This is a genomic window from Flavobacterium sp. CAU 1735 (genome assembly GCF_039888695.1).
GTDB lineage: Bacteria > Bacteroidota > Bacteroidia > Flavobacteriales > Flavobacteriaceae > Flavobacterium.
The window spans coordinates 115,344-230,078 of sequence record NZ_JBDQQQ010000006.1 but is presented as its reverse complement, the minus strand read 5'-3'; the positions used below and the strand labels follow the sequence as shown (position 1 = coordinate 230,078).

123 protein-coding genes and 1 tRNA gene (2 of these 124 running past the window's edge) are annotated in these 114,735 nt (G+C 39.2%); 60 read left to right on the top strand and 64 right to left on the bottom strand.

Annotated features, from left to right (window positions below):
* The 4 genes in view from dapB to AAFN64_RS14290 are tightly spaced (at most 13 nt apart) and all read right to left on the bottom strand, a layout consistent with a single transcriptional unit that may run on beyond the window.
* Positions 1-97, bottom strand: partial view of a 4-hydroxy-tetrahydrodipicolinate reductase gene (gene dapB / locus AAFN64_RS14305; RefSeq protein ID WP_347760946.1) — the 5' end (the start) only. The gene continues 605 nt to the left of window position 1, outside the view; the window shows 97 of its 702 coding nt (coding positions 1-97); its start codon is at positions 95-97; its stop codon lies off the left edge, out of view.
* A gap of 13 nt (positions 98-110) precedes the next feature.
* On the bottom strand, positions 111-683 hold the full coding sequence (locus AAFN64_RS14300; RefSeq protein WP_300488304.1) for a DUF5683 domain-containing protein: 573 nt from the start codon (positions 681-683) through the stop codon (positions 111-113).
* Positions 683-1,582 carry a ParB/RepB/Spo0J family partition protein gene (locus tag AAFN64_RS14295; RefSeq protein ID WP_300488306.1) on the bottom strand — a complete coding sequence of 300 codons (900 nt, stop codon included), beginning with the start codon at positions 1,580-1,582 and terminating at the stop codon, positions 683-685. The genes AAFN64_RS14300 and AAFN64_RS14295 overlap by 1 nt, the downstream gene beginning before the upstream one ends.
* A 5-nt stretch (positions 1,583-1,587) precedes the next feature.
* Complete coding sequence (locus AAFN64_RS14290; RefSeq protein WP_300488307.1) at positions 1,588-2,355, bottom strand: AAA family ATPase; 768 nt, start codon at positions 2,353-2,355, stop codon at positions 1,588-1,590.
* Between the two features lie 305 nt (positions 2,356-2,660).
* Here AAFN64_RS14290 and AAFN64_RS14285 point away from each other — a divergent pair, with 305 nt between their 5' ends.
* Positions 2,661-3,494 carry an N-acetylmuramoyl-L-alanine amidase gene (locus tag AAFN64_RS14285; RefSeq protein WP_347760944.1) on the top strand — a complete coding sequence of 278 codons (834 nt, stop codon included), beginning with the start codon at positions 2,661-2,663 and terminating at the stop codon, positions 3,492-3,494.
* A 42-nt stretch (positions 3,495-3,536) separates the two neighbouring features.
* Here the strand turns inward: AAFN64_RS14285 and AAFN64_RS14280 are convergent, their stop codons facing one another.
* The 10 genes from AAFN64_RS14280 to udk all read right to left on the bottom strand — a co-directional run bounded on the left by AAFN64_RS14280 (position 3,537) and on the right by udk (position 14,649).
* Complete coding sequence (locus AAFN64_RS14280; protein ID WP_347760943.1) at positions 3,537-4,418, bottom strand: SDR family oxidoreductase; 882 nt, start codon at positions 4,416-4,418, stop codon at positions 3,537-3,539.
* A gap of 129 nt (positions 4,419-4,547) precedes the next feature.
* Positions 4,548-6,746, bottom strand: coding sequence for a multicopper oxidase domain-containing protein (locus AAFN64_RS14275; protein ID WP_347760942.1), 2,199 nt, complete (start codon positions 6,744-6,746; stop codon positions 4,548-4,550).
* A 4-nt stretch (positions 6,747-6,750) separates the two neighbouring features.
* Positions 6,751-7,599 carry a DUF3347 domain-containing protein gene (locus AAFN64_RS14270; RefSeq protein ID WP_347760941.1) on the bottom strand — a complete coding sequence of 283 codons (849 nt, stop codon included), beginning with the start codon at positions 7,597-7,599 and terminating at the stop codon, positions 6,751-6,753.
* An 85-nt stretch (positions 7,600-7,684) separates the two neighbouring features.
* Complete coding sequence (locus AAFN64_RS14265; RefSeq protein ID WP_347760940.1) at positions 7,685-8,077, bottom strand: hypothetical protein; 393 nt, start codon at positions 8,075-8,077, stop codon at positions 7,685-7,687.
* Positions 8,078-8,145: 68 nt separating this feature from the next.
* Entirely contained in the window at positions 8,146-9,279 is a 1,134-nt protein-coding gene (locus AAFN64_RS14260) for a methionine aminotransferase (RefSeq protein ID WP_347760939.1), read from the bottom strand.
* Positions 9,280-9,447: 168 nt separating this feature from the next.
* Positions 9,448-9,912, bottom strand: a complete 465-nt coding sequence (locus AAFN64_RS14255) for a hypothetical protein (RefSeq protein WP_347760937.1) — start codon at positions 9,910-9,912, stop codon at positions 9,448-9,450.
* A gap of 218 nt (positions 9,913-10,130) precedes the next feature.
* On the bottom strand, positions 10,131-12,254 hold the full coding sequence (gene scpA / locus AAFN64_RS14250; protein ID WP_300488341.1) for a methylmalonyl-CoA mutase: 2,124 nt from the start codon (positions 12,252-12,254) through the stop codon (positions 10,131-10,133).
* A gap of 42 nt (positions 12,255-12,296) precedes the next feature.
* Positions 12,297-13,661, bottom strand: coding sequence for a methylmalonyl-CoA mutase subunit beta (locus AAFN64_RS14245; RefSeq protein ID WP_347760935.1), 1,365 nt, complete (start codon positions 13,659-13,661; stop codon positions 12,297-12,299).
* 9 nt (positions 13,662-13,670) lie between these two features.
* Positions 13,671-14,018: a septum formation initiator family protein gene (locus AAFN64_RS14240; RefSeq protein ID WP_300488347.1), complete on the bottom strand. Its 348-nt coding sequence runs from the start codon at positions 14,016-14,018 to the stop codon at positions 13,671-13,673.
* A 22-nt stretch (positions 14,019-14,040) separates the two neighbouring features.
* Complete coding sequence (gene udk, locus AAFN64_RS14235) at positions 14,041-14,649, bottom strand: uridine kinase (protein WP_300488349.1); 609 nt, start codon at positions 14,647-14,649, stop codon at positions 14,041-14,043.
* 158 nt (positions 14,650-14,807) lie between these two features.
* On the opposite strand from udk, the gene AAFN64_RS14230 reads away from it, so the two are divergent.
* The 9 genes from AAFN64_RS14230 to AAFN64_RS14190 all read left to right on the top strand — a co-directional run bounded on the left by AAFN64_RS14230 (position 14,808) and on the right by AAFN64_RS14190 (position 22,065).
* On the top strand, positions 14,808-15,377 hold the full coding sequence (locus AAFN64_RS14230; protein ID WP_347760934.1) for a Crp/Fnr family transcriptional regulator: 570 nt from the start codon (positions 14,808-14,810) through the stop codon (positions 15,375-15,377).
* Between the two features lie 65 nt (positions 15,378-15,442).
* Complete coding sequence (locus tag AAFN64_RS14225; RefSeq protein ID WP_347760933.1) at positions 15,443-16,411, top strand: zinc-binding dehydrogenase; 969 nt, start codon at positions 15,443-15,445, stop codon at positions 16,409-16,411.
* Between the two features lie 92 nt (positions 16,412-16,503).
* Entirely contained in the window at positions 16,504-16,785 is a 282-nt protein-coding gene (locus AAFN64_RS14220) for a putative quinol monooxygenase (protein WP_347760932.1), read from the top strand.
* Between the two features lie 11 nt (positions 16,786-16,796).
* Positions 16,797-17,468 carry a TonB family protein gene (locus tag AAFN64_RS14215; protein ID WP_347760930.1) on the top strand — a complete coding sequence of 224 codons (672 nt, stop codon included), beginning with the start codon at positions 16,797-16,799 and terminating at the stop codon, positions 17,466-17,468.
* Between the two features lie 43 nt (positions 17,469-17,511).
* Positions 17,512-18,183, top strand: a complete 672-nt coding sequence (locus AAFN64_RS14210; protein ID WP_347760928.1) for an energy transducer TonB — start codon at positions 17,512-17,514, stop codon at positions 18,181-18,183.
* Positions 18,184-18,543: 360 nt separating this feature from the next.
* A complete protein-coding gene (locus AAFN64_RS14205) occupies positions 18,544-19,446 on the top strand; it encodes a hypothetical protein (RefSeq protein ID WP_347760927.1) in 903 nt (300 codons plus the stop codon).
* Positions 19,447-20,164: 718 nt separating this feature from the next.
* Positions 20,165-20,764: a hypothetical protein gene (locus tag AAFN64_RS14200; protein ID WP_347760926.1), complete on the top strand. Its 600-nt coding sequence runs from the start codon at positions 20,165-20,167 to the stop codon at positions 20,762-20,764.
* A 61-nt stretch (positions 20,765-20,825) separates the two neighbouring features.
* Positions 20,826-21,416 (top strand): hypothetical protein, encoded by a 591-nt coding sequence (locus AAFN64_RS14195; RefSeq protein ID WP_347760925.1) that lies wholly within the window; start codon positions 20,826-20,828, stop codon positions 21,414-21,416.
* A gap of 49 nt (positions 21,417-21,465) precedes the next feature.
* Positions 21,466-22,065 (top strand): hypothetical protein, encoded by a 600-nt coding sequence (locus AAFN64_RS14190; protein WP_347760923.1) that lies wholly within the window; start codon positions 21,466-21,468, stop codon positions 22,063-22,065.
* 119 nt (positions 22,066-22,184) lie between these two features.
* On the opposite strand, the gene AAFN64_RS14185 is transcribed toward AAFN64_RS14190, so the two are convergent.
* Entirely contained in the window at positions 22,185-22,385 is a 201-nt protein-coding gene (locus AAFN64_RS14185) for a hypothetical protein (RefSeq protein ID WP_300488377.1), read from the bottom strand.
* 451 nt (positions 22,386-22,836) lie between these two features.
* On the opposite strand from AAFN64_RS14185, the gene AAFN64_RS14180 reads away from it, so the two are divergent.
* The 3 genes from AAFN64_RS14180 to AAFN64_RS14170 all read left to right on the top strand — a co-directional run bounded on the left by AAFN64_RS14180 (position 22,837) and on the right by AAFN64_RS14170 (position 24,869).
* Positions 22,837-23,409, top strand: a complete 573-nt coding sequence (locus AAFN64_RS14180) for a hypothetical protein (RefSeq protein WP_347760922.1) — start codon at positions 22,837-22,839, stop codon at positions 23,407-23,409.
* A gap of 87 nt (positions 23,410-23,496) precedes the next feature.
* Complete coding sequence (locus AAFN64_RS14175; RefSeq protein WP_347760920.1) at positions 23,497-24,129, top strand: hypothetical protein; 633 nt, start codon at positions 23,497-23,499, stop codon at positions 24,127-24,129.
* Positions 24,130-24,281: 152 nt separating this feature from the next.
* Positions 24,282-24,869 carry a hypothetical protein gene (locus AAFN64_RS14170; RefSeq protein WP_347760919.1) on the top strand — a complete coding sequence of 196 codons (588 nt, stop codon included), beginning with the start codon at positions 24,282-24,284 and terminating at the stop codon, positions 24,867-24,869.
* Here the strand turns inward: AAFN64_RS14170 and AAFN64_RS14165 are convergent.
* From AAFN64_RS14165 to AAFN64_RS14155, 3 genes are all read right to left on the bottom strand, one after another.
* Positions 24,866-25,837 carry a S41 family peptidase gene (locus tag AAFN64_RS14165; RefSeq protein WP_347760918.1) on the bottom strand — a complete coding sequence of 324 codons (972 nt, stop codon included), beginning with the start codon at positions 25,835-25,837 and terminating at the stop codon, positions 24,866-24,868. The two genes, AAFN64_RS14170 and AAFN64_RS14165, sit on opposite strands and share 4 nt — an antisense overlap.
* 9 nt (positions 25,838-25,846) lie before the next feature.
* Positions 25,847-26,386, bottom strand: coding sequence for a GNAT family N-acetyltransferase (locus AAFN64_RS14160; protein WP_347760916.1), 540 nt, complete (start codon positions 26,384-26,386; stop codon positions 25,847-25,849).
* A 201-nt stretch (positions 26,387-26,587) separates the two neighbouring features.
* Positions 26,588-27,664: a hypothetical protein gene (locus tag AAFN64_RS14155; protein WP_347760915.1), complete on the bottom strand. Its 1,077-nt coding sequence runs from the start codon at positions 27,662-27,664 to the stop codon at positions 26,588-26,590.
* A 228-nt stretch (positions 27,665-27,892) separates the two neighbouring features.
* On the opposite strand from AAFN64_RS14155, the gene AAFN64_RS14150 reads away from it, so the two are divergent.
* On the top strand, positions 27,893-28,945 hold the full coding sequence (locus tag AAFN64_RS14150; RefSeq protein ID WP_347760914.1) for a sensor histidine kinase: 1,053 nt from the start codon (positions 27,893-27,895) through the stop codon (positions 28,943-28,945).
* 61 nt (positions 28,946-29,006) lie between these two features.
* On the top strand, positions 29,007-29,711 hold the full coding sequence (locus AAFN64_RS14145; RefSeq protein ID WP_347760912.1) for a response regulator transcription factor: 705 nt from the start codon (positions 29,007-29,009) through the stop codon (positions 29,709-29,711).
* 129 nt (positions 29,712-29,840) lie between these two features.
* On the opposite strand, the gene AAFN64_RS14140 is transcribed toward AAFN64_RS14145, so the two are convergent.
* The 3 genes from AAFN64_RS14140 to AAFN64_RS14130 form a co-directional block, all read right to left on the bottom strand.
* Complete coding sequence (locus tag AAFN64_RS14140; RefSeq protein WP_347760910.1) at positions 29,841-30,638, bottom strand: hypothetical protein; 798 nt, start codon at positions 30,636-30,638, stop codon at positions 29,841-29,843.
* 138 nt (positions 30,639-30,776) lie between these two features.
* Positions 30,777-31,256, bottom strand: coding sequence for a TPM domain-containing protein (locus AAFN64_RS14135; protein WP_347760909.1), 480 nt, complete (start codon positions 31,254-31,256; stop codon positions 30,777-30,779).
* A gap of 103 nt (positions 31,257-31,359) precedes the next feature.
* Positions 31,360-31,569, bottom strand: a complete 210-nt coding sequence (locus AAFN64_RS14130) for a helix-turn-helix transcriptional regulator (RefSeq protein WP_300488408.1) — start codon at positions 31,567-31,569, stop codon at positions 31,360-31,362.
* A 143-nt stretch (positions 31,570-31,712) separates the two neighbouring features.
* Between AAFN64_RS14130 and AAFN64_RS14125 the strand changes: the two genes are divergently transcribed.
* Positions 31,713-31,910, top strand: coding sequence for a hypothetical protein (locus AAFN64_RS14125; RefSeq protein WP_347760908.1), 198 nt, complete (start codon positions 31,713-31,715; stop codon positions 31,908-31,910).
* A 106-nt stretch (positions 31,911-32,016) separates the two neighbouring features.
* Here the strand turns inward: AAFN64_RS14125 and AAFN64_RS14120 are convergent, their stop codons facing one another.
* Positions 32,017-32,424, bottom strand: a complete 408-nt coding sequence (locus AAFN64_RS14120) for a hypothetical protein (RefSeq protein ID WP_300488413.1) — start codon at positions 32,422-32,424, stop codon at positions 32,017-32,019.
* Positions 32,425-32,484: 60 nt separating this feature from the next.
* Positions 32,485-32,559 (bottom strand) — tRNA-Pro (locus tag AAFN64_RS14115).
* Positions 32,560-32,726: 167 nt separating this feature from the next.
* Here AAFN64_RS14115 and trxB point away from each other — a divergent pair.
* Positions 32,727-33,674 carry a thioredoxin-disulfide reductase gene (gene trxB, locus AAFN64_RS14110; protein WP_347760907.1) on the top strand — a complete coding sequence of 316 codons (948 nt, stop codon included), beginning with the start codon at positions 32,727-32,729 and terminating at the stop codon, positions 33,672-33,674.
* Positions 33,675-33,728: 54 nt separating this feature from the next.
* Here the strand turns inward: trxB and AAFN64_RS14105 are convergent, their stop codons facing one another.
* The 7 genes from AAFN64_RS14105 to AAFN64_RS14075 form a co-directional block, all read right to left on the bottom strand.
* Positions 33,729-34,562, bottom strand: coding sequence for a DUF2807 domain-containing protein (locus AAFN64_RS14105; RefSeq protein ID WP_300488299.1), 834 nt, complete (start codon positions 34,560-34,562; stop codon positions 33,729-33,731).
* 122 nt (positions 34,563-34,684) lie between these two features.
* Positions 34,685-35,428, bottom strand: a complete 744-nt coding sequence (locus AAFN64_RS14100) for a head GIN domain-containing protein (RefSeq protein WP_347760905.1) — start codon at positions 35,426-35,428, stop codon at positions 34,685-34,687.
* Positions 35,429-35,514: 86 nt separating this feature from the next.
* Positions 35,515-37,245 (bottom strand): PspC domain-containing protein, encoded by a 1,731-nt coding sequence (locus AAFN64_RS14095; RefSeq protein WP_347760903.1) that lies wholly within the window; start codon positions 37,243-37,245, stop codon positions 35,515-35,517.
* A 2-nt stretch (positions 37,246-37,247) separates the two neighbouring features.
* The gene (locus AAFN64_RS14090; protein ID WP_136403340.1) at positions 37,248-37,580 is read right to left on the bottom strand and encodes a PadR family transcriptional regulator; all 333 of its coding nucleotides are present in this window, start codon (positions 37,578-37,580) and stop codon (positions 37,248-37,250) included.
* A 73-nt stretch (positions 37,581-37,653) separates the two neighbouring features.
* Entirely contained in the window at positions 37,654-38,109 is a 456-nt protein-coding gene (locus AAFN64_RS14085) for a DUF4870 domain-containing protein (protein WP_347760901.1), read from the bottom strand.
* 443 nt (positions 38,110-38,552) lie between these two features.
* Entirely contained in the window at positions 38,553-39,275 is a 723-nt protein-coding gene (locus AAFN64_RS14080) for a hypothetical protein (RefSeq protein ID WP_347760900.1), read from the bottom strand.
* Between the two features lie 149 nt (positions 39,276-39,424).
* Complete coding sequence (locus AAFN64_RS14075) at positions 39,425-39,892, bottom strand: DUF302 domain-containing protein (RefSeq protein ID WP_347760899.1); 468 nt, start codon at positions 39,890-39,892, stop codon at positions 39,425-39,427.
* Between the two features lie 195 nt (positions 39,893-40,087).
* Between AAFN64_RS14075 and AAFN64_RS14070 the strand changes: the two genes are divergently transcribed.
* Both AAFN64_RS14070 and AAFN64_RS14065 read left to right on the top strand, forming a co-directional pair.
* Positions 40,088-40,540, top strand: a complete 453-nt coding sequence (locus AAFN64_RS14070) for a DUF4442 domain-containing protein (RefSeq protein ID WP_300488292.1) — start codon at positions 40,088-40,090, stop codon at positions 40,538-40,540.
* A gap of 145 nt (positions 40,541-40,685) precedes the next feature.
* Positions 40,686-41,594 carry a TIGR01777 family oxidoreductase gene (locus AAFN64_RS14065; protein ID WP_300488291.1) on the top strand — a complete coding sequence of 303 codons (909 nt, stop codon included), beginning with the start codon at positions 40,686-40,688 and terminating at the stop codon, positions 41,592-41,594.
* A gap of 60 nt (positions 41,595-41,654) precedes the next feature.
* Here the strand turns inward: AAFN64_RS14065 and AAFN64_RS14060 are convergent, their stop codons facing one another.
* A complete protein-coding gene (locus tag AAFN64_RS14060) occupies positions 41,655-42,320 on the bottom strand; it encodes a YceI family protein (RefSeq protein ID WP_347760896.1) in 666 nt (221 codons plus the stop codon).
* Positions 42,321-42,582: 262 nt separating this feature from the next.
* Here AAFN64_RS14060 and AAFN64_RS14055 point away from each other — a divergent pair, with 262 nt between their 5' ends.
* From AAFN64_RS14055 to AAFN64_RS14020, 8 genes are all read left to right on the top strand, one after another.
* Positions 42,583-43,149 carry a nucleotide exchange factor GrpE gene (locus AAFN64_RS14055; RefSeq protein ID WP_300488289.1) on the top strand — a complete coding sequence of 189 codons (567 nt, stop codon included), beginning with the start codon at positions 42,583-42,585 and terminating at the stop codon, positions 43,147-43,149.
* 71 nt (positions 43,150-43,220) lie between these two features.
* Positions 43,221-44,351: a molecular chaperone DnaJ gene (gene dnaJ, locus AAFN64_RS14050; protein ID WP_347760895.1), complete on the top strand. Its 1,131-nt coding sequence runs from the start codon at positions 43,221-43,223 to the stop codon at positions 44,349-44,351.
* Positions 44,352-44,516: 165 nt separating this feature from the next.
* Positions 44,517-45,440 (top strand): ABC transporter ATP-binding protein, encoded by a 924-nt coding sequence (locus AAFN64_RS14045; protein ID WP_136403333.1) that lies wholly within the window; start codon positions 44,517-44,519, stop codon positions 45,438-45,440.
* Positions 45,440-46,744 (top strand): ABC transporter permease, encoded by a 1,305-nt coding sequence (locus tag AAFN64_RS14040; RefSeq protein ID WP_347760893.1) that lies wholly within the window; start codon positions 45,440-45,442, stop codon positions 46,742-46,744. Before AAFN64_RS14045 ends, AAFN64_RS14040 begins: the two co-directional genes overlap by 1 nt.
* 8 nt (positions 46,745-46,752) lie before the next feature.
* The gene (locus AAFN64_RS14035; RefSeq protein WP_347760892.1) at positions 46,753-47,580 is read left to right on the top strand and encodes a mechanosensitive ion channel domain-containing protein; all 828 of its coding nucleotides are present in this window, start codon (positions 46,753-46,755) and stop codon (positions 47,578-47,580) included.
* A 95-nt stretch (positions 47,581-47,675) separates the two neighbouring features.
* On the top strand, positions 47,676-48,839 hold the full coding sequence (locus tag AAFN64_RS14030; protein ID WP_347760891.1) for a sigma-54 dependent transcriptional regulator: 1,164 nt from the start codon (positions 47,676-47,678) through the stop codon (positions 48,837-48,839).
* 42 nt (positions 48,840-48,881) lie between these two features.
* Complete coding sequence (locus AAFN64_RS14025) at positions 48,882-49,532, top strand: DEAD/DEAH box helicase (protein ID WP_300488273.1); 651 nt, start codon at positions 48,882-48,884, stop codon at positions 49,530-49,532.
* 123 nt (positions 49,533-49,655) lie between these two features.
* Positions 49,656-51,287, top strand: a complete 1,632-nt coding sequence (locus AAFN64_RS14020) for an ABC-F family ATP-binding cassette domain-containing protein (protein ID WP_347760890.1) — start codon at positions 49,656-49,658, stop codon at positions 51,285-51,287.
* A 114-nt stretch (positions 51,288-51,401) separates the two neighbouring features.
* Here the strand turns inward: AAFN64_RS14020 and AAFN64_RS14015 are convergent, their stop codons facing one another.
* The 5 genes from AAFN64_RS14015 to AAFN64_RS13995 all read right to left on the bottom strand — a co-directional run bounded on the left by AAFN64_RS14015 (position 51,402) and on the right by AAFN64_RS13995 (position 56,413).
* On the bottom strand, positions 51,402-52,559 hold the full coding sequence (locus AAFN64_RS14015) for an ABC transporter permease (protein ID WP_347760888.1): 1,158 nt from the start codon (positions 52,557-52,559) through the stop codon (positions 51,402-51,404).
* Between the two features lie 4 nt (positions 52,560-52,563).
* The gene (locus AAFN64_RS14010) at positions 52,564-53,517 is read right to left on the bottom strand and encodes a biotin/lipoyl-binding protein (RefSeq protein WP_347760887.1); all 954 of its coding nucleotides are present in this window, start codon (positions 53,515-53,517) and stop codon (positions 52,564-52,566) included.
* 10 nt (positions 53,518-53,527) lie between these two features.
* Positions 53,528-54,904: a TolC family protein gene (locus tag AAFN64_RS14005; RefSeq protein ID WP_347760886.1), complete on the bottom strand. Its 1,377-nt coding sequence runs from the start codon at positions 54,902-54,904 to the stop codon at positions 53,528-53,530.
* A 1-nt stretch (position 54,905) separates the two neighbouring features.
* Positions 54,906-55,352: a MarR family transcriptional regulator gene (locus AAFN64_RS14000; protein ID WP_300485022.1), complete on the bottom strand. Its 447-nt coding sequence runs from the start codon at positions 55,350-55,352 to the stop codon at positions 54,906-54,908.
* A gap of 227 nt (positions 55,353-55,579) precedes the next feature.
* Positions 55,580-56,413, bottom strand: a complete 834-nt coding sequence (locus AAFN64_RS13995) for a hypothetical protein (RefSeq protein ID WP_347760885.1) — start codon at positions 56,411-56,413, stop codon at positions 55,580-55,582.
* A 130-nt stretch (positions 56,414-56,543) separates the two neighbouring features.
* Between AAFN64_RS13995 and AAFN64_RS13990 the strand changes: the two genes are divergently transcribed.
* Complete coding sequence (locus AAFN64_RS13990) at positions 56,544-57,422, top strand: PPK2 family polyphosphate kinase (protein ID WP_300485017.1); 879 nt, start codon at positions 56,544-56,546, stop codon at positions 57,420-57,422.
* A gap of 31 nt (positions 57,423-57,453) precedes the next feature.
* On the opposite strand, the gene AAFN64_RS13985 is transcribed toward AAFN64_RS13990, so the two are convergent.
* The 3 genes from AAFN64_RS13985 to AAFN64_RS13975 all read right to left on the bottom strand — a co-directional run bounded on the left by AAFN64_RS13985 (position 57,454) and on the right by AAFN64_RS13975 (position 58,948).
* Positions 57,454-57,879, bottom strand: a complete 426-nt coding sequence (locus AAFN64_RS13985; protein WP_300485015.1) for an META domain-containing protein — start codon at positions 57,877-57,879, stop codon at positions 57,454-57,456.
* Positions 57,880-57,885: 6 nt separating this feature from the next.
* Positions 57,886-58,347 (bottom strand): copper resistance protein NlpE, encoded by a 462-nt coding sequence (locus AAFN64_RS13980; RefSeq protein WP_300485012.1) that lies wholly within the window; start codon positions 58,345-58,347, stop codon positions 57,886-57,888.
* A gap of 109 nt (positions 58,348-58,456) precedes the next feature.
* On the bottom strand, positions 58,457-58,948 hold the full coding sequence (locus tag AAFN64_RS13975; RefSeq protein WP_300485010.1) for a hypothetical protein: 492 nt from the start codon (positions 58,946-58,948) through the stop codon (positions 58,457-58,459).
* A 228-nt stretch (positions 58,949-59,176) separates the two neighbouring features.
* Between AAFN64_RS13975 and AAFN64_RS13970 the strand changes: the two genes are divergently transcribed.
* Together AAFN64_RS13970 and AAFN64_RS13965 are read left to right on the top strand one after the other, a co-directional pair.
* Positions 59,177-60,577, top strand: coding sequence for an MATE family efflux transporter (locus tag AAFN64_RS13970; RefSeq protein ID WP_347760972.1), 1,401 nt, complete (start codon positions 59,177-59,179; stop codon positions 60,575-60,577).
* A gap of 20 nt (positions 60,578-60,597) precedes the next feature.
* The gene (locus AAFN64_RS13965) at positions 60,598-60,825 is read left to right on the top strand and encodes a hypothetical protein (RefSeq protein ID WP_136403318.1); all 228 of its coding nucleotides are present in this window, start codon (positions 60,598-60,600) and stop codon (positions 60,823-60,825) included.
* A 2-nt stretch (positions 60,826-60,827) separates the two neighbouring features.
* Here AAFN64_RS13965 and meaB read toward each other — a convergent pair whose 3' ends face one another.
* The 3 genes from meaB to AAFN64_RS13950 all read right to left on the bottom strand — a co-directional run bounded on the left by meaB (position 60,828) and on the right by AAFN64_RS13950 (position 63,108).
* Positions 60,828-61,913, bottom strand: a complete 1,086-nt coding sequence (meaB, locus tag AAFN64_RS13960; RefSeq protein WP_347760884.1) for a methylmalonyl Co-A mutase-associated GTPase MeaB — start codon at positions 61,911-61,913, stop codon at positions 60,828-60,830.
* 93 nt (positions 61,914-62,006) lie between these two features.
* Positions 62,007-62,654: an NAD(P)-dependent oxidoreductase gene (locus AAFN64_RS13955; RefSeq protein ID WP_347760883.1), complete on the bottom strand. Its 648-nt coding sequence runs from the start codon at positions 62,652-62,654 to the stop codon at positions 62,007-62,009.
* Positions 62,655-62,700: 46 nt separating this feature from the next.
* On the bottom strand, positions 62,701-63,108 hold the full coding sequence (locus AAFN64_RS13950; protein WP_347760882.1) for an Rrf2 family transcriptional regulator: 408 nt from the start codon (positions 63,106-63,108) through the stop codon (positions 62,701-62,703).
* A gap of 123 nt (positions 63,109-63,231) precedes the next feature.
* Here AAFN64_RS13950 and AAFN64_RS13945 point away from each other — a divergent pair, with 123 nt between their 5' ends.
* From AAFN64_RS13945 to AAFN64_RS13935, 3 genes are read left to right on the top strand one after another with little or no spacing between them, the layout of a single operon-like run.
* Entirely contained in the window at positions 63,232-64,470 is a 1,239-nt protein-coding gene (locus tag AAFN64_RS13945) for a multidrug effflux MFS transporter (protein ID WP_347760881.1), read from the top strand.
* Between the two features lie 6 nt (positions 64,471-64,476).
* Entirely contained in the window at positions 64,477-65,691 is a 1,215-nt protein-coding gene (locus AAFN64_RS13940; RefSeq protein ID WP_300485000.1) for an MFS transporter, read from the top strand.
* 24 nt (positions 65,692-65,715) lie between these two features.
* A complete protein-coding gene (locus AAFN64_RS13935; protein ID WP_347760880.1) occupies positions 65,716-67,113 on the top strand; it encodes an FAD-linked oxidase C-terminal domain-containing protein in 1,398 nt (465 codons plus the stop codon).
* 96 nt (positions 67,114-67,209) lie between these two features.
* On the opposite strand, the gene AAFN64_RS13930 is transcribed toward AAFN64_RS13935, so the two are convergent.
* The 12 genes from AAFN64_RS13930 to AAFN64_RS13875 form a co-directional block, all read right to left on the bottom strand.
* Entirely contained in the window at positions 67,210-68,454 is a 1,245-nt protein-coding gene (locus AAFN64_RS13930; RefSeq protein WP_347760879.1) for a sodium:proton antiporter, read from the bottom strand.
* Positions 68,455-68,597: 143 nt separating this feature from the next.
* Positions 68,598-71,963 carry a preprotein translocase subunit SecA gene (gene secA / locus AAFN64_RS13925; RefSeq protein WP_347760877.1) on the bottom strand — a complete coding sequence of 1,122 codons (3,366 nt, stop codon included), beginning with the start codon at positions 71,961-71,963 and terminating at the stop codon, positions 68,598-68,600.
* An 82-nt stretch (positions 71,964-72,045) separates the two neighbouring features.
* Positions 72,046-72,267: a DUF2795 domain-containing protein gene (locus AAFN64_RS13920; RefSeq protein ID WP_002986941.1), complete on the bottom strand. Its 222-nt coding sequence runs from the start codon at positions 72,265-72,267 to the stop codon at positions 72,046-72,048.
* A gap of 170 nt (positions 72,268-72,437) precedes the next feature.
* A complete protein-coding gene (locus AAFN64_RS13915; protein ID WP_300484991.1) occupies positions 72,438-73,010 on the bottom strand; it encodes a cob(I)yrinic acid a,c-diamide adenosyltransferase in 573 nt (190 codons plus the stop codon).
* Between the two features lie 43 nt (positions 73,011-73,053).
* Entirely contained in the window at positions 73,054-73,743 is a 690-nt protein-coding gene (locus tag AAFN64_RS13910; protein WP_300484989.1) for an ABC transporter ATP-binding protein, read from the bottom strand.
* Positions 73,744-73,844: 101 nt separating this feature from the next.
* Positions 73,845-74,624, bottom strand: coding sequence for a class I SAM-dependent methyltransferase (locus AAFN64_RS13905; RefSeq protein ID WP_347760873.1), 780 nt, complete (start codon positions 74,622-74,624; stop codon positions 73,845-73,847).
* Between the two features lie 71 nt (positions 74,625-74,695).
* On the bottom strand, positions 74,696-76,147 hold the full coding sequence (locus AAFN64_RS13900) for a nicotinate phosphoribosyltransferase (RefSeq protein WP_347760871.1): 1,452 nt from the start codon (positions 76,145-76,147) through the stop codon (positions 74,696-74,698).
* 34 nt (positions 76,148-76,181) lie between these two features.
* Positions 76,182-76,916: a metallophosphoesterase gene (locus AAFN64_RS13895; protein ID WP_347760870.1), complete on the bottom strand. Its 735-nt coding sequence runs from the start codon at positions 76,914-76,916 to the stop codon at positions 76,182-76,184.
* A complete protein-coding gene (locus AAFN64_RS13890) occupies positions 76,913-77,455 on the bottom strand; it encodes an RNA 2'-phosphotransferase (RefSeq protein ID WP_347760869.1) in 543 nt (180 codons plus the stop codon). Before AAFN64_RS13890 ends, AAFN64_RS13895 begins: the two co-directional genes overlap by 4 nt.
* Before the next feature lie 8 nt (positions 77,456-77,463).
* Entirely contained in the window at positions 77,464-78,300 is an 837-nt protein-coding gene (gene prs / locus AAFN64_RS13885; RefSeq protein WP_347760868.1) for a ribose-phosphate diphosphokinase, read from the bottom strand.
* A gap of 125 nt (positions 78,301-78,425) precedes the next feature.
* Entirely contained in the window at positions 78,426-79,124 is a 699-nt protein-coding gene (locus AAFN64_RS13880; RefSeq protein WP_300484977.1) for an NUDIX domain-containing protein, read from the bottom strand.
* Between the two features lie 53 nt (positions 79,125-79,177).
* A complete protein-coding gene (locus tag AAFN64_RS13875; protein ID WP_300484975.1) occupies positions 79,178-81,031 on the bottom strand; it encodes an ABC-F family ATP-binding cassette domain-containing protein in 1,854 nt (617 codons plus the stop codon).
* A gap of 115 nt (positions 81,032-81,146) precedes the next feature.
* On the opposite strand from AAFN64_RS13875, the gene AAFN64_RS13870 reads away from it, so the two are divergent.
* The 3 genes from AAFN64_RS13870 (at position 81,147) to AAFN64_RS13860 (ending at position 84,160) form a co-directional block, all read left to right on the top strand.
* Entirely contained in the window at positions 81,147-81,548 is a 402-nt protein-coding gene (locus tag AAFN64_RS13870) for a hypothetical protein (protein ID WP_347760866.1), read from the top strand.
* Positions 81,549-81,608: 60 nt separating this feature from the next.
* Positions 81,609-82,772 carry a glycosyltransferase family 2 protein gene (locus tag AAFN64_RS13865; protein WP_347760864.1) on the top strand — a complete coding sequence of 388 codons (1,164 nt, stop codon included), beginning with the start codon at positions 81,609-81,611 and terminating at the stop codon, positions 82,770-82,772.
* 83 nt (positions 82,773-82,855) lie between these two features.
* Positions 82,856-84,160, top strand: a complete 1,305-nt coding sequence (locus AAFN64_RS13860; RefSeq protein ID WP_347760863.1) for a dihydrolipoamide acetyltransferase family protein — start codon at positions 82,856-82,858, stop codon at positions 84,158-84,160.
* 49 nt (positions 84,161-84,209) lie between these two features.
* Here the strand turns inward: AAFN64_RS13860 and AAFN64_RS13855 are convergent, their stop codons facing one another.
* Positions 84,210-85,223 carry a WYL domain-containing protein gene (locus AAFN64_RS13855; RefSeq protein ID WP_347760862.1) on the bottom strand — a complete coding sequence of 338 codons (1,014 nt, stop codon included), beginning with the start codon at positions 85,221-85,223 and terminating at the stop codon, positions 84,210-84,212.
* 288 nt (positions 85,224-85,511) lie between these two features.
* Between AAFN64_RS13855 and AAFN64_RS13850 the strand changes: the two genes are divergently transcribed.
* From AAFN64_RS13850 to AAFN64_RS13785, 14 genes are all read left to right on the top strand, one after another.
* Positions 85,512-87,029: a TROVE domain-containing protein gene (locus AAFN64_RS13850; protein WP_347760861.1), complete on the top strand. Its 1,518-nt coding sequence runs from the start codon at positions 85,512-85,514 to the stop codon at positions 87,027-87,029.
* 650 nt (positions 87,030-87,679) lie between these two features.
* A complete protein-coding gene (locus AAFN64_RS13845) occupies positions 87,680-88,480 on the top strand; it encodes a nucleotidyltransferase domain-containing protein (RefSeq protein ID WP_347760860.1) in 801 nt (266 codons plus the stop codon).
* Complete coding sequence (locus AAFN64_RS13840) at positions 88,437-89,501, top strand: nucleotidyltransferase domain-containing protein (protein ID WP_347760859.1); 1,065 nt, start codon at positions 88,437-88,439, stop codon at positions 89,499-89,501. The genes AAFN64_RS13845 and AAFN64_RS13840 overlap by 44 nt, the downstream gene beginning before the upstream one ends.
* The gene (locus AAFN64_RS13835; protein WP_347760858.1) at positions 89,501-90,925 is read left to right on the top strand and encodes an RtcB family protein; all 1,425 of its coding nucleotides are present in this window, start codon (positions 89,501-89,503) and stop codon (positions 90,923-90,925) included. Before AAFN64_RS13840 ends, AAFN64_RS13835 begins: the two co-directional genes overlap by 1 nt.
* Before the next feature lie 210 nt (positions 90,926-91,135).
* Entirely contained in the window at positions 91,136-92,305 is a 1,170-nt protein-coding gene (locus AAFN64_RS13830) for a WG repeat-containing protein (RefSeq protein ID WP_347760856.1), read from the top strand.
* 164 nt (positions 92,306-92,469) lie between these two features.
* Positions 92,470-93,246, top strand: a complete 777-nt coding sequence (locus AAFN64_RS13825; RefSeq protein WP_347760854.1) for a 3'-5' exonuclease — start codon at positions 92,470-92,472, stop codon at positions 93,244-93,246.
* Positions 93,247-93,264: 18 nt separating this feature from the next.
* A complete protein-coding gene (locus AAFN64_RS13820; RefSeq protein ID WP_300484954.1) occupies positions 93,265-93,876 on the top strand; it encodes a fumarylacetoacetate hydrolase family protein in 612 nt (203 codons plus the stop codon).
* Complete coding sequence (locus AAFN64_RS13815) at positions 93,876-94,220, top strand: histidine kinase (protein ID WP_300484952.1); 345 nt, start codon at positions 93,876-93,878, stop codon at positions 94,218-94,220. The genes AAFN64_RS13820 and AAFN64_RS13815 overlap by 1 nt, the downstream gene beginning before the upstream one ends.
* Positions 94,221-94,285: 65 nt before the next feature.
* Positions 94,286-95,533, top strand: a complete 1,248-nt coding sequence (locus AAFN64_RS13810) for a competence/damage-inducible protein A (RefSeq protein ID WP_347760853.1) — start codon at positions 94,286-94,288, stop codon at positions 95,531-95,533.
* Between the two features lie 79 nt (positions 95,534-95,612).
* A complete protein-coding gene (rpmB, locus tag AAFN64_RS13805) occupies positions 95,613-95,849 on the top strand; it encodes a 50S ribosomal protein L28 (protein WP_136403294.1) in 237 nt (78 codons plus the stop codon).
* A 25-nt stretch (positions 95,850-95,874) separates the two neighbouring features.
* Complete coding sequence (rpmG, locus tag AAFN64_RS13800) at positions 95,875-96,057, top strand: 50S ribosomal protein L33 (RefSeq protein WP_008253902.1); 183 nt, start codon at positions 95,875-95,877, stop codon at positions 96,055-96,057.
* Positions 96,058-96,066: 9 nt separating this feature from the next.
* A complete protein-coding gene (locus tag AAFN64_RS13795) occupies positions 96,067-96,219 on the top strand; it encodes a DUF4295 domain-containing protein (RefSeq protein ID WP_091308981.1) in 153 nt (50 codons plus the stop codon).
* A 147-nt stretch (positions 96,220-96,366) separates the two neighbouring features.
* Positions 96,367-97,320, top strand: coding sequence for a signal recognition particle-docking protein FtsY (gene ftsY / locus AAFN64_RS13790; protein WP_300484946.1), 954 nt, complete (start codon positions 96,367-96,369; stop codon positions 97,318-97,320).
* Positions 97,321-97,326: 6 nt separating this feature from the next.
* Positions 97,327-97,509 (top strand): hypothetical protein, encoded by a 183-nt coding sequence (locus AAFN64_RS13785; protein ID WP_300484945.1) that lies wholly within the window; start codon positions 97,327-97,329, stop codon positions 97,507-97,509.
* A gap of 11 nt (positions 97,510-97,520) precedes the next feature.
* Here AAFN64_RS13785 and AAFN64_RS13780 read toward each other — a convergent pair whose 3' ends face one another.
* Positions 97,521-98,612 (bottom strand): serine hydrolase, encoded by a 1,092-nt coding sequence (locus tag AAFN64_RS13780; RefSeq protein ID WP_300484944.1) that lies wholly within the window; start codon positions 98,610-98,612, stop codon positions 97,521-97,523.
* Positions 98,613-98,732: 120 nt separating this feature from the next.
* Here AAFN64_RS13780 and AAFN64_RS13775 point away from each other — a divergent pair, with 120 nt between their 5' ends.
* The 4 genes from AAFN64_RS13775 (at position 98,733) to AAFN64_RS13760 (ending at position 100,300) form a co-directional block, all read left to right on the top strand.
* A complete protein-coding gene (locus AAFN64_RS13775; RefSeq protein ID WP_300484943.1) occupies positions 98,733-99,152 on the top strand; it encodes a lipocalin family protein in 420 nt (139 codons plus the stop codon).
* A gap of 4 nt (positions 99,153-99,156) precedes the next feature.
* Entirely contained in the window at positions 99,157-99,453 is a 297-nt protein-coding gene (locus AAFN64_RS13770) for a DUF721 domain-containing protein (RefSeq protein WP_136403289.1), read from the top strand.
* A gap of 152 nt (positions 99,454-99,605) precedes the next feature.
* A complete protein-coding gene (locus AAFN64_RS13765; RefSeq protein WP_347760848.1) occupies positions 99,606-99,761 on the top strand; it encodes a hypothetical protein in 156 nt (51 codons plus the stop codon).
* A gap of 2 nt (positions 99,762-99,763) precedes the next feature.
* A complete protein-coding gene (locus AAFN64_RS13760) occupies positions 99,764-100,300 on the top strand; it encodes a GNAT family N-acetyltransferase (RefSeq protein WP_300484941.1) in 537 nt (178 codons plus the stop codon).
* A 58-nt stretch (positions 100,301-100,358) separates the two neighbouring features.
* On the opposite strand, the gene AAFN64_RS13755 is transcribed toward AAFN64_RS13760, so the two are convergent.
* The 4 genes from AAFN64_RS13755 to bshC all read right to left on the bottom strand — a co-directional run bounded on the left by AAFN64_RS13755 (position 100,359) and on the right by bshC (position 106,143).
* The gene (locus tag AAFN64_RS13755) at positions 100,359-102,284 is read right to left on the bottom strand and encodes an amidohydrolase family protein (protein ID WP_347760847.1); all 1,926 of its coding nucleotides are present in this window, start codon (positions 102,282-102,284) and stop codon (positions 100,359-100,361) included.
* Positions 102,285-102,315: 31 nt separating this feature from the next.
* Positions 102,316-103,749 carry a hypothetical protein gene (locus AAFN64_RS13750; RefSeq protein WP_347760846.1) on the bottom strand — a complete coding sequence of 478 codons (1,434 nt, stop codon included), beginning with the start codon at positions 103,747-103,749 and terminating at the stop codon, positions 102,316-102,318.
* Between the two features lie 283 nt (positions 103,750-104,032).
* Complete coding sequence (locus AAFN64_RS13745) at positions 104,033-104,452, bottom strand: nucleoside-diphosphate kinase (protein WP_136403285.1); 420 nt, start codon at positions 104,450-104,452, stop codon at positions 104,033-104,035.
* Positions 104,453-104,553: 101 nt separating this feature from the next.
* The gene (bshC, locus tag AAFN64_RS13740; protein WP_347760845.1) at positions 104,554-106,143 is read right to left on the bottom strand and encodes a bacillithiol biosynthesis cysteine-adding enzyme BshC; all 1,590 of its coding nucleotides are present in this window, start codon (positions 106,141-106,143) and stop codon (positions 104,554-104,556) included.
* 561 nt (positions 106,144-106,704) lie between these two features.
* On the opposite strand from bshC, the gene AAFN64_RS13735 reads away from it, so the two are divergent.
* From AAFN64_RS13735 to AAFN64_RS13720, 4 genes are read left to right on the top strand one after another with little or no spacing between them, the layout of a single operon-like run.
* Complete coding sequence (locus tag AAFN64_RS13735) at positions 106,705-108,096, top strand: RtcB family protein (RefSeq protein ID WP_347760843.1); 1,392 nt, start codon at positions 106,705-106,707, stop codon at positions 108,094-108,096.
* 8 nt (positions 108,097-108,104) lie between these two features.
* Positions 108,105-108,725, top strand: a complete 621-nt coding sequence (locus AAFN64_RS13730; RefSeq protein WP_347760841.1) for a hypothetical protein — start codon at positions 108,105-108,107, stop codon at positions 108,723-108,725.
* Positions 108,704-109,393 (top strand): peptide chain release factor H, encoded by a 690-nt coding sequence (gene prfH, locus AAFN64_RS13725; RefSeq protein WP_347760840.1) that lies wholly within the window; start codon positions 108,704-108,706, stop codon positions 109,391-109,393. Before AAFN64_RS13730 ends, prfH begins: the two co-directional genes overlap by 22 nt.
* Positions 109,390-109,923, top strand: coding sequence for a hypothetical protein (locus AAFN64_RS13720; protein WP_300484927.1), 534 nt, complete (start codon positions 109,390-109,392; stop codon positions 109,921-109,923). Before prfH ends, AAFN64_RS13720 begins: the two co-directional genes overlap by 4 nt.
* 50 nt (positions 109,924-109,973) lie before the next feature.
* Here AAFN64_RS13720 and AAFN64_RS13715 read toward each other — a convergent pair whose 3' ends face one another.
* Complete coding sequence (locus AAFN64_RS13715) at positions 109,974-110,516, bottom strand: YceI family protein (protein WP_347760839.1); 543 nt, start codon at positions 110,514-110,516, stop codon at positions 109,974-109,976.
* A 14-nt stretch (positions 110,517-110,530) separates the two neighbouring features.
* On the bottom strand, positions 110,531-110,896 hold the full coding sequence (locus tag AAFN64_RS13710) for a hypothetical protein (protein ID WP_136403278.1): 366 nt from the start codon (positions 110,894-110,896) through the stop codon (positions 110,531-110,533).
* Positions 110,897-110,985: 89 nt separating this feature from the next.
* On the opposite strand from AAFN64_RS13710, the gene AAFN64_RS13705 reads away from it, so the two are divergent.
* Positions 110,986-111,381 carry a hypothetical protein gene (locus AAFN64_RS13705; protein ID WP_300484922.1) on the top strand — a complete coding sequence of 132 codons (396 nt, stop codon included), beginning with the start codon at positions 110,986-110,988 and terminating at the stop codon, positions 111,379-111,381.
* Between the two features lie 61 nt (positions 111,382-111,442).
* On the top strand, positions 111,443-112,321 hold the full coding sequence (locus tag AAFN64_RS13700) for a DUF5777 family beta-barrel protein (RefSeq protein ID WP_300484921.1): 879 nt from the start codon (positions 111,443-111,445) through the stop codon (positions 112,319-112,321).
* 78 nt (positions 112,322-112,399) lie between these two features.
* Here AAFN64_RS13700 and AAFN64_RS13695 read toward each other — a convergent pair whose 3' ends face one another.
* Both AAFN64_RS13695 and AAFN64_RS13690 read right to left on the bottom strand, forming a co-directional pair.
* Entirely contained in the window at positions 112,400-114,412 is a 2,013-nt protein-coding gene (locus tag AAFN64_RS13695; RefSeq protein ID WP_347760838.1) for an FG-GAP-like repeat-containing protein, read from the bottom strand.
* Between the two features lie 38 nt (positions 114,413-114,450).
* Positions 114,451-114,735 carry the 3' end of a hypothetical protein gene (locus AAFN64_RS13690; protein WP_347760837.1) on the bottom strand. The gene runs 840 nt beyond the window's last position, so the window shows 285 of its 1,125 coding nt (coding positions 841-1,125); its start codon lies off the right edge, out of view; it ends in the stop codon at positions 114,451-114,453.

Genomic DNA, 114,735 nt, shown 5'->3' with positions numbered 1-114,735 from the left:
TACTGGTTTTTCGGAGCACAATTTCATGTCCGCGTTCCAATGCGATGCGTTCGATCACTTTTCCCATTTTGCCATATCCCAAAAGTGCTATTTTCATTGATCTGTATGCTTTAAAAATGATAATTTAACGTTAGTCCAAGATTTTGTTTGTAGTCTAGATTATTCTGATAAATATCGGGACGGATCGACAGGTTGTCGTTTACGTTAAATTGCATTAAGTGCGCGTCTACGTTGGCATCCACAATATTCAGGATATAAATACCAACCGTTACCAGAATGGAAAGATCCCGATTTCGTTGATAGAACTTTTGCGCTTCAATCAGTCGGTTGTTATCCAGTCCGCCAAAATAAGGATCATTCGGATCGGCCGTACCGTTCAGACGTTTTTTGTATTCGTTACGAAAGTCGTGGTATTTGTTGTTATTACTGTTGTAGAAATACAAACCGGTTCCCAGTCCGATATAAACTAAGGGAACCTTCCAGTATTTTTTATTGTAAATCTGACCCAATCCCGGTACTACGGCCGAATAAAAAGCGGCTTTCGATGGAGCAAGGGGATTGATGCGAACAGCTTTGACCGTATCTTTTACTTTTAATAGTGCGTCGTCTTTTTTATTTTGCGAAAAAACAAACGGACCGATTAAAAGTAAGGTCAGAATCAGTATGGAGGAAAAGCGACTCACTAACCTTCTATTAGCTTAATAATTCGTTTAAAATCTTCTTCGGAATGAAAAGGTATGGTGATTTTTCCTTTACCGTTTCCGGCTACCTTTACATCCACTTTGGCTCCGAAAAATTCGGTAATGGCCTTTTTATTTTCTTCTGCTACTGCAAAAGTACTTCCTTTTGGTGCTTTTGCCGGAGCTGGTTTTAAGCTTTCGTGATAGGCTTTTACCAGGGCTTCCGTTTCCCGTACCGATAGGTTCTGACTTACGATTTTCTGATAAATGTCGGTTTGAACGTCCAGATCTTCTACATTGATGATCGCACGTCCGTGTCCCATTGTGATAAAACCGTCGCGAATTCCCGTTTGAATAATCGGATCCAGTTTTAACAAACGCAGGTAGTTGGCAATCGTTGATCGTTTTTTACCCACACGGTCACTCATCTGTTCCTGTGTTAACTGGATTTCGTCGATCAGACGTTGGTACGATAAGGCAATCTCGATCGGATCTAAGTCATGACGCTGGATGTTTTCTACCAAAGCCATCACCAGTGAATCGTTATCGTTTGCCAAACGAATATAAGCCGGTATTGCTGTTAATCCAACTAATTTGGAGGCACGCAAACGACGCTCCCCGGAAATCAGCTGGTATTTGTTGAATTCCATTTTTCGAACCGTAATCGGCTGGATCACCCCTAACTCACGGATGGAAGTGGCCAATTCCTGTAGCGATTCTTCATTGAAATTGGTACGCGGCTGGAATGGGTTTATTTCAATAGCATCTATTTCAAGCTCAATAATATTCCCAACAACCTTATCGGCATTTTTGTCTTCCACGGATTTAATATCGTTTTCCGGGTCTTTTAATAATGCGGATAAGCCTCTTCCTAATGCTTGTTTTTTTATTGCTTTTGTCATAAAAACTAGTTACTGTTTTTTTTGATTATTTCTTCTGCTAAATGGATATAGTTGGTTGCTCCTTTACTGGTCGCGTCGTAGTTAATGATGCTTTCCCCGAAACTCGGCGCCTCACTTAACTTAACATTACGCTGGATAACCGTTTCGAATACCATATCGTTAAAATGTTTTTGTACTTCTTCTACAACCTGATTGGAAAGACGCAAACGGGAATCGTACATCGTTAATAACAATCCTTCGATATCCAGTTGCGGGTTATGAATTTTCTGAACACTTTTAATCGTATTCAGCAATTTCCCCAAACCTTCTAATGCAAAATATTCGCACTGGATCGGAATGACTACCGAATCAGCAGCCGTTAAAGCATTAAGCGTTAGTAAACCTAAAGATGGCGCGCAATCGATAATGATATAGTCGTACTTTTCCTTAGTGCTTTCCAAAGCTTGTTTTAGCATGTATTCACGGTTTTCTTTGTCGACTAACTCAATTTCGATCGCTACCAGGTCAATATGAGCCGGAATTAAGGATACATTAGGTGCCGAACAACTCAAAGTCGCTTCGTCCGGGGTATTACTATGCTCTAATATCTGGTAGGTTCCTATTTCTACACTTTCAACATCAATACCTAATCCGGAACTGGCATTCGCCTGTGGATCAGCATCAATCAATAAAACTTTTTTTTCCAATACGCCTAATGCGGCAGCTAAATTTACTGAAGTTGTAGTTTTTCCAACGCCTCCCTTTTGATTGGCTATAGCAATGATTTTACCCATCTGTCTCTAAAAATTTTGAACCGTAAAAATACAATTTATTATGGTTTATGAAAATCTTATTTGTTAACAATGTAATAAAGTTCCCGACGAGGCTGTTGTTCGTTCGACGGTATTTATCTGACATTTACAGAGAACGGTTTTTAGATTTTTGTTTTACAATTTTGATGAGACTTAACGCTGTTGTTTTTGTATTGATGGTTGTTTTTTGTAACAATTTGTTTTGTTTGTGTGAATTTTTGTAAATTGTAAGATCGGATTCTGAATCCGGATAAAATTAGTGAGTAGGAATGTAAAAATGGATGCCTATGAGAGTGCTACTTTTGGCAGCAAGCCTTTCGCTTACATTAGTATTGCTTTCCTGTTCGGGAAGTAAATACTATGTGGATGGCCCGTCATATAAACAAAAGGCCCGAGAATATGCCGGTGTTTACAGGCAGGTTCCGCCCGAAAATCAAGGGTTGACAGCAGTCGATATAACCGACCGTAAAATGTGGGTGGGTACCGTAAATTTTGGAATCCGAAAACCGAATTATGTGGTGTTACATCATACTGCTCAGGACTCGGTCGCACAAACAATCCGGACTTTTTTGTCTTTAAAACGAGAAGTAAGCGCACATTATATTGTTGGGCGGGATGGAAGTATCGTACAAATGGCGAATGACTATTTTAGAGCCGATCATGCCGGAGTGGGGAAATGGGGGAACGATACTGACCTAAATTCGTCCTCGATTGGGATTGAATTGGATAACAATGGAACAACTGATGCTTGGCCGGAGGTACAAATAGCAACATTAATTCAGTTATTGAATTATCTGAAAAGTACCTACAATATTCCGCAGGCTAATTTTATTGCACATGCCGATCTGGCGCCTACGCGAAAAGTGGATCCGCACCATTTTCCCTGGAAAAGCATCGCCGATAAAGGATTTGGTTATTGGTATAAAGAGGACGAATTGGTCACACCGCCAGTCGGTTTTGAGTCAAAAATTGGACTGAAGGTCATAGGTTATGATGTGAGTAACCTCGACGCGGCCATCAAAGCATTTAAAATTCACTATATTCAGGAAAATGAAGAGTCCGCTGAACTAACCGAACATGATTTGAGTATTCTCTATGCGATTTACCGGAAGTTTTTATAAATGATAAAGCCGTTCCAATTGAGAGAACGGCTTTATGTATTTTTATTTGTTGCCTTTTTGCTTGATCATGGCTTCCAGCATGTCCCACATTTCCTTCGGAATCGCTTCCAACAGGTTAAATTGTCCTGCTCCTTGTAACCATTCACCACCGTCAATCGTGATCACTTCACCGTTAACGTAGGCCGAAAAATCAGATACCAGATAGGCAGCCAGATTGGCCAGTTCCTGATGATCACCGACGCGTTTTAAAGGGACTTTTTTGGCTAAATCGAATTTGTCTTTTAAATCACCGGGTAATAGTCGGTCCCAAGCGCCCTTGGTTGGGAATGGTCCCGGTGCGATGGCGTTGGTACGAATACCATATTTGGCCCATTCTACAGCAAGACTGCGTGTCATGGCCAATACACCGGCTTTGGCCGTAGCCGACGGAACTACATAAGCCGATCCGGTCCAGGCATAGGTGGTTACAATATTCAGAATGTTGGTATTGGTCTGTTTGGTGTCGATCCAATGTTTTCCAAAAGCCAGCGTGCAGTTTTTGGAACCTTTTAGTACGATATCGATTATCGTATCGAAGGCATTGGCCGAAAGGCGTTCGGTTGGGGAAATAAAATTCCCGGCAGCATTGTTGAGTAAAACATCCACTTTACCAAATGCTTTTAAAACCTCCTGTAGCATGTTTTCTACCTGCTCATAATGCCGTACATCGCAGGCTACAGCCAGACATTTACCACCGGTTTCCTGTTCCAATTCCGCTGCCGTAGTTTGCAATTTGTCCAGATCACGGGAAGTAATGGCTACTTTAGCGCCCAGTTCCAGAAAATATCGGGTCATGGCTTTTCCAAGCCCGCTTCCACCACCGGTAACGACAATTACTTTATCTTCCAGTGCATTATCGCGAAGCATTTTTGCTGTAAAATTCATAAGGTTCGTTTTTTGTAATGGTAAATATACTAAAAAATAATATTATGCATGCATAGTAATAATCTTTCTACAATAGAACAATTTCAATTGGTTAAAAAAAGCGGATTGCAATTTACAATCCGCTTTTTTTTAATACGTTAGAACCAGACCACCGCCCAATCCCATATCGCTATCGTAATGGGCCGATAACGACCAGTATTTGGTCAAAATATAACGGGAACCAACACTATACTCAAAGTCGGTGTTCCAGGATCCCCATAAGCGGATACGCTCGGTTACCGGGATGTCTTTACGGGTAAACTGTAGTCGGGCTTTCCCTTCGTGATCCAGTCGCATATCGGCATTGACCAGCCACGGAAGTTGGTAGATGATTCCAATACAAGCCACGGCGCGTTGGTCTTGCGTGCTCATTTGCCCGAAGAGATTTTTACTTCGTTCCAGACTGTTGTGATAGCGAAAATCAAATCCGGTATAGACCGATAAATATTGATTTTTGTCCAGATATCGTCCAAAATGGGCTTCGGTTTCATAACCTGATTTTTTGTCCAGCCCTAAACGCCATTCTACATCAAAAAAGTTACGGGTGTTTTCCAGTCGCATTTCTCCGTCACTACCGTTGCTTTCCAAGCCGACTTCCGCAGAAAAATAATAACGACGGTCGTCATTATAAACCATTTTCAAGGCTTTTTTTGGATCGGGTAGTTGCGGATTTGGGGGCGAATTTTCATAGGTGAAGATGCGTCCCATACCGGCCATCATATGATACAGAATATGACAATGGAAATACCAATCACCATATTCTTCCGAAGCGTGAAATTCGATGGTATCGGTTTCCATCGGCATGATATCCAGTACGTTTTTTAGCGGTGCATAATCGCCCTGTCCGTTTAAAATCCGGAAAAAATGCCCGTGTAAATGCATCGGATGGCGCATCATCGAATTGTTGGTGATCACGATACGGATGTTTTCTCCTTTCTTGATCATCACTTTATCGGATTCGGAGATGGTTTTGTTGTTTAAGGTCCAGACATAGCGGTTCATATTGCCGGTAAGTTCAAAATGAAGGGTGCGAACCGGACCATCCGGCAGATTTGTTTTGACCGGTGATTTTAGCATGGCATAATTCAGCGTGACAATATCCGGATTGGAGTTGCCGTGTTGCCCGTGGTCGTGTTGTGACATATCAGGCATCGCAGTGGACTTTTTAGGTTGTTCTTTTCCGGTTATTTCGGGATACATTACCGCGTTCATATCCATTTGCTGCAGACTCATGTTCATGCCCATGTCTTTCATATTGCCGCCAACCGTCATCATATCGTTCATCATTTTCATACCTTCGAAGTACTTTAATTTCGGTAAAGGTTGCTGCAATTGCTTTAAACCACTTCCCAGCCATAACGACGCCTGACCGGTACGATCTTCGGCAGTGGCCACCAGTTCGAAAGCGTTGCCTTTTTCGGGAATCGTAACGATAATGTCGTAGGTTTCGGATACGCCCACAATAAAACGATCCACCGGAACGGGTTGTACATCCATACCATCGCTGGCGACCACGTCTATTTTTCCACCGGCATAATTGATCCAGAAATAGGTCGAAGCACTACCGTTGATCACACGTACGCGTACTTTTTCACCGGGTTTAAATTGCGATGCCTGATCTTCGGTTTTTCCATTTACAAAAAAGCGTTCGTAATACACATCACTTACATCCATCGCATGCATGCGTTTCCATTCATTGGTCAGTTTGGTCTTAAAATGTCCTTTTCCTATGGCTTCAGCATAGTTTTGTGTGGCGCCTTTTTTAATGGCGTACCAATCGTTTGCTTTGTGTAGGGAACGTTCAATTTCATGCGGATTGGCATCGGTCCAGTCACTTAACAACATGGTATATTCGGGCATCGGTGCTTCTTCTTTTTTGTGGATGATAAAAGCGCCATACATTCCGTTCTGTTCCTGTAACATGGTATGCGAATGGTACCAATAGGTTCCGCTTTGTTTGATCGGAAATTTATACGTATGCGTACTCATTCCTTTAATCGGAGCCGTGGTCAGATACGGAACGCCGTCCTGTTCGTTAGGCAATAGTAAGCCATGCCAGTGAATGGAGGTTTCATGGTGCATTTTGTTGTGTACGCGGATCACCGCGGTGTCGCCTTCGGTAAAGTGTAAGGTCGGTGCCGGAATACTACCGTTTATGGCGATTCCCTTTACTTTTTTACCGGTATAGTTTACGATCGTATCGGAAACATACAGATCGTATTCTTTGATATTTTGCGACCAACTATTTACCGTAAAGAGTACTATAAAAAGTGATAACAGGCCTTTCATCGGATTACGGTTTTAAGGTTTCAACCGTACTGCCACACGTTAACATAGCCGAACCGTAATAGGGATTTTTGATGGTGTTTTCCTGACTTAACCAAAAAGCACCTTTTCCGTCGTTGTACATTGGGCATTTCTGATAGTAAATCGCATTTCCGTTTGTTGCCGATTTTGCCAGTGTGTACAGGCTTTCAGATAAGGAAGCAAAATGATCCCGCTGGTGTTTTACATCGTTGGTTTCGGAAATGTGTTCCGCATCTGTTTTAAGATCGTTTAGAATTTTCATCCAGATCGTATGTTGTGCGGGTTTTAATTTGTCCATCGGAACAGCAGTAATGGCTTTAACTAATCCGGCTGCCTGTGTAGCGGCTGTTTTGCCATCGGATTTTATAAGGGCATCTTTAACCGCAAAATAATGGTTATAAACAGCGCTGAAGATAGTATTGTTTTGTGGCATGTCGGCAGTCATATCATGTCCCTGATGTTCGGAATGATTTTCGGACATTGCGATTGTTTTTACAGGGCGGTCGTACTGACAACATTCCGGAAGGTTTTTATAAGCTTCATCCGGAGCGCGGAAGCTATCGCTGTCGTATCCGGCATAGGCGACCTTTTTTAAAATGGCATCGGTATTGGTTTTTGTCTGATCATACGTAACGGTAAGCATATCGCTGTCAATATCCCAGTTGGCTTTTACAATGCCTCTTTCGTTAGCAGCCTTTTCGATGGTACGTTTACACATACCGCAATTACCGTAGACTTTAATGGTTTCGATTTTTGGATTTTTAATTTGAGCGTCGCATCCGGTAAAAAAGAACGTAGCAACCAGTGCCAGGAATATATTTTGAATCGTTTTCATGGTATTGAAATTTTTGAATTAATGAATTTGGTGTAATGCATGCAACCGGCGCAAATGGCCGGTACTGTCGGTTAAATTCTAAAAATCAAATTCGCAATACGTTGTTCAGCAGGTAAATGTCCTGCTTATAATAAGGTTCCGGTGGATTGTAGAAAGAATGATTCCGGTTTTCGGTACTTTGACAGGCAAAGGCAAGTTCCAGTATAACGGGAATCGTAAACGGAATGTGAAACGGGTTACTGAATTTTGGCGACAATAATTCGGCTTTCTGCTGATTGTCGTCCATTTTAAATTGCAGTTGTTTGTCTTCACAACAGCTTTTTTTCATCGGTTGTATACCGCAAAGACATTTGTCTGCATCGGTTACCGTATGATTGATCGAAGCAAGTTCCTGGCCACAAAAATGCGCGGAAAGGTTAACTCCTACAGCAGGAATTAAGTACAGCAGCATTAAAAGGGTTACCAAAAACTTTTTCATCGGGAAATAATCTTGTTCAAAATTATTGAATTAATAAGATTGTAGCACTAATAATCTGTTAAAATGATCTAGAATGTTATTTTTTGCAATCGTAATGTAGCTTGTTCCAACGTATTATTGTCTTTGGCGAAACAAAAGCGAACCAGTTTCAGATCTTTTCCGTTGGCATAAAAGGTTGAAATTGGGATCGTGGCCACACCGTATCGGGTGATCAATTCTTTACTAAAATCGACATCGCTTTGTTTTGAAAACGAAGCATACGAAGCCACCTGAAAATAAGAGCCTTCACAGGGTAATAATTCAAATGGGGTTTGTGCCATTAACTCCCGGAAATAATCCCTTTTTTGACGGTACATTGTGGCGATTTCGTTAAAATCAACAACGTCGAGGTATTCGCTGATGGCTGCCTGTGACAAACTATTGACACTAAAAACAAGAAATTGATGTACTTTTTTGATTTCCCGCATCAGGTATTCCGGAGCGATAGCATATCCGATTTTCCAGCCGGTGATATGCAGTGATTTTCCGAATGAAGAAATGATCACACTTTTATCGCGGAGTTTGATTCGGGTATTCACCGAAATATGATGTTGTTCGTAGGTGATGTATTCATAAACCTCATCCGAAAGTAAAATAACATCCGGATATAAATCCAGTAGTTTTTCCAACTGTATAAAGTCGGCTTCCGACCAGATTTTTCCCGTCGGGTTGTGCGGATTATTGATGATCAACATTCTGGTTTTGGCGTTCATTTGGGACGCGATGGCTTCCCAGTTGGGCGTATAGTCGTCGTTTAGCGCTACGCGAACGGGTAGGGCATTGCTTAGGAGTATTGGTGCTTCATAACAATCGTAACTGGGATCCAGAATGATCACTTCTTCATTTTTGTTGACCAATGCCTGAATCGTAGCAAAAATAGCTTCGGTCGCACCGGCGGTAACGACCATATCGGTTACCGGGTTGAGGTTTCGGTTATAGGATGCCAATGTCAATCGGGTTATTTTGTCCAGTAAGCCGCTATGACCGGCCATAGGAGTGTATTGATGTACATTTTCATAGGCCAGTTTAGCGGTGATGGCGGTTAGTCGTTCGTCAACCGGGAAATTAGGAAAACCTTGCGACAGGTTGATAGCCTGATGTTCATTGGCCATTTGGGACATTACCGTAAAAATACTGGTACCGATATGTGGGAGTTTTGACATAATTGTTGTTGTTATTTTACACCTGACAGGTTTCCAAAACCTGTCAGGTGTTGCGACATTACGAATTAATCCCCCAAATACCATCGATCGGGAGATTTTTATTTTTCAATTGATGAATATATTTAAAATTTTCAATTCCTCCGAAAAATTCAAGAACCATTTCTCGTTTTAGTTTGTTTTTTTAGCGGATAAAATGGTTTTGTACGAACTCCAAAGATACGTAGCCGGATGCTCGCATAAATTATGATGAATGGGATTGTTATGTACATACACAATACTATCCAGAAAGTAATCGACTGTATGAATTTCTTTTCTTTTAAAAGGTCTTTCGAACAAAGCCCCATGTCTGTTTTGGCTTTTGTTATACGCTTTGGTATAAGCATTAAAGAAATTAGAAAATACCTGTGACGGTGTGGCCTGTTTTAAGGGTGTGTTTTTAATCCGTACAATAAAATGAAAATGATTCGGCATTAAGCACCAGGCAAAAGTTTCGGCTATCGGATTAATATAATCGGCATATAATTTCAGGAAGTATTCATAATTTTCATATTTCCGAAATAAAGTGCAACTATTGATACCGCGATTGTAAATGTGGTAATATTTGCTGTGTTCAAGTGGAAGTAATGTTTTCATGGCGTATACTATTCAACACCTGACAGGTTTCAAAAACCTGTCAGGTGTTTGTGATACTTTGAATATTACTTTAAAAAAGTATGATTAAAATGTGATGCATTATTGGTAGTTATATTTTAATATTGAACTTCTTCCACACCTGACAGGTTTCCAAAACCTGTCAGGTGTAACTACAATATACCAAAAAAAAAGCCAACCCTAAGGCTGGCTTTGTCTATTTAGGCATCTATCAGGATCTCAAGGATCTTAATAGCGGCTTCGCTGATTTTTGTTCCGGGTCCGAAAACGGCTACAGCGCCACTGTCGAATAAATACTGGTAATCCTGTGCCGGGATAACACCGCCCACGATCACCATAATATCTTCCCGTCCGTATTTTTTAAGCTCTTCAATTACCTGAGGAACCAGTGTTTTATGACCGGCAGCCAGAGAAGATACACCCAAAATATGAACGTCGTTTTCGACAGCCTGTTTGGCGGCTTCGGCCGGCGTTTGAAATAAAGGCCCGATGTCGACGTCAAAACCAACATCGGCATATCCGGTAGCCACTACTTTGGCACCGCGATCGTGTCCGTCCTGACCCATTTTGGCGATCATAATACGCGGACGACGCCCTTCCTGTTTCGAAAAAGCATCGGCTAATTGCTTGGCTTTTTCAAAACTTTCGTCGTTTTTAATTTCTTTACTGTACACGCCACTAAAGGATTTGATTTGTGCTTTATATCTTCCGAAAACCGATTCGAGTGCATCGCTTATTTCACCTAAAGTGGCTCTGTTTCGCGCAGCATCTACGGCCAATTCCAATAAGTTCCCCTGTCCGGTTTTGGCACATTCGGTTAGCCTGGCTAAACATTCCTGTACTTTTTCGGTATTACGGGTTGCCTTGATATGATCTAATCGCTCGATCTGTTGTTTTCGAACGGTCTGGTTGTCGACTTCTAAAATATGTAACGGATCCTCTTTTTCAAGTCGGTATTTGTTTACACCAACGATAATGTCTTGTCCGCTGTCGATACGCGCCTGTTTACGCGCAGCGGCTTCTTCGATACGTAGTTTCGGAATTCCGGCTTCGATGGCTTTTGTCATACCGCCCAATTCTTCTACTTCTTCGATTAATGCCCACGCTTTTTGTGCGATTTCATGTGTCAGACTTTCAACATAATAACTACCGGCCCACGGATCGACCGTTTTGCATATTTTGGTTTCTTCCTGAAGGAAAATCTGTGTATTACGAGCGATACGCGCCGAGAAATCGGTTGGCAAGGCAATTGCCTCATCCAATGCATTGGTGTGTAGGGATTGTGTTCCTCCAAAAGCGGCAGCAGCGGCTTCGATCGCCGTACGCGCTACGTTGTTAAACGGATCCTGCTCGGTTAAACTCCATCCGGAAGTCTGACAGTGGGTTCGCAGGGCAAGGGATTTGTCATCTTTCGGATCGAATTGTTTTAGGAGTTTGGCCCAAAGCATTCGTCCGGCCCGCATTTTGGCGATTTCCATAAAATGGTTCATTCCGATGGCCCAGAAAAAGGATAATCGCGGTGCGAATTCGTCAATTTTCATTCCGGCAGCCAATCCGGTACGGATGTATTCCAAACCGTCGGCGAGGGTATAGGCCAACTCGATATCGGCTGTAGCTCCGGCTTCCTGCATATGGTATCCGGAAATGGAAATCGAGTTGAATTTCGGCATCTTTTTACTGGTGTAGTCAAAGATGTCGGCTATGATTTTCATCGATGGTGTTGGCGGATAAATATAGGTGTTCCGCACCATGAATTCTTTTAAAATATCGTTCTGAATGGTTCCGGATAATAGTTTTGCTTCGACCCCCTGTTCTTCTGCGGCTACGATATAAAAGGCCATAATAGGTAATACGGCACCATTCATCGTCATCGAAACCGACATTTCATTTAATGGAATCTGATCGAAAAGGATTTTCATATCCTCCACGCTGTCAATTGCTACACCGGCTTTTCCAACGTCGCCCACTACACGTTCGTGATCACTGTCGTAACCGCGGTGTGTGGCCAGGTCAAAAGCAACGGAAAGTCCTTTTTGTCCGGCGGCAAGGTTTCGGCGGTAGAAGGCATTACTTTCTTCAGCGGTCGAAAACCCGGCATACTGACGGATCGTCCAGGGACGGCGTACGTACATGGTCGCATACGGTCCGCGCAGGTTGGGTGCAAATCCGGCTCCGAAGTGTAAATGTTCCAGATCCTGAAGATCGGCTTCGGAATAGGTTTGTTTAATTTCAATTCCTTCGGCGTTGATGGAGGTTGCCGCATTAACGGTTTCCGCCTGGGTTTTGGAATTGTCTAAGGTTATATGTTGAATATTTTTTCTCATTTCAAAGCTGCTGTTATGATGCTGATGCGCTCGGTAAACGTATTATTTTTCGGTTTCCAATCGTTCCTGTTCCAGTTTTTCGGCCAGTCGTTTTTCGATGATTGGCGTGATTAACGTTTTGCGCGGGTTTACCTTTACAAACGGATACAGTTCCAGATCATGGCTCATACGGTCTTCTTTGTTCGGGTATTTGTTGGTTCCCAATAGGATTTCTTTACCATTGTCGAACAATTCCTGTTCTTTTTTGGCGCTTTCTCCAATTTTTCGTTGAATGGTACCTTCGATTAATTGGGTGATAAAACCACCGTTGGCTTCAATATCCTTAAATAGGGTAAGGGCTTTTTCGGCTAACTGATTCGTAAGGGATTCAATATAATACGCACCGTCTGACGGGTTGTTTACCAGATCAAAATAGCTTTCGTGTTTTAAAACCAGTAATTGATTTCTCGAAATACGGTCGCCAAATTCGTTGTCTTTATGATAAATCGCATCATAAGCCAGGTTCGAAACCGAATTGGCACCACCCAAAATGGCACTCATACATTCGGTGGTTGTTCGAAGCATGTTGACGTTATAATCGTAAAGGGTTTTGTTTCGTTTTGTCGGTACGGCTATGATATGACATTCGTGTTTGTGGTCGTATTCTTTTGCCAGTGTATTAAATAACAGGCGAAGCGCGCGTAGTTTGGCAATCTCGAAAAAGTAGTTGGTTCCTACGGCTACCTGAAGGGTTACCGGTGCACCGATAGTGACCATTCGGTTAAAATATTCGTTTACGTGCGAAAGCGTATAGGCTAGCTGTTGTACGATATTGGCTCCGGCATTCTGATACAAACTACTGTTGATGCTCAGAAAATTCAGATTGGTACATTTTAACGCAATATCGTTTAACGTATTAAAGTCGGCGTCGAGGTTGCTATGCCAATTACCATCCTGAGCCAGTTGCCCAATCGGATCGACATGCAGGTAAATAGTAGCGTTGTGTTTTTTAGCGATACTATTGATCTTCTCCATAAACGGAAGATCCAGAAAATGAAAATTCAGATACACCGGAATGGTTTCCAACGGAAGGGACGTCAATAGTTTTTCGATGTCGACTTTTTCATTTTCCAATGTAAAACGCAAACTTTCGGCACCACGGGATAGGGTTTCCTTTGCGCGGGCTATCGATTTTTCCAGATCGCGTACAAAAATATTCTGTACAATTCTAAATCCGGATACTTCGGTCGGAATAGATAAAGGCTCCGCAGCTTCGTCAATATGGTAAAACGGACGTACTTTAATCCCTTCGGGACTTTCCCAAACAAGGGTTTCGTTGTAATCGGCTCCTTTTAATTCGTATTGAATCTGTGTTTTCCATTGTTTGGACGATACCGCCTCAAAATCCGTAAACAGTTTGTTGCTCATAATGCAAAATTAAAGTGATTTTGTGTCCTCTTCGGGCACATCTTCTTCAAACTCGATGATATAAATATCTTCTTTGTCCCGTTTCATATAATATTTTTCGCGGGCATACTTTTCAATCTGATCCGGATTTTTGAGCTTTTTGATGTTCTCGCTGTCTTTTTTAATCTCGTCCTGATAGTATTTTTTATTGTCTTCGAGTTCGTTTATTTCCTTGTCCAGAACGCGGTGTTCCAGATAAGAGTAGTTGTCCAGAAACAGCATCCAGATCGCAAAAAACAGCGTCACCAATACATAGCGGTTCCCGAATATTTTCAGGAAAGGATACTTGGTAACTATTTTTTCGAATGCTTTTTTCATGGCTTATAAAGGTAACGATAAATTATGATATTCTTTGGTTGATCACCGCACGTACCACGTCGATAGCTACTGTATTGTACTTATCGTTCGGGATGATAATGTCGGCATAGGCTTTGGATGGCTCAATAAATTGTTCGTGCATCGGTTTTAATGTCGACTGGTAGCGGTTTAATACTTCTTCCATATCACGACCACGTTCGGCGATGTCACGTTTTAAACGACGAATCAAACGCTCGTCGGAATCGGCATGAACAAAGATTTTTACATCAAACATATCACGCAATTGCGGATTGGTCAGGATTAAAATTCCTTCTACAATCATTACTTTACGCGGATGTGTCACGATGGTGTCGTCGGTTCTGTTATGAGTTACAAACGAGTATACCGGTTGTTCGATGGTTTTACCGTCTTTTAAGTCTTTTAGATGGCTTACCAATAATTCAAAGTCAATTGCTCTGGGATGATCAAAGTTGATAAGCGCACGCTCATCAAAGCTCAGGTTGTGGGTGGCCTTATAGTAGGAGTCCTGTGAAATAATCCCTACTTCAGTTTCGGGTAATTCATTCATAATCTGATGGACTACTGTCGTTTTTCCACTGCCAGTTCCTCCGGCAATACCAATTATAAGCATAAATAGTTTTGTTGTTTTTTATCACCGCAAAAATAATAATTAATAGGAAGTAGGGTTTATTTTTTTTAGTTTTATGCTGTTTGAGGATTATTCATACCCGGTATAAATTGTATCGGACTTAAATTACTTTGTTTTAAAACTTTAGGAACTGCAAGAATATGGCGATAGCAATCCATGACGATATAACTGCGGGAAAGATGATGCTTTACCTGGCCGAAAAGTACCAACTCGAATTGATTACGGTCGATTCCCGGGTAACATTATTGGAAGAAGGTGAAAAAGCACGCCGTATTTATTTTATTAAAGAAGGTTGCCTGCGTTTGTGGATGAACAGCAACGGAAAGGAAATTACGAATCAGTTTTTTTTCGAAGGAAGTCTGGTGGCTTCATTGGAAAGTGTGCTTACCAATCAGCCGAGTGATTTTTATCTGGAAACCCTAGAAAAAAGCGTGCTCTATGTCTTGGAAAAAGAACGCTTTGAACAGTTATGGGAACAGGATGCCGAGTTTAAAGCCTGGTTTGATCACTATATTCTAAAACGGTTTATCTACTATTCAAAACATTTGCTGTCGTTTTTACGGGATAAACCCGAAGAACGCTATCGCAATCTTTTACAAAAGAACCCGGATATTTTTCAACGGGTGCCACAGCATTATATTGCGACGTATCTGGGAATTACAGCCGTTTCGCTGAGTCGTATCCGGAATAAAGTGGCTAAGACAAAATAACGATCTTAACAATTGTTATCGTTTTCCTACAGTCGGTTGCCGGAATTTTGCCTAAAAATAAAAATATGAAAGCAGCTGTTTTAACACAATTGGGAACGGTTCCGGTATATGCCGAATTTGCCGATCCACAACCCAAAAACGAAAATGAAGTACTAATCGATGTCCAAGCCGCATCGGTAAAGAATCTGGATAAACTACGCGCCAGCGGAAAACATTATGCCAGTTATACGGAATTACCCACTGTGGTTGGTTTTGATGGTGTAGGAACGCTGGCCGACGGAACCTTGGTTTATGCACAGGGAATTACCGGAATGCTGGCTGAAAAAGCATTGATTCCTAAAGGGAAATACCTTGTTCTTCCTCCAAATATTGATGTGGCTACGGCGGCGGCTTTGCCGAATGCGGTAATCGGATCGGCGATGGCTTTAGTGTTTCGCGCTAAAATCCGTCAGGGTGCTGTTGTTTTGATCAACGGTGCGACCGGCGTAACGGGACAAGTAGCGGTGCAGTTGGCAAAACATTATGGTGCGTCGAAGGTAATTGCAACCGGTAGAAATGCCGATTCACTGGAAAAATTATTGTCTTTAGGTGCCGACGAAATCGTGTCGCTGCAAAATGAGGATACGGTTATCGTAGAAAAGCTAAAAGCGATTCAGCTACAAAATCCTATCGATATTGTGATCGATTATATCTGGGGACATTCGGTGGAGTTGTTGCTTCAGGCGTTAAAAGGTAAGGGCGGTTATACGTATCCGGTCAAAATCGTAACGGTGGGAAGTATTTCGGGAGAGGAAATTGTATTGCGTTCGGATGTATTGCGCAGTACGGCGATTGAAATTCTGGGATCGGGTATTGGTAGTCTTTCCGAAAACGAAATGAAATTATTTATAGAAGAAGTCGTGCCGGAGACCTTCGAACTGGCGGCCAATGGGAAATTAACGATCGACACTGTGGTGGCACCATTGTCGGAAGTCAGTGATTATTGGAATAAACCGATCGATGCCGGAAAACGACTGGTGATTGGTGTTGGTTAGAAGAAAGAGGAAAGAGGAAAGAAACAAGATTGTTGGCGTGATAAACTTTGGAAAAAATATCCGATGTTTGTGAAAAAATTAAACAGCAGCATATGATCACTATTGTAGCTACACTTAGCGCTAAAGAACACTACCGGGAAACGGTTCTGGCGGCATTACAGGAATTGGTAAAAGCCTCATTACAGGAAAACGGATGTATAGAATACCGATTGCATGTTTCCGCGAATAATCCGTTGGCGTTTCTTTTTTATGAAACCTGGGAAAGTAAAGAAGCGATCGATGCACATACACAAACAACACACTTTCTGGATTTTCAGCAAAAAGCAGCGGAATGGCTGGAAAAAAGCGAAATCAATCTGTATCAACCGGTATAATCGAAATTTTTATGATCAATAAATTAAAAATGCTAACCGTATGTGTACTGGTTGGAATGGGTGCTTTTGCGCAAAGTGTTGTTAATTATGAAGGGGAAACAATTAATCGTTTGGATAAAGACGGAAAGAAACAGGGTGTCTGGAAATTGTTCGATACAGAAAGAGGTATTACAATCGTTGGTAAAACCGAAGACGATGTTTTTGTGTCTACTATAGAGTACTATTTTAAAGGTTATTTAGTGCTTACCTATAATACAGAAACGAAAGGGTATACCTTTTACGAAGATTTAAAAGGGAGTCCGGTAACGATAGTAGATAAAGGGAATAAGCTAACTGAAGTAGTAAAGGATAATGGAGAAGTTCTCGATGAGAAAAGGCGAAAAGTTTTTTTTGGTGTTCAGGAGTTGCGACCAATATTTTACGGGGGAAAGCAGGGGATGCTTAGTTTTATCGAAAATGCCGTAAAAAAGAGTGCTTTACGACATTCGGGTAAAGTAAAGTTAATGTGGACAATCGATAATGATGGAATCGTTAACGATGTAAAAGTAATGGAAAGTGAGAATAGTGCTTTAAATGAAGAAGCTGTTCGGATTATCCAAAGCATGCCGCGTTGGCAACCCGGTATTCAGCACGGACGGTTTGTACGGGTGAATTTTACCACATCGCTTGTATTTAATAGCTAAGTCTGTTTTTTAGAATGTTTCACAGGGAATAAAATATAAATAAATGAACACAAAATTAAAAGCAATGGCACTATGCTTGATGATTTCAGTCAGCGCATTAGGACAAAGTGAAATTAAATACGAAGGTGAAACGATCAATCGACTGGATAAAGACGGTAAAAAATATGGTGTCTGGAAACTGTTTGATAAAGACAAAGGAATTAAGATCGTGATGAAAATGGAAAATGATGCCTTTGCGTCCAATATTGACTATTACCGGAACGAACAATTGATTGTATCACAGGATAAAACCGATCCGGGGAAATATAATTTTTATAAGGATTCAAAACCGGTTCCGGTTAAAATCACCGTAGAAAACGATAAAAGAGTAGTGATACAGGAAAATGGAAAAGCACTGGATGAAAAAATTCAGGAGGCTTTTTTTAGTGTTTTGGAGGTAAAAACGATGTACTATGGAGGCGAAATGGTCTTACGAAGATTTCTGGCTAACGCGAGTAGTGGCGATTGGGATAGCTCGGCAAGTTTACAGCTCAAATGGGATATCAATAAAAACGGAGCCGTTGAAAATATAAAAGTAATCAAAAGTGATAATGAGACCTTTAACGAGAAAGCAATACAGATTATCCAGAAAATGCCACGATGGCAACCGGGTTTTTCAAATGGACGTTTTCTAAAAGGAATGTATGCTACCGGAATCCGGTTTATGGCGGGTTAAAGGAAATCAACACCTGACAGGTTTTTAAAACCTGTCAGGTGTTTGCATTACGGTCATCCGTAAGGAATTAAAAATAGCCTGTGGTACCTTTCGCGATAGTAATTTTAAATATATTATTATGGCTAAAACAGCAGTATTTCACAGTATTTATCGCGATGTACATCACGACAACATCAGTTGTACGGAAGGGAACAACATTGCGTAGGCAAATCGAAGAGAGGGAACCGGGGGGAAACTTCTTTGTAGTCATTGCAAAAAACGTTAAAAAGGAAAGCCGCTTTATGCGGCTTTTTTATTTCGAATCACATATCGGATGGAAAGGTTACTGTATATTTGAAAGAACAATTAAAAAGATATGCCATGAATCTCTTCCGTTTTTTTCAAAAAAAGAAAGCTGGCCCGATACAAGACTATAGAATTGATGCTATTGCTGTTAAGAATCAGGGGGATAAGCATTGGATCGAGTTAAATGAGCAGATGAATATGGAAACGATTCAATTGCTTTTAAAAACACTGCGAACGCACAAGATCCCTTTTAGTGTATTTGACGAAATGATATATTCGTGGGATGATGATCATGATCGGGGAGCTTATATCACTTATTCGCAGGATCAAAATGATAAAGAGAATAGTTGGAGTATGACGTTGGGCAATCAGGGATGGTCGGGAGGAATTTATACGATTACTGAGCAAAACATTGCATTGCAATTGTGGCATCTTGTTCAGGAAAAAAGTATCGATTCGATTACGATCAAAAATGTTGCGTTTTTTGGTCATTATGATAAGGAAGATTTGGATAGCAATCAGTATATGAATACCTTATTATATAGTACTCATGCTAACCTGACTTATATCAGGCCAGATTACCTCATCTTCGGTATTTTTAAAAGTGGTGATTACCTTGGATCGTATACAATTTACAAAGTAACCGATACGCAATTGTGGGCCGATACTCGCGAAGTATGGCATTCGGAACGGTTTAAACCGGAAGGTTATGTTTTTAAAGGGGAGGAGCTTCCGTTGGATAAATGGAATAAAGCTAAAGAATTGATCAATACTGTTCCGCAGGAGTTGTTAACCGATGATTGGGACAGTTTTTACAGTACCGGGAATAAAAATGAAGATAAACTGGTCCTGGCATTCGGGAACCCGGAATTTCAAAAGACCATTACGATAGACACTTATGGCATCGCAACGGAAAAACTCCCGATAGCGGTTGGTAACTATAGACGTGCCGTTGAAAAACTGGTGAAGGAATTGTAATAACAATTACAACAAATTAAAAAACAGCCTTAAAGCAACTGACTTTAAGGCTGTTTTTTTATGCCTTTCGGATCGTTTTATAGAGTAATCCGGAACCAAAATAGCATGTTGTAATCAGTAGCAATGTAATACCGACCATTCCGAAAAATTCGGTAAAATGGAGAAGAATATTTAGCTCTTTGATGCGGCTATTGATTAAAAAACCGATTAGCGAGAGTGTTGCAGATAAAGCAAAGATGTTTAAAAAACGTTCTTTTCACAAAGATGAGGTTATTTATACTCCAAAATGTTTTTTGTTCGGGTTTAATATCAGAATGTCTACAAAAATGGTAATAGATTACCTGTTAATTTCATTGTTTATTGCCTGATTTAAGGAATTTTCAGCGGAAAAAAGGAGGGCATTGTTGCCGCATGTATGGTCAATTTAAACCTAAATTTTATTCATTTGAATAATAGATTAATAAGCGTAGTTTGATTTTTATTTATTGTAAGTTATTGGTTTTTAATATTTTGTTGTGGTTTGTTTTTTGAAATGAGGTTTGTTTTTTGATGGTATCCTAAAATAGTGGTAGAGTGGATGCTACCCTTAATAGGAGAAAGAAAAATTATAGCTTTGTTAAAAGCAAATATTTATGATCATGGCTGTTTAGCTTCCCAAAAAGCGATTCTATTTGGTTCTTAATAATGTAACTAAGTAACAATAAAACACAATGATCTTATGGTAAAAATAAAATTAGTTTTCAGTTTTTTATTTTTTTTATCGCTTACCTGCTTTTCTCAGGTTGGGATAGGAACAAATACTCCGGGAGCGACTCTTGATGTTAATGGCAATCTAAAGATAAGAACAGTATCTGGTGTTTCGGGCATTTCCGATAATATCGATCGTTTAGCTATTGATACAGAAACTAAGGAAGTAAAAGTGGTTAGAACCGAAACCAGTACGGGTAGTGCTTTTTCAATGAATTATCTGGTTTATTATCTTAATAATACAAATGAAGATTGGGTTAGAAATTTTAATACAAAAATTAGCGCTGCAGACTATACTGTAGTAGTAGTAGGAAGTGCTTTTGATCAAAATTTAATGGCTAATGATGATACAGATTACAATCCTATTAATGTTTATGCTTTTAAAGAAGGGGGAACTTGGCGTATCAGTGCCGACTATTTGTCGGGTAGAACTCATGTTGTTACTGGTGGCCAGTGGAAGATCTATTGTCTGGCTATTAATAATAGGGTATTAAAAACGATTCCTTCTGTTACTGTAAATATGAAAGGAACGGAGAACGGGAGTGCTCCAAATCCTCCGGCAGGGTTATAATCGTGAATTTTATATTTTATACTGAAATGTGAAAAAATGATAACTGTAAAAATATATAATTATGATAAAATTTAAATTATTAGTAAGTTTTTTATCCTTTTTATCGCTTACCTGCTTTTCTCAGGTTGGTATCGGAGTAAAAACTCCGAGAGCTACTCTGGATGTTAATGGCAATCTAAAGGTAAGAGGAACAGCACCTATTAGTAGTTCCGGTAATTTCACGTCTTTAGTCGTCGACCGTGAAACTAGAGAAATAAAAGGGATTAGATACAGTTTGAGTAATACTTATTCAATGAATTATATTGTATATAACATTAATAACGTAGATAAAGATTGGATTAAAAATTTTAATACAAAAATTAGCGCTACAGACTATACTTTAGTAGTAGTAGGAAGTTCTTTTGATATAAATTTAAAACCTGCTGCTGGAGGAGACTATAATTCTTGTAATATTTATGCTTTTGAACAAGGCGGCACTTGGCGTATCAGTGCCGATTATCACGATGGTACAACGTATAATGGTGCTAATGGTAGTTGGAAGGTATATTGTCTGGCTATTAATAAAAGTATAATAAAAACGATTCCTCCTATTACTGTAAATATGAATAGACAGCCCGATAAGAGTGTTCCAAATCCTCCGGTAGGGTTATAATCATGAATTTTATGATGAATAAAAAAAACAGGTATAAATATATATAATTATGATGAAATTTAAATTATTAGTAAGCTTTTTGTCTTTTTTATCGCTAACTTGTTTTTCTCAAGGAGTTGGGATTAATATTCAGACGCCACAGGCAACTTTAGATGTTAATGGTAATCTAAGGTTAGAAACAGCACCTATCGCTTCTGATTCTGATACTGTTTCTTCTTTAATTCTTGATAATACTACTAAAGAAGTAAAAATGATTCAGTCCCGTACGGGAAACAATTCTCCAATAAATTATATTATCTATCACCTTAATAATGTAAATTCCGATTGGGTTAACAATTTCGATACAAAAATTTCGACTATAGATTATGCTGTAGTAGTGGTTGGAAGTGCTTTTAATCTGAGCTTGCTTGTCATGGGGAGGCGTAGAGGTAAATATAACCCTTTTACTGTTTATGCTTTTGAAGAAGGGGGTACTTGGCGTATAAAAGCAGATTATTTTGGAGGTCATGCCGACGGTGATGTTAATGGTAACTGGACGATAAATTGCCTGATTATTAGCAGGAGTATGTTAAAAATTGTGCCTTCAGTTACCACTGATATAAAAGGATCAAATACAGGCAGTGCGGCAACTGCTCCGGCAGGGTTATAAGGATCGGGGCCTAAACAATATTTTAAAGAAACCGTCTTAGGGGCATATTCCCTAAGGCGGTTTGTGTTTTTTGCATAGCCTTAAAGATAATTTTAAGGCTGTATTTGTATTCGATATTGTTATGCTTTTCGGATCGTCTTATATACCAATCCGGAACCAAAATAGCATGTCGCAATCAGTAAAAAGGTGAGTCCTGCCATTCCGAAAAATTCGGTAAAGCGGAGAAGCATATTGGGTTCTTTGGTATCGCCATCCATTAAAAAACCGATTAGTGTGAGTGTTGCAGATAAAGCAAAGATGTTTAAAATTTTTCTCTTCATAAATATTAGGAAGTTAGGGTATGGTTTAAAAACGGGTTTTGTTTGGATTTCGTATCAGACTGCCTGTAGAAATGGTAATATATTGCTTGTTAATTTTATTGATTTTTGTTTGGATTAAGATGTTTTCAGTGGGAAAAAATGAGGACATTTTTGGTTGTATAGATGGCCAATTTAAGGATATGTTTTGTCAGTCAGTTTGGGAATAAGATCAATTTATTTTTTGTAAGTGGTTGATGGTTATAGTGTTGTTTGATGTTTTTGTTTTTTTTAATCATTTTTTGGAATTAATATCTAAAATGGCAGCGAAGTAAAGTGTCAAATAAAGGGCAGAAAAGCCTTTACCTTTGTATGTGAATGACAAAGTTAGCAGCTTAAAGAGTTGGTTAGTAATGCTGTGATCCTATAAACAGTACTATTGTAGCGTAACATAGTAACATTAAAAATCGTGATTATGGTAAAAATTAAATTATTCATAAGCTTTTTGTGCTTTATACCCCTAACCTGTTTTTCTCAGGTTGGAATTGCTACCCAAAATCCAACTGCTGATCTAGATATTAACGGCAATTTAAAAATAAGAACTACAAAAACTTTTGCTGCTTCTGATGATGTTAGTCCTTTAGTTATCGATAATGAGACTAACGAAATAAAAGTAGCAGAATCGGAAAATAGGATTATAGTAAATCACATTGTCTATAAACTTTATAAGGCAAAGAAAGATCGGATAAGTAATTTTAATACCAATATTGATATTTCAAAATATACTTTAATAGTTGTAGGAAGTTCTTTCAATCAATTATTATATCCAGAGATTGGTTGGTATAGTTCTAAGAATGTCTATGCTTTTGAACAAGATGGTACTTGGCGTCTCTTTGCTGATTATCTAGAAAGTCATAGTAAGGTTAACGGTGATTGGGAAATATATTGCCTGATTATCAATAAAGGTGTAGTGAAAAAGATTCCTGCGACTACAGTAAATATGGAAGGGAAAAGCACTGGAGCCGTAAGTTGCCCGGAAGGTTTGTAATCCTCTTGTTGCTCCACATTACGAATACGTTTTTTAATAAAATCAAATAGCGTTGTAATTCAATGGTGTTATTATAAATCTGTAAAGATGATGTTTTGTACTAAAGATAAAACGACTTACTATGTCAGTAAAACTAAATATATGGTCAAACTAAAATTATCCATTAACTTTTTGTTCTTTTTATCGCTTACCTGTTTTTCTCAGGTTGGAATTAATACGGATACTCCAGAGGCCACTTTAGATATTAATGGCAACTTAAAAATAAGTAATGTAAGAACAGTTTCAAGTGGTAGTAATGTTTCCTCCTTAGTTATCGATAAAAATACTAAGGAAGTAAAAGTAATGTCTTTGGGAAATGAGACTCCAATCAAATTTCTCACATACCAACTCCATTCGGTAGATGGTGATCTTGTAAAGAATTTTAATACAAATATTGGAACTTCGGAATTTAGTTTGATAGTAACTGGAAGTAGTTACGATAGTGGTTGGTTATATACTCATGAAAAGAGTGTGTATGGGCCTAAAAATGTTTATGCATACAAAGAGGGTGGTACCTGGCGCCTTTATGCAGATTATTTTAGTGCTTATAACGGTACAGATTCAGGTTGGGTTATATATTGTCTGGTCATTAATAAGGGGGTGGTAAATGAGCTTCCAACGATTTCTGTACAAATGAATGGACAAGAGACAGGGAGTGCAAACAGTCCGATAGGATTGTAATTTGTTTTTTAATGCGATAATAGTTGATGAGAAGTGTAGCTAAAGGAACTAAGGAAAAACAAGTGACATTATTCCTGTAAATCTGCAAAAAAAGAAAATATTTTAAATTACAGATAAAACGACGAGCCACAACGTAAGTAAAACGATATGTTATGATTAAAATAAAATTATTATTCTTCAGTTTTTTGTTCCTTTCATCCCTAATTTGTTTTTCCCAGATAGGAATCAATATCAATGAGCCGGAAGCCACTTTGGATATTAACGGCAACTTAAAAATAAGAACGACAAGTGCTGCTATTGCTTCTGATGATATTACTTCCTTAGTTATCGATAATATAACTAAGGAAGTAAAGAAAAGTAAAAAAGCAATAAATTATACCACTTATGTTCTTAATAATGTGAATAAAGATGAAGTCACTAATTTTAATACCAATATAAAAGCTTCAGACTATAATTTAGTGCTATTGGAAAGTAGTTTCGATGCTACATTATATCCGTATGATGCAGGGTGGTTTAATCCTAAGAATGTCTACGCTTATATTGAAGGTGGCACCTGGCGTATAGCTGCATATTTTCAAGGGGGGTCTGTTTATTATAAAGGAAATGGAAATTGGACAATAAGTTGCATGATTCTTAATAAGAATATTTCAGAAAAAATTCCCGGTATCACAGTAGATTTGGATGGGCTACAAACCGGAAGTTCCAGAAAACCGCCGGAGCTATTCAGAAAGGGGAGTTAGTTATAAATCCATTTCATGGCGCTTACCAGGACTTCACTATCAGAACCGGGGATATCCGGAATAATAGCATTACCGTATTTGTTTTTATGCTGATCAGCAAAAACACTTGTTGCTAAATTGATACGTGATCCATCCGACAAAGGGAACGATTCGCAACCCGTTGAAACGCCAAAAGTCGGAGAACCGAATAATTTTGCCTGCGAATATCCTTTAAAAAGTACCGCCATGGCTTCCCCGGAACTCGCTGTTTTAGCATTGATCAATACAGCGATTTTATTTTTCCCATATGCCGAAAAGACGTTCTTGTTTTCCGCAAGTAATACGGTATCGGAATACGCTTTCCCATTGTCATAACGCCATTCGGTTGGCTTATCGTTGGCATCCAAAAAGTAGCCTTGTGTTCCCGACTGTAATAAAGAACCGATGCTGGCCATCATGGGCCACATATTACCGCCAAAGTTATCCCGTAAATCGACGATCCATCCTTTAATTTTGGGGTTGTTTTGTGCGGTAATCTTGTCGTTAATTGTTTGAATATAGGTTGCTGTTTGTGCGGTATCTCCGATACAAAAAGGAATTCGGATATAGCCAATGTCAGAAGGCGTAACCTCGTCCTCGAAAATGGGCAATGTTTTTTCTTCCGAATCCGCTATATCATTTATGGCGGGATTAAAATAGCTGTGATTATCTCCTAGTTTAGTAATAGCATAACGAACGGCCGGATAGGTTTCTTTTATAGTCTGACTGTTTCGCGCAAAATAGAACACATCCGTAGTAAAGGCATCCCAATCGATTTTGTTTCGATTAACCGATTTTGTTTGGAGTAATTCCAATACTTCGTCTAAATATTCTTTTGATTCAGCAGACAGATTGTGCGTCGTTTTACCACTATGACAACCCATCAGGAGGAAAAGCAATATGCCGCCCAAAAAGAGAAATGATTTTAATGTAGAAGAAAAAGAATGCATTGTTTTTTATTAGGTTGTTTTGTATAATACACAAGTTCTTAGTTGATCATTGTTTGTTAGTAAAGAATGCTCAAATTCATATTGTTTTATAAGCCCGATTTTTACCATAATGTGTTCCGATTTTACATTGACTTTAGGTGCGATTGAAAAAATGTTTTCAAGCTTTAGGTCATTTATGGCATAATCAAGACACCTTTTTGCTCCTTCGGTGGCAAAGCCTTTGTTCCATTCACTGCTTTTTATTCGCCAGCCAATATCAACACAAGGAGTGAAGTCTGCTTGGTACGTTTGTTCTGCAAGTCCTATAAAGCCGATAAATTCATTGTTTTCAAGTTTGTTAACTGCGAAATAGCAAAAACCTTTATTCTGAAACTGATGCATCATTCGCGCAATAAATTCAGCTGTTTGCTCTTTGGATGGAAGACTTGGGAAAAATTGCATTACTTTTTCATCAGAATTTATTTCGTGCATTTTGTCAATGTCATTGATATCCCAGTTTCTAAAACCAAGCCTTTTAGAGGTAAATAGGTATTTATTACGTTCTTTCATTTTTAAAGATACGTTTGGTATATCAGCTACTATTTTGAGATTCAATGTTTGGGGAAACACGAAGATCGTATAATTATTGAAATTAGAACTGTAATTTGGAGAAAAATAAAAAAGCGCTAACGAAAGTTAGCGTTTTTGTCTTATGTAGCAATGCTCCGTGTTTCGGATTTTCCGCCCCCGATTTTTAAGTAATTCGAAAATTTACAATTCAAAACTCGAAATAGTATGAAAACTATCTATTTCGGTGTTTTTTATTCCTTTAAACGTATCATAATTTACAACCAGTAATTTTCCTTTGTAAACAATAGTCTCACAAGGGTTGTCAAGTAGACCGTCTGAACCATCCGCATTTTCATTTTCCCAAATTAAAGAAATGCTATTGGTCGTCAAATTCAATTGATAAACACTATTGTTATCATAATTCGCAATGAATATAGAATTTCTTTTTTCATCATAGAAAAAACCATCACAGCATCGTATCGCATCCGAATCAAAAACAACTTTTTTCGATTTTAATTTTCCGGTTTTAAAAAACTCCATTTTAGTAATTACACCATCTCCAAAATTTCCCGCATATAAATTTCCTTTTTTATCGAAAGCGATCCCATCAATACCGATTGAATTTTTGGTAATTTCTGCTTTTAAGGTAAAAGTGCTTATCAAAAAGTCCTTTTTATTGGAAGCATTCAAAACAATATTTTTTTGATTCAATTCCGTTAAAGAAAAACTATAAATACCACTTTCTCTTCTGTTTTCAAATAAAGCATCCGTAATATAAACCCTGTTTTTCCACCAACGTACGGCTTCCCCAAAATTGAAACCTTCCACTAAAACTTCTGCTTTAACGGGCTTTCCATTTTGAACCAGAACTCTGATTAATCTCGAAAAGTTCTCTTTCCCAGCAAAAAACTGATTGTCCATTAGATAAAGATTTCCATCGGGTCCGAACTCCATTCCCATCGGATGCACTTTTTTAGTTATCGGATGAAGCGGTAGGTTATCAAACCAAATTACAGGTTTATCATCCTTATCAAAAGTTAGGATTTTACTGCCATGTTTTTCAAAAGTTATTGGATTTGTAATGGCCAAATATAAATTTCCTTTTTTATCCAAAGCCATCCCATCTGGCGTCTGACAAGTTTCACCTAAATCAGCAAATAAAGTTGGTCGGATTAATTTTGAGGTTTTACTAAAAGTTATTTCTTGTTTGCTTTCCTGCGAAAACAAATTCGAAGCAACTAGAAATAAAAAAAATGTGATTCTGACAGTATTTTTCATTTTATGTAGCGTTTATGGTTGCTATTTTTAAGCAAACATAAATGATGTAACTGACCTTGATTTTTGGAGCCTTCAAAAACATTGTTGTAGCATCCGAATAGATGGATTGCCGAACAAAATTATATTCGTGGGCTAAAAGGTGTTTTTTGGTGTCAAAATCATATTATTCATCCCTATCATCGGATAGAATGTTACTGTTTTAGTACCTTGCTCTCTAGAAAATATCATATGAATTGGCTAAAAAACATCGACACAAAAAGAGTCTTGCTTCATGTCTCTTTTTGGCTTTTCTTTTTATTATTTTACATCTCAAACAAAAAACAAGAGGTTAGTACTTATGATTATACTTTTGTATACAGTTGGAAAATTTTAGCACAGGCCGCGGCCGGTTATGGATTGATCTATTGGATCATTCCTCAAACGCTTAATAAAAAGAAATACCTGCTTTTTACAGCTTTGACTTTAGGTTGGCTATATGTTGTTTTTGCCATTTTAATCACTTTTAAGTATTATTATCTCGAACCTAAATTCCCTGGATTTTTCGATGATTGGCCTGGACATAAAATGACAATTCCGGAAAGATTAACGTCTTTAAAATTGATAATCGGAGAGTTTTACTTTATAACCTATCCGATTATTATTATGGGATTTATCAGTTTTAACAGAAAACAACAACGTCTTCTAAGAGTAGAAGAGGAGAAAAAATCAATGGAATTAAAGATGTTAAAGAATCAGCTGAACCCACATTTTCTTTTCAATACGTTAAATAATTTATACGTTTTAACCTTAAAGAAGGATGATAAAGCACCCGAGGTAATTGAAAAATTATCGGAAATTTTAGACTTTGTATTATACCGCTGTAACGAGGGCTATGTTTCGATCGAAAAGGAAATTGCCATGATTGAAAATTATATTTCGTTGGAAAAATTGCGCTACAGCGAAAACAGATTAGCGATTTCTTTCCACAAAGAAATTCAGGAAAGCAATAAAATTTCGCCTTTAATACTGCTAACATTTATCGAAAATGCGTTTAAACACGGTGTCATAAATGAGACTAAAAAAGCGGTAATCAGAATGGATTTAGTGAGTAAAAAGGAGCAGATTTTTTTTAGCATTAAAAACACTAAATCCCAAGAGGACTTCGAAAGCATTTCGGACAAATCTAAAATCGGCTTGGAAAATATTCGAAAACAACTGAATTTATTATATCCCAATAAACATCAACTACATATTGAAGAAACAACCAACAGCTATAGCGTTCAACTTTATCTATTGGTCTGATTCGATTTAAAAAAAATAGTATATTAGATTTTATAAAATTAAAAATAGTTATTCTTTTTAAATGGGATACAAATGCATTGTCGTTGACGACGAACCTTTGGCGAGAGAACTTATTGCTTCTCATTTAATGAATTTTGAAAATTTTGAATTGATCAATTCTTTCGAAAATGCACTGAAAGCCTATACTTTTTTGGAAACAAATACCGTGGATCTGATTTTTCTGGACATCGAAATGCCATTGTTAAAAGGAAATGATTTCCTAAAAAAACTCAAAAATCTACCGAAAGTAATTTTTACGACAGCATACAGAGAATATGCTATAGAAGGATACGAACTGAATGTCATTGACTATCTTTTAAAACCGATAACGTTCGACCGTTTTTTTGTTTCGATTGAGAAATTCAAGCAATTACAAACTCCTGTAAAAAAGCAAGAAACGACTTTAGAAAACCATATTTTTGTAGTCAGTGGAAGTAAAAACATCAGAATCGTATTTGATGAGATTGTATTTGTTGAAAGTCGGAAGGATTATATCACAATTCATCTTGAAAATGGAAAATCGCATCATGTCAAGCAAAATATTTCTGTTTTCGAAAAATTATTGGATTCAAATTTTGTTCGAATTCATCGTTCATTTATCATTCATGCCAAAAAGCTAACAGCCTATTCTAAAAATGGTGTTGAAATAAATGCTGTTGAAATCCCTATTGGGAATAGTTATAAAGAAAATTGGTTGCATTATTTAAATGCTACAATTTTAAAATAGCGAGCTATAGGATGAATGCTGTTTTTATAATCCAACCGATTGATCCTTGGATACGTTAACAGGGATCGGATTCTTTTTCGGGCTAAAGTATTTTTTTCGGTTGTAGCCAAACATACCTAGCGGGTGTTTTTATTGAAATTCTGTTTTGTAATACTTATATTTTTTTACCCATTTGTCATTTTCATAAACCTCTTCATAGCCTTTTACAAAAAAACTATTGTCCGTTTTCCATATAATTTTTTCAATGGCAAAGTCTTTAGAATTGTAGCTTGCGTATTCAGTCATATATTTTTTAGGATTTGATTTGTCATTAATTTTCAAAATCCCAATGTCAGAATTTTTATGTTCGTAAACAGAATTGTAGAAGTAAACAAAATACTTATTGTTAATAGAAGGGATAGGTAATTCGACACTACCATCTCCAAACGAAATAATAGTGTACTTGTAGTCATTCGTGCTATCCAATAAAATCAGCTGTCCAAAACCCATATAATCAGAAGTTGAATTTTGTGTAATTGCAAAAAGTTTAAAATCAGGATAGTAACCTAGATGTTCGTAACCGTTCCAACTTTCTTCTCCACCATAATCGTTATATTTTTTAAACGTATGTTTCTTTAAAGCGGTTTGGATATAAAAAAAATCACCTTTTTGTTTAGGTTTAAAAGTTTGAATATATTTTTTGGATCCGAGTGATAAAAATTCTTTTTCGGTAATGGTGTCAAAAGTTAATTTTGGCAATTTTTCATAATTGTCATGATAACCAACCTCAATTATTTTAGTACTATCGATTTCTATTTCTTGTTTTTCTGAAATGGAATTGTTTTTAGATACTGTATCTGTTTTTTGGGTATTACTAATTTTTGTAGACTTGGTGTCGTTACAAGATATAGTTAAGATTGACAATAATAAAAAAAGGATTCTTTTCATTTAATTGTTTTTGTTTAAAGTATCAGTGAATAATTTCGTAGCATAGCAAAGGCAAATTGCTGAAAAAATAAACAGAAGAGTGATTTTGAACCAGTAGATTCTGTTGATGATTGATATGGTAAAACGTTTCAGAGGAAGTTATTGTAATTCTTTCTTTATTTCACGAATTCCATTTTCCAATCCGATAAAATAATTCCCCTTTTTAAATTCGGGTATAACATGATGATCAATTATTGATTTCGTTTCTTCATCGGTCAGTTTGGATACTATGGCATCACAGTTTTGTATCTGAAGGGCGCGCATATTTTTGCAAACGACAATGACAATACAACCAAATGTTGTCTGTTTAGCGAGGTCTAATGAGTAATCATAGATGTCGGTATACGGTGAAATGGAAGGAACGGTTACGATTACAATCCCAATATTATTTTGCTTTTCTATTTCTTTTGCATAGGCTTTAAGAATTACTTCCTGCGAAAGGGATAAGATATCGTCATAATCATTTACAAAATCATGGATCTCCGGGAAAACAAATGTCGGGTTGTTTTCAATAGTGTTATTTTGACTAAAGCCAAAACCGAAAAACAAAAGCGCGATAAGGATTAGAATCTTTTTCAAAGTGGTTTTGAGGATTAGGTTTTAAAGATAAGTAAAATTTAAAGTAGCACGTTTAGTTTTGTGCTACGTTGTTAGCACTATTAGCCTTTTTAGTAAAAGTCTGTTACTTATCTTTATTTGAAATCAAAAGGTCGCAAATGTCTACGTCTAAAAAGATTGCGATTTTATAGAGGTCTTTAAGATGAGGTTGCGATTTATTGATACACCAATTTGAAACCGTATGCTCATTCTTTTCCAGTTGAGCAGCGAGTTCCTTTTGACTAACACCTTTACGAACTAAAACTTCTTTTATTTTGTTGATTCTTTCACTCACAAATCAAAAATAGTGAATGTAGGGCAGTTATACACTAGTGAAAGTATATATTTCATTATAGAAATACTAAAATGTAAATACGTTTTACATAAATGTAATTTTGTTTTACATTTGTATTGTCATTCACTCAAAAAAATATAGTTATGAGTACACGATATACAAAAGCAGATCTTGAAAGAATTATTTTTTTTCAACTCGAAAACCTTGATGCTATGCATGACCTTTTGAGTATAATGAAAGTTCAGAATGAATTAATACAAAATGCCAATAAAAAACTTAAAGAAGAAATTTCTGAAATTAAGGAAAAGCTATATCCGGTTCCGAAAAAAAGAAAGGTGTAGTCTGTGGTTGCTAATGTTTTAAAAATCAATAGAGTTCAATTGTGGAAGTTTTTAATAAAAAATGGAGTGATATTGTGCTTAACTAATCTTATGTATTCGGTTTTTTCTACGGATGAATTCCATCAACCTTTTCCATTTCTGCCATTAACTCTTGAGAGTTTTTAAACTTTCCATTTTTGGGAAGTTGAACTTCGCAACAAAAATATCCTTCTATAAATTTTAATTTTCCATTAGGTAATTCAAAAAGAGTTCCGCCAATTTCGTCTTCACACATGTGATGAGTTTGAAACCAAAATTTTACTTTTTCTGAATTTTCTAATGTGATTACACCGTATTCAATACCTTCTTTGGTAAACTCTCTTTTTATATTATTGTTGAATCCGACTTTCTGTTTACTTTCGTTAAATTTTGTTGTATTTCTAATTTTCAACAATTTTTGTTCAGTTGCATTTTCACATGAACCAAAACTTATTAAAACAAGTAACAAAAAGATAATTGTTTTATTTTTTTTCATTTTGCTTTAGATATAGAAGTATAAAACAAAAAAAGCCCTAACTTTCGTTAGAGCTTTCTGTCGGGGTGGCAGGATTCGAACCTGCGACCTCCTGGTCCCAAACCAGGCGCGATGACCGGGCTACGCTACACCCCGTGCGGTCTGTTATTGTGGGTGCAAATATAGAACTTAATTTTAAAATGCAAAACGTTTTTGAAAAATAAATCATATTTATTTTAGCATAGTTAAAACTAATCCATTTTGTATACATCTTTTTTAATTAAGGCTTACATTTGCTATCGCTAAAAAAATAAAAACAGATTATGTCAGATACCATTGAAAAAGTAAAATGTTTGATTATTGGTTCGGGACCTGCCGGATATACCGCGGCGATCTATGCAGCCAGAGCAAACATGAATCCGGTGCTATACCAGGGAACACAACCGGGCGGACAATTAACAACAACAAACGAAGTGGAAAACTTTCCGGGTTATCCGGATGGTGTAACCGGACCGGAAATGATGGTGCAGTTACAGGACCAAGCCAAACGTTTTGGTACCGATGTTAGAGACGGATGGGCTACAAAAGTGGACTTTTCCGGACCGGTACATAAAGTTTGGATCAACGATACAAAAGAAATCCATTGTGAGACGGTAATTATCAGTACCGGTGCTTCTGCTAAATATTTAGGATTGCCATCCGAACAAAAATACCTGCAATTAGGAGGTGGTGTTTCGGCTTGTGCCGTTTGTGACGGATTTTTCTACCGCAATCAGGATGTGATTATCGTAGGAGCCGGTGATAGTGCCTGTGAAGAAGCACACTACTTGTCTAAATTGTGTCGTAAAGTGACAATGTTAGTACGTAGCGAAAAATTCCGTGCATCCCGTATCATGGAAGATCGTGTTCGTAAAACCGAAAACATCGAAATCCTGTTAAATACCGAAACCGATGAGGTAATTGGCGACGGACAGGTGGTTACGGCAGTACGCGTGAAAAACAGAACTACCGGAGAGCTAAAAGAAATTCCGGTTACCGGATTCTTCGTAGCGATTGGACACCAACCGAATACCGATATTTTTAAAGAGTATATCAAACTGGATGAAACCGGATATATCATCAACGAACCGGGAACTTCTAAAACCAATGTACCGGGTGTTTTTGTAGCCGGTGATGCAGCCGATCATGTATACCGTCAGGCGATTACAGCTGCGGGAACCGGATGTATGGCAGCCTTGGATGCCGAAAGATATTTGGCTTCAAAAGAGTAAGCAACGCTCACTTTTCGATATAAAAAAAGCTCCTCGTCAGAGGAGCTTTTTTATTTATTGTTGTTTCTTATATAAGGTCGCGTTATCGGCAAAATTCTTCATGTCGACTTTTGGTGCTCCGAATAACTGGATTTCGGATTTTCCGGTGGCAAAGATGCTAATCGTTTTAAGCGCATTTACCGTACACGTGGTATACGATTCGGTGATCAGTTCCATATCGGTTACCGAAAATTTCTTAGCGTTTAAAGTCGCGTTATTATCCAATCGGATTTTAGAAATACCGGAATCCCCTTCGATAGTAGCTGTGGATTTCTGATACAAGTCAATTTTGGACTCTGCGGTAGCAACTAAAACCTTTAAATCGGCATTTTTACTCAATTCAAAAGCGGCAAATTCGGCTTTTACATTTAATTCGGCTTTACTTTTATCATTTAGCAGAATTGTAAAAGACGATGATTTTACATTTAAAAAGGACTTCGAATAATCGAAATTCTTCACTGTGATGTTATCCAGTTGTAAATCGGCTAAGGCGTTTAGTTTGGTTTCGTTTTTGGCCGAAATCATTTTTAAATCGTTGGTATAGGTAACACGAACGCTTAGTTTTTTAGCATTCGAAATGTCTTTATCGGTGTAAACGCGTAGGGTACTGCCGTACATTTCGGCTTTGATGGATTCGTGAAGGTTGTCATCGGCTTCAATTTCCAGAGCCTGTTTGTCTCCTTTTACCAGGAATACTTCAAGATTATCTTCAAATTCCAGGTTTTCAAATTTTTCAACATCTTTCTGGGTAACGGTTACAATTTTAGAACCTTTTAGTTTTTCTTTTTTCTGAGCAAATGTAAGCGTTGCTGTGAGTAATAGGGCAAATAATAAAATCGTTTTTTTCATGAACTATTTGAATTTGAAACGCAAATTTAGGTAAAAAATAACTGCGCACCGGCTATTTTCGCGGTTGATTACCTTAAATTAATCCTAAAAAAAAGCACCGCGATTGCGATGCTTCCGATTTATTAATAAGGTGACACACTGCCACCGGATGAGACTTTCTTTTTTAGAAGGCTTGGACTTCCAATATAGGAAACCGAACTGCCACTGCTTGCTTCGGCAGTAAGACTTTGCGTAGCATTGAGTACAATACTGCTTCCGCTTGAAGCATCTGCGGTCGCATCTTTTACCGTAAGATCGCGTGCAACGATGCTACTTCCACTGGAAGAATCCGTTTCCAGACGGTTTGCTTCTCCGGTAATTTTTATTTCGCTACCACTGCTGCTTTCACAACTAACGGTTTCGGCGCTTACTTTTACAGTGATATTACTACCACTACTGGATGAAAAAGCAATGGTGTTGTTGCGTAACATATTGGTACTGCTCACACTTACGCCGCTTGACGCCTGAAAAGAATCCAGTTTGGGAAGTGCTACATATACGGTTTTCGATTCCGCATTTCGGATATTGACATCGGACGTAATTTGCAATTCGCCTTCAACTACTTCCGTTTTGATATGGCCTTGTAAATTACTATCGGCTTTAACGGTTACTTTGGTTTCCGGAGCTTGTACCAGAACGATTTCTAATCCGCGGGAAGCTGAAATAGAGGTGAAGTTTGAGGCGATATTTCGCGTTTGAGTGGTTACATGACCGTCACCGTCAACTTTTTGAAAGTTAGGCATGTTGATGTTATTACAGGAACCGAATAGTAATGCAGCCGCTGTGGCAATCACTATTTTTGCAAAATGAACAGCTAGTTTGATCATAATATTCGTTTTTTGAGAATTGGTTGATGCTTTTTTTTGAAACGGTAAAGCCGACTTTCAAATCGGCCGACTTTACCGCAATTCATTTATTTGGTGTTGATAATGATTTTATCTTTTCGCAATTCAACACCTTCAACACTTTTGGTGATTTCTTTTTTAGAATTTTCTTTAATCTGAACGCCTTGCCCGTTAATGGTTACGGTTGTGGTGCTAGTGCTGTCGGCGTCATCTTCATTCCACTCTTCATTTTCATCTATTGGGCAGTCCAGACATTTTAATTCTTCTTTTTCAACACGGTAGTGGTATTGATCATTACCACCTTGCAGGTAATAATTCGAATAATTGTTTTCCAGATAATCGTCTACATTTTCACCCGGATGAATAATAAGGCCTTCCGGAAGATATAGGTATACTCTAACTTTTTGGTTACGGTATTTATTTGCGATACCGGTCAGTAAATAGTTGTCTAAGAATAAGGTATGGTTTTTAATTTCAAAGTTATATTTGATTTTTTCTGCTCTTTTGCGCGCATCGGATAACGAATGTCCTCCGGCTACTTTTTCGATTTGAACATAAGGTGCTTCCGACGTTCTTAGTATATGTACTTCAATATTGTTGGAATAAATTACCTCGTTTTGTGCCGAATCCTGTGCAAATCGGAATTCCGTATCACTATCGGCCGTTTTGGAGAAATAATCGTTAAAACGCATCTTGATATGTAAGGTGTCGTTAACGGTTAAATCGATATTCTTTTTTTCGACTACTTTGCCTTCAAAACCAACTTCTGTCGCCTGACGGATTCCTAAATAGATCAACATGATCAATGAAATAATCCAGATTCCCAATAAGGTGAATTTCGCTACATTCCCGATAGAACGCAGGTTGTTTACCAGAATTTTGAGTCCCAAAAGGAAGAAAAAGAACAACGGAATTCCAACGCTTAAAAACGTTAGCAGACCCAATAGCCACATCGGCATATCGGTGTAGTTAAACGCATTCATAAAGTCAAAGAAAGGAGAGTTTGGTATGGCTGCGGTAAAGATCATCATAAAGGAGGTTACCACGATTCCGATTAATCCCATTAAGGAAAAGATCACGATTATAGCGCCGATTACTTTAGCAAAGACTTTAAAAATTACCAGAAAAACATCCTCTATAGTTGTGGCTACTTTTGTAGCACCGCTTTTGGCTTCATCGGCTATTTTTTGATGATCAAGATTGTTGATCTTGTCGGTGATTTCCCCAAAGCCTTCACGAACCTTCTTTTCGATATTCGATATCGTAATCGCTTCTCCGGTCATTTCCAGCTTTTCTGCCGTAGATTTTGCCTCCGGAACCAGAATCCATAAAATGATATAGGCTACAATTCCGGCTCCGAATCCGGCCAATGTTAATAAGATCAGAATGATTCGTAACCAAAGCGGATCCAGTCCGATATAGTGTCCAAAACCGGCCGCTACACCACCCAGCATTCCTTTTTCTTTGTCACGGTATAGTTTTTTGGAACCGTTGGATGAATGGGTGGTATAAGTCTGTTTCGGAGTATCGGTGTCGTCTTCCAGTCGGTAATCTTCCGGTTGACCCATTACGGCGATAACCTGATCGATCTCGTTTAGACTTACTACTTGTTTGTCGCTCGAAAGTTTCTCCGACAAAAGTTCTGCAATTCTACTTTCGATGTCATTCATGATTTCGTCCCGGCCATCAGGGGATAAGGAGCGCTTGATTGCATCGAAGTATCGGTTCAATTTCTGAAAGGCGTCTTCATCTATATGAAAGAAAAAACCTCCTAAATTTATACTTACTGTTTTGTTCATGGCTATTGGTTTTGGCTGGTTATAATGGTTACTGCATCAGATAGTTCTGTCCAGGTACTATTTAATTCTTTTAAAAATTCGTGTCCTTCTTCGGTTAGGCTGTAGTATTTTCTCGGTGGCCCGGAGGTCGATTCTTCCCAACGGTAATTTAATAATCCGTCGTTTTTTAACCGGGTCAACAAAGGGTATACGGTGCCTTCCACAACGAGTAGTTTTGCGTTTTTTAGGGTGTCCAGAATTTCGGATGTATACGCATCTTTTTCCTTGATCACGGAGAGGATGCAGAATTCCAGAATTCCTTTGCGCATCTGAGCTTTAGTGTTCTCAATGTTCATAGAATTTCTTTTTTGAGATTAAACTGTTCATTTTTTGATTGATGATTGATGATGTGATTGATGATTGATTTTTTTATCTTAAAAAGTTGATACTTAATGGATAATGGTATTTTTGTCCGTTACTGCTTTTTACCGCGGCATAAATAACCAGGAAAAATTCCATTACTTTTAAAAAGCAGAATAACAGTGCGGCAATTGCGGCTACAATTACGATTCCTGAAATATTGGCTGTCGACATTTCGCGGATAATCAGGTCGCTACCGTCAAAATTGTTGAATGAAATGTTTTTAAAAATCGTATACAGCAATATCGGCACCGATACTAATAATAGGATTAGAGAGTATAACAACATGCTTAACTGAAAATTAAGGGTTTGTTTTCCGTTGTAATCCACAAAATCCGATTTGTCTTTTTTAAAAGCCCAGATTAATATCGGGAAGAAATAATTCCCGAATGGAATAAAATACTGACTTAAAGTACTTAGATGCATGATTGTCGCAGTGTTCTTTTCGTTAGTTGTTGTGTTCATAATACTATTGTTTTTTGATTGATGATTGATTCTCGTTTCTATAATACTATTGATTAGCTATTATTTTCTTATACAAATATATGGCTAAAGAATGGTATCTTGTATTGCATAGTACATTGATTTAACTTTTTTTTAACATTTTAAATTAAAGGAGTTGCTTTGGGTTTTGATTTATAATATTGTAAATCAGTTGTTTGTGTGTGAAAAGGAGAGTAGGCGGCATAATAAGACAAAAATGAAACAGCCGCATTATTTTGTAAAAACACGTTTTATGTTTTCAAAACAACATTGAAATCTGGGTTAGTAGTTTGAATATAATTGTGTTTAAAGCGGATGTTTCTGCCGGCTTGGAACCATTATGGAACGGCAAGTTCGAAAATCTAAGGATTTTGAAGTGGAGTAATTTAGGAATAACAGTGTAAAACCACCTTTAGCAGCAGTTTTTAGTAATGGATAAAATCGAAATCGGACATTTCCAGATTCTTAGTATCCTTAATTTTTTGTTTTTTAATAAGATAAAAATAGCCTTCAAAACGGGATTTTTTTTCGGGTACCATTTCAGGATGCTCTTCATCGACTAGGTGTTTTTCGATTATATCATTTCCATCGACAAATACAGACGAATAGCGTATGATCCTGTCTTTTGTTTGCCATTCATAGACAAAATAATTGCTTGCCGATTTTCCCTTGTACTTTTTGTACTGACCATAGTTGACCTTCAGTTTTTTAATGAAGTCTTTTTGCTCTTTTTCGGTTACGATCATCGCAGCCGCACAAACAACATAAATCTGATTATTCTGATCAAGCGCAAAACTGACGCGATTAAAGGTTTGGTTTTTAAATACGGCAACTGTATTCCTGTTAGAGGAAACCGTTTGGTAAAACTCAGTTCTGACAATTCCCTTTTCAGGATTGTTTTCGTCTATAAAGATGGTGTTTTTTGTAAAGGAATTTGGGGAACCATTTCGAGACGAAAACTGGTAAGATTCGTAATCGGTATCCCTTTCATCCCTGTATTTCTCAGGAACAAGAACTTCGATTTTTGTATTAAAATTAAAGTTTTCTAAATTAATGGGTTCCTCAGCAAGTGATTTTGTTTGTCCATGACATAAAACACTCGAGAAAAGTAAACTGAAAAGACATAACGTTCTTAACTGTAGTATCATTTTGTTCTTGTTGATTAGAATTTCTGCCAACCTTTATTGTAGTAAGGAATTTTACTACAAGTATACCAAAAAAATGATCCGGAATGATAAAGTCAGTACAATTTTTTTCAGACTGCTTATTGAAAACGGTGTTGAGTGGTAGTCGTTTCTTATTTACAGATCTTGTCAATAATGCGATGCATTTTGGTGTCAATTAAAGTTAATTGCTCCGCTGATTTTGGGATAGTATAGGTATTTTTAAGTGGTTCTAAATTTTTGTAACACACCCAAACCTTTTTTTGGTCGTCTTCAACTAATAGTATTTTTAACGGAAGTTCAATCGCTATAAGCGGATCTTCCAACATTAACGGTGTTCCAGCTTTTGCATTACCAATGATAAATACTTTAGATGGTTTCATGTTGATAGTAACATCTGAAGCGTTTTTGGAATGGTCAGTTGCTGAAAAAATGACAATATCTTGTAATTCCAGTTCTTTTTTCAGGTTGCGTTCCGTTGTTTTGAAATCGAAATTGCTCTGCTTTTGGTATAAGGCATCCATTGAAGTTGTATTTTGAGTTACTATAATAGGTAAGCTTAATATAGTGGCATACATAAAATAAGTTGTAAGATTGCTCATGTTGTTCGGATTATAGTAGGATTAACGTAAAGTTAGTAGGTTAATGGAAGGGAATAAATGGACAAAAATGTATTTCACATGGACTATTCTAAATAATGAAATAGTTCTTTTGCACTGATTGTGGGTTAATTTAACTTTTTAAATTTTATATGAACGCATAGTATTTTTTGTATTTTTATAGAAAAATAGGGCCTTATGAAATTTACACCTTCAAAACTAAACACCTTCTTATTCTTTAAGTTACCGTCTGCTTTTTGGAGTGGCGTACGTGTTCGGAAAATATCGGAGACTTCGTGCGAAGTAACGGTTAAGCACCGTTGGTTCAATCAAAATCCGTTTAATTCAATGTATTTTGCCGTTCAGGCCATGGCAGCCGAATTAACGACCGGTGCTTTGGTGATGTATCAAATTCAGCTTAGCGGAAAAAAGATTTCGATGCTTGTAGCGAATAATAAAGGTAATTTTTCAAAAAAAGCGCGAGGTCGAATTACGTTTGTTTGCAATGACGGGCATTTGATCGAAGAGGCAATTAAAAATACCATAGCTACCGGCGAAGGGCAAACGTTCTGGATGAAATCGATCGGAAAAGATGAAAAAGGAGATCAGGTATCGGAAATGGAATTCGAATGGAGCGTCCGGATTAAGTAATCTTTTAAAGGTAATTTTACTACGTTAAACCTAACTTAAATAACTTTTATATTCCCGATATAGCGTTTAAATTTGTAATAAAATGCTGAAAATGAAAAGAGTGTAAGCTTTGTTGTTGTCGGTGTTTTTGAAAAAGAAAGGGTGTATGAAAGTATTAATTACCGGAGCTACCGGTTTAGTAGGCAAGGAATTGGTTGCGTTGCTGTTGCAAAACGGTATCGCGATTCATTATCTCACTACTTCCCGGAAGAAAATAGAAAAAGAATCCTATTACCACGGGTTTTTCTGGAATCCGGAACAGGGTATTATAGATGAAAACTGCTTGTTGGGAGTAGATGTAATCGTGCATCTGGCGGGTGCTTCCATTTCAAAACGATGGACTTCGGCTTATAAAGAAGAAATTATCGAAAGCCGCATCTTATCGTCCAATCTTTTGTATAAAGTACTAAAAGAAAATCCAAATCAGGTCCGACAAATTATCAGTGCTTCGGCTATCGGGATTTATCCGGATAGTCAAACCGTGCTATATAGTGAAGAATCGAAAGAAGTAAGCGATACATTTCTTGGTAATGTTGTGCTCAAATGGGAAGACGCCGTTGATCAATTTCGCAGACTCAATATTAATATATGTAAACTCCGTTTTGGACTGGTGTTGTCCAATCAAGGGGGCGTTTTAATGGAAATGCTCAAACCAATTAAAATGGGGATGGCGGCCGGTTTTGGTTCCGGAAAACAATTTCAGTCCTGGATCCATATTCACGATCTGGCCGATATGATTTATTTTGCGATGGAAAACAATTGGACAGGTGTTTATAATGCCGTTGCGCCCAATCCGGTAACGAGTCAGGAAATGATAAAAGCGATCGCCGAAGCGGTAAATAAAGAGGTGATCCTTCCAAATGCACCTCGTTTTATGATGAAGCTCATTTTGGGCGATATGCATATACTACTATTCGAAAGTCAGAAAGTGAGTGCGCAAAAAGCGTTAGATAATGGATTTCAGTTTAAATACAAATTCCTCGATAAAGCGCTGGACAATCTGTTACGGCCCTAAATAAAAAAAGTGCTGAAAATATTCAGCACTCCGTAGCATAATCGTAAGATGAAGTAATAATTATTTTGTTGCTTTTACGCTAACTTTTAATTCGATATCGTCATTGATAAATTTGTCTCCTAAATTGTCAAATACAGATTTAGAACCATAATTTACGTTCCATAACGTTCTGTTTATTGTAAAAGGCTCGCTTTCGATGCTGATACCGTTGGCATCGGCAGTAATAGTAGCCGGGAATTTCACACTTTTCGTGATGTCTTTTAACGTCAGGTTACCTTCAACCATTTTCTTTCCGGCTTCTTCGGTTACTTTGGTAATTTCAAATACCGCTTCCGGATATTTTTTGGTATTAAAGAAATGATCCACATCGCTTTCTTTTCCAAGACCTTTTAAATGGCCTTCCAAAGTTGTTTTTTCGTCACCTTTTAAATCGGTTACGGCAATTGATGTCATATCGATAAAAACCTTTCCGGTTTCAATAACACCATCTTTGGCATATAGTTCACCATTTTTAATGTTGATCGTTCCGGTATGTTTTCCGGTTGGTTTGCTACCTACCCAGTTAATGGAAGATGCTTTGGCATCGACATTAAACTTGGCTGCTTCGTTCGACGTAACAGGAGCTTCTACCGTTTCTTTGATCTCTGCCTCATTGGTCGTTTCTTTTTTACAGGAAACCAGTGATAAAGTCGCTAAAACAAATAAACTTAAAATGCCTTTTTTCATAAAAATAAATTTTTAGTTTCCACAAATCTATCGAAACGAATCGAATAATTTCTTAAAATTATATTAAATTTCGATTACGAATCGCACTAAAAAGCTGTTTTTATTGTGCTTTTTTAGGTAGGGAAAAATACGGGGATGGCCGGTAAAACCTTGTCTTTTTTACAGTTAATGTTGGATTTGAAAAAAATGTTAGGTGACAAATTGACATTTTTAAATATTTGGCAATACTTTTGCAATCCAAATCAGCGATACAAACTGAAAAATGTTCAAGAAAATATTTAAAAATATGAGCCAGGAAAATACTGAAAACATAGAAAAAGAAACAGCACAAGGTGAAAATGCAGCAGAAAATCAGGCGATTCCACAACCGGAACTTACTGTTGAAGAACAATTGCAGGAAGAAATAGCGAAAGAAAAAGACAAATTCCTACGATTGTTTGCGGAGTTTGAAAACTATAAAAAACGAACTTCGAAAGAACGATTGGATCTGTTTAAAACGGCCAATCAGGAAGTTTTACAGGCCCTATTGCCGGTAATGGACGATTTTGACAGAGCTTTGCCTGAAATCGCTAAAAACCTGGGTGACGAAAACCTGACAAAAGGAGTGACGCTGATTTATGATAAATTAAAATCGACATTAGTGTCGAAAGGCCTTGAAGAGGTAGAACTTAAAGCAGGCGATGCTTTTGATGCGGATTTTGCCGAAGCCATTACCCTGATTCCGGCACCGTCGGAAGAATTAAAAGGGAAAATTGTAGACGTGATCGAAAAAGGATACAAACTTGGCGACAAAATTATCCGTTTTCCAAAAGTAGTGGTAGGACAATAAAGCTTAAAAAATAGAAACTCCGGAGGCCTTTTTAGCGACTTCGGAGTATTTCAATTGGAATAATTTGGTTTATGAAAAAAGATTTTTACGAAATATTAGGTATTGAGAAAGGCGCTTCACCGGAGCAAATTAAAAAAGCGTACCGAAAAAAAGCGATTGAATATCATCCTGATAAAAACCCGGGCGATAAAGAAGCGGAAGAAAAATTCAAACTGGCTGCCGAAGCGTATGAGATACTAAGTGATCCTGACAAAAAAGCACGTTATGATCAATATGGTCATGCGGCCTTCGACGGTGCCGGTGGATTTGGCGGTGGCGGACATATGAATATGGACGACATATTTAGTCAGTTCGGGGATATTTTCGGAAGCGCTTTCGGTGGCGGATTCGGCGGTTTTAGCGGCGGATTCGGTGGCGGTGGCGGACAACGTCGTATGAAAGGAAGTAATCTGCGTATCAAAGTGAAATTAACACTGGAAGAAATCGCAAACGGCGTTGAGAAAAAAGTCAAAGTGAAACGTAAAGTTCAGGCGCAAGGGGTAACCTATAAAACCTGTCCAACCTGTAACGGTTCGGGTCAGGTGACAAAAGTGACTAATACGATTCTGGGCCGAATGCAAACGTCTTCTCCGTGTCATAGCTGTAGTGGTAGCGGACAAATTATCGATAGTAAACCGTCCAATGCCGATGCACAGGGAATGATTATGGAAGACGAAACGGTATCGATCAAAATTCCAGCCGGAGTAGTAGACGGTATGCAGTTAAAAGTTGCCGGAAAAGGAAACGATGCGCCAGGCGGAAACAGCGTTCCAGGTGATTTAATCGTGGCTATCGAAGAGGTGGAACACGAAAAATTAAAGCGTGAAGGCGAAAACCTGCATTACGATTTGTATATCAGTTTCCCGGAAGCCGCTTTGGGAACCTCAAAAGATATCGATACGGTAAACGGAAAAGTACGTATCAAACTGGAAGAAGGAATACAATCCGGTAAAATTCTGCGATTAAAAGGCAAAGGAATTCCAAGTATCAACAGTTACGGTAGCGGAGATTTACTGGTACACGTTAATGTATGGACACCGAAAACATTGAACAAAGAACAAAAACAGTTTTTTGAGAAAATGTTGGAAGACGAAAACTTTGTCCCGAAACCGGAAAAATCGGATAAATCATTTTTTGAAAAAGTTAAGGACATGTTTTCATAATGATTATAAAAGTTATACTTTTGAAATTCACTAGCTAAGGCTGGTGAATTTCTTTTTCATAGCAATTTTTCCCATCCTTGCGAAAATCAGGGGTGGGTTTTTTTATAAGAATTAATCCTATTTGGTAACTATTTTTTACTTTTACAGAAATCTATAGTCAATCAAATGAGTTCAATCTTAGAGGTTAAAAATGTTGTAAAGCAATATGGCGACTACACGGCTTTAAACAGCGTTTCTTTAAAAGTTCCCAAAGGAAGTATATACGGACTGTTAGGTCCGAATGGTGCCGGAAAAACATCCCTGATCCGGATCATTAACCAGATTACGATGCCCGATAGCGGCGAAGTAATTCTCGACGGTGAAAAATTAGCACCACATCACGTACAACATATCGGCTATATGCCCGAAGAAAGAGGCTTGTATAAAACCATGAAAGTAGGCGAACAGGCGTTATACCTGGCGCAATTAAAAGGACTTTCGAAAGCGGAAGCTAAAAAACAGCTGCAATATTGGTTTGAAAAACTGGAAATCCAGGGATGGTGGAACAAAAAAATCCAGGAGCTTTCCAAAGGTATGGCGCAAAAAATCCAGTTTGTGGTAACGGTATTGCACCAACCGAAATTGTTGATTTTTGACGAACCTTTTTCCGGTTTTGACCCGGTTAATGCCAATATTATCAAAGACGAAATCCTCGAATTAAAGAAAAAAGGATCCACCATTATTTTTTCGACACACCGTATGGAAAGTGTGGAAGAAATGTGTGACGATATCGCGTTGATTCATAAATCGAACAAATTAATCGAAGGAAAACTGATCGATGTAAAAAAAGAACACCGTACCAATGCTTTCGAAGTAGGGATTTTATCTGATAATATCGAACGTCTGATGTACGAACTGACACAACAATTTACGCTGGAGCAAACCAATTTTAAATCCCTTAATGACGAATTAAAACTGGAAGTGCAACTTGGAAACGGAACTCCGAATGCGTTGTTAAACATTTTAACCCAAAATGGACAGGTAACCCATTTCGTGGAAAAAATACCAAGTGTAAACGATATTTTTATTCAAACTGTAAGCCGTAAATAATGAGCGTTTTATCCCTAATCATAAAAAGAGAATTTATCGCCAAGGTGCGTAATAAATCATTTATCGTGATGACGTTCTTAAGTCCATTGTTAATTGTGGGTATGTCATTCCTGATCGGCTATCTGGTCAATATGAACAATGCAGAAGTCAAAAAAGTAGCGATACATGACGAATCCGGTATCTTTAAAAAGGATTTCAAGGATACCGAGAAAACCGTATATGTGGACTTGTCGGCCATGCCGTTAAAAACAGCAAAAGATACGGCCAGCAAAAACTACGAAGGAATGATCTACATTCCGAAAGTAACCAACCCAAAAGAATTACTAACAAAAGTAGAATATATCTCGGACGACAGTCCAAGTATGGATTTTATCATGAGTATGGAAGAAGTAATTGATCATCAGTTAACGCAGAACAATCTGAAAGAACTGGGATTTGATTATGATAAAATCGAAAAAGCCAAAACGAATGCCAATATTCACCTGACAAAATTTTCGGGCGAAGATAGCATTAAAGGACTTAACGAGATCAAAATCGTAATTGGTTCGGCCTTTGGCTACCTGATCATGATGTTTATCATTATTTATGGTAACTTTGTAATGCGCAGTGTAATCGAAGAAAAAACCAACCGTATTATCGAAATTATCATTTCGTCGGTAAAACCATTCCAGTTGATGCTCGGTAAGATTATCGGAAACTCATTGGCGGGACTTCTACAGTTTACGATTTGGGCAATAGTGGGTATCACATTGTTGATTGGAGTTGCTTCCTTTTTTGGAGTACAGACTGGTGCGCAGGCCTCCATTGATCCGGAAATGATCAATGCCGCGCAACACGAAATGGGCGGAACGATTCAAACGTATATTAGTGAGATATTAAAACTCCCGTTAGGAACATTGGTGAGTTGTTTTATCATCTATTTTATCGGTGGATACTTTTTATATAGCTCGCTATATGCGGCTATCGGTGCTGCAGTTGACAGTGAAACGGATTCGCAACAGTTCCTTTTACCGATTATCATGCCGATGATGTTAGGGGTTTATGTAGGGTTCTTTACGGTGATGAACGATCCGCATGGAACCGTAGCAACCGTGTTCTCAATTATACCATTAACCTCGCCAATCGTAATGCTAATGCGTATTCCGTTTGGAGTGCCATGGTGGCAATTGGTGATTTCTATTGCCTTATTATTCGGAACCTTTTTATTGGTGGTATGGTTTGCCTCCAAAATTTACAGAGTAGGTATCCTGATGTACGGTAAAAAACCAACCTGGAAAGAGTTATATAAATGGCTTAAATATTAGCAAATACAATGCTGGAACATATAAAGAACATATTGGGATTTAGGCTGATCGACACCAAAAGCATCGATTTTTCGGTGTTCGATCTGCTGATTCTGATTTTTGCTTTTATGTTCACTGGCGTAGTCCTGCGAATTATTTTTAGGATCATAATTAAAAAAATACCGGAACAGGATAAAAATAAATTTGTAGGGGTATTTCAGTTTTTTAAATACATAGCCTACATCTTTGTGGTGATGTTTACATTACATGCTTCCGGTGTGAATATGAACGTCTTTCTAACGGCTTCCGCAGCACTGTTTGTCGGAATCGGACTGGCTTTACAAACCTTCTTTCAGGATATTATTTCCGGAGTTTTGATGATATTGGATCAATCCTTACATGTGGGTGATGTCATTGAAGTGGATGGAAAAGTCGGAAAAGTAACCGAAATCCGTTTGCGTACCACCCGGGCTGTAACCCGAAACGACAGGGTTATGATTATTCCGAACCATCAGTTTATGAGCGAAACGCTTTTTAACTGGACACAAAATAACAGTACAAATCGGGAACTGGTAACTGTTGGCGTAGCCTATGGTAGCGATGTACAACTGGTTAAAAAATTACTGGAAGACTGTGTCCGGGAAACGGAAGGTGTGGTTGTTGACGAGGGAATCACGGTCCTTTTTCAGGATTTTGGCGCCTCGTCCCTGGATTTTGCCGTAACCTTTTCGGTAAGCGATGGCATGAAAAGTCCGAAAATCCAAAGTGAAATCCGTTTTAAAATTGATGCGGTTTTCCGACAACATAATATCAATATTCCATTCCCGCAACGGGAAATTACAATCCTGAACCGCTAAATTGTTTTTCAGGATAGGAGTTTAGCATAAACTTCACAAACTTTGTTTTGCTTTTTGTTATTTTAGCAAACGATAACTTTCAAATACGGTCGATAATGCCCAAAATACTAATCATAGAAGACGAAGCAGCCATCAGAAGAGTCTTGTCCAAAATACTTTCGGAAGAAAACGACACCTACAAAGTAGAAGAAGCGGAAGATGGATTACAAGGATTGGAAAAAATCAAAAATGAAGATTACGATCTGGTACTGTGCGATATCAAAATGCCGAAAATGGATGGAGAAGAAGTACTGGAAGCCGTAAAAAAAATAAAACCCGAAATCCCGATGGTGATGATCTCCGGTCATGGCGATTTGGAAACGGCTGTAAATACCATGCGTCTGGGCGCTTTCGATTATATTTCCAAACCACCGGATTTAAACCGTTTACTAAACACGGTTCGCAATGCTTTGGATCGTAAAAAACTCGTGATCGAAAATAAAATACTGAAGAAAAAAGTCAGTAAAAATTATGAAATGATCGGTAGTAGTGATGCAATCAATCAAATCAAAGACATGATCGATAAAGTCGCGCCAACCGAAGCCAGAGTATTGATCACGGGGCCAAATGGAACCGGGAAAGAACTTGTGGCACATCAGTTACACGAAAAAAGCGAGCGTTCAACCGCGCCGTTAATTGAAGTGAATTGTGCCGCTATTCCATCGGAATTAATCGAAAGTGAATTGTTTGGGCATGTTAAAGGTGCCTTTACATCGGCGGTTAAAGATCGCGCCGGAAAGTTTGAAGCGGCTGATAAAGGAACAATTTTCCTGGATGAAATCGGAGATATGAGTTTGTCGGCTCAGGCAAAAGTATTGCGGGCATTACAGGAAAATATGATCACAAGAGTTGGTGCCGATAAGGATATCAAAGTGGATGTACGCGTTGTTGCCGCTACCAATAAAGATTTGAAAAAGGAAATCGAAGAAGGACGTTTCCGCGAAGATTTATACCATCGTTTGGCTGTTATTTTGATTAAAGTACCGGCATTAAATGATCGACGGGAAGATATTCCGTTATTGGTGACCCATTTCGCCGAAAAAATAGCCTCCGAACAGGGAAGTACCTGTAAAAAGTTTTCGGCTCAGGCGATTAAACTATTACAGGAATACGACTGGACCGGGAATATCCGGGAACTTCGAAACGTAATCGAGCGATTGATTATATTGGGAGGTGCTGAGATTTCTGAGAATGACGTAAAAATGTTTGCAAGTAAATAATATAAAAGACAGGGAAACCGGTTCTTTTTTAGGGATTATCATATGAAATTAAAAAAAATAGACGAAAAACTGGCGCAGGCTTTGGTGGAAAACGGTATTACCGAGCCTAACGAAATCCAGAAGGAGTGTTTCGGAACGTTGAAAAGTGGGGCTGATGCAGTGGTGATCATGCCGGATAACGGTGGGAAATCCACAACAATTGTATATACCGTAATTCAGAAACTGGAAAAAGCAGAAGGCGAATCCACACGGGCGATGGTTATCGTGAAAGACAAAGAAGAAGTGTTGGAAATGGTCGATTTGTTCCGTAAACTAGGAAATTACCATAACCTTCGCGTTTTTGGAGCGCACGACAAAGGGGATATCGATTACGATAAAAACCAGATCTCATTGGGCGTGGATATTTTGGTTGGAACACCCAATAAAATCAACGCGATGTTTTCTTCGGCCGGATTTAACATCAACACGGTAAAATTATTTATCGTAGATGATGCCGACGAAATATTCCGTTTGCGTCAGGATGCCGTGATTTTGCGATTGTCAAATAGTATCGAAAAAACGCAACGGGTGTTCTTTGCACATGCCTTGACGGAACGTGTCGAAGCACTGGCCGACAAGACCATGATCGAACCGTATTTATTCGGGTTGGAGGAATACGGAGAAGAAGCCGAAGACGAAAATCTATATATCTAAAACAGATAAAAAGCCGGTAGTTACCGGCTTTTTTATTTCCAAAAACTTAGGATAAATTCCACGCTAACTGTCTAATAAAAAACTATCTTTGCGCCTTAAAATTAAAAGGCATACAACCATACCATGATTACAGTTAACGATATTTCGGTGCAGTTTGGAGGTACAACATTATTTAGTGATGTGACTTTCGCCATCAATGAAAATGACAAAATCGCCTTAATGGGGAAAAACGGAGCGGGTAAATCGACCTTGTTAAAGATTATTGCAGGGGAAAATAAACCGTCTACAGGAGCGATATCGGCACCAAAAGAAGCCGTTATTGCCTATTTGCCACAGCATTTGCTAACAAAGGATGACGCCACTGTTTTTGAAGAAACCTCAAAAGCATTTGCCGCTATTTTTGCAATGAAAACCGAAATCGATGACCTGAATGAGCAACTGACCGTTCGTACCGATTACGAAAGTGATGATTATATGAAGCTGATCGAAAGAGTTTCGGAATTAAGTGAGAAATTTTATTCGATCGAAGAAGTTAATTACGAAGCGGAAGTTGAAAAAGTATTAAAAGGACTGGGGTTTGTTCGCGAAGATTTTAACCGTCCAACATCCGAATTTAGTGGTGGATGGCGTATGCGAATCGAACTGGCTAAAATATTATTACAAAAACCGGATTTAATTCTGTTGGATGAGCCAACCAACCACATGGATATCGAAAGTATTCAATGGTTGGAGGATTTCTTGATCAATTCGGCTAAAGCGGTAATGGTAATTTCCCACGACCGTGCTTTTGTTGACAATATCACCAATCGTACAATCGAAGTAACGATGGGACGTATTTACGATTACAAAGCCAAATATTCCGATTATCTGGAGCTACGTAAAGACCGACGCGTTCACCAGCAAAAAGCCTACGACGAGCAACAAAAAATGATTGCCGAAACGCAGGAGTTTATCGATCGTTTTAAAGGAACTTATTCCAAAACTTTACAGGTGCAGTCGCGGGTAAAAATGCTTGAAAAACTGGAACTGGTTGAAGTGGATGAAGTAGATACTTCGGCCTTACGTCTGAAATTCCCACCGTCGCCACGTTCGGGTCAATATCCGGTTGTGGTGGAAGAGCTTACAAAAGCGTATGGGGATCATGTGGTGTTTAAAAATGCCGGTATGGTGATCGAACGCGGAGAGAAAGTAGCGTTTGTCGGAAAGAACGGAGAAGGAAAATCGACGATGATCAAAGCGATTATGAAGGAGATTGATTTCGAAGGAAAACTGGAAGTAGGACATAATGTAAAAGTGGGGTATTTTGCTCAGAATCAGGCGTCGTTATTGGATGAGAACCTTACGGTTTTCGAAACAATCGACCATATCGCGGTAGGAGATATCCGTACCAAAATCAAAGATTTATTAGGTGCTTTTATGTTTAGCGGTGATAATACCACGAAAAAAGTAAAAGTATTATCCGGAGGAGAAAAAACACGTTTGGCGATGATCAAGCTGTTATTGGAGCCGGTTAACGTTTTGATTCTGGATGAGCCAACCAACCACCTGGATATGAAAACCAAAGATATCATTAAGGATGCCTTAAAAGATTTCGACGGTACGTTGATTCTGGTGTCGCACGACAGGGACTTTTTGGACGGACTGGCAACCAAAGTATTTGAGTTTGGAAACAAACGCGTACGGGAGCATTTCGAAGATATCAAAGGATTCCTAGAGTTTAAGAAAATGGAAAACCTTAGGGAAATTGAAAAATAAAAAAAGAGCGGTACATACCGCTCTTTTTTATTTCGTTACAGTGCTACACCTACAGCGCTACACCTGACAGGTTTCCAAAACCTGTCAGGTGTTTTACTTTACCTAGTACTCGTTTTATTCATCCCGAAGTACGGCTTTGCGTTTAAAATAGAGTGCCACATAGGAAGCGATTCCACAGATTACGGCAATTAGTACCATGTTCCGAATCGCACTTACTGTTTGGGATAAATCACCGTTTTCGATGATCAGAATACGAAAAGCTTTTAGGAAATGCGTTAGCGGAATGACATCGGCAATACATTGTACCCAAAATGGCATCTGACTTAACGGCCATGTAAAGCCACTCAAAATAAAACTTGGTGTGGCAATGACCATTAGGATTTCGGTGGCTTTAAGCTGGTTCGGAATCAGGATACTGACCAAAATACCGATAAAGCAAACCGCGATCACAAAAATACCGGCTACAAAAGTCAGCGGTCCTAAATTATCGAAAAACGGAATACGGAACCATAAGGTAAACAGCCAGTATAAAATCCATAAACCAAAACTCATAATCAGATATGGAACAATTTTTATAGTGATCAGTTTTAATAACGACGGACATTTTTGTACTAGTTCTTTAAACGTTCCGTTTTCATATTCCGAGGCAAATGATAAAGCCAGTCCTAACAATAATACCTGTTGTAAAACCGTAGCCAAAACGCCCGGCCACAAGAAATACATATAGTTGGTACTGCGGTTGTATTTTTTGATAAACGTGGTTCGGAACGGCTCGTATTGCGTCATCACCAGACTTTCCGGTGTACCTTGTTTGCGCAGCGTTTCGATTTGTACGCCGGCTTTCAGGGTTCCGAGGCAAACCTGTAAGGCGGTTGAGGCATAATTGGCCGTAAGTACGTTCGACGTATTGACAATCGTGACGATTTCGGGATACTTTTTGGTAAGGACCATTTTTTCGAAACCTTTGGGAATCAATACCACGCAGGTGGCTTCTTTATCGATCGCAATCTGAGATAAATTGTTCTGATCATATAAGGTGGCAGCGATGTTGAGTACTTCGTTATCCTGAAACATCTGGATCGCCTTGGCGCTCATTTCACTGCGATCTTCGTCTACAACCACAATGGGTAAATCAGTTACTTTTCCTTTGCCGTATACATAGCCCAACAAGATGCCATAGAGCAATGGTGCTCCGATAAATAATAACCGGAGGACATTGTTTTGCCAAAAAAAGCGAAATTCTCTTTTTATCAGTGATCCGAAATTTTCCATAGGCTTATAGTGCTAAAGTGACAGTGGTTTTGGTAATCAGGTCTTTGGATGCATTGGTATCGGTTGGTGTGATTTTGATCTCAAACAGACTTTCCTGCATTTCATAATCCGGGTAGGCGGTTGCAATGTTTCCGTAGGCTCCCAATTGTTTGATCGTGGTCACCTTGCCTTTAAAATCCTGTTTTTTATACGGCACATAAACCGATAATTCCTGTCCTTTTTTGACTTTATCCAATTGGCTTTCGGGTAACGTAAAACGGAAATACAGCGAATTGTCCACATAACCATTAAACAACGTATAACCGGGTAGCGCCAGTTCGCCTACGGTTAAGGTGATGGTTTCGATACTCATATCCTGTGGTGCGATCACATAACGTTCTTTGTCGGCTGTTTCCACCTCTTTAAGTGCGCCCAAAGCGCGATCCTGTTGCCCCAAAGCCATGGTTTGCTGTTCGATTCGTGCGCCTCTTCGGGCATCGTCCAGTTCGGCTTGTACGGCTATATATTGGGATTGTGCACCCTGATATTTGGCAAAAGCTTCGTCATAGGTTTGTTGGGATACCAGTGAGTCTTTTAGCATATTGCTCAGTCTTCGGATGGATTTTTGTGCAAAATCATATTGCTCTTTCAGAGCTTTTTGCTTGGCTTCCAATTGTTTGATCTGGTTATCTGTCGCGCCTTTAACAGCCATGTTATATTGTGCTTTGGCCGAAATAACGGCACCTTCCGCCTGACTTTTTTTAGCGTCAACTTCCGGGATATCCAGTATGGCCAACGTATCGCCTTTATGAACTAGGTCGCCTTCCTTGACAAATATTTTGACAAGCTTACCCGGAACTTTGCTCACCACGGCAATCTGTTCTTTTTCGACTTTCCCCTGGATTTTTTTGTCGTTTTCGGGCTTATTACATCCAATAAGTAAGGAAACTGAGGCTAGTAGAGTAAGTGTATGTTTCATAATGCTGGTTTTATTTGGATAAATAATTGGTAAGTTCGCCGGTTGCGATCACGGTTTCGATGGCCGACAGACGTTGCTCGATTAGAGTACTGACTTTGTTTAATGAAGCTTTATACATATCGTTTTCGGCCTCCAGGCGTTCGGAAATATTAATCAGCCCTTCTTTGTATTGCTTGATCGCCAGATTCAGATTGTTTCGGGCTACTTTTTCCTGTTGATCGGCGATTTCCGTTTTCTGATTCAACACGGTATAATTGGCATAATTGTTTTCGAGTAACAATTGTAGTTTTTCTTTGGTATCGTCAATTTGATTTTGAACCTGCTCGATATTGATTTTCGCTTCGTGAACCTTGTGTTTGCGTTCAAAACCGCTAAAAATTTCCCATTTTAAAGCCGCGCCAATAATCCAGTTCTGACTAATAGTGAGTTCATTCAAACCTAAATTCAACGGTTGACCGAATATCGGAAGAGGCGGCGTGGTCGCATTCGCATCAAATAAACTGGAATAGGTAACGCCTCCAAAAGCACCTAAAGTTGGCAGGAAGGTTCCTTTTTCTTTTTTCAATGCATATTGATAAGCCGATTTAAACGATTCGAGTGCTTTAATTTCCTGTTTGTTATCGGTTGTCAGGTTTTGACTGATCAGATACGGAGCCAGTTGGTATTGTACGTTTTTGATTTCTTCGTTTGAATAACCGGTCAAGTAACTTATTTTTTTAAATACCACCTTGCGTTTTCCTTCCATTTCGATTCTTTTGGACGTAAGTTCCAGTGTGGCCAGTTTTATTTTATCGCGGTCATACGGAATCGCCAATCCTTGTTCGATGGCTTTGGTTACGCGTAAAGTCTCAGCATTTAAACGTTTCTCGCTGTCGTTGATCAGACGTTCTACTTCGTCCAGAAGCGCTAGTTGATCAAATGTATTGATAACGTCTTTTACGATACCGTCTTTTTCCGATTCGGTTAAATAGGCCGTTCCGATGGCTTTTTGTTCGATCGCTTTGGCACCGTTTGGTATCTGAAGTCCACTAAAGAGTACTGTTTTGGCCATAACACCGCCATGGAAAATATTTCCGTAGTTGTCAAATGACGTTTTACCATCCAGTAACGGATAATTGAGAACCGTAACCGTGGGTAAATCTATCGTCATCCGATTGTCGAAATACATATACATCGCCGTGGCTTCCACTGTTGGGATGTATTTATTCCAGATGCTCTTTTTTTGCAGATTGAGTTTTTCGATTTCCAGTTCTTTGTTTTTTACCGAACTGCTCTTTGCCAATGCTTTTTGTATCGCATCGTCCAGTGAAGCCGAAACCGCTATCTGCGAATAGCCTTCCGCCAGACAAAAGAGTGAAATCAAAGTGAGTAGTACGTGTTTTTTCATTTTATTTTTTTGTTTCCAGGTTATTGTAAATCCGAATAAAAGTGTCTCTTACCAATTGAATGATTTCCGGATCGATATCACGCACGGCTGTATTCACAGTTTGATCAACTACTTTCATCGCGCCTTCTTCGAGTGATTTGCCTTGTTCGGTTAGGTAAATAAGGTTCAGGCGACGATCTTTTTTATCCGGACGACGTTCGGCTAAGCCTTCTTTTTCCAAATGATCGATTAAACGGGTGATACTGGGTTTGTCGCGATAGGTTTCGTCGGCCAGTACTTGTTGGGAACAACCGTCTTTTTTCCATAGAACGGCCAAAATAGACCATTGTTCTTTGGTTAAGTTGATGCCGTTGGCTTTAAACTGGTTTAATAAAGCGCGATTAAAAGCCGACGGAATGCGACCCGATAATAAGTTATATAAATTCTCCGTAGTAAAAATGGTTTCCATAACAATAGTTGTTTAAACAACTACAAAAATAAGGACTCCAATGCGGATGACCCTGCTTTTTGTTGAGATTAACAAATTTTTATCAGAAAGAGTTCCTTATAAATGTAAGAATTATTTTTGTAAATACCTGTATTCCAAGATTATTTTTTGTTTATACTGTTAGCAGATTACAAAAAAAAATATCCGTTGACAACAACGGATATTGGTATAGTATAATGATTAAAGGCTTATTTTTTTAAACGCAAACGATAGATATCGGCTTGCAGTTTTTCGGTATCATTGTCTTCGCATAACAAAAAGGAGATTTCCGTTTCAGAATCGGAATACAAGGTCAGTCCTTCAAATTTATGAGTGTCTGTTATCGTTCGGGTAAAATCAATTTTCATTTTTTCGATATCAATTCGTCCGATTACACTTCCCAAAACCGCTCCGTCGTTATAGGTCGAATTGGTATCTTCGGCCGCGGCCAAAAAATAAAGTTTGTCCTGTACCAACGTGGCATCGGTAAAACCGGTACGCACACCTTTGATTTTCGGTAGTTTTAATTCGCTGAAAATAATATTAAAATCATCCATCAGGTTTTTACCTTCTATCGTAAAAACAATATTTTTTCCGGTTGTACCATTACCACGGTTAAAAAAGTACCAGCTTTTGCCGTTATAGGCCACACCTTCGATATTAAAATTTTCGGGACTAAGCTCGGCAAAGGTTTGCATGGCGGCATACAGGTCGGAAATATCGACCACCGAAACGACTTCTTTGGTTTTCGCGTTTACTTTGATCATTTTGTTTCGGTTTGCAGTAGACCCGGATCCGAAAAGATATAAGGTGTCGGCATACGAAGTAATCGCTTCAAAATCGGGTTTGATTTTTTTTGCGATGTTTTCAGCCGGATTTTCCAGTAACGGATGGCGTTTTAGCGTAGCCGATTTGGTTTCGTATTCGTATAAATAGGAGCTGTTATCGCTGATTATATTCAAAACGGAATGGTCGAAAATAAGCCCGGAAGCCGATCCGACACCGATGATCTGAAATAATAATTCCAAAGTAAATCGATTCATGATTTTGCGCTTAATTAGTGCTATCAAAGTACCGCATTATTTTTGAAAGTTGCGGAAAAAGCCACGAAAAATTCTTCCGAATGCGTCAAAATATTCTTATTTTTATAGAAACATCTAATTCCCCAGGCGTATGAAAACTATTAAGTGCGATGATTTTAGAGTGGACGGTACCATTAAATTATCCGATTGGTCTACTGCTTTAAATATAGATACTTCCGAAAAAAAGAAATCGAAAGCATTGGAAAAAACCAGAGAAAAACTGAGTAAACTTCAGGACAAAATGTATGCGCACAATCGCTATGGCGTACTGATTTGTTTGCAGGGAATGGATACCGCCGGAAAAGATAGTTTGATTCGGGAAGTTTTTAAGGAATTTAATTCCCGTGGAGTAGTGGTGCATAGTTTTAAAACGCCCAATTCGTCCGAACTGGAACACGATTATTTATGGCGGCATTATATGGCGTTGCCGGAAAAAGGAAAGTTTTCCGTTTTTAACCGTACGCAATACGAAAATGTACTGGTCACTCGTGTACATCCGGAGTATATACTGAATGAAAATTTACCCGGAATTGAATCGGTAGACGATATTCCGGCCGATTTCTGGCAAAAGCGCTACGAGCAGATCAATAATTTTGAAAAGCATATTGCCCAAAACGGTACCATTGTTTTAAAGTTTTTTCTGCATTTGAGTAAGGAAGAGCAGCGTCAGCGTTTGTTACGACGTCTGGACAAAGAGGAGCACAACTGGAAGTTTTCACCCGGAGATTTAAAAGAGCGTGCGCATTGGGACGAATACCAGCAATATTATGAAGAAGCTATTAATAATACATCCAAAAAACATGCGCCCTGGTATGTGGTTCCAGCTGATAATAAAGAGACGTGTCGTTATATCGTAGCGAAGACTATTTTGGACGAACTGGAAAAATATACGGACATTAAAGAACCGGAATTGGATCCGGAAATTAAAAAGCATATCGCATCTTATCGCGATGCCTTGCAAAAGGAATAAGTACAAAAAAAAACGCCCGGAGGCGTTTTTTTTATTTTACAGCTTCAAATTTCGCCAGTGGCGCCATTCGGGCTTTATTCAGATATAACGTTTTACCGTTATGGTTGTAATTATCCACGGTGTTTAGAACCTTTAAAAAGGCGGTTTCGGTATCCATATCAGGACAAGCCATTAGCGTACCCATCAATTGTGAAAGTTCGATACGGCTGCCTTCTTTAAGGGTATAGGTACCGCCAAAACCATTACAACCACTAAAACCTGAAATGCGATGGTCTTTGGTGTCCAGTTGCAGGTAAACATCCTTACCCATTTGGGTTTGTGAAACCGGTTTTCCATTTAATTCGACCAATTTCCATTTGGTTCCTTCCAATGAAGCGGTTGCGGTTGTTTTTTTAGCAGTGTTACACCCTATGGAAACGAAAGCCAGGGTTAGTAATGATAAAGTTACTTTTTTCATATTCATTTAATTTTCTGGGGCATTCATTTCTTTGTTTAATACATATTTCTTTGCAAGTGCCCCGGTTATTTTTTTTCCTTCCATATCCAGCATGGTTAACTGATTGGCACCTACCAAAAACTGATTTGGGCCGTCTTTGATATTGTCCAGTTTGACCGTACTGCCATCATCACTCCAGCTGAAAGATCCTGTTACCTGGAGGATGTCGTTCCCTTTGCCCTGATATTTGGTCGTCATCACATAGGTTTTATCCCGATTAAGGGTAAGGGTGGTTTCGATACCGTCACAGTCGGCACAAGGGGTTACACCTTTATAAGTTCCGTCCCAATCCAATACATTTTCACTACTTTTTGCCAATGACGTGCTGCTTTTTTCAGTGTTTGCTCCGTCACTATCGGCTTTGTTTTCTTTTTTACATGAAGTCATCGCAAAAGCGATACAAGCTACAGCTAGAATTACTTTTTTCATAAGAAGTGATTTATAAGTTGTTGATTATCCAGAGAATTCACTTATAAAGATAGTGATATTTTCCTAACATTTTTGGAATTAATGCTAAAAAAATATCACCATTTTCCTGTTATAATTTAAAGCCGTAGGCCAGGCGAAGCGACACCTGTCCGGTATTAAAATGGTTGTAATCTTCATAGCGCAGACTAATGTCGATGTTTTTGGTTGCAATACCAATTCCGGGCGCCCAAAGGAAAGAAGTTCCCATACCGTCTTTGACACCAATGCCGGCACCGACTTCACCCAAAACATAAATCTGGTTTCCTAAAAAGGATTTAAAGCCCAGTTTGGCCGGAATAAAACCACCGTCTGCTTCCTTGCTGAACAAATGGGTATACCCTGTTGTGGCGGCCAATGACGTTTTTTGCGTTAAATCGTATTGCAATCGCGCATCTGCTCCTAAACTGAAGTCGTACGAACTGTTTATCGGAATCCCTCCGTTTAGTCCGAACCCTACACGCCATCCTTTTTCATATCCCTGCGTCTGAGCCTGGGAATCTGTCGAGAAGAATAGTGCTGAAGCTATCGCAGTCAGTCCTAAAAGCTTTTTAACATTTTTCATATTTAATACGTTTTATGTTTAACAATATGGATTTTAACAACAATCAGGCCATTTTGTTATTTTTTAAAGCCTAATTTTATGTTAATTTAATATAAAATATCGTATTAAATCAGTGTAAAATATTGATTTTAAGTTGTTTGATGGTGTTTTTGAATGGGGCTTAAAATTACCATTTTTAATGATACTATGGCGTCGCAAGTTCTTACCTTTGCCGAAAAATGGAGTAAAATGAGATTGTCGGTATACACAAAAGAGTTTGGTTATAACCTGCGATTGGCCTACCCGATTATTTTGGGAATGCTGGGACATACCCTGGTGGCTATCGTGGATAATATCATGGTGGGAAAGCTCGGGCCAACCGAATTGGCGGCCGTTTCTTTGGGGAATAGTTTTGTATTTATTGCCATGTCGCTGGGCGTAGGTTTTTCTACGGCCATAACGCCATTAATCGCGGAAGCCGACGGTGAAAAAAGCCTCGAAAAGGGGAGAAGTGTGTTCCATCACGGACTGGTATTGTGTACGATATTGGGAATTTCATTGTTTACGCTGATCTATTTTTCAAAACCGATTATCCGTTTTATGGGACAACCGGAAGAAGTGGTGGAAATGGCGCGACCGTTTCTGGATATTGTCGCTTTTTCGTTGATACCGCTTATTATTTTCCAGGGCTATAAACAGTTTGCCGACGGAAAGTCGGAAACCAAATATGCCATGTGGGCTACGGTGATTTGTAATGTAGTGCACCTGATCATTAATTATTTCCTGATTTACGGAATCTGGATTTTCCCCAAAATGGGAATTGTCGGAGCGGCTATTGGTACCGTATCGTCCCGTTTTGTAATGCTCATTTATATGCATTATGCCCTAAAAACAAAAGAAAAGTTCAAACCGTATTTTGAAGGATTCAGTTTAGCATCGATCCAAAAATCGATGAGTAAAAAAATTATTGCGTTGGGATTGCCGTCTTCGATGCAGATGTTTTTCGAAGTAGCTTTGTTTACCGGTGCCGTATGGCTTTCCGGCCGATTGGGAACAACCAGTCAGGCGGCCAATCAGATCGCGTTGAGTATGGCTTCGTTTACCTTTATGTTTGCCTCGGGCTTAAGTGTAGCCGGAATGGTGCGCGTTGGAAATTACAAAGGAATGCAGGATTATAAAAAATTGCAGGTAGTGGCACGTTCCATTTTCCTGTTGGCGATTATCATTGAAACGATTTTTGCCTTATTGTTTGTAGGCTTACACCAGATATTACCGGCACTTTTTGTCAATGCGAATAGTGCTGCCCATATAGCCGATACCGCCGAAGTGATCCATATCGCTTCCCGATTGTTGATTGTAGCGGCAGTTTTCCAGATTTCGGATGGTGTACAGGTAGCGGTTCTAGGAGCTTTACGCGGCATTCAGGATGTGAAAATCCCGATGTATATTACTTTTGTCGCGTATTGGGTAATCGGATTTCCAATTTCGATTTATCTGGGCTTGTATACAAAATTAGGAGGCGAAGGAATCTGGATCGGATTATTAGCCGGATTAACCACTGCAGCAATATTTTTGTATATTCGCTTTAGCCGTCTGACGCGAAAATTGCTTCTGGATGATGCGAAAGCAGTTACCGAAATTATAAATTAAGAGAATTAAATAAGAACCATATGGAATTACCAAAATTTGTACTGGCCGATAACACCGATTTTCCGGATGATATTTTTATTATCCACTTGGAATACCCTCGTTTTTTGATCAACCTTAAAGATGACTCGATTGAGTTTTTGGAAGAACTGGACGATGAGGATGAGGAAGATATGGAAGCCGAAATGGAAAAATTAATCCAGCTTGCCGGTGAGTTTTACGACCGTGAGATGGAGCGTTACGAAGAGTAAGCCTATTTAAAATAGTTGTCAAGTAATAACTGAGCGGCTGCAAACGGTGATATTTCATTGTTTTGCACCGCTTTTTTGTTTTCTTCCAGTAAGACCTGAATGTCGGGATGGTTATAGAAGTGTTGTTTTAATTGCTCATTAATCGTTTCCAATAACCAGTATTGGTTTTGTTCTTTTCGTTTCTGATGAAAATAACCGTTTTCACGGGTGAGTTTAAAATAGTCTTCAATCGTATTCCAGACGTCCGGAATGCCTTCCTGAGTTAAAGCACTACAGGTGGTTACTTTTGGTGACCATCCGGAGTTTTTCATCGGAAATAAATGCAAAGCCCGGTTGTATTCGGTTTTCGCCAGTCGGGCGCGTTTGATGTTGTCTCCGTCCGCTTTGTTGATCACAATCGCATCGGCCATTTCCATAATCCCGCGTTTGATCCCTTGTAGTTCATCTCCGGCTCCGGCCAGATTTAACAACAGGAAAAAATCAACCATACTGTGTACCGCTGTTTCACTCTGACCTACGCCAACGGTTTCGATTAGGATGGTGTCAAATCCGCAGGCTTCGCAAAGAATGATCGTTTCCCGGGTTTTACGCGCTACACCGCCAAGGCTTTCTCCGGACGCCGATGGTCGGATATAGGCATTTTCGTCTTTTACCAATTCTTCCATTCGGGTTTTATCGCCCAAAATACTACCGTGGGAAATCGAACTACTGGGATCAACAGCCAATACGGCTACTTTTTTCCCCAATCCGGTCAGGTATTTTCCAAAAGCTTCTATAAAGGTACTTTTTCCGACACCCGGTACACCAGTAATTCCAACCCGTACCGATTTATTGGCATGCGGTAAACAGGCTTTGATGACTTCATTGGCTTTTTCCAGATGCGTGGTACTCGTACTTTCAATTAGCGTAATGGCACGACTCAACGCAATTTTATCCCCGCTCAGAATCCCGGCGATCAGTTGTTCCGATGTCGGTTGTTGCCGGCGGTATTGCCGGATCTGGGCTACTGAAGCCGAACTGACAATTTCCGGTTGTTCAATACCGTCTTTTTCATGTAGAGCCGTAGGATGCGATTTCTTGTGTGCCACTGGAATAATTTTGAACTGTAAAATTAAAGAAAAAGTGCACAATCTTCAAGTTGAATTGAATATTGTGCACCCTGGGTTATATTAGATGGAAAATTAGTAAGCGGCTGTAAAGCGTACCTGATGGTGTTTTGGATTTTCGGTTTCATCGGCAATAACTACGGCCAAATCCTGAACCGATAAGATACTACGCTGATTGTCATCAAATACGGGATTGTCCAGACCTAAACGATAGTTACCGGTTCTTCCGGTGGTAATACCCGGATGCATTTCGAATGCCGGACTAAAAAAGGCCCAATCCAATTCTTTTTCGTCTTTTAAAAAGTTCAGGTAATCGCGTGCGGCAGAAGCTCCGGCATGGTATTCTTTTGGGAAATCCGGTGTGTCTACAGCTTGTAAACCAGGAGCCACAAATAAACTTCCGGCTCCGCCAATCACAATATAGCGTTTTACACCCGATTGTTTTACGGCTTCCTGAATGGCTTTTGAACCGTTGATAAAATCATCGTAAATATTCGGATTGGTCCATCCGGAATTATAAGCGCTGATCACTACGTCATGACCGGCTAATACGTCGGCAAGTTCCGAAACATTAAAAATGTCGGCTTTTACCCAGTTTACGTTGGTATGGGTTGTGGTTTTCGGATTTCGGGCAATGGCGGTAATCTGATGGTTGCGGTTGCTGATTTCGTCTAAAAGGGTAGAACCTACAAATCCTGTGGCTCCGATAATGGCTATTTTCATATTTTTATATATAATAAAATTTGTTACAGTTTTGGGTAAAAAAATATCAGAACCGCTCACTGAATTCTTCAAGCGAGATGGACTTCAATTTGTTGACAATCGCGATGTTGATGTCGTCATATAAAGCAGTCAGATTACTGTTGATTTGTTTGCCAACCGGGCATTCCGGGTTTGGATCGTTTTTCGAAAAACCAAAGCTCATCTTTTCGAAAGTCATGTTAAACACTTCTTCCATTGAGATTGTTGCTGCCGGTTTGATCAGTTTCGTTCCGCCATTTTTTCCCTCTTTGCTTTCTACCAAATGGTGTTTTTTAAGGTTGGCAATTTCTTTGCGAACCAACACCGGATGAATGTTCAGACTGCCGGCGATATAGTCCGAAGCCATGTATTCGTCTGGGAATTTTGCTAAGAGCGTTAGTATATGTGTGGTGATGGCAAACTTACCGGTAATCATAACTGTAATAAAATGTGTTACAAATGTATGTTGCTTTGTTGAAATAAAAAATATTTTGGCTTTTTTTTAAGAAAAATTATTGCCGCGGATTGTCGAAATTTGCACCTTGATACTGCGAATATAATGACGTTTAAACAAAAATACACCCTTCTTTTTATCCTCGCAGGTTTATCGGCTCTGGCTCCTTTCAGTATCGATATGTACCTGCCTGCATTTCCGGCCATAGCCAAAGGACTGCATACGGATATCGCGCAGGTTACCCTGTCGCTTACCAGTTATTTTATAGGAATTAGCATCGGTCAGCTTTTCTACGGACCGATTATTGATAAATTCGGACGAAAGAAACCCTTATTGTTTGGCTTGTTATTGTTTATCGCAGCTTCGATTGGCTGTGCGCTTTCACCTTCCATTTATTGGTTGATCACCATGCGGGTTGTCCTCGCATTAGGCGGATGCGTCGGTATGGTCGTTAGCCGGGCTGTAGTACGCGATTTGTTTCCGGTTTCGGAAATTGCCAAAATCTTTTCCATCCTGATGCTAATCGTAGGTGTGGCTCCGATTCTGGCACCGTCAATCGGTGGTTGGGTGGTGTCGGTTTCCGACTGGCGGTCTATTTTTTATGTGCTGGCGATAATCGGATTATTGCTGACCCTGGCGGTGTATTTTTATCTGCCGGAAAGTATAAAAGAAAGGACTACGGAACCGCTTAATTTTAACAACAGTATTCGCGACTATAAAGCCGTGTTTTTTGAAAAGACCTTCTTATTCTACGCTTTTGCCGGTAGTGCGGCCATGGCGGGAATGTTTGCCTATATCAGCGGATCGCCGTTTGCATTTATGAAGTATTTCGGATTAACGGAGGCACAATATGGCTGGGTTTTCGGAATCAATGCGATGGGCTTTATCGCCGGAAGTCAGCTAAACCGTTTGCTGTTAAAACGATTTACATCGTTGCAAATTGTTACCCTGTCCGGAGGAACCTTATTGATCGTGGCTTTGTCGTTGATCACATTATTACAACTGCAATTGTTTACCCCTGTAATCCTGATTCTGCACTTGTTTACCTTCCTGTTTTGCCTCGGAATATTGGTACCGAACAGTACGGCGATGGCCTTGGCACCGTTTTCAGAAAATGCAGGGAGTGCTTCGGCATTGATCGGATTTTTACAAATGGTATGCGGAGCAATTTTGTCAGCGGTGGTAAGTGCTTTACACGACGAAACCTTGTTTCCAATGGTGGGCGGAATGGCTACCGCGGGTATAGTGGCTTTTGTTATTATTCTGCGTTTGAATATCAATTCTAAAAAAGGAAAAATTAACCCGGAACCTATACCGGTGCCGGTTGTGACTAAAAAGTTATAGCTTACCATGAAAACCAATGAAATTGCTTTAGAAGCAAACCAGTCACAGGAACTGGTACAAAAAACGGCGTATTCGATCCTGTTTTCGATCAGTTTTGCACATTTATTAAATGATTTATTGCAGGCGGTTATCCCGGCTGCTTATCCTATATTAAAAGATAATTTTCAGTTGTCGTTTACGCAGATCGGATTGATCACTTTTTCGTATCAGATGGCGGCTTCTATCTTACAACCGTTTGTCGGCTTTTATACCGACAAACATCCGAAACCCTTTTCGCAATTATACGGAATGTTGTTTACGTCTGTTGGGATTATTGCCCTTTCGTATGCGACCAGTTTTTATATGATATTGCTGGCTGTGATTTTAGTCGGAATCGGATCGTCCATTTTTCATCCGGAATCGTCCCGGGTTTCGTATTTGGCATCCGGCGGTAAGCGAGGATTGGCACAATCGATTTTCCAGATCGGTGGAAATGCCGGAACAGCCATCGGGCCTTTATTAGTAGCATTATTTGTTGTGCCAAACTCACAACAGTATATTTTGTGGTTCCTGATTTTTGCAATTGTGGCAATGGCGGTGCTGAGTAAGATTGCTTTCTGGTACCGTGATCATTTGAGCTTGCGAAAATCAAAAAAGACAGAACCGGAAATTCTGCACAACCTTTCGAAAGGAAAAGTAAATCTATCGATCGCGATTCTGTTGTTGCTCATCTTTTCAAAGTTTTTCTATACGGCGAGTATGTCGAGTTATTTTACATTTTACCTGATGGACAAATTCCACGTATCGGTTCAGGATGCGCAGTTTCACTTGTTTTTGTTCCTGATGTCGGTAGCGGCCGGAACACTTTTAGGCGGGCCGTTAGGGGATAAGTTCGGGCGTAAATATGTGATCTGGTTTTCGGTTTTAGGTGTGGCACCGTTTACGTTGTTGTTGCCTTTTGCCGATTTATTCTGGACGGGTGTATTATCGATGATCATTGGTGTGATCCTATCGTCGGCTTTCCCGGCAATCTTAGTATATGCACAGGAATTATTACCTAAAAAACTCGGAATGGTTTCCGGATTATTCTATGGTTTTGCCTTCGGAATGGGTGGTTTGGGATCGGCACTGTTGGGCTATCTGGCCGATCATACGAGTATCACGTTTGTGTATCATATTTGTGCTTTTTTACCTTTGATCGGACTTATTGCGTATTTCCTTCCAAATATTAAGAAGAAATAGTAATTTCACTATAAAATTAGAAATATGAATCCGGAAATTATAGCGAAGCTTCAGGGAATTGTAGGTGTTTCTTATGTTTTTACCGACGAAGAAACCCGGAATAGTTATGGACACGATGAAACAGAAGATCTGGTATTTCCGCCTCAGGTGGTGGTAAAACCGGCTTCGGCTGCTGAAATTTCGGCTATAGTTATATTGGCGAATGAATATACCATTCCGGTGGTTCCCATTGGTGGACGTACGGGTTTAAGTGGTGGCGCTTTAAGTATCCACGGTGGTATCGCACTTTCGACCGAACGACTGAATCGTATTCTTGAAATTGACGAAAAAAATCTACAGGTAATCACCGAACCGGCTGTTATTACACAGATCTTGCAGGATACGGTGCTGGAAAAAGCTTTGTTTTATCCGGTGGATCCGAGTAGTCGCGGCAGTTGTTTTATCGGTGGAAATGTAGCCGAAAATGCCGGTGGCGCCCGTGCGGTAAAATATGGGGTGACCAAAGATTATGTTCTGAATCTAGAAGTGGTGTTGCCAACCGGTGAAATTATCTGGACGGGAGCGAATACACTGAAAAATTCCACGGGATATAACCTGACGCAATTGATGGTTGGGAGCGAAGGTACGTTGGGAATCATTACTAAAATTGTATTAAAATTACTACCGAAAAACAATCATAATGTATTGATGCTCGTACCGTTTTTTAAAGCGGGGGAAGCCTGTGAAGCGGTTTCGGCGATTTTCCGGGCGGGAATTGTACCGAGTGCGTTGGAATTTATGGAGCGCGATGCGATTGACTGGACGTTGCGGTTTATCGACGGAATTAATGTTCCGGTAAAAGAGGCAATTCAGGCGCATTTACTAATTGAAGTCGACGGAAATTATCCGGATATTTTGTTTGCCGAAGCCGAAAAAATCATGCAGGTATTGGAATCGTTTGAAATTGATGAAATTCTTTTTGCCGATTCCGACGATCAGAAAAATGCCTTGTGGAAAATGAGAAGGGGCGTAGCCGAAGCGGTAAAAGCGAATTCGGTTTACAAAGAAGAAGATACCGTAGTGCCGCGTTATGAATTACCGCGCCTTTTGGAGGGAATCAAAAGTATCGGAGCAAAATATGGCTTCCAGTCGGTTTGTTATGGTCATGCCGGCGATGGTAATTTACATGTGAATATCATCAAAGGAACGATGACCGACGAAAACTGGAAAACGGAAGTGCCAAAAGGAATCCGTGAAATTTTCGAACTCACGGTTGCTTTAAAAGGAACGCTTTCCGGCGAACATGGCATTGGCTATGTACAGAAAAACTATATGGATATTGCTTTTAGCGACAAACAGCTTCTGCTGATGAAAGGTATTAAAGCACTATTTGATCCGAACAACATTCTTAATCCGGGGAAAATATTTCCCGATACACTATAAACAGAAAAGCTGTCTTATTTAAGACAGCTTTGTTGTTTTTATGGGTTACACCTGACAGGTTTCAAAAACCTGTCAGGTGTGAAAAGATTTGAAACTTTAAACTTCTTTAGGTAATACTTTATTGGCCAGTTTTCCAATACTTAAGCCTTGTACTACGATGGAAAATACCACTACAAAATAGGTAATCGCAAGGATCATTTGTTTGTGTGGGCCTTCTTCGATTGATAATGCTAAAGCAATTGATACACCACCACGTAAACCACCCCAAACGAGGATTTTGATCGTTCCGCGGTTGAATTTTTTTTTAAATGGAATAACCAATGTTGGAATCCAGATGGAAAGGAAACGGGAAAATAGCACCAGTAGTATACAGATTAAACCGATTTGCCAGTAGCCTAAAATATTCGGAATCAATAGTAATTCAAATCCGATAAACAGGAACAGAATGGCGTTCATAATTTCATCGATCAGTTCCCAGAATTTATTTAGATAATCTTTGGTAATGGGAGACATGGCGGTTTTTTTACCATAGTTTCCAATAATAAGACCGGCAGCCACCATGGTTAACGGACCGGAAATATGCATCGCATGAGCGATTAAATAACCACCCATAACAACGGATAATGTAATTAAAACGGACACTTTATAATCGTCGATTTTACGCATCGCTTTCGATGCGGTTACACCCAATACCATTCCCAATAGGAATCCGCCGAGTGCTTCTTTGATGATTAGCCAAGAAATATGACTAAAGGATAAATCGATGTTGCGACCTTGCGCCAATTGCAGGATTACGGCAAAAACCACTACCGCCACACCGTCGTTAAACAACGATTCACCGGCAACTTTGGTTTCAAGCGATTTGGGTACATTGGCATTTTTCAGGATTCCCAATACGGCAATCGGATCGGTTGGTGAGATAAGCGCTCCAAACAACAAACAGTAAATAAACGGAATCTCGAGTGATAATAAGATCAGGATATTATAGAGCAGTACACCAACAATAAAGGTTGATAAAATAACGCTCAGTGTTGAAAAGACGATAATGGGCCAGCGTTGTTCTTTTAGATCCAACATGTTAATATGGATCGCTCCGGCAAAAAGCAGGAAGTTTAACATAGCGCCCATCAGGACTTCCGTAAAGTCAAATTCGGCGATAAGTTTGGAAAACCGAGTTAGGGTATCCGGGAAAATGTGTCCGAAAACAACCAGGATAATCGAAGTGATCATTGCGATGATCATTACTCCAATGGTCGAGGGAAGTTTTAGGAAACGAAGGTTTAAATAGGCGAAAAATGAGGCTAAAACGAGTAAAATAGAAAAAGAATAGTATAACTCCATACTAATAATTTAAAGGATTAGAAATAATTTTTATATCGGAAAAAAAGATAAGAAAAAAATAGAAAAAAGATGTTAAGCCTATTATAAAAATAAAAATCCCCCTGTAAAACAGAGGGATTTTTTAGTATTTGTGAGGATTAATGTTATTGGTTAACGATAACCCATTCGCCTGATGCTAATAATGCTTCGGCTTTTTTAAACTTCATTGTTTCGGATTTACCGGACATTACGTGTTTGATGGTCACGTTGTCGTTACGGTTAATCTTCGGAGCATCGCGAACGATGGTTTCCGTTACCGGTTGCTGTTGCGCTTGTTGTTGCATCGCAGCCTGGTGGTTACGCTCGGCAATTTCTTCCGAGTTTAGAACCTCTTCTTTTGAAATGGTGTAGTCTTCCTGTAATACCGGAACTTCTTCCGCTTCGTGGATGTTGTTCGGGTTTTGTGATGGAAGATCCCCTTTAAATAAGAATGAAATTACTTCTTTATTTACGTTATCCAACATGTTTTTAAACAGGTTGAATGCTTCGAATTTATAGATAAGCAACGGATCTTTTTGTTCGTGTACGGCTAACTGAACGGATTGTTTTAACTCGTCCATTTTGCGTAAGTGTTTTTTCCAGGCTTCGTCTACAATTGCTAACGTAATGTTCTTTTCGAAATCAGTCAGTAATGATTTTCCTTCTGTTTCGTAAGCTTTTTGTAAGTCGGTGAAAACATTTAATGATTTGATACCGTCTGTAAACGGAACCACGATACGCTCAAATTGTCCGTTGTTGTTTTCGAATACGTTTTTAATTACCGGGAAAGCTTCTTTAGCACTTCTTTCGGATTTTTCCGTATAGTGTTGTAATACGGCTTTGTATAATTTTCCAACTAGTTCACGATCGGATAAACGAGTGAAATCACTTTCTGAAATTGCACCACTGATAGCGAAATAACGGATCAAATCGAATTCGAAGTTTTTGAAATCTCCGGATGGTTTGTTGTGTTCCACTACCAATTCGCAAACGTCGTACATCATATTGGCTAAATCCACTTTTAGACGTTCTCCGTGTAGCGCGTGTTTTCTACGTTTGTAAACTACTTCACGTTGTGCGTTCATTACGTCGTCATATTCCAACAAACGTTTACGAACACCGAAGTTGTTTTCTTCTACTTTTTTCTGTGCTCTTTCGATCGATTTGGTCATCATCGAGTGTTGAATCACTTCGCCTTCTTTTAGTCCCATACGGTCCATAATTTTGGCAACTCGTTCCGATCCGAACAAACGCATCAGGTTGTCTTCCAACGATACATAGAACTGAGAGCTTCCCGGATCTCCCTGACGTCCGGCACGACCTCTTAACTGACGGTCAACACGACGTGAATCGTGACGCTCGGTACCGATGATCGCTAAACCTCCGGCTGCTTTTACTTCGTCTGTTAATTTAATATCGGTACCACGACCGGCCATGTTGGTTGCGATGGTTACCACGCCCGGTTTACCGGCTTCAGCAACGATTTGCGCTTCCTGTTTGTGTAATTTCGCGTTCAATACGTTGTGATTTACACCACGCATTTTCAACATTCGGCTTAATAACTCGGAGATTTCTACCGATGTTGTACCGATCAATACCGGTCTTCCGGATTCGGATAACTGAACAACATCTTCGATCACGGCGTTGAATTTTTCACGTACCGTTCTGTAGATTAAATCTTCTTTATCTTTTCGGGCAATTCCTCTGTTGGTTGGAATTTCCACTACGTCTAATTTATAGATTTCCCATAACTCACCCGCTTCTGTAACCGCAGTACCGGTCATACCCGATAATTTGCTGTACATTCTGAAGTAGTTCTGTAACGTAATGGTAGCAAATGTTTGTGTAGCCGCTTCAATTTTTACGTTTTCTTTGGCTTCGATCGCCTGGTGTAAACCGTCGGAATAACGACGTCCGTCCATGATACGACCGGTTTGCTCATCAACGATAAGGATTTTGTTATCCATGATAACGTATTCCGTATCTTTTTCGAACAAAGTATAGGCTTTTAAAAGCTGCGTTAACGTGTGAATACGCTCGCTTTTTACTCCGAAGTCTTGGAATAGTCTTTCTTTGGCTTCAGCTTCGTCTTCTTTTGAAAGATGTTGTTTTTCGATTGCGGCGATTTCGGTTCCGATATCCGGTAAGATAAAGAACGTATCATCCGTATCTTTTGATAGGAATTTGATACCGTTATCGGTCAATTCCACCTGATTGTTTTTTTCTTCGATTACAAAGTACAAGGCTTCGTCCACTTTTGGCATCTCACGGTTGTTGTCGGCCATATAGTGGTTTTCCGTTTTCTGAAGAATTTGTTTTACACCTTCTTCACTCAGGAATTTAATTAAAGCTTTGTTTTTAGGTAGAGCACGGTGTGCGCGTAATAACTGGAATCCACCGTCTTTGGTGTTTCCTTCTTTTAGCAAACGTTTGGCTTCGGTTAGGAATCCGTTTGCCAATTGGCGCTGAAGGCCATATAAGTTTTCTACTTTCGGTTTTAATTCGTTGAATTCGTGACGGTCACCTTGTGGAACCGGACCGGAAATGATCAATGGCGTACGGGCGTCATCCACTAAAACGGAATCCACCTCATCGACAATCGCATAATTGTGTTTGCGTTGTACCAATTCTGCCGGCGAATGTGCCATGTTATCTCTTAGGTAGTCAAAACCGAATTCGTTATTTGTACCGTAGGTAATATCGGCTTCGTATGCTTTTCTACGTCCTTCGGTATTGGGCTGGTGATTGTCGATACAGTCAACTGTTAATCCGTGGAATTCGAATAAAGGCGCTTTCCACGAGCTATCACGCTTGGCAAGGTAGTCGTTCACCGTTACCAGGTGTACACCGTTTCCGGTTAAAGCATTCAGGTAAATTGGTAGGGTTGCTACTAATGTTTTACCTTCACCCGTTTGCATCTCGGCAATTTTACCCTGATGTAATACCACACCACCGATCAACTGTACGTCGTAGTGGATCATATCCCAGGTAATTTCTTTTCCGGCAGCATTCCAGGAATTGGCCCAAACGGAATTATCACCTTCAATTACGATATACGGTTTGGAAGCCGATAACTCGCGATCTTTTGGCGTAGCGGTTACCGTGATATGGGTGTTTTCTTTAAAACGACGTGCGGTTTCTTTTACAACAGCAAAGGCTTCCGGTAGAATGTCCAATAAGGCTTTCTCAGTAAGGTCGTAAGCTTCTTTTTCTATAGCATCAATAGAAGCGTATAGATCTTCTCTTTTATCAATATCTTCCGTTTGTTCAACTTCCTGTTTTAAAGCCTCAATTTTCGCGTCTTTTTCAGCGCGGGCTTTTTTGATGATGTCTTTAAAATAGACTGTTTTCTCCCGTAACTCATCATTTGATAATGCCGCTAGTGGCCCTTCAAATGACTTGATTTTATTGATAAGGGGTTGGATTGCTTTTACGTCTTTTTGAGACTTGTCTCCTACAAAAGCTTTTAATATGCTGTTTATGAAACTCATAATTTTTAGTTTTCTAATAAAAGTGTGCAAATTTAAGCAAAAAAAAAGCCTCATAAGGAGACTTTTCATTGCTTTTTATTTTTTAGTATTCATCCTCGTTCCAAAGATAATCTTCGTCGGTTGGATAATCGGGCCAAATCTCTTCCATGGATTCATAAATCTCTCCTTCGTCTTCTATAGATTGCAGGTTCTCTACCACTTCCAATGGCGCACCAGTTCTAATAGCGTAGTCGATAAGTTCGTCTTTTGTGGCTGGCCACGGCGCATCGCTCAAATAGGATGCTAATTCTAATGTCCAATACATCTTGTTATCGATTTATAGTTTTATGCAAAAATAAATTTTCTACTGAAATAGTCAAGTAAAATTTTGTTTATTTTAAAAAAAGTTAAGAACGTGTGTCTGAAATCCGGTCAAATAAGCTGTTTTTGCCGGATTTCCGGAGTTATTCGCTAGTAAGATTCCAAACGACCGATTTACGATTTCCGTGGAATCCACTTTACTTCATCGGCTTGAAGGTCAAATGACAACTTTCGTGCCAAGACAAAAAGGTAGTCAGAAAGTCGGTTCAAATAGGTTAAAACCAAGGGATCGACAGGTTCCAGTTCATGTAAATGTGTCGCTAAACGCTCCGCACGACGACAAACACAGCGCGCAATATGACAATATGACACGGTGGTGTGACCTCCGGGCAATACAAAATGTGTCATTGGCGGTAAAGTCGTATCCATCTGATCGATCTCATTTTCGAGATACGCAATGTCTTCCGGCGAAATCCGATTGATATTGAGTCGCTGCTGACCGTTTTTTAAAACTTCTTTCTCCGGTGGCGTGGCCAGGATGGCACCTAATGTAAACAACCGATCCTGCACTTCAATCAATACGTTTTTATATAAGGTATTCATCTCCTGATCGCGGATTAGTCCGATATGAGAGTTTAATTCGTCTACGGTTCCGTAACTTTCAATACGGATATGGTGTTTCGGTACGCGGGTTCCGCCAAAAAGGGCAGTGGTTCCTTTGTCTCCGGTTTTGGTATATACTTTCATGATATTGCAATTTTTTGCTCACGGTTGTGAAGCAGGGTTGGGGTTATTTGTTTCTATTGTCGCTTTCGATAACACCATCGCGCAAACGAATGATCCGGTGTGCGTGTTCGGCGATATCTTCTTCGTGCGTTACCAGAATAACGGTATTTCCATTAGCATGGATCTCGTTAAAAAGATTCATGATTTCTACGGAAGTCTTACTGTCAAGGTTACCGGTTGGTTCATCGGCAAGAATAATCGAAGGACGATTAACCAGAGCACGGGCTACGGCTACACGTTGACGTTGTCCACCCGATAACTGGTTTGGTTTGTGATCCATACGATCGCCCAAGCCTACCTGATTGAGTACTTCGGTGGCCCGTTCGATACGTTCACTTTTGGAATAACCGGCATAGACCATAGGAAGGGCAACATTGTCTAATGCGGTCGTACGCGGTAACAGGTTAAACGTTTGGAAAACGAATCCGATTTCTTTGTTTCGGATTTCGGCCAGTTCGTCATCCCCCATTTTACTAACGTCTTTTCCGTTTAGGATATAATCGCCGGCAGTAGGTGTGTCCAGACATCCTAAAATATTCATCAGGGTGGATTTTCCAGAACCGGAAGGTCCCATTAAGGCTACATATTCCCCTTTGTTGATTGTTAAATCGATTCCTTTTAATACGTATACGGTTTCGTTACCCAAAGGGAAGTCTCTCGTAATTTCTTTAATTTCTATGATTGGTTTAGCCATTGCCTTTATATCGATGGTTGATTTTCGTTTTTAAAAATACTAAAAAGGTTTTTTTAATACCCTATAAGTGCACTAAACTTTAGAAATGTTACAGGAAATGATCAAACGCGTATGATGAAATGTTCTTTTTCCTGTTCGCGTCGGAAAAAAACAAAACCCCATTGAAAGGTGTCGATCGTAACGGTTACCTGCGGATGTTCTTTGATTTTTTGCCAGGCTTCTTCCATATCGACCGACCAATGGATGTCGTCGAATATCCAAAGCGTGTCATTGGTTATCGTGGGAAGCAAGGTGTCGAAATACCGTAGCGTGGCTTCTTTTTGATGGTTGCCGTCAAAATAAATCAGATCGTAGGTTGTGTTCCGATTGGTGACATTATCCAGATACGCCTGAAATTCGGAAACAACCGAATGGATGTTGTGATAACCAAATGTGGTCATGTTTTCGCGGGCGATACGAGCCGTTTCCGGACAACCTTCTATAGTGGTTATGTTGGCTTTGGAGTTTCCTGAAGCCAGCGAAGCGGTGGCCAATCCGAGCGAGGTACCAATCTCTAAAATGTTTTCCGGTTGGAAATAACGGACTAATCGGAACAACAAACGGGCTCTTTTTTTTGAAATCCCGGCATTTTTCGCAATACGGGCAACAGATCGGTTGTTGGATTTAAAAACCCGGGAACCGGCTCCAAAGTCGGTTACCGAAATCGTGGTGTTATTTTGTAAAAGTGCGTTTCTGTAATTTCCTAATGTGGTATATTCCGGCTTACCTTTTTTATCGTAAAAACATTTGGTAACCAGACTAAATACAAAAGGCGAATGTACACCATGTTGGTTTTTGGAATGCCAAAGGAATTTTAGGTAGGCGGCTATTTGATGGTACATCGGTTAAAAATTAAACAGCAAAGATACACAGTACGGCTTGTGTATCGATGCGGTTGGTTGTATTCTAAAGATTATTTTATTCGACTTCGGATTTCCTGTAAGCTATCGTCAATTATTAAAACACCGTCGCGGAAGATTTCCTTTAGTTCGCCTTTGGTTTCTTCTTCCCAGGTACAATTGTCTTTTAGTTGGAAATGACCGTCCGGATCTTTATAAATCTGTATCAGTCCTCTGGCAGATTTTTTGGTACCGTCGTCTGTAATCGGATCTTTGTAGATAGCGCGTCCGTTACCGTTAACCTCACCATAGGTCGCTTTCATGGCAAAGCCAAAAGTGTCGCGGGTGTTATATTGGTAGGTATAGGATCCGATTCCCAATACGACATTGGTCGAAGCAAATCCCTTTTGTTTTAATTGTTCGCAGATTTCCGTTGCTCTGACTACGGTAATACTGTCTCCGTAAATGGTACCGATTTGCGGAATTAGTTCTTTATAGCCTTTTGAATTCAACGTTCCTCCGAAAATATCCCAGAGAATTTCGATCACTCCTTTTTGTTCGTCCAATGTTTTCCCATTTTTATTTCCGCAGATAATGGCTACCGGATCACCGGAATCAGGACGAATTACGACTTTGCCTTCGCGGGTAATAATACTGTCTTTTAATCGGGGTAGGTAATCAGTTAGTACTTTCCATAAATCCCAGGTGTCAGATACAATCGATACAATACCTTTTGGATATATTTCTGTGGTTAATCTTTTAAAAGTTTCAAATTCACCTTCATTGGTTCCCATGCACATTACACTGTGTTCGGTTGCAGCAACAGAACCTCCAATAAGTTCGGAATCGGAATCGGCATTGTAGTATTGTTCCAGGAATTCTATTGCTGGGATGGTATCGGTTCCGGTAAAGCTTAATAAATGACCGGCACCGGAAAGGGTAGCGGCCTCTATTCCGGCCATTCCGCGCATCGAAAAATCATGTGCCTGCCAGTCGACAAATTCCGGAAGGGATGATGTTTCGGCAGCATAACGATCTAAAACTTTCCGGTACTGACGTGCTATTGTGGCCGATGTACACGGCATCCAGATTACAGCTGATAACAGGGTTTCGAAATAATTGGTAAGCCAGAAAAACTCCGGTAAGGTATTGTACATGGTAAACATCGGAATTCGGATCGGTACGGAACTGCCTTCCGGAAGGGCTTTAAATACCATTGGAATATAACCCAGATCGTGTAAATCTTCAATATGTTTGGTGCCTACCTGATTTTCACCCAGATAATTATTGATTCTTCGGGCATATTTTTGTACCACTTCCGTTTTTGGCTGCTGAAAAAAGTCCTTTTCAAAACTTTCAATAATATATTTTTTTATAAAGTACTGTAAACCAAAAAATACAACTTCATTAACACCTTCGATTCTGCTTTTTCTGGGTGTCCAGTTGGAATATACCAGGCTTGTCTGATCCGGATACTGGCGTCTGTGGTCTACTTTATAGCCGTCGGTTAATAGTAATGGGTTCATAGTGTGAGTGTATTATATTGTGAATGGTTTTGTTTTATTTATTTCTGCCTTTTTCATTTGGATAAAGATCGATTAGTTTATCGCTTTGCCAATATTCTTTTGTTGCGATATCCATTACCGATAGTCTTCCGGTAAATGCAGCACCGGTATCGATATTCCATACATTGCAACCTTGCATTGGAGTTGTTACATCGTATACCAAAGTTGGAGTATGACCTATAAAAATCTCATGGAATAGTAACAATCGCTTAGGATATATTTTTATGTTATCAACAACTCTGTAGTTCATGGTTAAAGCCATTTCCCATAAAGTTCGATCCCAGTTGTAATTGGAAGTATGAAATTCTTTTTCCGGTCCATGCATGGAGGTAAAGCCAGCATGTATAAACAAACGATTTTTACTGTCAACATAATAATTGTGCATGTTGTCAAAAAATACAAGATGCTCATTTCTTGTGGTTTCATCTACTTTTTCATAACTATCAAAAGTAGATTGACCTCCGTGTTGTAGCCAGGTTTTGTTTACTGTCCCGGTTTTAAGCCATTCTTCACACCAAAAATCATGATTCCCTTTTATAAAAATGCAGTTGTATTGTTGTGAAAATTGTATAAGATAACTGACAGTTGCAGCCGAATCACTCCAGCCGTCAACAAGATCTCCTAAAAAGATAAAAGTATCGTTTTGAGTCGGTACTGTTTTGGCTAAAACTTGTTCGAGGCCTTTTAAACCTCCGTGTATGTCGCCTATAACAAGTGTTCGTGTTGTCATTTTGAAATATATTTCGGGTCAACAAAATCCGTAAGCCACACACCGTTTTCAGACTGGTAAAATGCGATACCTTCATTGTGCATTTGCCCGGATAGTATTGTAAGAATAACCGGTTTGCCATGTCGGGAACCGACTTTATGTGCGGTTTCCTGATTCTGACTAAGATGTACATGCTGCCGATTCATTTTTTTTATGCCTTCTGTGCGGATAGCTCTTTCAAATTTTTCGGCTGTTCCGTGGAAAAGAAATTCAGGAGGAATTTGTGTTTCCAACGCTAGTTCTATGTCTAATGAATGTCCCTGACTGGCTCTTATTTTTGTTTGATCAGTATTAAAAGCAAATCTTTTTTTATCATTTGTTGCTACAATTTCTTCCAATTCTTCATTTGTGAAAATATAATTTTTAGCTGCCGATTTTTCGATAAGTTCGTCCACGTTTGCCCAACCGTTTTCATCCAGTTGTAATCCGATTTTTTCGGGTTGGTGGCGTAATAATAAGCTTAAAAATTTGCTTATTCTTTTTTTATGTTCTTCTGTCATGATTAATGTTACAAATGTTCTAATTTAATTTGTACGACATTTTCGTGATGGATAGCTTTAAACGAATCGGTCGTAAATATTTTAGTAAAGTAACCGGATAATCCGTCAAATCCTTTATTAAAGATGCCATGACTGATGGCAAGGTAAAGATTACCGGCATTTTTCTGTTTTAGTTCTTCCGCAAGACCTAAAAAAGTACCACCTCCGTCGCAAATATCATCTACGATCAGGCAATCTTTACCTTCCAGGTCGGTATCGTATACTTTAAAACCGGATAGTTTGCCCGTTTTGACATCACGGCTTTTGGAGCATTCCACCACTTCAATTCCGCCTAAGGCCTCCGAAACTTTATAGATTTTTTTTAATGCACCGCCATCCGGTGAAATCAGTTTTAGATCGGTGTTAAGATATTCGGTTACTTTTTTGATAAAAGCATGATTGTCCAGTACTTCGCAATTGTTTAAAAGTGCAGGAGTAACTTCAGAATGCGGATCAAATACGGTAATCTTTTGTAATTGTAGATTGTTGATGATATCAGCATATACTTTTACCGAAAGCGATTCCCCTTTAATCATAACCCGATCTTGGCGAGCCGCCGGAAAATACGGAATAAAGGCTTCGATTGTTTTTACGCCCATTCGCTTTAAGGCATCTACAGCAATACAAAACAGTCCAAGGTCGTTAAAAGAATTGATGCGTTGTGTTATGGTGATCATTTGATTGGGATCAAAGTCTGGGTTAATTTTTATATGCGGTTCACCACCGGAAAAAACAAACGATTGATACAGTAGTGCGTTTGCTGTTCCGTATGGGGTAAAGTCCGGTGTTAGATTAAGTGTTGTCATATTTGTGTTATTTTTACGCAAAGTTAAAGTAAAATTCTGATCTGAAAAAGAAATATGTGTAAAAAATACGCAAATTAATAATGTATTATTCTTTTTAATAGGTTATTTGCTTTGTAATTAGTGTTTTAGTTGAATTTTATTTCGAAATGAAATCCATTTAATTCCAGCTCACGGTATTTTTTTTCATTGAATTTAAAAAGTTTAGCCGGACGGCCACTTTTTACCGAAATAATTTTATCGGTTTCGTCAATGATACCAAATCCCAGTATTTTTTTTCGAAAATTACGACGATCGATGTTTTTTTCGAGTAGGGTAGTGTATAGATTTTCCAATTCGGAAAAAAGAAATTCGGTTCCCAATAGGTCAAATCCTATAGGCTGATAGGTAAGTTTGTTTTTTAAACGGGCAAAAGCGGTGTCGATAATTTCACGATGATCATAGGCCAGATCCGGAAGTTTATCAATCGGAAACCATTTGGCCTTTTCTGCATCGGTATTGGTAATGGTTGTTAAGGTCAGTTTGGAAGGATCGACCAAGGCAAAATAAGCAACAGAAACCACACGAAATCGTGGGTCACGATCAATTTTGTCGCCAAACGTATAAAGTTGTTCCAGATAGTTTACGGTAATTCCGGTTTCTTCCCTCAGTTCACGGGTTACAGCAGCGGTAAGAGATTCGTTGTTTAAAACAAAACCTCCTGGTAAACACCATAAGTTTTTGGTATCGCCAAATTTTTGTTTGACCAAAAGAACAAAAAGCTGGTTTTTCTCATAACCAAACACAATGGCATCCACTGCAATTTTTATATTTTGAATAATAGACATTTTGTTCTTTTAGTAATTATGTAAAAATAGGCTATTTATGCGAATCTTAAGTTTTATTCCATTTTAGCACTCAGTTCAAACCAGCGTTCTTCTTTTTCCTCCAATTGCGTGATGATTTGCTGTAATTCGTTGGCTTTTGCGGAAATAGCATCATCGGCTACTTTACCATCGGAAAAGAGTTTTTCAATCTCAGCTTTTTTGAATTCCAGATCTTTGATTTCGCGTTCTACTTTCTGAAATTCTTTTTGTTCGTTAAACGTAAGACCTTGTTTTACCTGGTTTTGTTTCCAGTTGACTTTTTCTTTGGCTTCTTCTTTTTCGGGTTCGGCACTATCTTCGTACGATCGGAAATCAGAATAATTTCCAGGGAAATCTTCGATCACACCCTGACCACGGAATACAAACAAGTGATCCACGATTTTATCCATAAAGTAACGGTCGTGCGAAACCACTAGTAAACAGCCCGGATAATCCAACAGGAAGTTTTCGAGTACGTTTAAGGTTACGATATCCAAATCATTCGTAGGCTCATCCAGAATCAGGAAGTTTGGGTTTTGAATTAAAACGGTACATAAATACAGACGTTTTAGTTCGCCACCACTTAGTTTTTCAACATAATCGTGTTGTTTTTTACGGTCAAACAGGAAACGTTCCAGTAATTGTCCGGCCGAAATGGTACGTCCTTTCGTTAGTGGAATGTATTCGCCGTATTCTTTAATGATGTCGATAACTTTTTGTTCCGGTTTCGGATTGATACCGCTTTGGGTGTAATAGCCCACTTTTATCGTTTCGCCAATAACCACTTTTCCGTTGTCCGGTTGGATGGTTTGGGTTAATATATTTAAAAAAGTCGATTTACCGGTTCCGTTTTTTCCGATAATTCCAATGCGCTCACCGCGGTTAAACGTATAGTCAAAACCGTCCAGAATGACGCGATCGTTGAATTTTTTGTAAACCTTATGGAGTTCGATAATCTTACTTCCCATACGTTCCATATTGATTTCCAGTTCGACCTGGTTTTCCTTACGGCGGCTTTGGGCTTTTTCTTTGATCACATAAAAGTCATCGATCCTCGATTTGGATTTAGTAGTACGGGCTTTTGGCTGGCGACGCATCCAGTCGAGTTCTTTTACAAAAAGATTCTGAGCTTTGTCAATACTGGCATTTTCGGAGGCAATACGTTCCTCTTTTTTAGCCAGATAATAAGAATAATTACCTTTGTATTGGTATAGTTTTCCGTTGTCGAGTTCGATGATTTCGTTACAAACGCGTTCCAAAAAGAAACGGTCGTGAGTTACCATAAACAGGGTTATGTTTTCTTTTGCAAAATAATTTTCAAGCCATTCGATCATTTCCAGATCCAAATGGTTGGTTGGCTCATCCAGAATTAATAAATCGGGTTTATTGATCAGAATAATAGCCAGCGCCAGACGCTTTTTCTGTCCTCCGGAAAGGTTTTTGACTTTAAGTTTGAGATCCTCCAGTTTTAGTTTAAACAGAATTTGCTTATACTGGGTTTCAAAATCCCAGGCATTGTGAAGTTCCATTTTTTCAAAAGCTTTCTGATAGGCTTCTTCGTCTTCCGGATTTTCAAGTGCCTTTTCGTATTGCTCGATTACCTTTAGTATTTCATTGTCGGAAGCGAAAATGCTTTCTTCGATCGTTAGTTCCTGTTGTAAACTCGGTTCCTGTGATAAGAAAGCCATTTTGATTTCTTTTCGCATTACAATCTGACCGCTGTCGGGCGTGTCTTCTCCGGTAATGATTTTTAAGATCGAAGTCTTTCCGGTTCCGTTTTTGGCCACAAAAGCAATTTTCTGGTCTTTGTTGATTCCAAAGGAAAGGTTTTCAAATAAAACACGTTCTCCAAACGACTTGGAAATATTTTCTACTGATAGGTAATTCACAACGTTACTTTTTTGCAAAAGTAAGCTTTATTTATAATTTTCGTTTTGAGAAAATTTTTAGAATGATAAAATAAGAAAAGAGCTACTTTTGGGCTCGTTTTAAAGAAAGAGAATAATGAAGTTAAGACTGATAAAGATTTTTACGATCGTAAGCGGATCGTTACTACTACATTCGTGTAGCTATGGTACCCATATACATGAGACTTTTACGCCATTAACAGAGACAATAGAGGCCTGTGCTACACCGCCGGAACAGGTGGATTTGTTTTTCGAGGGAGAAAAAATCGATTTTGATTATGTTAAAATCGGACTTATTCAGGTAGAAGGGGCTATAGATACATCACAGGAAGAATTGATCATTAAATTGAAAAAAGGCGCGCAAAGTAAGTGTGCCGATGCGATTATCGGAATTAAAAAAGTATACCAAACCAGAGAAAAGGGGTTGCTGTTTACCGATGTAAAACCGGAGGCTTATTCCTCTGAGGTTTTTTATGGAGTGGCCGTACGCAAACGTTAAAAAATAGTACAAGGTAAACATCTCCCACCATTTTGAACTTTTACTGTTTATATTTGTAGCATGCAGTTATCGGTTATTATTCTGAATTACAACGTTCGCTATTTTTTGGAACAATGCGTTTTGAGTGTGCAAAAGGCATTGCAAAATATTGACGCTGAGATTATTGTTGTGGATAACGCTTCCGCAGATGATAGTTGTGCGATGATGCGCGAACGTTTTCCGGAGGTGAAGCTTATTGCAAATCAGGAGAATCTGGGATTTCCCAAAGGGAATAATATAGGTGTCGCTCAGGCAAAAGGCGATTATGTTTGTATTCTGAATCCGGATACGGTAGTGGCCGAAGATACGTTTGAAAAAGTGCTTGCTTTTGCACAAAAACAAACCGATTCGGGGATTATCGGTTGTAAATTGATCGATGGTACCGGAAATTTTCTGCCGGAATCCAAAAGAGGCGTACCAACACCCTGGGTGGCTTTTACTAAAATTACAAGTCTGTATAAATTTTTTCCGAAAACAGGATTATTCAATCAATATTATGCACAGGATCTGAATGAAAATCAGACCGGAAAGGTGGCAATTCTTGTAGGTGCTTTTATGGTGCTGAAACGCGAACTTTATCTCGAAGTTGGCGGATTTGATGAAAATTGCTTTATGTATTCCGATGATATCGACTTGTCGTATCTGGTATTGAAAACAGGAAAATCCAACTATTATTTTCACGAAACCACGGTGATCCATTATAAAGGAGAAAGCACCGTAAAAGACGGAACCTACATGAAGCGTTTCCGGGAAGCGATGCAGTTTTTTTATCGGAAACATTTTAAAGCCTCGTTTTTCTTTACGGTATTTATGGAAATCGGAACTTTTGCTTTTGCATTGTTTAAAAAAAAGCAGACCGGTGCTAAAAAACCGATTGAAACGGAAGCCTATTGTTTGTTTTCCAACGATGTGGAAGTAAAAGAAAAATTAGAAAAACAGTTGCAAAAAAAGCTTTATTGGAATAAAGATATTAATGAAAATGCGTTATTTTCGCAATCGGATTTAAAAGGGGAACAAATTGAAGTCCTGTTGGATAATAATAGTTTTAGTTTCCGTGAAATCATTGCTTTTTTAGAGCGTAATAAAGCGGCGAAGTTTCGCTATAGAATCATCCCGGAAGGTAGTGCGTTCTGGATCGGAAGTGATAGTAGTAACGATCGCGGTGAGGTCGTAAAAATTAAATAATAATTGCGTTTTGTGGAATAATAAATCGAAATAAATACTAATTTTGCAAAGCGAATAAAGAAAAACAACTTTAGTTTAAAGATATGGCAAGGTTTGAATTAAAACTGCCCAAAATGGGAGAAAGTGTTGCTGAGGCAACGATAACCAACTGGTTGAAAAACGTAGGTGAGACTATCGAAGCGGATGAAGCGGTTTTGGAAATCGCTACCGATAAGGTAGATAGTGAAGTACCATCGGAGGTTTCCGGTACATTAACGGAAATCCTTTTTAATGTAGACGATGTGGTAAAAGTTGGTCAGACAATAGCCATTATCGAGACTGAAGGTGGTGCGGTAGCAGCTCCAAAAGCGGAAGCAACTCCTGCTGTTGTGGCAGAAGTAGCGAAAACCGTGGAAGCAGCGGCTGCAGTTTCGGCTCCTGCTGATTTTTCCGGATCGGATAAATTTTTCTCGCCATTAGTGAAAAATATCGCTAAAGAAGAAGGAGTATCGGTTGCTGAATTGGAAGCAATTAACGGTACCGGAAAAGACGGACGCGTTACGAAAAACGATATCCTGGAATATGTTAAAAATAGAGGTAGTCAGCCAGTAACGGCTCCTGCAGCGGTAGAAGCGCCTAAAGCAGCGGCTCCGCAACCGGTAGCAACGGCAACAAAAGCAGTTCCGGTTTCTGTAAACGGTGGCGATGAAATCGTGGAAATGGACAGAATGCGTAAACTGATCTCCGGTTATATGGTACAATCCAAACAAACTTCGGCTCACGTACAATCGTTTATCGAAGTGGATGTAACCAATATCGTAAAATGGAGAGATAAAGTTAAAAATGCTTTCGAAAAACGTGAAGGTGAAAAATTAACGTTTACACCAATCTTTATGGAAGCGGTAGCAAAAGCGTTACGTGACTTCCCGGGAATGAACATTTCGGTAGAGGGTGACTATATCATCAAAAAGAAAAATATTAACCTTGGTATGGCTGCAGCCTTACCAAATGGAAACCTTATTGTTCCGGTTATCAAAAATGCCGATCAGTTAAATCTGGTTGGAATGGCGAAAGCGGTAAACGATCTAGGAAACCGTGCAAAAGCAGGTAAATTAAAACCAGACGATACACAAGGCGGAACTTATACAGTAACGAATGTGGGAACTTTTGGAAGTGTTTTCGGAACACCAATTATCAACCAGCCGCAAGTAGGTATCTTAGCGTTGGGAGCGATCCGAAAAGTACCGGCGGTTATCGAAACTCCGGCAGGTGATTTTATCGGAATCCGTCAGAAAATGTTCTTGTCACACAGTTATGACCACCGTGTAGTAGATGGTGCCTTAGGTGGAAGCTTCGTGAAACGCGTTGCCGATTACCTGGAAGCATGGGATATCAACAGAGATATTTAATAAAAACGATTATATTGGAAAGCCCCGAAATTTAGTTTCGGGGCTTTTTTTATGGCTCGTAGCGTAGGTTGGCTTTTTCCAGTCGGCGTTTGATTGTTCGTGCCAGTATTTTTGGAGCCAGTACTTTTACGTTTTCTCCGAAACCTAATATTTCCCGTTCCAATTCAAAATTCAGAACAACATCAACACGGATTAATAATCCTTTTTCGTCTTCACTAAGGATTTGCTGTGAAGAATGCAGCGGTTTGGTTTTTACATAAGGTCCATTGTAAGGATCAAATTGTAAAATTACCCGATGCGCCCTGTCTTTTCGGGTTTTGGTTACACCGATAGCGTCTTCAAAATAGCGTTCAAAATCAACGCCTTCATAAGGGATGTATAAATCTTTGGATAAGGTATAAAAAGCCTCGATACGATCCAGTGCCAGTGTAACTAACGTGGTTCCTTTTTTGGGTTTGGTAATTAAAAACCACCGGTTCCGGTATTCTTTTAAAAGATACGGATGGTAAATATCCTGTCGGGATTCTTTAGCTCTAAATGAGCGGTATTCAATTAATAATGGCGTCTGATTTAGAATAGCCTGATATAAAGGTGTTAGATGTTCAATTCCTTTTAGTTGGGTATTGCTCTCAAATTGGATGTAATTCTTTGTTTTGCCGGACGACTTGTATAGGTTGTTCTCCAGGCGGGCAATCATTCCACTCATTTCGTCAAAATAGTTAAACCCGTTAAATTGTTTTAGCAGGGCAACAATTTCTTTCATTTTATCCATATCCGCATCATTAATCGGTGAGTTGGTAATGCTGTATTGCTCGTCTTCATACGAATAAAATTTCCGATCGGTTACTATAATAGGTGCATTGTAGCCCAAACGGTCGCTACGCATCATCTGAATATCCCCCTGAATGGTTCTTTTGCTAATACCGGTACTGATTCCTTCATATTCGTATAGGGCATCGGCTACTTTTTCGATCAGATCGTCCAAAGTCCATTTCCGAAATCGGTTGCGTAAACAATTATCGATGGTTTTATAGCGGATTAAAGCGAGTTTATTTGTTGCCATTTTTAATTAGAAATTAAGGATAAGATCAAATAATGACCGGATTAGCTTACGATTGTAAGGCAAAGATACTATTTGTTACGCAGTCTATTTGCGTAGTGTTTTATTTTTGATGTGAAATGTTATTTTTTTTAGTATTTAATTATTTTAAAATGAACTATTTATAAAATAATTGATAAAAATATTTTAACTGCGTATTTATGCTGCGTACTAAGGCGGTCATCTTTGCAATGTCAGGATAACACAACAGTCCGGCAGTTAAAACGAAGTGTAACAACAAAAAGTAAAACGATGAAATTCAACTTATTAAAAAGAGAAAGTAAAAGAATCATCAATCATGAAAGAGCAACGGCATACGTAATGTCGCCTGAAGAAGAATTGTATACCGCAGTTGTTACAACCGGATTAAGTGATTCTTTTTACGAAAAACAGGATGATCGATTGCAGCGAATTCAAAAATTAATGACTGTATGCGATCCGGAATTTGTTGCAAAACTGGCGGCGTATGCCCGAAATGAAATGAACTTGCGTTCCGTTCCGATGGTATTGACAGTGGAATTAGCAAAAATAACATCCGGAAATGCAACGGTGAGTAAAGCGGTTACCAATGTAGTGAAAAGAGCGGATGAGATTACCGAATTGCTAGCCTATTATCAGTTAGCTAACGAACGAAAAGAAACTAAAAAATTAAACCGACTTTCAAAACAGATTCAAAAAGGTTTGGCGGTATCGTTCAATACGTTCGACGAATATCAGTTTGCCAAATACAACCGGAAAGCGGAAGTGACCTTAAAAGACGCTTTGTTTTTGGTACATCCGAAAGCAAAAGATGCGAATCAGCAGGAGTTATTTAATAAAATAGTAAACAATACGTTGGCAATACCATACACATGGGAAACGGAGCTTTCGGTTTTGGGGATGGTAAAATTTGAAAATACAACTGTCCGTAATATGGCTTTTCGCTTAAAATGGGAAGAGTTGATAGAAAGTCGTAAAGTCGGTTATATGGCTTTGATGCGAAACCTTCGGAATATACTTGAAGCTAATGTATCGGCACAACATATCGCTATGGTTTCAGATTATCTGACGAATGAAAAAGCGGTTGTCGGTTCCAAACAATTACCATTTCGGTTTTTGGCGGCCTATCGGGAAGTGAAACAAATCAATTCGCCATTTACGTCCAGTATTTTGGAGGCTTTGGAAAAAGCGGTTGCGATAAGTGCGCAAAATATTCGTGGGTTTGGTTACGATACATCTGTAGTGATTGCTTGCGATGTTTCGGGGTCGATGCAAAAACCGGTTTCAGCAAGAAGTAAGGTGTTATTGTATGATATCGGTTTGATGTTGGGAATGTTGTTGCAATCCCGTTGTAAAAATGTAATCAGCGGAATGTTTGGCGATACCTGGAAAGTGATCAATATGTCAAGAAGCGCGATACTGGCCAATGTAGAAGAATATTACAGGAGAGAAGGCGAAGTAGGTTATGCTACTAACGGACATTTGGTATTGGAAGATCTGATTCGTAAAAACCAACAGGTAGATAAAGTGATGTTGTTTACCGATGCCCAGATGTGGAACAGTACCATGACTTTTAACTCGTTTGCCGGTTCCTGGAAAAAGTACAAACGAATTGCGCCACAGGCAAAATTGTATTTGTTCGATTTGGCAGGATACGGTCAGCAACCGATAGACATACGTGAAAATGATGTGTATTTGTTGGCCGGTTGGTCCGATAAGATATTTGATCTTTTAGATGCTTTGGAAAACAAAGAAACAGCCCTGGATAAAATCAATGCGATTGGGTTGTAGGTAGTACTCCCGCGGTTAAGAACATTGCGGGAGTTATAAAAAGAAATAAAAAAACAAGTGTCGTAAAAAAGAGTTACTTCGTATTTAAAGTATTTGGGACGCGGGTTCAAGTCCCGCCATCGGTAAGATGTAGCTCAGTTGGTAGAGCAAAATAAATACTCTTTTTGATAGGTTACCTTGTTTAAAAATAAAAACAGAATGTCGTAGAAAAAAGTTACTTCGTCACCATTTGGGGGAGGAATAGCGAAGTTGTAAAAACAGCAAGGTTATCCGGTTCGACTCCGGCAACGATGTGCCCCTGTACTTTTTTCGAATGTTGCTTCTGTTTCGTAAGTTGTCGTAAACAAATGTTACTTCGTTGGTAGATTAAATTGGGTTCGAGTCCCGAAAGTCATTTGTTGCTTGTTACGCTTACTAAAAGAGTGCCGTACTAAAGTGTTACTTCGTACAATTAAAAGGACCGATCACTTTACAAATGTTGCCTCTTTACAATTAAAACATAAATACCGGTGTCGTAAAAAGGAGTTACTTCGATTAGGGTTCGGGTAGTGTTGGTTCGATTCCGACGCTGTACCGTTAGTACAGTTAGTGTAAGGTCGCACGCCATGTACTCTTTTTGCTTGTTGCCCGGTTTATAAAAAAGCTTAAAAATGAAAACAATAATAGCAGAAAAATTAAAAGAAATAGAAAAGGCAAACGGTATAAAAATAGTATTTGCCTGTGAATCCGGAAGCCGTGCCTGGGGATTTCCTTCTCCGGATAGTGATTATGATGTACGGTTTGTATACATACGAAATAGTAGTGCGTATTTATCGGTAAAAGAAGTAGATGGACATCTGAGTTTTCCGATAACGGATGAATTGGATGTGTATGGATGGGATTTGAAGAAAGTATTGCAGCTCATGAATAAATCCAATACAACAATATTTGAATGGTTGCAATCGCCGGAAGTTTATTATGAAGAAAAAGGATTCCGCGAAGCACTATGGCAATTGTCGCAACGTTTTTTTAGCGAAAGAAGTAATACGTTTCATTATCTTGGAATCGCAAAAAGTGCGCTGTTGACTATGGAAGAGGGTAATGAAATAAAAATCAAAAAGCTGTTTTATATCCTTCGCCCTTTATTGGCTGCCAAATGGTGTGTCGAAAAACAAACCATAGCGCCCATGACAATCGGAGAATTGCTAACCGTACTACCGGATGAGGCTAAAGTGAAAACAACAATATTGCAGGTGATCAAGCAAAAAGAAACCGCAAAAGAAACCGATTGGGTTGTAGTAACCGGGGAACTCAGTGATTTTATAAAAACAACTTTTGAAAAAACAACAGAAGCCGTAAAATCGGTTGGAAAAGAGGTATTTGAAACCGAAAGTCTGGATGTCTTTTTTCAAACCATGCTAAAACGTTATGACAATACAGGAAATAAAAGAAAAAGGGCTGTTGCTGTTTGAGTGTGTCAGCGGTAGTAAAGCCTACGGTTTGGATACGCCGGAATCGGATACCGATCTGAAAGGAGTGTTTTATCTTCCTAAAGAACAGTTCTTCGGATTGGAGTATGTAGCGCAGGTTCAGAATGAAACCAACGATGAGGTGTATTATGAACTCGGTAGATTTATGGAATTACTATTAAAAAGTAACCCGAACATGCTCGAATTACTGGCAACACCCGAAGATTGTGTGTTGTTTAAGCATCCGATAATGGAACGACTCACAATGGAAATGTTTCTGTCCAAACAAACAAAGGATACTTTTGCCGGTTATGCGGTTACGCAGATCCGGAAGGCTAAAGGACTTAAAAAGAAAATTGTTAATCCTTTTCCCAAGGAGAAAAAAGAAGTATTGGATTTTTGTTTTGTTTTACAAAATTACGATGTGGTTCCGTTTCGCGATTGGATTAAAGCACAACGATATGATGAGGAACGCTGCGGATTGATAAAATTACCGCATTCAAAAGGATTATATGCTTTGTTTTACGATCAAATGGGAACGAAGGGGTATAAAGGAGTGCAGAAAAACAGTCATTCCAACGAAGTGAGTTTGTCGTCGGTGGAAGAAGGCGAAAAGGTACAAGTATATCTGTGTTTTAATGCAGAAAGTTACTCGTCCTATTGTAAAGATTATAATGCGTATTGGGAATGGGTTGAAAAACGCAATCAGGAGCGTTATGCGGTGAATGAAAAACATCAGGGCGGATACGATTCCAAAAATATGATGCACACGATACGCTTACTGCAGGTAGCTGAAGAACTCATGGAAACCGGTAAACTCAATATCAGACGTCAAAACCGGGAAGATTTACTGGCAATTAAAGCAGGCAATAAAAGTTATGAAGAACTGCTGCTGCTGGCAGAAAATATATTGGAGCGTATTGAATTTGGGGCTAAAGAGAGTGAATTAAATGATTTTCCCGATATCGAAAAAGCAGAAAAGCTTTTGATAGAAATGCGGGAAGAATTATACAGTAGATACTAATGGAAACAAAAATTACAGGAACCGATTTGATTTCGGTTGGATATAACGAAAATGCAGTCTTGGGATTGGCATTAAAAATTGCAGCGAAACAGAATGTTGGTCAGGATAAGATCGCGATGTTGGAGTTGTTGAAAAATATAAAAGAGAAACCGGAACACTATTTGGACGATGCAATATGGGAAGCATTGGCAACAAAGTTAATCGAAGAAGCCAATGCGCCTGTTGATCAAATGATCCCGTTGTTGGAAACCGGAAAAGAATACCGGGTATTTGGAGTCGAACATATTGAGGAAGGAGCTCAGGATCAGATGCGGGTGGCAATGCGGTTACCGGTTACGGTTGCAGGAGCTTTAATGCCGGATGCACATCAGGGGTATGGATTGCCGATTGGAGGCGTTCTGGCAACTAAAAATGCGATTATCCCGTATGGTGTCGGAGTCGATATCGGCTGTCGTATGGCTTTGTCAATCTATGATATTCCGGAAATGCATTTCTATGAAAATCAGGCGAAATACAAAAGAGAGCTGATTGCCAATACAAAATTCGGAGCCGGACACGGGTATCACGGACAACATAAAACACAACACGATATTCTCGACCGAGACGAGTTTAACCTGACGCCGTTTATTAAAAAGTTACAGGATAAAGCCTGGTCGCAATTGGGAACATCCGGTGGCGGAAATCACTTTGTGGAATTCGGAATCATTGAATTTGAACAGCGCGATGAGGTGTTAAATATTGATAAAGGACGTTATGTCGCGTTATTGACGCATTCCGGATCAAGAGGGATGGGAGCTACGATAGCCGGGTATTACACCCAACTGGCTAAAAAAATATGTAAGTTGCCACATGAAGCGGCCAACTTGGCGTATCTGAATATGGATTCGCAGGAAGGAATGGAATATTGGTTGGCGATGAATCTCGCTGGCGATTATGCTTCTGCCTGTCATCAGGTGATTCATGAAAAAATGCAGAAAGCTATTGGCGGAACATTGCTGGCACGGGTTGAAAACCATCATAATTTTGCATGGAAGGAAATTTGGAACGGCGAAGAGGTTATCGTACATCGAAAAGGAGCTACACCAGCCGGAAAAGGAGTGATGGGAATCATTCCGGGTTCGATGACGGCTCCCGGTTTTTTGGTGCGGGGAAAAGGAGAATCGGAAGCGATTCATTCGGCTTCGCATGGCGCCGGAAGACAGATGAGCCGTAAACAGGCGGTGAAAAGTATTACCAAAGCCGATATGCGTGAGGTGTTAAAAGAACACGGCGTGACGCTTGTTGGTGCCGGAAGAGATGAAGCGCCAATGGCCTATAAAGATATTACCGTGGTTATGGAAGCACAAAAAGAACTGATTGATGTTGTAGCGAAATTTACACCAAAATTGGTCCGAATGGCCGATGACGGAAGTCATGAAGATTAAAGTAAAAGCCCTGAAATTTAGTTTCGGGGCTTTTTATTGTTTTTTGCCCGGATTTTGGTACTTGAGAACTATTCGGATAGCAAAAAAGAGAAGCACAAAATAGAATCGGTTTTTATAGGAATTGGGTGAAAAAAAGCGATAATGAAATGGTTTTAAAATTATATTTGTGTCAGATATTTCAGTAGTTTTACTGACCTAATTTTATTATTTATGAAGAAAATTTATTTGCTTTTTTTATTGAGTATTACTACTGTCTTTTCTCAGAATGCTAAAAAGAACGAATTGTTGTTGCCGTATCGGGATGGCAATCTTTGGGGGCTTTGCGATACGTTGGGTAAGGTGAAAGTAAAACCCTTTACAACCGGTATGGTGGATTTTATGACAACGCCACCAAACTTTAAAGGGAAATATGTTATTAAGAAAAACGGAAAAATTTCAATTATTGATCAACATAAGAGAGTGTTGTTAGCAGAAATGAATTTGGATTCGGTAAAAATGTATCCTTTTTCAAAAGATATTTATGTGTATAAGAATAATAAAATCGGAGTTATCCGGAATTTTAAAATGCTTATTCCGGTTCAATATGATGAAATATCGCTTACTTCCAATCAAAGTTATGTGGTGGAAAAAGGAGGTAAACAAGGGTTGATCAATTCAAAAGGAAAACAGCTTATTCCCGTTGCATATACTACTATACATGAGTCCTGGGGAGAAAATGAAAATAGCAAGAAGTTTCACTGGGTTGCAGAAAATGAAAATAACGATGGGGAGGAAAATGAAGTTGGTTTTACCGACAGTGTCGTTTTGGTTGATGAAACACCGGAATGGTACGGCCCGCCTGTTATCGGTATGAAAATACAGATAACAGAGGAAGAGGAAAACAGAAGTAAAAGTATAGGGGAAAAATACGGTGAGGTAGTTTCTTTTTCGATCAATAGGAATTCGGCCACTATCGATATGTATATTGTGAAAATGAACGACGGGTATGGTGTGTATAGTGTGGATCAGGATAAGATCATTTTGAAAAGTGACGAAAGTATCGAAGTTTGTGGGATGAATAATGGGTATACTACGTTCCTGATGAAAAAGAATAGTCAAATGGGATTAATTGACGAAACCGGCAAAGTACTGTTGGATTATGAATATGATACTATTGAAAAGGAGTGGATGGGAATTTGTATGCTTAAAAAGGACAATAAAAAAGGTATGTTTGTTTTGAATTCCATTTATAAACCGGTTAAACCGAAATATAAGGAAATAAAAATATTAGAAGCCATTCCGGTGAGTGAGAGTTGGCAGTTTGGTTTGTTTGAAGTGACAACCCAAGCCGGTAAAAAAGGATTGCTGGGTGAAAATGGAGTGGAGTATTTCAAAAATTAAAGAAAAAATAAGACGATACAATTTATATCAAAACGGCGAACTTGCATAGGCTCGAAGCGTAAAATAAAAGACCGGCAAAATTTATTTTGAGCCGGTCTTTTTTGTTATAATACTTTTGGTGTCTTTCCAAAACCGTTATATTTGTAGCTATTCAAATCAATAAAATGGAACTTAAATTAAACAGACCTATTTGCTTTTTTGACCTTGAAACGACTGGAATTGATGTGGCAAAAGACCGAATAGTGGAAATATCGATATTTAAAGTATATCCGAACGGAAATAAAGAAAGTAAAACCTGGCTGGTAAATCCGGAAATGTCTATTCCGCCGCATTCGACTGCGATTCATGGGATTTCGGATGAAAAAGTAGCCAATGAGCCTACTTTTAAACAGTTGTCGACACAGATTCACAATATGATCAAAGATTCTGACCTGGCCGGTTTTAATTCCGATCGTTTTGATATTCCATTGCTGGCAGAAGAATTGCTTCGTGCCGAAGTGGATTTTGATATGAAAAACAGAGTGTCAGTCGACGTACAAACGATTTTTCATAAAATGGAAGAACGGACGTTAAGCGCGGCCTATAAATTCTATTGCGGTCAGACATTGGACAATGCACATAGTGCAGAAGCTGATACGATGGCAACATACGAGATCTTAAAAGCCCAGTTGGATCGTTATCCGGAATTGGAAAACGATATGAAAACGCTTTCGGAATTTACAACCCGTAAAAAATCAGTGGATTTCGCCGGTTTTATCGCATTAAATGCAGAAGGACAGGAAATCTTTACCTTCGGAAAACACAAAGGGGTATTGGTAGATGAGGTATTCGATAAAGAACCGGGCTATTTCGGCTGGATTCAAAATGCCGATTTCCCGTTGTATACCAAAAAAGTACTGACCGGGATTAAGTTGAGAAAACTCAATAATAAATTAAGTTAAACCTACGCAGCGCTACTTATGAAGATTATCTGTATTGGCAGAAATTATACCGAGCATATCGCAGAATTGCAAAATGAACGCCCGGACGAACCGGTGATTTTTCTAAAACCGGATACCGCCATTTTACCAAAACAATTCCCGTTTGTAATTCCTGAATTTTCAAATGACGTACATCACGAAGTGGAAATTCTTGTAAAAATCAATAAAGTCGGAAAGTATATCGAACCGAAATTTGCACATAAATATTATGAGGAAATCGGATTGGGAATTGACTTTACGGCACGAGATGTACAATCCCGATTAAAAGAAAAGGGACTGCCATGGGAAAAAGCAAAAGCATTCGACGGCTCGGCAGTGATCGGTGAATTTTTACCAAAAACTGAATTTAATTCACCGGAAAATATTACATTTGAATTAACCAGCAACGGTCAGACAGTGCAAAAGGGAAACACAAGTCATATGCTATGGAAAATCGATGAATTGATTGCTTATGTATCCCAATATTTTACACTTAAAAAAGGTGATATTATTTTTACAGGTACGCCAGCTGGTGTAGCGAAGGTGAATCCGAATGACGTGCTGGAAGGATTTATAGAAGGAAAACAATTGTTTAGAATACAGGTAAAATAATGGCAATACATTATAACTTATCTAAAGTTTACGAGATTTCGGATAATGATGCCGAGTTTGCGCAACAGATTATCCAGCTATTTGTGTCGGAAATTCCAAATGAAATCCGACTCATAAAAGAAGGAATCGAGGAAAAAGACTTTGACAAAACCTACAGTGCTTCCCATAAGATAAAGCCAACGCTGGATCTGATGGGAATGGATTTGGCTTATGACGAAAACCTCCATATCATGGAGTGGACCAAGTCACAAGGAAAAAAGAAAGAGATAAAAGAAGTATTCAAAAGTTTAAAAGAACACGTTGATAATACTTTAAAAGAAATTAAAAAAGACTATAATCTATAGGCATCGTCCGGAAAAAGGCAAACCAGAGCGAAATGGTTTGCCTTTGTTCTTTTACAGCAAAAAAAATGAAAGCCAGCATTATTACCATCGGAGACGAAATCCTTATCGGTCAGATTGTGGATACCAATTCGTCCTTTATTGCCAAGACACTCGAAAAAATCGGAATTAAAGTACACGAAATGCAATCCGTTTCGGACGACCGACAACATATTCTGGATACGCTTTCGGAACAGGAAAGTAAAGTCGATGTGGTGATCATTACCGGCGGTTTGGGACCAACCAAAGATGATATTACCAAAAAGACACTTTGCGACTATTTCGACGACGAATTGGTGGTCAATGAAACCGTATTGGCTCATGTGGTGGAAATAATCGAAAAAGCATTTAACCGACCGGCTTCACAAATCAATAAAGATCAGGCGTTGGTGCCGTCCCGAAGTACCGTACTTTTTAATAAAGTCGGAACCGCGCCGGGAATGTGGATGGAACGTAACGGAACCGTGTTTGTATCACTACCGGGAGTTCCGTATGAAATGAAATATCTGATGGAAAACGAAGTGATCCCAAGGTTGATCGCCCGTTTTGACAGACCGTATATCGTTCATAAAACAATTCTTACCTATGGTGTTGGGGAAAGTCTTCTGGCGGAGCGAATCGAAAACTGGGAAAATGCACTTCCGGAATTTATCAAACTGGCCTATCTTCCAAGTCCGGGACGGGTTCGCCTACGACTTTCGGCTATGGGGATCGATGAGTTTGTATTGCATCGGGAAATTAAAATTCAGGTAGAAAAACTGGAATTTATCATCAAAAACGATATTGTCGGTTACGATGATGAGGAAACACTGGAGGTTGTATTGGGGCAACTGCTCACGGAAAAAGGACTAACTATCGGGACAGCCGAGAGTTGTACTGGTGGAAGTGTAGCGGCAACGATTACATCGGTTCCGGGTTCGTCGGCCTATTTTAAAGGTAGTATTGTGAGTTATGCAACCGAAACTAAAATAAACCTGTTGGGAATTCCAGAGGAGATTATCGAAAAGCACTCGGTTGTAAGTACCGAAGTGGCCGAAGAAATGGCGTCACGTGTGCAAAAAATACTCAGTGTGGATTATGCTATTGCAACTACAGGAAATGCCGGTCCGGCCAAAGGAGATTCCGATGCCGATGTCGGTACGGTTTTTATCGCGATTGCTACTCCTGAAGGGATTTATAGTGAAGAATTTAACTTTGGTCAACCGCGCGAAAAGGTTATAGACAGGGCGGTAAACAAAGCTCTGGAAAAAATTTATAAAGAAATTTTAAAAAACTAATCAAAATAGTTTGTGAAATAGGTTTCTTTTTTGTTACTTTGCACCCTGATTTTGAATAACGAATATAAAGATAAGTATAATGTCAAGAGTTTGTGAACTTACAGGTAAGAGAGCGATGGTAGGAAACAATGTTTCTCACGCTATGAATAAAACCAAAAGAAAATTTAGCGTTAACTTAGTTAAGAAACGTTTCTACATTCCTGAAGAAGACAGATGGGTTACTTTACGAGTATCTACTGCTGCTTTAAAAACAATTAATAAAAATGGTATTGCTGCGGTTTTGAAACAAGCCAAAGCTAACGGATTTGTAAAATAATCCCACCTAAATAATATAGATCAAGATGGCAAAGAAAGGTAATAGAATTCAGGTAATTTTAGAATGTACCGAGCATAAGACTTCTGGTGTTCCAGGAACTTCAAGATACATTACTACTAAAAACAAAAAAAATACTCCAGACAGATTAGAGATTAAAAAGTTCAATCCAATTTTGAAGCGAGTAACTGTTCATAAAGAAATTAAATAATCGTAAGTCATGGCAAAGAAAACCGTAGCAACTTTACAAACAGCTTCAAAAAGATTAACTAAGGCTATCAAGATGGTAAAATCACCTAAAACTGGTGCTTATACTTTCGTTGAGTCTGTAATGTCTCCTGAAGAAGTGGATGAATTCTTAAAAAAGAAATAATTCCCGTATACAATTTATAGAAAAGCTACTTTCGTATGGAAGTAGCTTTTTTATTTTTATATTTGTCGTAAGAATTGTAAGAAGGATCGTTTTTCGGAACGATCGGATTTGCATTTCTAAATCGTAATTTAATTGTAAAATAGCCGAATGAATTTTTTTAAAAAAATATTTTCATCAGAGAAAAAAGAAACCCTGGATAAAGGATTGGAAAAAACGAAAACTTCGTTCTTTTCCAAACTGACCAAAGCCGTAGCCGGAAAATCAAAAGTGGATGATGAGGTTTTGGACAACCTGGAAGAAATTTTGGTTTCGTCTGATGTGGGTGTGAATACGACGCTAAAGATCATCGAACGAATCGAAGCCCGCGTATCGCGCGACAAATACCTTGGGACGGACGAATTAAACGGAATTCTGCGCGAAGAAATCGCCGGACTGTTATCGGAAACCAATTCCGGTGAAGCCAGTGAATTCGAAATCCCGGCCAACAAAAAACCTTATGTAATCATGGTGGTGGGTGTGAATGGTGTTGGAAAAACAACAACGATCGGTAAACTGGCCTATCAGTTTAAAAAAGCCGGACATAAAGTGGTATTAGGTGCAGCAGATACGTTCCGTGCAGCAGCCATCGACCAGCTTCAAATCTGGGCCGACCGTGTAGGGGTGCCAATCGTTAGACAACAAATGGGAAGTGATCCGGCATCGGTAGCTTTTGATACATTACAGTCGGCGGTTTCACAAGGTGCCGATGTGGTAATCATCGATACGGCGGGTCGTTTGCACAATAAAGTCGGTTTAATGAATGAGCTGACAAAAGTAAAACGCGTCATGCAGAAAGTACAGGAAGATGCGCCACACGACGTATTATTAGTGTTGGATGGTTCGACCGGACAAAATGCATTCGAGCAAGCCAAACAATTTACAGCAGCCACAGAAGTTTCCTGTTTGGCGGTGACCAAACTTGACGGTACGGCTAAAGGTGGTGTGGTGATTGGAATTTCCGATCAGTTCCAGATTCCGGTAAAATATATCGGAGTAGGAGAAGGCATCGAAGATCTTCAGGTCTTCAATAAATTTGAATTTGTAGATTCATTTTTCAAATAAAAGCTAATGAACAACGTAATCGCTTTTTTTAAAAACCTGTCACCGTTAAAAATGGTGATCATAAGTGTTGTTTTGGGAATCCTGGCTATCTTTTTAGAAAAACCGTTTCCCGGTATTTTTCTGGCATTGCGATTAACAAGTTTTGTATTGCTGATTGTAGCAATTATCAGATACTTCAATAAAAAATAAAAATAAAGGCGTTATTCATATAACGCCTTTATTTTTTGCCAGAGTACTTCGTCAAAATCCGATAAAGCCATATTGCTGCCATCGGCGGCATCACCCATCCGGATGATTACCATTTTCATACTCGGTATAACATAGATTTTCTGATCATTCTTTCCAAGTGCCATATACATATCCGACGGTGCCGAAGGAATAATACTTCCGGAAAATTGATACTGACTTTGCGGTAAATGGTAACTCGTTTTTCCGTTTAGCCACCATAGATAACCATAGGCAAGATTGATATTCTGCGAAGTGGTTGTGGCTTCATTCCAATAGCTTTCGTTTAAAATCTGCTGGTTATCCCATTTTCCTTTGTTTAGGATTAACAATCCGAAACGCGCCATACTTCTGGAATTGCTGGAATAAACACTTAAACCATCAGAAGTATTGGTCCATATACCATTCATCCCGATTTTATCCCGTAGCCGACTATTAAAGTAATTGGAGAAAGATGTTAGTGTTGCAGTAGCGATTACATCCTGAAGTTTTACATAAACATTATCGTAAGCCCAACGGGTACCGGCATCGGAGAGATAGGTCAAACAGGCCGGTGTCACACAATCGCCATTACTGGCATCATCCAGTCCGGAAGTCATCGTTAGCAGGTTTTTACACTTGATCAGGTTTTCCTTGGCTAAGGGTGCGCTCGTCCATCCATTCCCAAGATAATCGGAAACTTTGTTGTTAATGTTGAGGTAGCCTTCCTGTTGCGCAATCCCGGTCATGGTCGAAGTTAGCGTTTTTCCGGCACTGGCCCAATACCAATAACTATTGGCCGTATGTCCGTTAAAATAATTTTCCATGACAATCCTTCCGTTTACCAGTACGATAAAAGACTTACTGTGCTTTTGCTCCAGATAATCCAGTAAGGGTTGTACGGCATTGGCATGCCATCCCAAATCGGAAATACTACGTGTTTCCCAGGTGGTATTCCCGGAACTGATCGGTGGGAAATACATACTTTCCGTAGGTGTTACGGGAGTGGAACCGCTGGAAGTTTCGCTTTCGGAACTGCAACTGGCTATTGCTAAAAGGGTTATTGCCGACAGGAATATTCGTTTCATAAGGGATCGCGTTTCTATTTGGACTAGCGCTTTGTTAAATGGTTTAAAGCTACAGGTTTTTTTGTTCTAAAGTTTCGTTTGTGCCGTTTTAAAAGGTAAATTTGTAAAAATGTTTGTGCCATGAAAAAAATAATTGCGGTAGTACTGTTTAGCCTTGCTTTTACGGCTTGTCATAAAAAAATTGATGATGCGGCAATCGCCAAAATCAACGGATATTGGGAAATTGAAAAAGCCATTATGCCAGACGGAAGCAGTAAGGAGTATTCGATCAATCCGACTATCGATTATTTTGAAATCAAAGACAACAAAGGATTCCGTAAAAAAGTAATGCCACAACTGGATGGAACCTATCTGGTGAGCGAACTGGACGAAAAAGTTGCCGTGATCAAACAAGACGACCATGTTTACTTGAAGTATACTACGGCCTACGCCAAATGGAAGGAAGAATTGATCAAAGTAACCGATGACGAATTGGTGCTCAAAAACGAGCACGATATGGAATACCACTACAAAAAAGCGACTTCATTTTCTATAAAATAAAAGCATGGCGAAACGATTTAATGAAGAATCTCCGATATCCGACGTACTAAAACAGTTTATCCAGGATCATAAATTGCAGGCCGGAATGGACAAGATCGACGTTCGTGATGCCTGGAAAAACCTGATGGGTAACGGTGTGAATAATTATACGACTGAGATCATGCTAAAAGGAACAACCCTTTATGTGGCCTTGTCTTCTGCTGTATTACGCGAAGAATTAAGCTATGGCAAAGAAAAGATCGTTAAGATGATCAACGAAGAGTTGCGCCGCGATCTGGTTAAGGATATTGTGTTGCGGTAGAATTTTTACGTTATGAGTATTGTCGGAAGTGGTATAATTTAAAGCCTTTTTTGACTTTTGATAGTAAGCAGTTGACTATTATATACTGGGGTAAAATTTGTATATTTAAACTTTATGGAAGAATTCTATTTTATATTTTAAAATTGATAATGATGGCAACAACGATTAAAATTACTCCAGTGATAAAAGGTGAAGAATCTAAAAGATTTAATAATGTTATAGCTAAGAGTAAAGTAAATAAAATTTCTGAAACGAAAAAAAACAGAATATTTGATTTGGTATGTAAAGTGATGTCCAAAAAAGCATAATCATGGATTTGTCTGATTTTACTTTTTCGGTATTAAGAAATGAGGAAGTATTGGACTATTTTGATTGTAACGATTCGGAAATAAATATTTTTTTACTGGAAGATTCTAAAAAATTCCAAAACGAAAAAATAACAAATACCTATTTATTTAAAACAGATAATGATATAGTGGCTTTTTTTTCATTGTCGAATGATTGTTTAAATGATTTAGGGTATGAAAATTCTATTTGGAATAAGCTTCATAGAAAAATTAAACTCCCTAATAAAAAAAGAATTCGTCAATACCCGGCTGTTAAAATTACAAGGTTGGGAATTCATAAAAACTACCAGGGCTGCGGATTAGCACATCAGTTATTAGACTTTATTAAAGGCTGGACATTTATTGAACACAAACCTGCATGCCGGTTATTAATTTTAGATGCCTACAACAAACCTCAACAGTTAGCATTATACGAAAAGAATGATTTTATATTTCTTTTAGAATCGGATAAAGAGAAGAAACATCGATTTATGTATTTTGATCTGATGCGATTGGATTAAAAAGTTATAGAAACATAAAAAGCAGGACATTCGTCCTGCTTTTCCACTTTTTAAAATGTTATACCGCTTCGGGAACAACAATATCCGTGTTTGTATACACTTTTACGCCACCTTTCCAGGTTTCGAGAATCGGAACCTTACGCAGTTCTTTATAGTACTCTTTCATCGTTAGCGGATCCTGTTCCAGAATCACGAAATCGGCGAAATAGCCATCCTGTAGCGAACCCGTCCACTGCTCGGCATGACATTGCCACGCCGCGTCATAGGTTACCGATAGTAACGCCTGTTCCGGAGTAAGGCATTCTTTTTCGTTTAATACTTTGTTCGGATAATCGTCCGGTGCGGCTTCCATCATACGGGTAATAGCTTGTTCCATCATACGTAATGGCCCGATCGGACTTACGGAATAATCGGTATGTAGCGAAATACGTAATCCGGCGTCAAGTGAAGAACGACACAAATCCAGTTTTTCTACTTTTTCTTCAAAAATGGCTTCCTTAAACGGATAACCATAATAGCCCACATGGCCAATTAGAAAACTCGGAACGATACCAAGATCTTTCATTTGCTGGATCTGAGACTGTTCCAAAATAGAGCAGTGTTCGATACGGTGACGACGGTCTGCTACTTTTTTCGCTTTAAAAGCGGCATCGTAAACTTCGATTGCAAATTTTACAGCCATATCACCATTGGCATGGATCATTAAAGGCCATTCTTTTTCTGCAACAACCGTTTTTACAATGTCGAGATAGGTTTGCGTTGGCTCGTCCGGATGCGGATGCTCTTTGTCTTCCGGGAAATTAAACACCCCAAGATTATCGGCCGGATAACAACAATAAGGTTTCGACTGGTAGCCGGTTAATCCCTGATTCGAACCGTCGGAAATGATTTTAACGCTACCCGAATACAGGTCTTTGTACTCTTTAATCGGAGTAAAAGTAGGTAGTTTTTTAGCATCATCCAACGTTAAACAGGTTTGTGCCACACCAATGCGCACTTTCTTTTGATGGAAATCCAGATATAATTTTAAGATAAGCTCTTGTACGGATGTCATTCCGGCATCATACATAAAAGTAACGCCACGTTTCACAGCGGTATCAAACAAATCGTCCAGATTTTTAAACGAAGCAAGCGCAAATTCAGCGACCTGGCGAATCGGCATACATTTTAAAGCCGGTCCGATTTCTTCGGTTTCCTGTAATTGTCCGTTGGTGGTTTGCTGATAATTTTCGAACGTTTTGTATTGATCGCGTATACTTTTATTCAGATCGAAAATAATACGAAGTGTCAACGAGTTTACATAGGCCGTATGCATCGAAGCACTCATGATAAATACCGGATAGTCGGGTACGATGTTATCCAGAAATTGATAATCGAACGTAACCAGCTTGTTTAATGTGTCCGGCGTATGACTTTTTTCAAAAGGCATAAAGGCCGGATCAAGATTACAACCTAAAATCCAATAATTATTTTTGTTAAGCTTTTCTTTGTTTTTAGGATCATTTTGATAGTCATCAAGCTGCTTTTTAAGCCATGCGGTGTTGTAGCCTTCCTTTAAAAACTGTCCGTCATACGGACTCAAGTCCAACCAACTGCCCAATATGGCAGAAGGTACCAGGTGAACGTGCGGTTCGATTAGTCCCGGAAGCAAGGTATGACCTTTGTCCAGTTTTCGGGTTTGAAAAAGATGTCCCGTTTTGATCATGGCCTCCGTTACGTGCAACATAGAACCGGAAGCAACGACTTTCCCTTTATGGAATCCGATAGCTTCTACCGTATGCGTTTTCCCATCTATCAACGGACGAATTGTACCGCCGTGAAACAATACCGATTCTTCTGTTGGATTAACAAAAGGGGTTTTGTTTTCCGATAATTGGGTGATAATTTCCGAAGAGGAAAGTTCCTTTTCCAGAATTTTTAAAACCGGATTGTTACAACCGCAATGGGTACATCCGTGGTGAATATGTTCGTGATCATGTATCATACTTTAGCGATTTAGGGATTACTATTGATGATTATTTATTAGCGTTGATATTACTCTGAACCGACCAGGCAAAATCCAGTAATACCTGATTGCGGAAACGACTCATGTCTTTCATATCGATATACTGATCGGTAGTGTATACGCTTCCTGTAACCGATGCCAAAGCGTGACAACTCATACAGTTGGTTTGTACACCATATTGGAAATTTGGATTTAACTGGTTGTTGTCGCCGGTAAATACGTTCGGACCAAAAGAGCCTTCCAAATAAGGGTTAAACGAGATGATACTTCGTACACCTTTGTTGGTTCCACCGGTAATCGGCTGGTTAGGCCATACCATCGCATAAGAGGTTGAAACGGCATAATTGGCAGCCGCACCTTTGATAATGCTTGGACGTAATTTAGCATTGAACGCCGAACTTGGGAAAAACGGATTGTCGCGGTCATAGCTCCAGAAAAAGGTCTGCCAGGTCCAGTTGCTGATTTCTTTGGTTCCTACGTGCATGGCTACCAATAAGATATAATCGCCGGCTTTGTATTTGCGTTTGCTGCTTTTTTGGTTGTTATTCAGATAGGCAGCCATACGGCCATCGATCTGATCATTGATAAATTCGTTCAGGTTACAAGTGGCCGCTACAATTTGAGCCGGTGTCGGATTGGAACCGGTAACCGGTACGATGGTTTTGTCTTTTGCTTGTTTGTTGTTGGTGTCCACATAAACGTAGGTTTGCCAGTCTTTATAACCAAATACTTTAGCTGGCTTTGGATCGCCTGGCCAAATCGGTACGCGAATCAAACCGTTTGCATCAACACCACCGGCAAAATAGGTAGGTTTGGTTGTAATACCAGCTGATGGAAATGGAGGAATGTTACCGATACCGTTAGTAACTTTGTATTTGTCGAGTGTCGATTGGTTGAAAATAAGATTTTGTGTCGAATAACAGGCTGCTGCCGGATTGTAGGAAACTGTTTCGAAAACATTAGAAACCGTATCAAGTACCGCATTTCTTTTACCAAACAATTGGCCGTGGATTAACTGTTTTGGTACTTCCAGAGCGCTACGTTCTTTTTTGATCTGAAAGCATCCGCCTTCTTTGTTCCCGTCGGCTGCCATTTGCGCCAATTCTTTTACGCTCATCCAGGTTTCAAATACCAATAGCGAATCACCGTTAAAAACCTGACCGGATTTTGCCGTCAAACCGGCCCAGATACCCCAGGCATGTTGGGTAATACTAGCGGAATCCTGTTTGTTAAGCCAACCGTAAATTGCGGTAGAATCTTGAGGGAATTTAAAACCGGGAAGATTTAAGTCGTCCGGAAATTCCTGTGGTTTGATAATAGGAGCTGCGCCTAATAATCCGGCATCCGGTGTCGTGTTTTTCTTGCAGGAAATAGCCAGACTGGTAGCCGTTAGCGCAACCAGAATACCAAACGAAATGGTCTTAAGGGGTAGTAGTCGTTTCATGTTTGTTGTAGATTTGGTTTGTATTTATATGCTGTTTTTGTTTGATTACCTTATTCTATATTAGTCCCAAATTGTAATTTTTTTAGGATTTTTAATTTGCAATTTGTGTTGAACTCGATTTATATGTAAGGCGTTTTGTAAAGTTAATGGCTTGGTAAAACCTATAATAGCGTATAATTACGCGTTTTTATAATCAGATAGAAATACTGAAAAAAGGAAAGAAACGGGTACAAAAAAAGCCGTTCCTTTTGGAACGGCTTTTCGAAAATAATATAGTATTTTATTAGAATTCTTCTCTTCCTGCGAAGTGGAAAGCGCTTTCGATAGCAGCATTCTCATCACTGTCAGATCCGTGAACAGCATTCTCTCCGATAGAAGTTGCATATTTTTTACGGATAGTACCTTCTGCAGCATCAGCAGGGTTTGTAGCTCCGATTAAAGTACGGAAAGCTTCTACAGCGTTATCTTTTTCAAGGATTGCAGCTACGATAGGACCTCTTGACATGAATTCTACCAATTCTCCGTAGAATGGTCTTTCACTGTGAACAGCGTAGAATTTTTGAGCATCCGCTACTGTTAATTGTGTTAATTTCATTGATACGATTCTGAAACCAGCTTCAGTAATCATGTTAATAATTCCTCCGATGTGTCCTTTTTCAACAGCATCAGGCTTAATCATAGTGAATGTTCTATTCGTTGCCATCTTGTTTTGTTTAAATTTTTTGCAAAAATAGTATTTTTAAGCTGAATAATAGGCTATCTTTTTTATTGAAATTTTATTTGTATCGAAGAATTGTGATTCTTTTATACAATCAATACCGGGAAATCCTGTTCCAACGGCTGTAACTGGCGGAATAATTCGGTTAGTAAATTCGTGCCGTGTTCCAGATAAAATTCCGAAAAATTTGCCGTCCGTTCCTGAAGACTCAGGTTGGGGAACAATTCGTTTTGCAATGCCGTGATACGACTCAATTGCTCCTGATGGTTGCGTTTTTCGGCTTTTAACAATCGTTTTTCAAGATTATCCAATCCTTTTAGTTGTTTCTTTTCCTGAGCGGCTACGGCACCTATAAAAGAAGCATCGGTTTTGGCAGCCATTTCCCGTAATTTGGAAAATTGTTGTTCCAGATGTGTTTTCTGTTCCGAAAAATCAAGCGTAAAGGCCGAAAGTGATTTGGTTTTTGCATCGATCAGATCGTGTTGCTTTTGAAACAAATCGGCCCAGGTTAGACCTAATTGGTCTGCTTTGTGCGCCTGTTTAGGTGTTGCCAGAACTACAGAATTTCGCAATACCAACATTGGAAACGGAACGTTGGAAGCCTCGAAAAAGGATTTTAATTCCAACCAGTACGCCAATTCACCACCACCGCCAATATAGGCCAGATTGGGTAAAATCACTTCCTGGTATAACGGACGCATGATCACATTGGGACTGAATTTTTCCGGGTAACGTTCCAGTTCATCCAGAATCTCTTCGGTGGTAAACCGGCGCGAAGTCCCGTTAACGATATACCCTCCGTTTTCAAAAACGATGCGTTCCCGCAATCCGTCCTCAATATAAAAAAGGTTAATTTCCCTAGGGTTAACCTGTATGTTGTAGGTTTTTAATAAAACCGACGTTTCCGTTACTTTCTGAAAAGCGACTTGTTCGAGTAATTCCCGTTTTACATACGGAATGAATTCCCGTTTTAACGCTTCGGAATCACCATCGATAATCACCAATCCCTGTTCTCTAAACAATTCATTGGCCAGAAAACGGGTCGCATCGGCCAGATTCGAATGTTTCAGATAGGCATTTTTAAATAACTGACGTAAATATTCGGCGTTATGACCAATTCCGAGTTCTTTCGAAAAAACATCAAAAACACTATCCAGTCCTTCGGTCGAAAGACGGCCAACCGGTCCGGAACTATCGCGGTTCCATTTTATTTTTTTATTTCTGAAATTAAAATAATTGATCTCTTCAAAATCGTGATCTTCCGTGGCCATCCAATATACCGGTACGAAATGATCCGTCGGGTAAGCGGCTTTTAATTCTTTAGCCAGATTAATGGCCGAAACGATTTTGTATAAAAAATATAAAGGTCCTGTAAAAAGATTTAACTGGTGTCCGGTGGTTACGGTAAAAGTGTTCTCGTTTTTTAACAGGGCGATATTTTGAAGTGTCGCTTCCGAAACAGCTGTCGAGGCATACTGTTTTTCCAAAACGGTTGCCAGTGTATTTCGGTTCGCTGTACTAAAATGTGCCGCTTTTTCGTCAATTTGACTTCTGAAATTTTCCAGGGAAGGAAAACGATGGTATAAGGACTGTGTTTCTGTTTTTTTATCTAAATAATCGACAATTAACCGGGAAAAATAATTGGATTCTTGATAGCTGATACAGTCAGTAGGCATAATAGGATATAATTATATAAGTGTGTTTTTTTGAAAAATAAAGGTAGATATAATCGCTTTCGAATCTCCCAAGTTATTGTTAATTTTTTAAACCGTCAACTGATGGAGGCTTTGCTAATGGTTTGTTTCAGGTGATTTTTATCCGAAAAATCGAATTATCGTCTTGAAAATGAGTGTTTTTGAATTTGAAATTAAAAAATAGATTGAAATATTAGGAAATGTCAAAAACATTTTACAAACTTTGCAATGTGAAAAAATAATAACCTTTTAAAAACGAAGAAAAATGTTTGTATTACAATCATCTGCTATCAGTCTGACACCAAAATGTGGTGTAGCTGCTCTTCGTGGTTTTGTTCAGTCCTAGAAAATTACTTTCCAAGATAACAAAGCCCGAAGACAACAAGTTTCGGGCTTTTTTGTATACTTTTTACTTTAAAGCTCCCGGTTTAGCCCTTTAATTTATCCGAATACGGATAAAATGTTTCGCAAAACAAAACAGCATCCCAATCGGATTACTGAAACTATTGTTTTGCGTTCCAAAAAAAATCAAAGAATCAAACAATGGGAAATAAATTATCCGGGAAGGACCTGATCAAATTAGGCTTTCCTAAAAATAATAGCATCAATATTGCCTTGGGGCAAATTAACAGATATAGAAAAAGAGAGAAAAAAGAAGGCATTCTAACGGAGGCAAAAGAAGTATTACTGTTTCCGGAAAAATTCAAAAATCACGGTACCTGGGGAAAAGTGGCCGAAGGCTTGATTAACCCGGTTCAGGTGCGAATGCAACAACTCAACACCACTCGCGCACCGTTTTCGATTTTTGGTGAAAACGAAATCGATCAGCAGGCAAAATTCCAGTTGTACGATGCGCTAAAACTGCCGGTTTCCGTAGCGGGAGCTTTGATGCCCGATGCACATTCCGGTTATGGATTGCCGATTGGTGGCGTACTGGCCACTGAAAACGCGGTGATTCCCTATGGTGTAGGTGTTGATATTGGTTGTCGGATGAGTTTGTCGATTTTCGATTTACCGGCTTCTTTTCTAAAAGGAAGAGAGCAGCAACTGAAAGCAATCCTGGCGGAGCATACCAAATTCGGAATGTATGAAACGCATCCGATCAAAGCGGATCATGAAATTTTTTACCGACCGGAATTTCGGGATATTCCATTTGTAAAAGGTCTGTTGGACAAAGCCTATAAACAATTGGGAACCTCCGGTGGCGGAAATCATTTTGTAGAATTCGGAATTGTAAAAATCGATACACCGTTACCGGAATGGAAAATGTTGCCCGGTGAATATTTTGCGGTGTTATCGCATAGCGGATCCCGCGGGTTAGGTGCCAATATTGCAAAACAATATACCTATCTGGCAACCAAACAATGTCCGTTGCCTAAAAATGTACAACATCTGGCCTGGCTGGATCTGAATACGCACGACGGACAGGAGTATTGGATGGCCATGAACCTTGCCGGTGATTATGCCAAAGCCTGTCACGATGAAATTCACAGGCGGATTGCGAAACTACTGGGGAAAAAGGTGGTCGTAACCATAGAGAACCATCACAATTTTGCATGGAAGGAAATGCATAACGATAAGGAGTGTATTGTACATCGCAAAGGTGCTACGCCGGCAGCCGAAGGACAATTGGGAATTATTCCCGGTTCGATGACCGCTCCGGGTTATATCGTGATGGGGAAAGGAAACCCGGCGAGTCTTAATTCGGCGTCACATGGAGCCGGAAGGGTATTCTCGAGAGCCAAATGTAAAACGATGTTTACGCAGAGTGACATCAAAAAAGAACTTAAAAAGCACGAAGTAAACCTGATTGGTGGCAATATTGATGAAGCGCCAATGGCCTATAAGGATATCACAAAAGTGATGGGAAACCAACAGGAATTGGTTACCGTTTTAGGGACGTTTACGCCTAAAATCGTGCGAATGGATAAATAACTGTAACTATGAAACGATTTCAGGACGAAAATAAAAGAGCCCACCATTTTGCCAATGAATTTCAGGTGAAATGCCCAAAATGCGGAACAAAAGCGACTATTAAAAGAACGTTTTCCGAAAAGGATCAATACGAGCGTTATCCGATTCGGATTTTAAAATGCCCGGGTTGTCATCTCTATCAGGAAGATACTATGATCAAATACAAAGCAACAGTAAATCAGTATTGTTGTAACAATGTTGAAAAAGTAAAATACGAGTCGCAGCTTTTGAATGAAAAACCGCAAAAAATAAAGGTAAAGTGCACGAGTTGTAACCAGATAAAAGAATTTGTGCCGAGAATTGAAGAAGTGCATATGTGTTTTAAAACAGATGAAAATAATATCAGAGAGTGGTGTTTTAATACCGAATTATGGTATCAGAAAACCGTAAGGGGGAATGTATTCTGGGCGTATAATGAAGCACATATTGACTATTTGGAGGGCTATATCGCTGCCGGTTTACGGGAACGAAACAGTCAGTATAACGGTGGCAAAACAATGGTCGCCAGCCTTCCGAAGTTTGTAAAAGATGCCCGTAACCGGGATAAGCTATTAAAGGTGATTAAAGAATGGAAAAAATCATACAAATAACATCCGGAAGAGGTCCGGAAGAATGCAGCTGGGTTGTGGCTCAGGTGCTTAAAAAAATAATGGAAGAAGCGCGATCTGAAGGACTGGAAGCGCAGATATTACATAGGGAACCAGGACAGGAAAACGGAACGGTGGCTACGGCAACGCTTATTGTTAAAGGAAAGGAAAGCGCTGTTTTTGTCGATTCCTGGATCGGAACCATACAATGGATTGGAACCAGTCAGTTTCGAAAAATGCACAAACGGAAAAACTGGTTTATCGGGATTTTTGAAATAGAACAATCTGCCGTACCGAAAATTTCGTATGTAGATATAAAGCATCAGGCGATGCGAAGTTCCGGAGCCGGCGGACAAAATGTAAATAAAGTCAGCTCGGCCGTTCGTGCGACACATACTCCAACAGGAATCAGTGTGGTAGCGATGGATAGTCGTTCGCAGCATCAGAATAAAAAAACGGCAACCGAACGTCTTGTTCGAAAACTGGAAGAAGCAACATTAGAATTACTAAAAAAGGAGGTCGATAAAAAATGGGAAAACCAACTGAATATTGTAAGAGGAAATCCCAAACGCGTGTTCACCGGAACCGATTTTAAAAAACAAAACGTGGAGAAAAATTATAAATCCACACGACAACAACTAAAGAATAACTTGAAAAACTACATCGAATGAAAACAGATAAATTAGATAAGTTTTTGTTTCAGGCTATGGACGCCTATCCATCTTATCTGGAAGAAACCGTGGAATCGTTGGGATACGCTTTGTCGTATGACGCCAAAAATACCATGGCACTCTGCCTTTTAGGAAGGCTTCATGCCGAACAGCTTTATGATTACGAAGGGGCGAAAACCTATTTCGAACAGGCATTGGCCGAAAATCTGCATGCTTTGGAAGTGTATCCGTATTTTATCGATACGCTATTGCAAAACGAAGATTTTGATCAGGCCGAAAAATTAATCGATTTCGCACTAACCATTAAAGGTTGTAATAAAGCCGAAATCCTTTTGAAAAAAGTGAGCCTGTTGGAGCGTAAAAAAGCTTTTGCAGAAGCGAAAGAAGTGCTGAAAGAGGTAAAATTAAACGCCTATAATTCGGATTTACATTATTATATTTCGGATACGGAAAAACGATTAAAAGAAAAAATCGAATTGTCCGAAGGTAAAAAGGAAAAGAAAGCGAAAGCGAAAAAGAAGAAAAAATAATTGTAAAAAAGCTCCCTATATAGGGAGCTTTTTTTATGGTTTGAAAGGATCTATTTTAAAGTGCAGTCAAAGCTGACGGCTACGTTTTTAGAGACTTTTTTGCTAACTACACTCGGGATTTCAATACCAAAATCGTCTACCGTTACCGTAAAGTTGGATTGAATGGCAATGTCGTTGCCCACTTTTTTGATTTTAGCCGGAATAACCACATCTTTTGTTTTACCGTGTATTTCCAGTTTTCCGCGGATGGTGTAGTCTTTGGCCGCATCCGTTAGCGAACTCATTTTAAAATCGTCGATTTTTCCTTTAAAAGTCGCTTTTGGATAACGATCACTTTCGATGTAATTTTCATTAAAATGCTCTTCCATTAAGGCAATTTTAAAGCGAAAACTTTTAACCAGTACCAAACTGGCGATTTCACCCGTATCGGTGTTCAGTACAAACGTAGCGTTGCGACTTTTGGCTTTTACTTCTTCAAAAGCGGGAACCGATGCTTCAAAGCTGATTTCTCCGGTTTTGGTGACCTTTTTATTTTGTGCCTGTAGTCCTGTAAAAGCACAGAGCATGGCGAGAAGGTATAAAATGCGTTTCATGATTCAGGGATTTATTATTCGACAAGACCGTTAGTATTCCATTCGATTATTTTGTTGATTGTGCTTTGCGGTAAACGCGTGCCACCCAATGGCATCATGCCATCTGCTCCCTGTGATCGGGATATTCTGTCAATCAATCCTCGGTTTAAAACCGCGTTTTTTACATCGGCATACGTGGTTAACGACATCGGTGCTCCGTTGGACGGTACCGTTCCGTGACACGAGATACAGTTGTTGGTAATAATGCTTTTCACAGTGTTGGTATAGGTAACCGGTTCGGTAGTACTACTGTTATCGATAAGGTCGGAATCAGTATCGTTCGTACAACCGGTCAGTACTAATAAACCGAGTGAAAGGGTGAATAGGTAGCTTTTTTTCATTTTACTTTATTATATGGTTAAAGTTATGATTAAAATTTAATTTATAAAATGAATTATCGTTAATTTTACATTTATTAAATTAAAAATTTATGAAAAGAAAACGAATAGTGTTAATTTTGATTGTACTGGTGTTGCTGGGCTTTGCCGGTTATTCCTATCTGTACAAAGGGCATCGCGATATTGCCTCGGAAAAAGAGAGTTATCTCGTAACGGCCAATTCTATTTTTGATGAATTTAAAGTCGATGAAGCCAAAGCCAATCAGAAATATCTGGATAAAACAATAGAAGTATATGGCAAAATCACTAGTGTTGATCTGGATGCCAATTCGGTTATTATCGATGAAAAACTATTTGCCGTTTTAAAAGATAAAATCAAAAACGGAGAGCTAATGGTTTTGTCCAATATCAAAGTGAAAGGGCGATTTATTGGCTACGATGATTTGTTGGGCGAACTGAAAATGGATCAATGTACACTAGTGAAATAGTGCTTTCCGGTTAAAAACAGGACTGTATAAATTATATAACGCAATCAATTAAGTACCTTATATGAAAAAAAGTTTACTCTCTTTACTCTTACTTCCTTTTTGTGCGTCGGCTCAAAATGACCTGTTGTCGGAAATCGACACGGTAAAAACTGATAACCGGGTCGAATCGGTATTTAAGTCCTTAAAAATCGTTAACCTCGAATCGACCAAACTGGCCGCAAAAGGGGATTTCTATTTTATAGTTGCCCATCGTTTTGGGTATGTCAAACATGGTTTTGAAGACTTTTTCGGAATGGACGATGCCAATACGCAAATCAAATTTTCATATGGGGTGACTAACTGGCTTACGGCTCATGTTTCCCGTAGCGGTTTTCAGAAAACCTACGAAATGGCTGTAAAATATCGGTTAATGTCTCAGGAAAAAGAAGGATTCCCAGTAACGCTGGTTGGATTTAATAGTTTGGCAATCAACACTGAAATGAAAAAAGAGGATTTTCCAAACCTGAAATTTGACAACCGACTGAGCTATGTAACGCAATTATTAATTTCCAGAAAGTTTACCGAACGACTTTCGCTGGAATTGGCACCATCGTATTTCCATGAAAATACGATCCGGGATATATTGGATGAAAATAATAATGTGATCACGCCCAATCCGCAATCTAATGATCAGTTCGCTTTGGGTATGGGTGGCCGTTATAAACTCACCAAACGCTGGTCGGTTAATATGGATTATGCGGCTCATCTTAACCGGGCTAAAAATTCCGTATTTACGAATCCGCTATCCATTGGTGTGGATCTGGAAACCGGCGGACACGTTTTTCAGATGCATTTTACCAATGCCAGAGCGATGAACGAAGCTGGTTTTCTCGGACAAACCACAGGCGACTGGGGAAAAGGAGAGATCTCTTTTGGATTTAACTTGGTTCGGGTATTTTAAAAATAAAAACCTGTCGGAAATTATAACCGACAGGTTTCCAATAAAGAAAAGGGCTGTTGTAAAACAGCCCTTATTTTTTTAATTCTTGATGAATTTTGTACTGTATTTTTCTCCGGTATTGCTTTCAATAGATAGGATATAGGTTCCTTTTGCTAAAGTACGAACATCAATCTGATTGGATTCGATAGCGGTTGTTAGAGCAATACGTCCTGTGATATCATAGAAAATTGCTTTGTCGGCAGTAACACCTGTTGCATCCAGCTGTATTTTGATAAAATCATGGGATGGGTTTGGATACACCACAAAAGCGTCTTTGTTGTGATCTCCGGTGCTAAGAAGTGTATTGCCTTCAATAACGACAAGATGTTGGTTGGTATTAACATTGTTATAGGTGTCTACAATTCCTGAAGGCCATTTTACAATTACCTGAGTGACTTGTGTAGCCGTTCCCAGACCAAAATGAACATTTAAGGAACTCATGTTGCGGAAACCGTCACCACTGCGTACATCGCGGATTTGTTTACCCCATGGACCGTAAATTTCAACGCGGGCGCCAATACCATTGGCATTACTTTGTAATCCTTTTAAGGATAGTTTTAGCCATTTGTTGGAGTTGGCATTATTTAGAAAAATATTGTCTCCGTTTTGGATGTCAAGGAAACCGTCGTTGTTTAAATCTCCGATAGGTCCGTTGGTAATACCACCTAACGGCTGACGCGTAAAGGTCATGTTACCGTTGTTAAACAGGATTGTATTTCCGGGTCCGAAAATATCAATATAGCCATCGTTGTTAAAATCGTGTGCTACATTTTCCTGCCCTAAATTGGTTAGAGTCGGTATTCCGGAACCAGCTGTGACATCGGTAAAAGTTCCGTCACCGTTATTGCGCATCAGTTTGTGCATACCATTTGTATTGGAACTGGCTCCTACAAAAACGTCCATATCGCCGTCATTGTCGAAATCACCCCAAGCCGATGACCAGGTTTGAATTGGGTCGGATAAGCCGGCTTGTACACTTACATTGGTAAAAACACCATTTCCGTCGTTACGGTGTAATTCGTTAAGACTGGCCGAAATATTTCCGCCACGGCATTTGGCGATAAATAAATCCTGATCGCCATCATTATCATAATCAACCCAGATAGAACCGTAATTTCCACCTTGTGGATGATCACCAAGTCCTCCCTGATGATAGGTCAGGTTGTTGTTACCATCGTTCATAAAATAAACATTCGGATTTACGTCGTGACAAACAAAAATATCCAGATTTCCGTCCTTGTTGATGTCTACAAAATTGGTTCGCTGACAGAAAATATACTGTGGAAAAGACTGAGCGGTATAAGCAGTGCCATTGCCATTGGCCTTAACAAACGTAGCACCGCTTCCGCCTCCGAAGATCAGGTCGTTATACCCGTTTTTATCCAGGTCACCGGCTGCAATACTCCACGACGGTTGATTGTTTGCTCCGGTTAACGGGAAAGTGGTACCGGTAAAACTTCCATTTGATGACTGATACAAAATGCGCATTTGGTTATTACCCACACCTACGATATCGTCAAGGTAGTCACCGTTCATATCGACTACACAATTTTTATAGGTAAAACCGGTAAGCGGTTGGGACATTTGTGAAAAACTGATTAAATTGGTTCCCGGTGTCTCCTGTGTTAAGTAGAAATCAAAACCGATACTGTCCCATCTGTTATCAAAAACAATGAAATAAGTGTTGCCTTGTACCGCTTCGAAAACAACGGTTGAGGTATTCGCGCTACCGCTATCATCATCACTGGCTACACAAAGCATCGAATTACAGGTGCCCTTATATACGTTAATACGCGTGTCACGGCCTACGCTGCCCGGTAAATCGGTGGTTATCGTTACCGAATAATTAGCGGTAGGGGTGTAAGAATACCATTCGCAGGCTGTACCGAAAATTGGATTTCCCGGTAAACATTGTATGGTAGGGAGATTGGTGCCAGAAATAAACGGTACGGAATGTAGTCCGGGACCGATTGTCTGGGCATTATTACAAGTGGTTTGGGCATGTAGGTTTACATATCCCAACAATAAAAGCAATAAGGTAATTTTTTTCATGTCGTTGTAGTTTTTGGTTATTATATTAGATTTAGAGGTTAAGGGCAGTTTGGATTGAGCGAACTAATCCATTGTTCGATCATCAGTACGGCTTCTTCGTGTGCCATGGTACGGCCGAGTAACGGCATACGATTGGCTTCGTCGGTCGATTGTAATCGGAAGTGTAGCATTGAACGTTGAAACTTACCGCGGCTTACGATATGTGTCAGATCATTGTCGATAAATTCCTGTGGCTCGACACAAATTCCCAGATTGACCGGATTCGAGGTTTCACTAAAGGCAAAACGCATCGGGCGGTAGTCGCAATGACTGTTTTCGGAATG

Bases quoted from the DNA above. Each gene is read 5' to 3' on its own strand.
- AAFN64_RS14295 (WP_300488306.1), bottom strand. From the start codon at position 1,582: ATGACAAAAGCAATAAAAAAACAAGCATTAGGAAGAGGCTTATCCGCA.
- AAFN64_RS14290 (WP_300488307.1), bottom strand. From the start codon at position 2,355: ATGGGTAAAATCATTGCTATAGCCAATCAAAAGGGAGGCGTTGGAAAA.
- AAFN64_RS14285 (WP_347760944.1), top strand. From the start codon at position 2,661: ATGAGAGTGCTACTTTTGGCAGCAAGCCTTTCGCTTACATTAGTATTG.
- AAFN64_RS14280 (WP_347760943.1), bottom strand. From the start codon at position 4,418: ATGAATTTTACAGCAAAAATGCTTCGCGATAATGCACTGGAAGATAAA.
- AAFN64_RS14275 (WP_347760942.1), bottom strand. From the start codon at position 6,746: ATGAAAGGCCTGTTATCACTTTTTATAGTACTCTTTACGGTAAATAGT.
- AAFN64_RS14270 (WP_347760941.1), bottom strand. From the start codon at position 7,599: ATGAAAACGATTCAAAATATATTCCTGGCACTGGTTGCTACGTTCTTT.
- AAFN64_RS14265 (WP_347760940.1), bottom strand. From the start codon at position 8,077: ATGAAAAAGTTTTTGGTAACCCTTTTAATGCTGCTGTACTTAATTCCT.
- AAFN64_RS14260 (WP_347760939.1), bottom strand. From the start codon at position 9,279: ATGTCAAAACTCCCACATATCGGTACCAGTATTTTTACGGTAATGTCC.
- AAFN64_RS14255 (WP_347760937.1), bottom strand. From the start codon at position 9,912: ATGAAAACATTACTTCCACTTGAACACAGCAAATATTACCACATTTAC.
- scpA (WP_300488341.1), bottom strand. From the start codon at position 12,254: ATGAGAAAAAATATTCAACATATAACCTTAGACAATTCCAAAACCCAG.
- AAFN64_RS14245 (WP_347760935.1), bottom strand. From the start codon at position 13,661: ATGAGCAACAAACTGTTTACGGATTTTGAGGCGGTATCGTCCAAACAA.
- AAFN64_RS14240 (WP_300488347.1), bottom strand. From the start codon at position 14,018: ATGAAAAAAGCATTCGAAAAAATAGTTACCAAGTATCCTTTCCTGAAA.
- udk (WP_300488349.1), bottom strand. From the start codon at position 14,649: ATGCTTATAATTGGTATTGCCGGAGGAACTGGCAGTGGAAAAACGACA.
- AAFN64_RS14230 (WP_347760934.1), top strand. From the start codon at position 14,808: ATGGCGATAGCAATCCATGACGATATAACTGCGGGAAAGATGATGCTT.
- AAFN64_RS14225 (WP_347760933.1), top strand. From the start codon at position 15,443: ATGAAAGCAGCTGTTTTAACACAATTGGGAACGGTTCCGGTATATGCC.
- AAFN64_RS14220 (WP_347760932.1), top strand. From the start codon at position 16,504: ATGATCACTATTGTAGCTACACTTAGCGCTAAAGAACACTACCGGGAA.
- AAFN64_RS14215 (WP_347760930.1), top strand. From the start codon at position 16,797: ATGATCAATAAATTAAAAATGCTAACCGTATGTGTACTGGTTGGAATG.
- AAFN64_RS14210 (WP_347760928.1), top strand. From the start codon at position 17,512: ATGAACACAAAATTAAAAGCAATGGCACTATGCTTGATGATTTCAGTC.
- AAFN64_RS14205 (WP_347760927.1), top strand. From the start codon at position 18,544: ATGAATCTCTTCCGTTTTTTTCAAAAAAAGAAAGCTGGCCCGATACAA.
- AAFN64_RS14200 (WP_347760926.1), top strand. From the start codon at position 20,165: ATGGTAAAAATAAAATTAGTTTTCAGTTTTTTATTTTTTTTATCGCTT.
- AAFN64_RS14195 (WP_347760925.1), top strand. From the start codon at position 20,826: ATGATAAAATTTAAATTATTAGTAAGTTTTTTATCCTTTTTATCGCTT.
- AAFN64_RS14190 (WP_347760923.1), top strand. From the start codon at position 21,466: ATGATGAAATTTAAATTATTAGTAAGCTTTTTGTCTTTTTTATCGCTA.
- AAFN64_RS14185 (WP_300488377.1), bottom strand. From the start codon at position 22,385: ATGAAGAGAAAAATTTTAAACATCTTTGCTTTATCTGCAACACTCACA.
- AAFN64_RS14180 (WP_347760922.1), top strand. From the start codon at position 22,837: ATGGTAAAAATTAAATTATTCATAAGCTTTTTGTGCTTTATACCCCTA.
- AAFN64_RS14175 (WP_347760920.1), top strand. From the start codon at position 23,497: ATGATGTTTTGTACTAAAGATAAAACGACTTACTATGTCAGTAAAACT.
- AAFN64_RS14170 (WP_347760919.1), top strand. From the start codon at position 24,282: ATGATTAAAATAAAATTATTATTCTTCAGTTTTTTGTTCCTTTCATCC.
- AAFN64_RS14165 (WP_347760918.1), bottom strand. From the start codon at position 25,837: ATGCATTCTTTTTCTTCTACATTAAAATCATTTCTCTTTTTGGGCGGC.
- AAFN64_RS14160 (WP_347760916.1), bottom strand. From the start codon at position 26,386: ATGAAAGAACGTAATAAATACCTATTTACCTCTAAAAGGCTTGGTTTT.
- AAFN64_RS14155 (WP_347760915.1), bottom strand. From the start codon at position 27,664: ATGAAAAATACTGTCAGAATCACATTTTTTTTATTTCTAGTTGCTTCG.
- AAFN64_RS14150 (WP_347760914.1), top strand. From the start codon at position 27,893: ATGAATTGGCTAAAAAACATCGACACAAAAAGAGTCTTGCTTCATGTC.
- AAFN64_RS14145 (WP_347760912.1), top strand. From the start codon at position 29,007: ATGGGATACAAATGCATTGTCGTTGACGACGAACCTTTGGCGAGAGAA.
- AAFN64_RS14140 (WP_347760910.1), bottom strand. From the start codon at position 30,638: ATGAAAAGAATCCTTTTTTTATTATTGTCAATCTTAACTATATCTTGT.
- AAFN64_RS14125 (WP_347760908.1), top strand. From the start codon at position 31,713: ATGAGTACACGATATACAAAAGCAGATCTTGAAAGAATTATTTTTTTT.
- AAFN64_RS14120 (WP_300488413.1), bottom strand. From the start codon at position 32,424: ATGAAAAAAAATAAAACAATTATCTTTTTGTTACTTGTTTTAATAAGT.
- trxB (WP_347760907.1), top strand. From the start codon at position 32,727: ATGTCAGATACCATTGAAAAAGTAAAATGTTTGATTATTGGTTCGGGA.
- AAFN64_RS14105 (WP_300488299.1), bottom strand. From the start codon at position 34,562: ATGAAAAAAACGATTTTATTATTTGCCCTATTACTCACAGCAACGCTT.
- AAFN64_RS14100 (WP_347760905.1), bottom strand. From the start codon at position 35,428: ATGATCAAACTAGCTGTTCATTTTGCAAAAATAGTGATTGCCACAGCG.
- AAFN64_RS14095 (WP_347760903.1), bottom strand. From the start codon at position 37,245: ATGAACAAAACAGTAAGTATAAATTTAGGAGGTTTTTTCTTTCATATA.
- AAFN64_RS14090 (WP_136403340.1), bottom strand. From the start codon at position 37,580: ATGAACATTGAGAACACTAAAGCTCAGATGCGCAAAGGAATTCTGGAA.
- AAFN64_RS14085 (WP_347760901.1), bottom strand. From the start codon at position 38,109: ATGAACACAACAACTAACGAAAAGAACACTGCGACAATCATGCATCTA.
- AAFN64_RS14080 (WP_347760900.1), bottom strand. From the start codon at position 39,275: ATGATACTACAGTTAAGAACGTTATGTCTTTTCAGTTTACTTTTCTCG.
- AAFN64_RS14075 (WP_347760899.1), bottom strand. From the start codon at position 39,892: ATGAGCAATCTTACAACTTATTTTATGTATGCCACTATATTAAGCTTA.
- AAFN64_RS14070 (WP_300488292.1), top strand. From the start codon at position 40,088: ATGAAATTTACACCTTCAAAACTAAACACCTTCTTATTCTTTAAGTTA.
- AAFN64_RS14065 (WP_300488291.1), top strand. From the start codon at position 40,686: ATGAAAGTATTAATTACCGGAGCTACCGGTTTAGTAGGCAAGGAATTG.
- AAFN64_RS14060 (WP_347760896.1), bottom strand. From the start codon at position 42,320: ATGAAAAAAGGCATTTTAAGTTTATTTGTTTTAGCGACTTTATCACTG.
- AAFN64_RS14055 (WP_300488289.1), top strand. From the start codon at position 42,583: ATGTTCAAGAAAATATTTAAAAATATGAGCCAGGAAAATACTGAAAAC.
- dnaJ (WP_347760895.1), top strand. From the start codon at position 43,221: ATGAAAAAAGATTTTTACGAAATATTAGGTATTGAGAAAGGCGCTTCA.
- AAFN64_RS14045 (WP_136403333.1), top strand. From the start codon at position 44,517: ATGAGTTCAATCTTAGAGGTTAAAAATGTTGTAAAGCAATATGGCGAC.
- AAFN64_RS14040 (WP_347760893.1), top strand. From the start codon at position 45,440: ATGAGCGTTTTATCCCTAATCATAAAAAGAGAATTTATCGCCAAGGTG.
- AAFN64_RS14035 (WP_347760892.1), top strand. From the start codon at position 46,753: ATGCTGGAACATATAAAGAACATATTGGGATTTAGGCTGATCGACACC.
- AAFN64_RS14030 (WP_347760891.1), top strand. From the start codon at position 47,676: ATGCCCAAAATACTAATCATAGAAGACGAAGCAGCCATCAGAAGAGTC.
- AAFN64_RS14025 (WP_300488273.1), top strand. From the start codon at position 48,882: ATGAAATTAAAAAAAATAGACGAAAAACTGGCGCAGGCTTTGGTGGAA.
- AAFN64_RS14020 (WP_347760890.1), top strand. From the start codon at position 49,656: ATGATTACAGTTAACGATATTTCGGTGCAGTTTGGAGGTACAACATTA.
- AAFN64_RS14015 (WP_347760888.1), bottom strand. From the start codon at position 52,559: ATGGAAAATTTCGGATCACTGATAAAAAGAGAATTTCGCTTTTTTTGG.
- AAFN64_RS14010 (WP_347760887.1), bottom strand. From the start codon at position 53,517: ATGAAACATACACTTACTCTACTAGCCTCAGTTTCCTTACTTATTGGA.
- AAFN64_RS14005 (WP_347760886.1), bottom strand. From the start codon at position 54,904: ATGAAAAAACACGTACTACTCACTTTGATTTCACTCTTTTGTCTGGCG.
- AAFN64_RS14000 (WP_300485022.1), bottom strand. From the start codon at position 55,352: ATGGAAACCATTTTTACTACGGAGAATTTATATAACTTATTATCGGGT.
- AAFN64_RS13995 (WP_347760885.1), bottom strand. From the start codon at position 56,413: ATGAATCGATTTACTTTGGAATTATTATTTCAGATCATCGGTGTCGGA.
- AAFN64_RS13990 (WP_300485017.1), top strand. From the start codon at position 56,544: ATGAAAACTATTAAGTGCGATGATTTTAGAGTGGACGGTACCATTAAA.
- AAFN64_RS13985 (WP_300485015.1), bottom strand. From the start codon at position 57,879: ATGAAAAAAGTAACTTTATCATTACTAACCCTGGCTTTCGTTTCCATA.
- AAFN64_RS13980 (WP_300485012.1), bottom strand. From the start codon at position 58,347: ATGAAAAAAGTAATTCTAGCTGTAGCTTGTATCGCTTTTGCGATGACT.
- AAFN64_RS13975 (WP_300485010.1), bottom strand. From the start codon at position 58,948: ATGAAAAATGTTAAAAAGCTTTTAGGACTGACTGCGATAGCTTCAGCA.
- AAFN64_RS13970 (WP_347760972.1), top strand. From the start codon at position 59,177: ATGAGATTGTCGGTATACACAAAAGAGTTTGGTTATAACCTGCGATTG.
- AAFN64_RS13965 (WP_136403318.1), top strand. From the start codon at position 60,598: ATGGAATTACCAAAATTTGTACTGGCCGATAACACCGATTTTCCGGAT.
- AAFN64_RS13955 (WP_347760883.1), bottom strand. From the start codon at position 62,654: ATGAAAATAGCCATTATCGGAGCCACAGGATTTGTAGGTTCTACCCTT.
- AAFN64_RS13950 (WP_347760882.1), bottom strand. From the start codon at position 63,108: ATGATTACCGGTAAGTTTGCCATCACCACACATATACTAACGCTCTTA.
- AAFN64_RS13945 (WP_347760881.1), top strand. From the start codon at position 63,232: ATGACGTTTAAACAAAAATACACCCTTCTTTTTATCCTCGCAGGTTTA.
- AAFN64_RS13940 (WP_300485000.1), top strand. From the start codon at position 64,477: ATGAAAACCAATGAAATTGCTTTAGAAGCAAACCAGTCACAGGAACTG.
- AAFN64_RS13935 (WP_347760880.1), top strand. From the start codon at position 65,716: ATGAATCCGGAAATTATAGCGAAGCTTCAGGGAATTGTAGGTGTTTCT.
- AAFN64_RS13930 (WP_347760879.1), bottom strand. From the start codon at position 68,454: ATGGAGTTATACTATTCTTTTTCTATTTTACTCGTTTTAGCCTCATTT.
- secA (WP_347760877.1), bottom strand. From the start codon at position 71,963: ATGAGTTTCATAAACAGCATATTAAAAGCTTTTGTAGGAGACAAGTCT.
- AAFN64_RS13920 (WP_002986941.1), bottom strand. From the start codon at position 72,267: ATGTATTGGACATTAGAATTAGCATCCTATTTGAGCGATGCGCCGTGG.
- AAFN64_RS13915 (WP_300484991.1), bottom strand. From the start codon at position 73,010: ATGAAAGTATATACCAAAACCGGAGACAAAGGAACCACTGCCCTTTTT.
- AAFN64_RS13910 (WP_300484989.1), bottom strand. From the start codon at position 73,743: ATGGCTAAACCAATCATAGAAATTAAAGAAATTACGAGAGACTTCCCT.
- AAFN64_RS13905 (WP_347760873.1), bottom strand. From the start codon at position 74,624: ATGTACCATCAAATAGCCGCCTACCTAAAATTCCTTTGGCATTCCAAA.
- AAFN64_RS13900 (WP_347760871.1), bottom strand. From the start codon at position 76,147: ATGAACCCATTACTATTAACCGACGGCTATAAAGTAGACCACAGACGC.
- AAFN64_RS13895 (WP_347760870.1), bottom strand. From the start codon at position 76,916: ATGACAACACGAACACTTGTTATAGGCGACATACACGGAGGTTTAAAA.
- AAFN64_RS13890 (WP_347760869.1), bottom strand. From the start codon at position 77,455: ATGACAGAAGAACATAAAAAAAGAATAAGCAAATTTTTAAGCTTATTA.
- prs (WP_347760868.1), bottom strand. From the start codon at position 78,300: ATGACAACACTTAATCTAACACCGGACTTTACCCCATACGGAACAGCA.
- AAFN64_RS13880 (WP_300484977.1), bottom strand. From the start codon at position 79,124: ATGTCTATTATTCAAAATATAAAAATTGCAGTGGATGCCATTGTGTTT.
- AAFN64_RS13870 (WP_347760866.1), top strand. From the start codon at position 81,147: ATGAAGTTAAGACTGATAAAGATTTTTACGATCGTAAGCGGATCGTTA.
- AAFN64_RS13865 (WP_347760864.1), top strand. From the start codon at position 81,609: ATGCAGTTATCGGTTATTATTCTGAATTACAACGTTCGCTATTTTTTG.
- AAFN64_RS13860 (WP_347760863.1), top strand. From the start codon at position 82,856: ATGGCAAGGTTTGAATTAAAACTGCCCAAAATGGGAGAAAGTGTTGCT.
- AAFN64_RS13855 (WP_347760862.1), bottom strand. From the start codon at position 85,223: ATGGCAACAAATAAACTCGCTTTAATCCGCTATAAAACCATCGATAAT.
- AAFN64_RS13850 (WP_347760861.1), top strand. From the start codon at position 85,512: ATGAAATTCAACTTATTAAAAAGAGAAAGTAAAAGAATCATCAATCAT.
- AAFN64_RS13845 (WP_347760860.1), top strand. From the start codon at position 87,680: ATGAAAACAATAATAGCAGAAAAATTAAAAGAAATAGAAAAGGCAAAC.
- AAFN64_RS13840 (WP_347760859.1), top strand. From the start codon at position 88,437: ATGACAATACAGGAAATAAAAGAAAAAGGGCTGTTGCTGTTTGAGTGT.
- AAFN64_RS13835 (WP_347760858.1), top strand. From the start codon at position 89,501: ATGGAAACAAAAATTACAGGAACCGATTTGATTTCGGTTGGATATAAC.
- AAFN64_RS13830 (WP_347760856.1), top strand. From the start codon at position 91,136: ATGAAGAAAATTTATTTGCTTTTTTTATTGAGTATTACTACTGTCTTT.
- AAFN64_RS13825 (WP_347760854.1), top strand. From the start codon at position 92,470: ATGGAACTTAAATTAAACAGACCTATTTGCTTTTTTGACCTTGAAACG.
- AAFN64_RS13820 (WP_300484954.1), top strand. From the start codon at position 93,265: ATGAAGATTATCTGTATTGGCAGAAATTATACCGAGCATATCGCAGAA.
- AAFN64_RS13815 (WP_300484952.1), top strand. From the start codon at position 93,876: ATGGCAATACATTATAACTTATCTAAAGTTTACGAGATTTCGGATAAT.
- AAFN64_RS13810 (WP_347760853.1), top strand. From the start codon at position 94,286: ATGAAAGCCAGCATTATTACCATCGGAGACGAAATCCTTATCGGTCAG.
- rpmB (WP_136403294.1), top strand. From the start codon at position 95,613: ATGTCAAGAGTTTGTGAACTTACAGGTAAGAGAGCGATGGTAGGAAAC.
- rpmG (WP_008253902.1), top strand. From the start codon at position 95,875: ATGGCAAAGAAAGGTAATAGAATTCAGGTAATTTTAGAATGTACCGAG.
- AAFN64_RS13795 (WP_091308981.1), top strand. From the start codon at position 96,067: ATGGCAAAGAAAACCGTAGCAACTTTACAAACAGCTTCAAAAAGATTA.
- ftsY (WP_300484946.1), top strand. From the start codon at position 96,367: ATGAATTTTTTTAAAAAAATATTTTCATCAGAGAAAAAAGAAACCCTG.
- AAFN64_RS13785 (WP_300484945.1), top strand. From the start codon at position 97,327: ATGAACAACGTAATCGCTTTTTTTAAAAACCTGTCACCGTTAAAAATG.
- AAFN64_RS13780 (WP_300484944.1), bottom strand. From the start codon at position 98,612: ATGAAACGAATATTCCTGTCGGCAATAACCCTTTTAGCAATAGCCAGT.
- AAFN64_RS13775 (WP_300484943.1), top strand. From the start codon at position 98,733: ATGAAAAAAATAATTGCGGTAGTACTGTTTAGCCTTGCTTTTACGGCT.
- AAFN64_RS13770 (WP_136403289.1), top strand. From the start codon at position 99,157: ATGGCGAAACGATTTAATGAAGAATCTCCGATATCCGACGTACTAAAA.
- AAFN64_RS13765 (WP_347760848.1), top strand. From the start codon at position 99,606: ATGGCAACAACGATTAAAATTACTCCAGTGATAAAAGGTGAAGAATCT.
- AAFN64_RS13760 (WP_300484941.1), top strand. From the start codon at position 99,764: ATGGATTTGTCTGATTTTACTTTTTCGGTATTAAGAAATGAGGAAGTA.
- AAFN64_RS13755 (WP_347760847.1), bottom strand. From the start codon at position 102,284: ATGATACATGATCACGAACATATTCACCACGGATGTACCCATTGCGGT.
- AAFN64_RS13750 (WP_347760846.1), bottom strand. From the start codon at position 103,749: ATGAAACGACTACTACCCCTTAAGACCATTTCGTTTGGTATTCTGGTT.
- AAFN64_RS13745 (WP_136403285.1), bottom strand. From the start codon at position 104,452: ATGGCAACGAATAGAACATTCACTATGATTAAGCCTGATGCTGTTGAA.
- bshC (WP_347760845.1), bottom strand. From the start codon at position 106,143: ATGCCTACTGACTGTATCAGCTATCAAGAATCCAATTATTTTTCCCGG.
- AAFN64_RS13735 (WP_347760843.1), top strand. From the start codon at position 106,705: ATGGGAAATAAATTATCCGGGAAGGACCTGATCAAATTAGGCTTTCCT.
- AAFN64_RS13730 (WP_347760841.1), top strand. From the start codon at position 108,105: ATGAAACGATTTCAGGACGAAAATAAAAGAGCCCACCATTTTGCCAAT.
- prfH (WP_347760840.1), top strand. From the start codon at position 108,704: ATGGAAAAAATCATACAAATAACATCCGGAAGAGGTCCGGAAGAATGC.
- AAFN64_RS13720 (WP_300484927.1), top strand. From the start codon at position 109,390: ATGAAAACAGATAAATTAGATAAGTTTTTGTTTCAGGCTATGGACGCC.
- AAFN64_RS13715 (WP_347760839.1), bottom strand. From the start codon at position 110,516: ATGAAACGCATTTTATACCTTCTCGCCATGCTCTGTGCTTTTACAGGA.
- AAFN64_RS13710 (WP_136403278.1), bottom strand. From the start codon at position 110,896: ATGAAAAAAAGCTACCTATTCACCCTTTCACTCGGTTTATTAGTACTG.
- AAFN64_RS13705 (WP_300484922.1), top strand. From the start codon at position 110,986: ATGAAAAGAAAACGAATAGTGTTAATTTTGATTGTACTGGTGTTGCTG.
- AAFN64_RS13700 (WP_300484921.1), top strand. From the start codon at position 111,443: ATGAAAAAAAGTTTACTCTCTTTACTCTTACTTCCTTTTTGTGCGTCG.
- AAFN64_RS13695 (WP_347760838.1), bottom strand. From the start codon at position 114,412: ATGAAAAAAATTACCTTATTGCTTTTATTGTTGGGATATGTAAACCTA.